The organism is Burkholderia cepacia, assembly GCF_001718835.1.
In the GTDB taxonomy this organism is placed as follows: domain Bacteria; phylum Pseudomonadota; class Gammaproteobacteria; order Burkholderiales; family Burkholderiaceae; genus Burkholderia; species Burkholderia cepacia_F.
This window is the reverse complement of sequence record NZ_CP013444.1, coordinates 1,439,385-1,554,727: the sequence shown is the minus strand read 5'-3', so window position 1 is coordinate 1,554,727 and position 115,343 is coordinate 1,439,385. Positions and strand designations below refer to the sequence as shown.

At 67.0% G+C, this 115,343-nt stretch carries 94 protein-coding genes and 3 pseudogenes (2 of these 97 cut by a window edge); 49 read left to right on the top strand and 48 right to left on the bottom strand.

Annotated elements, in window-relative coordinates:
* The 5 genes from WT26_RS27095 to WT26_RS27080 all read left to right on the top strand — a co-directional run.
* Positions 1–870, top strand: the 3' portion of a protein-coding gene (locus WT26_RS27095) for a purple acid phosphatase family protein (RefSeq protein ID WP_069274366.1). The gene continues 816 nt to the left of window position 1, outside the view; 870 of the gene's 1,686 nt are visible here — the last part of the coding sequence; its start codon lies beyond the left edge, outside the window; the stop codon is at positions 868–870.
* Positions 871–1,201: 331 nt separating this feature from the next.
* Positions 1,202–1,462, top strand: coding sequence for a hypothetical protein (locus WT26_RS37660; RefSeq protein WP_155123228.1), 261 nt, complete (start codon positions 1,202–1,204; stop codon positions 1,460–1,462).
* A gap of 185 nt (positions 1,463–1,647) precedes the next feature.
* On the top strand, positions 1,648–2,406 hold the full coding sequence (locus tag WT26_RS27090) for a hypothetical protein (protein WP_059483830.1): 759 nt from the start codon (positions 1,648–1,650) through the stop codon (positions 2,404–2,406).
* A gap of 81 nt (positions 2,407–2,487) precedes the next feature.
* Complete coding sequence (locus WT26_RS27085; protein WP_069274365.1) at positions 2,488–2,748, top strand: hypothetical protein; 261 nt, start codon at positions 2,488–2,490, stop codon at positions 2,746–2,748.
* Positions 2,749–2,967: 219 nt separating this feature from the next.
* On the top strand, positions 2,968–3,267 hold the full coding sequence (locus WT26_RS27080; protein ID WP_069274364.1) for a DUF4148 domain-containing protein: 300 nt from the start codon (positions 2,968–2,970) through the stop codon (positions 3,265–3,267).
* An 80-nt stretch (positions 3,268–3,347) separates the two neighbouring features.
* Here WT26_RS27080 and WT26_RS27075 read toward each other — a convergent pair whose 3' ends face one another.
* The 3 genes and pseudogenes from WT26_RS27075 to WT26_RS37655 all read right to left on the bottom strand — a co-directional run.
* Positions 3,348–5,108: a GGDEF domain-containing protein gene (locus tag WT26_RS27075; RefSeq protein ID WP_069274363.1), complete on the bottom strand. Its 1,761-nt coding sequence runs from the start codon at positions 5,106–5,108 to the stop codon at positions 3,348–3,350.
* A complete protein-coding gene (locus WT26_RS27070) occupies positions 5,105–6,229 on the bottom strand; it encodes an ABC transporter substrate-binding protein (RefSeq protein WP_069274362.1) in 1,125 nt (374 codons plus the stop codon). The genes WT26_RS27075 and WT26_RS27070 overlap by 4 nt, the downstream gene beginning before the upstream one ends.
* 313 nt (positions 6,230–6,542) lie before the next feature.
* A pseudogene (locus WT26_RS37655) lies at positions 6,543–6,695 on the bottom strand (FadR family transcriptional regulator); the annotation flags it as partial.
* 91 nt (positions 6,696–6,786) lie between these two features.
* Between WT26_RS37655 and WT26_RS27065 the strand changes: the two are divergent.
* The 4 genes from WT26_RS27065 to WT26_RS27050 all read left to right on the top strand — a co-directional run bounded on the left by WT26_RS27065 (position 6,787) and on the right by WT26_RS27050 (position 12,443).
* Positions 6,787–8,208, top strand: coding sequence for a PLP-dependent aminotransferase family protein (locus WT26_RS27065; protein ID WP_069274361.1), 1,422 nt, complete (start codon positions 6,787–6,789; stop codon positions 8,206–8,208).
* 164 nt (positions 8,209–8,372) lie between these two features.
* Positions 8,373–10,157 (top strand): nitrite/sulfite reductase, encoded by a 1,785-nt coding sequence (locus tag WT26_RS27060; protein WP_069274360.1) that lies wholly within the window; start codon positions 8,373–8,375, stop codon positions 10,155–10,157.
* Between the two features lie 14 nt (positions 10,158–10,171).
* Positions 10,172–10,585: a DUF934 domain-containing protein gene (locus tag WT26_RS27055; RefSeq protein ID WP_231130524.1), complete on the top strand. Its 414-nt coding sequence runs from the start codon at positions 10,172–10,174 to the stop codon at positions 10,583–10,585.
* A gap of 448 nt (positions 10,586–11,033) precedes the next feature.
* Positions 11,034–12,443, top strand: coding sequence for a hypothetical protein (locus WT26_RS27050; RefSeq protein ID WP_069271219.1), 1,410 nt, complete (start codon positions 11,034–11,036; stop codon positions 12,441–12,443).
* A 63-nt stretch (positions 12,444–12,506) separates the two neighbouring features.
* On the opposite strand, the gene WT26_RS27045 is transcribed toward WT26_RS27050, so the two are convergent.
* The 3 genes from WT26_RS27045 to WT26_RS37650 form a co-directional block, all read right to left on the bottom strand.
* Positions 12,507–13,787, bottom strand: a complete 1,281-nt coding sequence (locus tag WT26_RS27045; protein ID WP_069274358.1) for a virulence factor family protein — start codon at positions 13,785–13,787, stop codon at positions 12,507–12,509.
* On the bottom strand, positions 13,784–16,378 hold the full coding sequence (gene mprF, locus WT26_RS27040) for a bifunctional lysylphosphatidylglycerol flippase/synthetase MprF (protein WP_069274357.1): 2,595 nt from the start codon (positions 16,376–16,378) through the stop codon (positions 13,784–13,786). The genes WT26_RS27045 and mprF overlap by 4 nt, the downstream gene beginning before the upstream one ends.
* A gap of 208 nt (positions 16,379–16,586) precedes the next feature.
* Positions 16,587–16,787 carry a hypothetical protein gene (locus WT26_RS37650; protein ID WP_157643737.1) on the bottom strand — a complete coding sequence of 67 codons (201 nt, stop codon included), beginning with the start codon at positions 16,785–16,787 and terminating at the stop codon, positions 16,587–16,589.
* A 125-nt stretch (positions 16,788–16,912) separates the two neighbouring features.
* On the opposite strand from WT26_RS37650, the gene WT26_RS27035 reads away from it, so the two are divergent.
* The 6 genes from WT26_RS27035 (at position 16,913) to WT26_RS27010 (ending at position 22,199) form a co-directional block, all read left to right on the top strand.
* Positions 16,913–17,419 carry a hypothetical protein gene (locus tag WT26_RS27035; protein WP_069274356.1) on the top strand — a complete coding sequence of 169 codons (507 nt, stop codon included), beginning with the start codon at positions 16,913–16,915 and terminating at the stop codon, positions 17,417–17,419.
* A gap of 171 nt (positions 17,420–17,590) precedes the next feature.
* Positions 17,591–18,742, top strand: coding sequence for a c-type cytochrome (locus WT26_RS27030; protein ID WP_059524064.1), 1,152 nt, complete (start codon positions 17,591–17,593; stop codon positions 18,740–18,742).
* Between the two features lie 13 nt (positions 18,743–18,755).
* A complete protein-coding gene (gene ctaD / locus WT26_RS27025; RefSeq protein ID WP_059902810.1) occupies positions 18,756–20,510 on the top strand; it encodes a cytochrome c oxidase subunit I in 1,755 nt (584 codons plus the stop codon).
* Positions 20,507–21,118, top strand: a complete 612-nt coding sequence (locus WT26_RS27020; protein ID WP_059524068.1) for a cytochrome c oxidase subunit 3 — start codon at positions 20,507–20,509, stop codon at positions 21,116–21,118. Before ctaD ends, WT26_RS27020 begins: the two co-directional genes overlap by 4 nt.
* Positions 21,115–21,849 carry a heme-copper oxidase subunit III family protein gene (locus WT26_RS27015; protein ID WP_069274355.1) on the top strand — a complete coding sequence of 245 codons (735 nt, stop codon included), beginning with the start codon at positions 21,115–21,117 and terminating at the stop codon, positions 21,847–21,849. Before WT26_RS27020 ends, WT26_RS27015 begins: the two co-directional genes overlap by 4 nt.
* 8 nt (positions 21,850–21,857) lie before the next feature.
* Complete coding sequence (locus WT26_RS27010) at positions 21,858–22,199, top strand: cytochrome C oxidase subunit IV family protein (protein WP_069274354.1); 342 nt, start codon at positions 21,858–21,860, stop codon at positions 22,197–22,199.
* Between the two features lie 38 nt (positions 22,200–22,237).
* Here the strand turns inward: WT26_RS27010 and WT26_RS27005 are convergent, their stop codons facing one another.
* Genes WT26_RS27005 through WT26_RS26990 form a run of 4 tightly spaced genes read right to left on the bottom strand, consistent with a single transcriptional unit; the run spans position 22,238 to position 30,737 of the window.
* Positions 22,238–26,410 carry a bifunctional nitrate reductase/sulfite reductase flavoprotein subunit alpha gene (locus WT26_RS27005; protein WP_069274353.1) on the bottom strand — a complete coding sequence of 1,391 codons (4,173 nt, stop codon included), beginning with the start codon at positions 26,408–26,410 and terminating at the stop codon, positions 22,238–22,240.
* Positions 26,411–26,426: 16 nt separating this feature from the next.
* Positions 26,427–26,777, bottom strand: a complete 351-nt coding sequence (nirD, locus tag WT26_RS27000) for a nitrite reductase small subunit NirD (protein WP_069275156.1) — start codon at positions 26,775–26,777, stop codon at positions 26,427–26,429.
* A gap of 30 nt (positions 26,778–26,807) precedes the next feature.
* Entirely contained in the window at positions 26,808–29,390 is a 2,583-nt protein-coding gene (nirB, locus tag WT26_RS26995) for a nitrite reductase large subunit NirB (protein ID WP_069274352.1), read from the bottom strand.
* 21 nt (positions 29,391–29,411) lie between these two features.
* Entirely contained in the window at positions 29,412–30,737 is a 1,326-nt protein-coding gene (locus WT26_RS26990; protein WP_069274351.1) for an MFS transporter, read from the bottom strand.
* A 667-nt stretch (positions 30,738–31,404) separates the two neighbouring features.
* Here WT26_RS26990 and cobA point away from each other — a divergent pair.
* The 7 genes from cobA (at position 31,405) to WT26_RS26955 (ending at position 37,356) form a co-directional block, all read left to right on the top strand.
* Positions 31,405–32,178 carry a uroporphyrinogen-III C-methyltransferase gene (cobA, locus tag WT26_RS26985; RefSeq protein WP_069275155.1) on the top strand — a complete coding sequence of 258 codons (774 nt, stop codon included), beginning with the start codon at positions 31,405–31,407 and terminating at the stop codon, positions 32,176–32,178.
* 117 nt (positions 32,179–32,295) lie between these two features.
* Complete coding sequence (locus WT26_RS26980) at positions 32,296–32,892, top strand: ANTAR domain-containing response regulator (RefSeq protein ID WP_069274350.1); 597 nt, start codon at positions 32,296–32,298, stop codon at positions 32,890–32,892.
* An 11-nt stretch (positions 32,893–32,903) separates the two neighbouring features.
* The gene (locus WT26_RS26975) at positions 32,904–33,953 is read left to right on the top strand and encodes a CmpA/NrtA family ABC transporter substrate-binding protein (protein ID WP_069275154.1); all 1,050 of its coding nucleotides are present in this window, start codon (positions 32,904–32,906) and stop codon (positions 33,951–33,953) included.
* A 137-nt stretch (positions 33,954–34,090) separates the two neighbouring features.
* Positions 34,091–34,690 (top strand): uracil-DNA glycosylase family protein, encoded by a 600-nt coding sequence (locus tag WT26_RS26970; RefSeq protein WP_069274349.1) that lies wholly within the window; start codon positions 34,091–34,093, stop codon positions 34,688–34,690.
* Between the two features lie 38 nt (positions 34,691–34,728).
* On the top strand, positions 34,729–35,526 hold the full coding sequence (locus WT26_RS26965; RefSeq protein WP_069274348.1) for a YkgJ family cysteine cluster protein: 798 nt from the start codon (positions 34,729–34,731) through the stop codon (positions 35,524–35,526).
* Between the two features lie 88 nt (positions 35,527–35,614).
* On the top strand, positions 35,615–36,535 hold the full coding sequence (locus WT26_RS26960; protein ID WP_069274347.1) for a helix-turn-helix transcriptional regulator: 921 nt from the start codon (positions 35,615–35,617) through the stop codon (positions 36,533–36,535).
* Between the two features lie 221 nt (positions 36,536–36,756).
* Complete coding sequence (locus WT26_RS26955; RefSeq protein WP_069274346.1) at positions 36,757–37,356, top strand: uracil-DNA glycosylase family protein; 600 nt, start codon at positions 36,757–36,759, stop codon at positions 37,354–37,356.
* A gap of 124 nt (positions 37,357–37,480) precedes the next feature.
* Here WT26_RS26955 and WT26_RS37645 read toward each other — a convergent pair whose 3' ends face one another.
* Positions 37,481–37,696: a hypothetical protein gene (locus WT26_RS37645; protein ID WP_155123226.1), complete on the bottom strand. Its 216-nt coding sequence runs from the start codon at positions 37,694–37,696 to the stop codon at positions 37,481–37,483.
* Positions 37,697–37,835: 139 nt separating this feature from the next.
* On the opposite strand from WT26_RS37645, the gene WT26_RS26950 reads away from it, so the two are divergent.
* From WT26_RS26950 to WT26_RS26935, 5 genes and pseudogenes are all read left to right on the top strand, one after another.
* Positions 37,836–38,600, top strand: a complete 765-nt coding sequence (locus tag WT26_RS26950; RefSeq protein ID WP_059801284.1) for a hypothetical protein — start codon at positions 37,836–37,838, stop codon at positions 38,598–38,600.
* Positions 38,601–38,707: 107 nt separating this feature from the next.
* On the top strand, positions 38,708–39,427 hold the full coding sequence (locus WT26_RS26945) for a hypothetical protein (RefSeq protein WP_155123225.1): 720 nt from the start codon (positions 38,708–38,710) through the stop codon (positions 39,425–39,427).
* A gap of 61 nt (positions 39,428–39,488) precedes the next feature.
* On the top strand, positions 39,489–39,767 hold the full coding sequence (locus WT26_RS36490) for a hypothetical protein (RefSeq protein WP_080414906.1): 279 nt from the start codon (positions 39,489–39,491) through the stop codon (positions 39,765–39,767).
* 320 nt (positions 39,768–40,087) lie between these two features.
* Positions 40,088–40,790 (top strand): annotated as a pseudogene (locus tag WT26_RS26940) (AraC family transcriptional regulator).
* A 125-nt stretch (positions 40,791–40,915) separates the two neighbouring features.
* Positions 40,916–41,614 (top strand): fumarylacetoacetate hydrolase family protein, encoded by a 699-nt coding sequence (locus WT26_RS26935; protein WP_069275153.1) that lies wholly within the window; start codon positions 40,916–40,918, stop codon positions 41,612–41,614.
* Between the two features lie 78 nt (positions 41,615–41,692).
* Here the strand turns inward: WT26_RS26935 and WT26_RS26930 are convergent, their stop codons facing one another.
* The 3 genes from WT26_RS26930 to WT26_RS26920 form a co-directional block, all read right to left on the bottom strand.
* Complete coding sequence (locus tag WT26_RS26930; RefSeq protein ID WP_069274345.1) at positions 41,693–42,892, bottom strand: multidrug effflux MFS transporter; 1,200 nt, start codon at positions 42,890–42,892, stop codon at positions 41,693–41,695.
* Between the two features lie 203 nt (positions 42,893–43,095).
* On the bottom strand, positions 43,096–44,265 hold the full coding sequence (locus WT26_RS26925) for a WD40/YVTN/BNR-like repeat-containing protein (RefSeq protein ID WP_069274344.1): 1,170 nt from the start codon (positions 44,263–44,265) through the stop codon (positions 43,096–43,098).
* A 39-nt stretch (positions 44,266–44,304) separates the two neighbouring features.
* On the bottom strand, positions 44,305–44,574 hold the full coding sequence (locus tag WT26_RS26920; RefSeq protein ID WP_069274343.1) for a MoaD/ThiS family protein: 270 nt from the start codon (positions 44,572–44,574) through the stop codon (positions 44,305–44,307).
* Positions 44,575–44,925: 351 nt separating this feature from the next.
* On the opposite strand from WT26_RS26920, the gene WT26_RS26915 reads away from it, so the two are divergent.
* Positions 44,926–45,300, top strand: a complete 375-nt coding sequence (locus WT26_RS26915) for a DUF5594 family protein (protein WP_059801275.1) — start codon at positions 44,926–44,928, stop codon at positions 45,298–45,300.
* A 199-nt stretch (positions 45,301–45,499) separates the two neighbouring features.
* On the opposite strand, the gene WT26_RS26910 is transcribed toward WT26_RS26915, so the two are convergent.
* Entirely contained in the window at positions 45,500–46,522 is a 1,023-nt protein-coding gene (locus WT26_RS26910; protein WP_059807745.1) for an IS30 family transposase, read from the bottom strand.
* Positions 46,523–46,602: 80 nt separating this feature from the next.
* Here WT26_RS26910 and WT26_RS26905 point away from each other — a divergent pair, with 80 nt between their 5' ends.
* Positions 46,603–47,139 (top strand): TRADD-N-associated membrane domain-containing protein, encoded by a 537-nt coding sequence (locus tag WT26_RS26905; RefSeq protein ID WP_069274342.1) that lies wholly within the window; start codon positions 46,603–46,605, stop codon positions 47,137–47,139.
* Positions 47,140–47,505: 366 nt separating this feature from the next.
* Here the strand turns inward: WT26_RS26905 and WT26_RS26900 are convergent, their stop codons facing one another.
* From WT26_RS26900 to WT26_RS38620, 9 genes are all read right to left on the bottom strand, one after another.
* Positions 47,506–49,302, bottom strand: coding sequence for an AAA family ATPase (locus WT26_RS26900; RefSeq protein ID WP_080485745.1), 1,797 nt, complete (start codon positions 49,300–49,302; stop codon positions 47,506–47,508).
* A gap of 584 nt (positions 49,303–49,886) precedes the next feature.
* Complete coding sequence (locus WT26_RS26895; RefSeq protein ID WP_069271205.1) at positions 49,887–51,494, bottom strand: flavin monoamine oxidase family protein; 1,608 nt, start codon at positions 51,492–51,494, stop codon at positions 49,887–49,889.
* Between the two features lie 102 nt (positions 51,495–51,596).
* On the bottom strand, positions 51,597–53,531 hold the full coding sequence (locus WT26_RS26890) for a thiamine pyrophosphate-binding protein (RefSeq protein WP_059712876.1): 1,935 nt from the start codon (positions 53,529–53,531) through the stop codon (positions 51,597–51,599).
* Between the two features lie 49 nt (positions 53,532–53,580).
* Positions 53,581–54,561, bottom strand: a complete 981-nt coding sequence (locus WT26_RS26885) for a hypothetical protein (RefSeq protein ID WP_155123224.1) — start codon at positions 54,559–54,561, stop codon at positions 53,581–53,583.
* A gap of 180 nt (positions 54,562–54,741) precedes the next feature.
* On the bottom strand, positions 54,742–55,689 hold the full coding sequence (locus tag WT26_RS26880) for a heme-binding protein (RefSeq protein WP_155123223.1): 948 nt from the start codon (positions 55,687–55,689) through the stop codon (positions 54,742–54,744).
* 112 nt (positions 55,690–55,801) lie between these two features.
* On the bottom strand, positions 55,802–56,890 hold the full coding sequence (locus WT26_RS26875) for an NAD(P)/FAD-dependent oxidoreductase (RefSeq protein ID WP_196774828.1): 1,089 nt from the start codon (positions 56,888–56,890) through the stop codon (positions 55,802–55,804).
* 19 nt (positions 56,891–56,909) lie between these two features.
* The gene (locus WT26_RS26870; protein ID WP_059952591.1) at positions 56,910–58,772 is read right to left on the bottom strand and encodes a LodA/GoxA family CTQ-dependent oxidase; all 1,863 of its coding nucleotides are present in this window, start codon (positions 58,770–58,772) and stop codon (positions 56,910–56,912) included.
* Positions 58,773–58,788: 16 nt separating this feature from the next.
* The gene (locus WT26_RS26865; protein WP_069271203.1) at positions 58,789–60,114 is read right to left on the bottom strand and encodes a ferritin-like domain-containing protein; all 1,326 of its coding nucleotides are present in this window, start codon (positions 60,112–60,114) and stop codon (positions 58,789–58,791) included.
* 396 nt (positions 60,115–60,510) lie between these two features.
* The gene (locus tag WT26_RS38620; protein ID WP_230461751.1) at positions 60,511–60,840 is read right to left on the bottom strand and encodes a hypothetical protein; all 330 of its coding nucleotides are present in this window, start codon (positions 60,838–60,840) and stop codon (positions 60,511–60,513) included.
* A gap of 204 nt (positions 60,841–61,044) precedes the next feature.
* Here WT26_RS38620 and WT26_RS26860 point away from each other — a divergent pair, with 204 nt between their 5' ends.
* The gene (locus WT26_RS26860; protein ID WP_069271202.1) at positions 61,045–61,437 is read left to right on the top strand and encodes a RidA family protein; all 393 of its coding nucleotides are present in this window, start codon (positions 61,045–61,047) and stop codon (positions 61,435–61,437) included.
* Positions 61,438–61,567: 130 nt separating this feature from the next.
* Entirely contained in the window at positions 61,568–63,001 is a 1,434-nt protein-coding gene (locus tag WT26_RS26855) for a GAD-like domain-containing protein (protein WP_196774827.1), read from the top strand.
* A gap of 185 nt (positions 63,002–63,186) precedes the next feature.
* Here WT26_RS26855 and WT26_RS26850 read toward each other — a convergent pair whose 3' ends face one another.
* Positions 63,187–64,086, bottom strand: a complete 900-nt coding sequence (locus WT26_RS26850) for a DMT family transporter (protein ID WP_069274341.1) — start codon at positions 64,084–64,086, stop codon at positions 63,187–63,189.
* 63 nt (positions 64,087–64,149) lie between these two features.
* Between WT26_RS26850 and WT26_RS26845 the strand changes: the two genes are divergently transcribed.
* The 5 genes from WT26_RS26845 to WT26_RS26825 all read left to right on the top strand — a co-directional run bounded on the left by WT26_RS26845 (position 64,150) and on the right by WT26_RS26825 (position 71,211).
* Positions 64,150–65,157, top strand: a complete 1,008-nt coding sequence (locus WT26_RS26845) for a LysR substrate-binding domain-containing protein (protein ID WP_081333769.1) — start codon at positions 64,150–64,152, stop codon at positions 65,155–65,157.
* 209 nt (positions 65,158–65,366) lie between these two features.
* Positions 65,367–67,226 (top strand): dihydroxy-acid dehydratase, encoded by a 1,860-nt coding sequence (ilvD, locus tag WT26_RS26840; protein ID WP_069274339.1) that lies wholly within the window; start codon positions 65,367–65,369, stop codon positions 67,224–67,226.
* A 224-nt stretch (positions 67,227–67,450) separates the two neighbouring features.
* A complete protein-coding gene (locus tag WT26_RS26835; protein ID WP_069274338.1) occupies positions 67,451–68,872 on the top strand; it encodes a 3-deoxy-D-arabino-heptulosonate 7-phosphate synthase in 1,422 nt (473 codons plus the stop codon).
* Entirely contained in the window at positions 68,869–69,606 is a 738-nt protein-coding gene (locus tag WT26_RS26830) for a hypothetical protein (RefSeq protein ID WP_069271197.1), read from the top strand. The genes WT26_RS26835 and WT26_RS26830 overlap by 4 nt, the downstream gene beginning before the upstream one ends.
* A gap of 249 nt (positions 69,607–69,855) precedes the next feature.
* Positions 69,856–71,211: a leucine-rich repeat-containing protein kinase family protein gene (locus WT26_RS26825; RefSeq protein WP_069274337.1), complete on the top strand. Its 1,356-nt coding sequence runs from the start codon at positions 69,856–69,858 to the stop codon at positions 71,209–71,211.
* Positions 71,212–71,266: 55 nt separating this feature from the next.
* Here the strand turns inward: WT26_RS26825 and WT26_RS26820 are convergent, their stop codons facing one another.
* Complete coding sequence (locus WT26_RS26820) at positions 71,267–72,769, bottom strand: trypsin-like peptidase domain-containing protein (protein WP_069274336.1); 1,503 nt, start codon at positions 72,767–72,769, stop codon at positions 71,267–71,269.
* A 243-nt stretch (positions 72,770–73,012) separates the two neighbouring features.
* Entirely contained in the window at positions 73,013–74,482 is a 1,470-nt protein-coding gene (locus tag WT26_RS26815; RefSeq protein ID WP_069274335.1) for a PLP-dependent aminotransferase family protein, read from the bottom strand.
* A gap of 117 nt (positions 74,483–74,599) precedes the next feature.
* Here WT26_RS26815 and WT26_RS26810 point away from each other — a divergent pair, with 117 nt between their 5' ends.
* The 3 genes from WT26_RS26810 to WT26_RS26800 all read left to right on the top strand — a co-directional run bounded on the left by WT26_RS26810 (position 74,600) and on the right by WT26_RS26800 (position 77,594).
* Complete coding sequence (locus WT26_RS26810; protein ID WP_069274334.1) at positions 74,600–75,796, top strand: GNAT family N-acetyltransferase; 1,197 nt, start codon at positions 74,600–74,602, stop codon at positions 75,794–75,796.
* Positions 75,797–75,964: 168 nt separating this feature from the next.
* Complete coding sequence (locus tag WT26_RS26805) at positions 75,965–76,621, top strand: VC0807 family protein (protein ID WP_069274333.1); 657 nt, start codon at positions 75,965–75,967, stop codon at positions 76,619–76,621.
* Positions 76,622–76,727: 106 nt separating this feature from the next.
* On the top strand, positions 76,728–77,594 hold the full coding sequence (locus tag WT26_RS26800; protein WP_069275152.1) for a type II CAAX prenyl endopeptidase Rce1 family protein: 867 nt from the start codon (positions 76,728–76,730) through the stop codon (positions 77,592–77,594).
* Between the two features lie 13 nt (positions 77,595–77,607).
* Here WT26_RS26800 and WT26_RS26795 read toward each other — a convergent pair whose 3' ends face one another.
* The 5 genes from WT26_RS26795 to WT26_RS26775 form a co-directional block, all read right to left on the bottom strand.
* On the bottom strand, positions 77,608–78,279 hold the full coding sequence (locus WT26_RS26795; RefSeq protein ID WP_069274332.1) for a MarC family protein: 672 nt from the start codon (positions 78,277–78,279) through the stop codon (positions 77,608–77,610).
* 123 nt (positions 78,280–78,402) lie between these two features.
* The gene (locus tag WT26_RS26790; protein WP_069274331.1) at positions 78,403–79,203 is read right to left on the bottom strand and encodes an enoyl-CoA hydratase-related protein; all 801 of its coding nucleotides are present in this window, start codon (positions 79,201–79,203) and stop codon (positions 78,403–78,405) included.
* 38 nt (positions 79,204–79,241) lie between these two features.
* Positions 79,242–80,564: a phenylacetate--CoA ligase PaaK gene (gene paaK / locus WT26_RS26785; RefSeq protein WP_069274330.1), complete on the bottom strand. Its 1,323-nt coding sequence runs from the start codon at positions 80,562–80,564 to the stop codon at positions 79,242–79,244.
* Positions 80,565–80,626: 62 nt separating this feature from the next.
* Positions 80,627–82,183 (bottom strand): 3-hydroxyacyl-CoA dehydrogenase, encoded by a 1,557-nt coding sequence (locus WT26_RS26780; protein WP_069274329.1) that lies wholly within the window; start codon positions 82,181–82,183, stop codon positions 80,627–80,629.
* Between the two features lie 160 nt (positions 82,184–82,343).
* Positions 82,344–82,655 (bottom strand): hypothetical protein, encoded by a 312-nt coding sequence (locus WT26_RS26775; RefSeq protein ID WP_069271190.1) that lies wholly within the window; start codon positions 82,653–82,655, stop codon positions 82,344–82,346.
* Between the two features lie 85 nt (positions 82,656–82,740).
* Here WT26_RS26775 and WT26_RS26770 point away from each other — a divergent pair, with 85 nt between their 5' ends.
* Both WT26_RS26770 and WT26_RS26765 read left to right on the top strand, forming a co-directional pair.
* The gene (locus WT26_RS26770) at positions 82,741–83,829 is read left to right on the top strand and encodes a calcium:proton antiporter (protein ID WP_059522560.1); all 1,089 of its coding nucleotides are present in this window, start codon (positions 82,741–82,743) and stop codon (positions 83,827–83,829) included.
* A gap of 63 nt (positions 83,830–83,892) precedes the next feature.
* Positions 83,893–84,324, top strand: a complete 432-nt coding sequence (locus WT26_RS26765; protein WP_230461749.1) for a hypothetical protein — start codon at positions 83,893–83,895, stop codon at positions 84,322–84,324.
* Positions 84,325–84,343: 19 nt separating this feature from the next.
* On the opposite strand, the gene WT26_RS26760 is transcribed toward WT26_RS26765, so the two are convergent.
* The 7 genes and pseudogenes from WT26_RS26760 to WT26_RS26735 form a co-directional block, all read right to left on the bottom strand.
* The gene (locus WT26_RS26760; RefSeq protein WP_069271189.1) at positions 84,344–85,636 is read right to left on the bottom strand and encodes a hypothetical protein; all 1,293 of its coding nucleotides are present in this window, start codon (positions 85,634–85,636) and stop codon (positions 84,344–84,346) included.
* Positions 85,617–86,285 carry a hypothetical protein gene (locus tag WT26_RS26755; protein ID WP_069271188.1) on the bottom strand — a complete coding sequence of 223 codons (669 nt, stop codon included), beginning with the start codon at positions 86,283–86,285 and terminating at the stop codon, positions 85,617–85,619. Before WT26_RS26755 ends, WT26_RS26760 begins: the two co-directional genes overlap by 20 nt.
* A 153-nt stretch (positions 86,286–86,438) precedes the next feature.
* Positions 86,439–87,974, bottom strand: coding sequence for a WG repeat-containing protein (locus WT26_RS26750; protein WP_069274328.1), 1,536 nt, complete (start codon positions 87,972–87,974; stop codon positions 86,439–86,441).
* A gap of 41 nt (positions 87,975–88,015) precedes the next feature.
* Positions 88,016–88,672 carry a hypothetical protein gene (locus tag WT26_RS26745; RefSeq protein ID WP_069271186.1) on the bottom strand — a complete coding sequence of 219 codons (657 nt, stop codon included), beginning with the start codon at positions 88,670–88,672 and terminating at the stop codon, positions 88,016–88,018.
* Positions 88,673–88,693: 21 nt separating this feature from the next.
* The gene (locus WT26_RS37640; RefSeq protein WP_060138876.1) at positions 88,694–89,047 is read right to left on the bottom strand and encodes a hypothetical protein; all 354 of its coding nucleotides are present in this window, start codon (positions 89,045–89,047) and stop codon (positions 88,694–88,696) included.
* A 176-nt stretch (positions 89,048–89,223) separates the two neighbouring features.
* Positions 89,224–89,385: pseudogene (locus WT26_RS36480) on the bottom strand (LysR family transcriptional regulator); the annotation flags it as partial.
* Between the two features lie 69 nt (positions 89,386–89,454).
* Complete coding sequence (locus WT26_RS26735; RefSeq protein ID WP_069274327.1) at positions 89,455–90,423, bottom strand: LysR family transcriptional regulator; 969 nt, start codon at positions 90,421–90,423, stop codon at positions 89,455–89,457.
* Positions 90,424–90,788: 365 nt separating this feature from the next.
* Between WT26_RS26735 and WT26_RS26730 the strand changes: the two genes are divergently transcribed.
* From WT26_RS26730 to WT26_RS26715, 4 genes are all read left to right on the top strand, one after another.
* Positions 90,789–91,985 carry an HPP family protein gene (locus tag WT26_RS26730; protein ID WP_069275151.1) on the top strand — a complete coding sequence of 399 codons (1,197 nt, stop codon included), beginning with the start codon at positions 90,789–90,791 and terminating at the stop codon, positions 91,983–91,985.
* 104 nt (positions 91,986–92,089) lie between these two features.
* Complete coding sequence (locus tag WT26_RS26725) at positions 92,090–92,503, top strand: MarR family winged helix-turn-helix transcriptional regulator (RefSeq protein WP_069274326.1); 414 nt, start codon at positions 92,090–92,092, stop codon at positions 92,501–92,503.
* A gap of 17 nt (positions 92,504–92,520) precedes the next feature.
* On the top strand, positions 92,521–94,293 hold the full coding sequence (locus WT26_RS26720; protein ID WP_069274325.1) for a chloride channel protein: 1,773 nt from the start codon (positions 92,521–92,523) through the stop codon (positions 94,291–94,293).
* 320 nt (positions 94,294–94,613) lie between these two features.
* Positions 94,614–94,964: a hypothetical protein gene (locus WT26_RS26715; RefSeq protein ID WP_069274324.1), complete on the top strand. Its 351-nt coding sequence runs from the start codon at positions 94,614–94,616 to the stop codon at positions 94,962–94,964.
* Positions 94,965–95,067: 103 nt separating this feature from the next.
* Here WT26_RS26715 and WT26_RS26710 read toward each other — a convergent pair whose 3' ends face one another.
* Together WT26_RS26710 and WT26_RS26705 are read right to left on the bottom strand one after the other, a co-directional pair.
* A complete protein-coding gene (locus WT26_RS26710; RefSeq protein WP_006478890.1) occupies positions 95,068–95,388 on the bottom strand; it encodes a pyrimidine/purine nucleoside phosphorylase in 321 nt (106 codons plus the stop codon).
* A 182-nt stretch (positions 95,389–95,570) separates the two neighbouring features.
* Positions 95,571–96,473 (bottom strand): LysR substrate-binding domain-containing protein, encoded by a 903-nt coding sequence (locus tag WT26_RS26705; protein ID WP_069274323.1) that lies wholly within the window; start codon positions 96,471–96,473, stop codon positions 95,571–95,573.
* A gap of 174 nt (positions 96,474–96,647) precedes the next feature.
* Between WT26_RS26705 and WT26_RS26700 the strand changes: the two genes are divergently transcribed.
* Positions 96,648–97,832 (top strand): M20 aminoacylase family protein, encoded by a 1,185-nt coding sequence (locus WT26_RS26700; protein ID WP_069274322.1) that lies wholly within the window; start codon positions 96,648–96,650, stop codon positions 97,830–97,832.
* A gap of 41 nt (positions 97,833–97,873) precedes the next feature.
* Complete coding sequence (locus WT26_RS26695; RefSeq protein ID WP_069274321.1) at positions 97,874–99,187, top strand: MFS transporter; 1,314 nt, start codon at positions 97,874–97,876, stop codon at positions 99,185–99,187.
* 73 nt (positions 99,188–99,260) lie between these two features.
* On the opposite strand, the gene WT26_RS26690 is transcribed toward WT26_RS26695, so the two are convergent.
* The 5 genes from WT26_RS26690 to WT26_RS26670 all read right to left on the bottom strand — a co-directional run bounded on the left by WT26_RS26690 (position 99,261) and on the right by WT26_RS26670 (position 104,417).
* Positions 99,261–100,337: a porin gene (locus WT26_RS26690; protein WP_420480955.1), complete on the bottom strand. Its 1,077-nt coding sequence runs from the start codon at positions 100,335–100,337 to the stop codon at positions 99,261–99,263.
* Positions 100,338–100,420: 83 nt separating this feature from the next.
* Positions 100,421–100,840, bottom strand: coding sequence for a DoxX family protein (locus WT26_RS26685; protein ID WP_069275150.1), 420 nt, complete (start codon positions 100,838–100,840; stop codon positions 100,421–100,423).
* A 174-nt stretch (positions 100,841–101,014) separates the two neighbouring features.
* Positions 101,015–102,292, bottom strand: a complete 1,278-nt coding sequence (locus tag WT26_RS26680) for a cytochrome c (RefSeq protein ID WP_059522548.1) — start codon at positions 102,290–102,292, stop codon at positions 101,015–101,017.
* A 2-nt stretch (positions 102,293–102,294) separates the two neighbouring features.
* Entirely contained in the window at positions 102,295–103,914 is a 1,620-nt protein-coding gene (locus WT26_RS26675) for a GMC family oxidoreductase (RefSeq protein ID WP_021162033.1), read from the bottom strand.
* A complete protein-coding gene (locus WT26_RS26670; RefSeq protein WP_069274319.1) occupies positions 103,914–104,417 on the bottom strand; it encodes a sugar dehydrogenase complex small subunit in 504 nt (167 codons plus the stop codon). Before WT26_RS26670 ends, WT26_RS26675 begins: the two co-directional genes overlap by 1 nt.
* Positions 104,418–104,704: 287 nt before the next feature.
* Between WT26_RS26670 and WT26_RS26665 the strand changes: the two genes are divergently transcribed.
* Together WT26_RS26665 and pbpC are read left to right on the top strand one after the other, a co-directional pair.
* Positions 104,705–110,764, top strand: coding sequence for an alpha-2-macroglobulin family protein (locus tag WT26_RS26665; RefSeq protein ID WP_069274318.1), 6,060 nt, complete (start codon positions 104,705–104,707; stop codon positions 110,762–110,764).
* A 7-nt stretch (positions 110,765–110,771) separates the two neighbouring features.
* Positions 110,772–113,024, top strand: a complete 2,253-nt coding sequence (pbpC, locus tag WT26_RS26660; RefSeq protein ID WP_069274317.1) for a penicillin-binding protein 1C — start codon at positions 110,772–110,774, stop codon at positions 113,022–113,024.
* 21 nt (positions 113,025–113,045) lie between these two features.
* Here pbpC and WT26_RS26655 read toward each other — a convergent pair whose 3' ends face one another.
* Both WT26_RS26655 and WT26_RS26650 read right to left on the bottom strand, forming a co-directional pair.
* On the bottom strand, positions 113,046–113,627 hold the full coding sequence (locus WT26_RS26655; RefSeq protein ID WP_069271856.1) for a hemerythrin domain-containing protein: 582 nt from the start codon (positions 113,625–113,627) through the stop codon (positions 113,046–113,048).
* Between the two features lie 97 nt (positions 113,628–113,724).
* On the bottom strand, positions 113,725–115,343 hold the 3' portion of the coding sequence (locus tag WT26_RS26650; RefSeq protein ID WP_069274316.1) for a methyl-accepting chemotaxis protein. 244 nt of this gene lie beyond the right edge of the window; the window shows 1,619 of its 1,863 coding nt (coding positions 245–1,863); its start codon lies beyond the right edge, outside the window — the gene reads right to left on this strand; it ends in the stop codon at positions 113,725–113,727.

Here is a 115,343-nt window from a genome sequence, read left to right as displayed (position 1 = left end):
GTGAGCTCGGTGCTGTTCGTGTCGCTCGACGCCGACGACGTCGTGTACCAGGACGCCGCCGCGTTCGTCGGCGGCCCGAACCCGCTCGCGCCCGCGGCGAGCACCGGCCATCCGCCGATCGAGCCCGGCACGTCGTTCTACGTGCGCGGCTACAGCAACGGCGAGCAGACGCGCTGGCTCGAACACACGCTGCGTCATGCCGCGCATGACGACGACATCGACTGGATCGTCGTGCAGATGCACCAGGACGCGCTCAGTTCATCGAAGACGGGCAACGGTTCCGACAAGGGCATTCGCGAAGCATGGCTGCCGCTGTTCGACCGTTACGGCGTCGACCTCGTGCTGTGCGGCCACGATCACGACTACGAGCGCAGCTACCCGGTACGCGGCTGCAATCACCGCGCGGGCGTCGATGCGACGACCGGCGAAGTGGTCGAGACGCTGCAGCCGCGCCCGGTCGGATCGAACGACCCGGACCGCACGACGTTCGACACGAGCCATGGCACGATCCACCTGATCCTCGGCGGCGGCGGTACCAGCGCGCCGCTCGACGTATACGGCGAGAACCCGGCGACCGGCTTTGCACGGGCGAAGGTGTTCACGAAGCCGAACCGGCCGGTGCCGGGCACGGCGCCGAATACGTTCGTGCGCCAGCCGGCCGATGCGCTCGAGGATGCGATCTGGTCCGCGCGCCGCGATACGGGCACCGGCTACGGGATTGCCGTGTTCGACCACGACCCGGGCAAGCCGGGCGGGCACACGACGATCACGATGCGCTACTACCACGCGCCGGGCGCCGACCAGCACCCGACTGCCGACTACGAACTGTTCGAGACGATCGAGCTGAGCAAGAAGCGCCGCGAACGGTAAGCAGGCGGCAAGCGGGTTGCGCGGCGTCACGCGCGCAACCCGCCGGCGGGCGGCGTGGCGAATGGTTTCCGCGTGTTGCGGCAATGCGCGTCGACGGGTCGATTTCCAGACATGGAATGCGCCCCCCGATCATGCAGGCATTGATAAATAATCCATGCCGAAAAGCGAAACGACCATCCTCTTCCATTAAAAATCCTCCACACAAACACGACGGCACACCTGATAAGTCAGGCAGCTTGCTTGCCAAAAATTTCCGCGACGACAATACTCCATTGGCAGCAAATACACGGGACAGGCCAGCATTTCATGGACGACCAAACAGGAGCCGAAAATGTCTCAATCTTTTGAAATCGCACATCCCGCGGAAAGCGAGATCGTTGCTCCAGGAGCACTGCGCATCCGGGGCTCGGGCCCTGCCGACCACAAGGTTCAGGTTCGCCTCATGAAAGCGGGAAAAATCGTGACGGATGGCGAATGGAAAACAACTTATCCATCCGTCACCATTGGAGAGGATTGGAGCGTTCACGCATCGCTTATAACAAACATTCCAATCGCACCGGAAAATAAATCGGTGAATTTCAAGGTCATATAGCATTCCAATATCGGCGCGAGATGCTTCTTAACATTCGCTTGCGCGTGTCCTATGCTGACTGAAATCGAATGGAACGTGCCGTTCGTTCGATCATTTTTCATCCCTTGACCGATATCGCATACGTGCCGGCCTGCGCGCCGCGCGCGGTTCGTCGATGCGATTCATGAGCCATTCAGGAGCCGAACATGAACCGGACAACCCGGGCCGTGCTGTGGTGGCTGTGCCTTTTCATTGCGCCGCTCGTGCTGGCGACGATCGAACTGTTTCATCCCGCCGGATTCACGCATGACCCCGGCATGTTCGATTACCTGTCGAAGCCCGAATACGATCACAACCACGCCGCGCTGGCGTATTTCGGCCCCGCATGGTGGTTTGCGCTGCACATGATCCAGACGCCGTGCGTCGTGCTCGTCTGCATCGGGCTCTGGCTGCTCGTCGGCGACGATCCGGGCCCGGTCGCATGGCTCGCGCGCCTGTCGACCTTCGTTTTCCTGGTTGCCTACACGGTGCTCGACGCGGTCGGCGGCATCGGGCTGGGCCGCTTGCTGCAGATCGCCGCGCAGATGACGCCCGACCAGCACACGGCCATCGCGACGCTGCTGAACAACTTCTGGGTCGACCGCTGGACGGGCGGTGTCGGGTCGTTCATCAGCCTGACCGGGTCGTGGGCAGCGTTTTTCGCGACGGCGTTCGTCGGGCTCGAACGCTGGCTGCGCCGGCGCACGCGGGCCGCCGTGGTGCTCGGCATCATGCTTGCAGCCGCGGGATACCTGCTGCAGATCAGCCATGCCGCGATGACGGGCCCCGCCGCGTTCGCGTTGCTGACGATCACCGCGCTGGCGATGCATTTCCTTGAAAGGCGCGAAAACGCGAAAGCGCCGCAAGCGGCCGCCGACACCCTCGCCGCGCCGCCGGACACGCGCCAGCCCGAGCTGGGAGCATGAGCGCATGCGGAACACGTCGCGGATTCTCGACCCTTTGTCTGCCGGGGTCGCGGCAACGCAAGACGCGTTAGACTGTCCGCCATGGACACATGCCGTTATTGCCAGAGAATCCGCGATGAATGGGATTGCCACGGTGACGAATGCCGCCGGGCAATCGCCAAGGCGCTGCGCCGACAGCGCGCGGGCCTGCCCATGGTGCCCGATCGCATCCGCAACGAACTGCCGTCCGGCGCGCCGACCCAGCAGGTGATCGCCGTGCTGTCGCGCCAGCGCCTGCGCGCGCGCCGCGGCAACGAGGAACGGCGGGAACGCAAGGAAATCGACGACGCCGACACCGTCTGACCCGCTGCGTCACCCTGGCCGCGCCGCCTGCCCCGATCCATTGCAAAACGCGCCCCAATCATTAGGGCCGGACGGGATTTTTCTCGAAATTATTGACTTACGTGTAACTATCTTTCGCCGAAACTCGCGTTTACCCGGAATCCTCAGACGCCTACGATGTAATCAACCGCTGACGACATGGTGTCGAACGCGGAAAGCCAATAAACATCGGAGGTCATCATGAAATCGCTCGTTTCCGCAGTCGTTGCCGCTGTCGCCCTGTCCGCTTCGTTCGGCGCATTCGCCCAAAGCACCGTGACCCGCGCGCAAGTGAAGAACGAACTGGTTCAGCTCGAACAAGCCGGCTACAAGCCGAGCCAGTCGAGCCCGTACTACCCCGCCGACATCCAGGCCGCGCAAGCCCGCGTGCACGGTGCCGACAACAGCGGCTACGGTGCGCAGGCCGCACCGGTCGTCCAGGGCGGCGCCCCGGCGATCAACGCACGCAACCCGCGCGACTCGGTCTACTTCGGCCACTAAGTCCGTCGCTGCGCGCCCGGCGCGCAGCCCCGCTCCCGCGACGAGCCCGTCCGACGACGGGCTCGTCGCATTGGCGGCGCCTACGAACGCACATGCCGCGCGCCGTCCGCGCATGCGCCGGCGACCAGGTCCTGGTAGCGCACGTAAGCGCATTGCGCGGACGCCTTCGCCGCGTACATCGCCGCGTCGGCCTTGACGAGCAGTTCCTCGCCGGACGCGCCGTCGGCCGGAAACTCGCTGACGCCGATGCTCGCGCCGACGGCCATGCGCCGGTCGCCGAACTCCAGTTCTTCAGCCATCACGAGCTGGATGCGCGACGCGACGTCGCCGATCACCGCCGGTGAGCGCACGTCCGCGATCAGCACGATGAATTCGTCGCCGCCGAGCCGCGCGACCATGTCGCCGCCGCGCAGCACGAGGCTCAGCCGCTTGGCCACCGCGACGAGCGCGCGGTCGCCGGCCGAGTGCCCGTGCTGGTCGTTGATCTGCTTGAAGCGGTCGAGATCGACGAACATTATCGCGAGCCCTTCGTTCGTCGACGCCGCGTGACGGATCGCGCCGTCGAGCCGCTCCATGAACAGCATCCGGTTCGGCAGACCCGTGAGCATGTCGTGCCCGGCGAGATGGGTGAGCTCCAGCTGCTTCGCGCGCAGCATCGCGACCTGCGTGCGGATCTCGACGCGCATGCTGTCGAAACAGCGCGCGAGCACGCCGATCTCGTCGGCGCGCCCGACCGGCAGCTGCTCGGCGGCCGGATCGTCGAACACGTGCGTCGCGGCGCGCGCGAGCGTCTGCAGCGGCCGCGTGATCGCACGCGCGAACAGGATCGCGAGAATGACCGCCATCAGGCTCGACACGAGCACCATCCGGATGATCCGTTCGCCGAGCATGCCGGCCGGCGCCAGCACGTCGGCCAGCGGGCGCCCCATCCCGAGCACGACGAAGCGGTTGCCCTCGTCGTGCCCGAACGGCGTGCGCGCGAACGCGAACATCTGCCCGATCGCCTGCTCGGGATCCGCGAGGCCGTTGATCGTCGCATGCGTGCGCGCCTCGTCGAACAGTGCGCGCGTGACGGCGAAGCGGTCCTGCATCAGCACGCGCCGCCCGCGATCGAAGCCGAACGTCTGCGACGGATCGGGGTGCACGAGGAAATCGCCCCACTCGTTCGCGAGATACACGAGATAGCTTTCCGGCAGATCGCGCTCGAGCCGCGCAAACACGCGCGTCAGGTCGATGTCGATCACGAGTGCGCCGACCGTCTGGCCCGACGCGTCGACGACCGGCGTGCCCACGCGCAGGATCGGCAGCCCCTCGGCCGCGTGCGTTCCCGTTTCGTGGTTGATCACGATCGGCGACAGGTAGATATGACCCGGTGCCGTCGCGAGCGTATCGAATACGTAGGAAAACTGTCCTTTCTCCTGGAACGCGCTGTCCGGCAGCACGACGATGCCGTGCGCGTCGCGATCGACGCGAATGCGTTCGAGCCCGAAATCCCCGCGCGCGATCAGGCGGATCTGCAGGTACTCCGGGTGATTTCGCATGAAGCTGTAGAACACCTGCTCGAGCCGCAGGCGCTGCCCGTCGCCCGCCTCGTTGCCGCTCGCGACGTCCGGCGACGACGGCATCGTCGCGAGCACCAGCGCATCGTCCGCGACGTCGGACAGCACGGCGGTGAAGCGTTGCCCGAGCAGTTGCGTCGACATCAGCAGGCTGTGCTGCGCCTCCTGCACGAGCATCGCGCGGTTCGCTCGATACGCGTAATAGCCGGTCGTGCCGGACGCGATCACGCCGATGCAGGCGAACAGCACCGACAGTTTCGATGTGAGCCCGAGCCGGATCATTTTCCGAACCGCTCCGGACGGTCGCCCGACACGATGCGGCTCCACAGCGATTCGCGCCGCGCGATGTCCTCGACCGGGTGGATCCACACCAGATGCTGCCGGCCCGCGTCGAGGCCTGGCGGCGGCGCAAGCGTGTTCGCGAGGCCCTGGCGTTCGGTCAGCAGCGCGCCGATCGCCGGTTCGAGCATGTAGTTGATCCATGCGAGCGCGAGCTCGGGATGCTGCGCGCCGCGCGTGACGGCCCAGCAGTCGAGCCACGCGAGCGCGCCTTCGTCCGGGATCACGTAGCCGACGTCCGCGCCGGCGCGCCGCAGCAGTTCCACCTGCTGCGTGCCGTAGTTGCCGAACATCAGCGCCGCGCGATGCTGGACGAACAGCGCGGTCGCCTCTTCAGGAAGCGTGTAGTACGTCAGCAGGTTGCGGCGCAGGTCGATCAGCTTGTGCGCGACCGCGAGCGTCTGCGCGGGCGACAGGCGGAACGGATCGGGATAGCCGAGCGCCAGCGCCGTGAACGAAAAATTGTGCTGCGCGCTGTTGAAGTCGAGCACCTTGCCGCGGTAGCGCGGATTCCACAGCTCCCGCATCGAGCGCGGCGCGGCCGGCACCTGCTTGCGATCGTAGATCAACCCCATCGACGAATACGTGAACGGAATCCCGTATGTCACGGCGCCGCGCGTGAGCCCGCCGATGTTCGCGACGTGCTGGAAGTTCGGCAACTGTCGCCGCCGGTTCGGGATGCGCGACAGGTCGATCGGCGCGAGCAGGTTGTCGCTCGCATAGCGCTGGATCTCGGCCGTGTTTGCGGCCAGCACGTCGTACGGCGGCGGCGCCGCGCTGTGCATCCGCGTCCACAACGCTTCGTCGGAGTCGACGAACGTCACTTCGACACGAACATGGAAGCGCGTTTCGAACGCGCTGACGACATCGCTGTCCGCATAACCGGGCCATGCGAGCACGCGCAACACGCTTTCGTTTGCGGACTCCGGCGCGGCAAAGCCCGCCGGGCACGCCAACCCCAACGTCAAGATGACGAGAATCGTGCGCAACGCTACGTTGACCCCGCGCCAACCCGCGCCGATTCCCCTGAACAATCGGACTTTGTCCGCAACGCCTGGCTGCATTCGACTGTCCTTTTTCGAGTCGATGCGATAGCTTGAGCTTGCTACAAGACCATAAAAAGAATCCCCACGCAATAAGCACTCGCCGCATGCGCATTCATTTTTACGGTTTATTTCCGGGAAAATGGAATGATTCGCGATACGGACTTAATTCGATATCCTGATTCGTTGTGCCCGCAAGCGAATCACAATTGGCTGGGACAATTGCGTGCGGGATTCACGCGGATCGCATCCTTCCTATCAACATATCAATCGGCAGTGCGTGCGCGAATTGACGCTAGTTGCGAGGCAATCCTCCCCCGCACGCAAGCCAAACTCAGCGCCACGCCTGCGTGAACTCGTCGATCACGCGCGACAGATGCGCGCGCATCGCGGTGACCATGTGCAGCAGTACCGTATTCACCGTATCACCAGTGAACTCGGCGATGCGCAGATGAAATCGGCGATCAGCCGAGCCGAGCGCGGCCTGAACGCATGGCCGGCAGCCCGACAAGCTTTCCTTTTGCCAACAGCCATTGGACAATGAGCCCGCTTGCCGCACCCGGCTCCTGTCCTGTTCGATGAAACGCTACGAAACCCTCGCCCACACGATCGCCGACGACATCCGCAACGGCAACCTCGCCACCGGCACGCGCCTGCCGTCGCTGCGGCAGATCATCGCGCAGCACGGCGTGAGCCAGTCGACGGTGTTTCGCGCGTACTATCTGCTCGAACAGTGGGGGCTGATCCGCGCGCGTGAACGCTCGGGCTACTACGTCGCGCCGGGCGCCAGCCCGAGCGCGAAGCGGCGCGCCCCCCGCGCCGCCGCGACGCGCAAGGTCGACATCAGCAGCCTCGTATTCTCCGTCCTCGACGCGGCCACGCAGCCCGGCATCGTGCCGCTCGGCTCCGCGTTCCCGTCGCCCCAACTGTTTCCGCTGCCGCGCCTCGCGAAATCGCTCGCGCAGGCCACGCGGCTCGTCAGCCCGTGGAGCACGGTCGTCGACCTGCCGCCCGGCAACGAGGCGCTGCGCCAGCAGATCGCCCGGCGCTATCTCGCGACGGGCATCTCGCAGCCCATCGACGAGATCGTCGTCACGAACGGCGCGCTCGAAGCGCTGAACCTGTGCCTGATGGCCGTCACGCGGCCCGGCGACGTCGTGGCCGTCGAAGCGCCCGGCTTCTATGCGGCGCTGCAGGCCATCGAACGGCTCGACCTGCGCGCGGTCGAGATTCCCGTCGATCCGCGCACGGGCCTCGATCTCGATGCGCTCGCGATCGCGCTCGACCGGCACGACATTCGCGCGTGCTGGTTCATGACCAATTTCCAGAATCCGACCGGCGTCACGCTGCCCGCCGAAAAAAAGCGCGCGCTCGTCGAATTGCTCGCCGCGCGCGACGTGCCGCTGATCGAGGACGACGTGTACGGCGAGCTGCATTTCGGCCCCGACTATCCGCTGCCCGCGCGCGCGTTCGACCGGCACGGACTCGTGATGCACTGCAGTTCGTTCTCGAAGACGCTCGCGCCCGGCTACCGGATCGGCTGGGCCGCCGCCGGCCGGTTCGCGGAGAAGGTGCAGCGGCTCAAGCTGATGACGACGCTGTCGGCCAGCATTCCCGCGCAGGCCGGCATCGCGAACTATCTCGAGCACGGCGGCTACGACCGGCACTTGCGCAAGCTGCGCGGCGCGCTGCACACGCAGCTCGACCGGATGGACGACGCGCTGCGGCGCTGGCTGCCGGCCGGCGTCGAGTGGGTACGGCCCGAAGGCGGCTATTTTCTGTGGCTCGCGTTTCCCGACGCGATCGACGCGATGGAACTGCATCGCCAGGCGATCGCTCGCGGGATCAGTTTCGCGCCGGGGCCGCTGTTTTCGGCCGCGCATGGTTTCGAACGTTGCGTGCGCGTGAACTTCGGCCATCCGTGGAGCCGCGACATCGAACGCGCGATCCGCGTGCTCGGCGAACTGGTGGGGGAGCCGGCGGTGCGCAAGGCGGGTTGAGCGCGCCGCCATCATCATCTGCTGCGCAGATTGCACCCGCATCTGCTGCTTGTTCGCCCGCCCCGCCTTCCCTACCCTGTCTTTCCGTCGCGCAACGCCCGTCGCGCCTTCCCCAACAAGCGGCGAGCGCCCGTGCATCGCCGCTTTCCACGCATCCGACGTCAATGTATCGATATACCGTTTTCGACCGGGCGCTCGTGCACAGCCGCGCCGCCCAGTTTCGCGACCAGCTCGAACGCTGGCAGCTCGGCACGCTGAGCGAAGACGCGTTCCGGCCGCTGCGCCTGCAGAACGGCTGGTACGTGCAGCGCCACGCGCCGATGCTGCGCGTGGCCGTGCCCTACGGCGAACTGTCGAGCGCGCAGCTGCGCGTGCTCGCACGGGTCGCGCGCGACTACGATGTGCCCGACGACGCCACCTACCGGGCCGCATGCGACGCGCAGGCCTTGCTCGGCACGCAGCGCTTGCCGACCCGCAGCGCGCATTTCACGACGCGCACCAACGTGCAGTTCAACTGGATTCCGCTCGCCAGGGCCGCCGACGTGATGGACCTGCTCGCGACCGTCGACATGCATGGCATCCAGACCAGCGGCAACTGCATCCGCAATATTTCGTGCGACGAGCGCGCCGGCGTCGCGCCGGACGAGATCGCCGATCCGCGCCCGTTCGCCGAAGTGATGCGCCAGTGGACGACGCTGCACCCCGAATTCGCGTTCCTGCCGCGCAAGTTCAAGATCGCGATCACCGGGGCGGCCGAAGATCGTGCGGCGACCGACTGGCACGACGTCGGCCTCAGGCTCGTGCGCGACGACACGGGCGCACTCGGCTTTCGCGTGAGCGTCGGCGGCGGGATGGGCCGTACGCCGACGATCGCGACGCTGCTGCGCGCGTTCCTGCCCTGGCAACACGTGATGAACTACATCGAGGCGATCGTTCGCGTGTACAACCGCTACGGACGCCGCGACAACAAGTACAAGGCGCGCATCAAGATCCTCGTGAAGACAGAAGGGCAACGCTACATCGACGACGTCGAGGAAGAGTTCCGCCAGATCGTCGAACACGACGGCGGACTGCACACGATCGCCCAGGTCGAGTTCGACCGCGTCGCCGCGTGCTTCGTGCCGCCGCCGCGCGAGCCGCGCAGCGTCGACCTGCACGACGCGAACGCGCGCGTCGCCGCACATGCGCGCCGGCATCCGGCCTTCGCGCGCTGGCTCGCACGCAATGTCGCCGCTCACCGCGACCCGGCGCTGCGCATCGTCACGCTGTCGTTCAAGCGCCGCCTGCAGGCACCGGGCGACGCGTCGCCGGACCAGCTCGATGCGCTCGCCGATCTCGCCGACCGCTTCTCGGCCGGCGAGGCGCGCGTCACGCATACGCAGAACGTCGTGCTGCCGTGGGTGCATGTCGACGACCTGTTCCCGCTGTGGGAAGACGCGCGCAAGGCCGGCCTCGCGAGCGCGAACATCGGACTCCTGACGGACATGATCGCGTGCCCGGGCGGTGACTTCTGCGCACTGGCGAACGCACGCTCGATCCCGATCGCCGACGCGATCGCCGAGCGCTTCCAGGATCTCGACATGCTGCACGACGTCGGCGACATCGACCTGCACATCAGCGGCTGCATCAACTCGTGCGGCCATCATCACAGCGGCCACCTCGGCATCCTCGGCGTCGACAAGGACGGCGCCGAGTGGTACCAGGTCACGCTCGGCGGCTCGGACGGCTCGACCGCGAGCGGCCCGGCGCGGCCGGGCAAGGTGATCGGCCCGTCGTTTTCGGCGGACGAGATCGTCGATGTCGTCGACGCGATCGTCGCCACCTATCTCGACGCGCGGCGCGACGTCGGCGGCCGCAGCGAGCGGTTCATCGACACCGTCCGCCGCATCGGCATCGAACCCTTCAAGGCCGCCGCGAACGACGCGCGGCGTCTCGTCGCGAACGCATGACGAACACACGGCAAATGAACGAACCCCGGCGCATCCGGCTGCTGACGCCGGTCGAACACGATGACGAAACGCGCGACGCGACGCTGACGATCGCGAACGACGACGAGCTCGAACCGCATGCCGCGCAAATCGCGCAGGCCGCGCGCATCGACCTGCAGTTTCCGTCGTTCACCGATGGCCGTGCGTATAGCCAGGCGTACCTGCTGCGCAAGCGCTACGGCTTCGCCGGCGACCTGCGCGCGACCGGCGACGTGCTGGTCGACCAGTTGCTGCTGATGGAGCGCACCGGGTTTTCGAGCGCGGTGCTGGGCGCGGACGCCGATCCGGAAGATGCGCGGCGTCAGCTCGAGCGTTTTTCCGGGTTCTATCAGCGGGATGTGCGATCGGCAGCGCCGAATTCGCGCCGGAACGGCATGCCGAACGATTAGCCGACACGCCATACAAGCATTCGTCAGGCCAGCCCGCTCATTACCCGGCAATATCCGCGCAATCCCGCGCTCTATCCTTGCATTGCTTGACATTTCGGCTGTGTGACCTAGCTTGACTCTACGGATCAAATGCGCAGCGCCTGTCGCACGAATGGCCGCCACGACAACCACGTCTTACAAATTCATTCCACCGAGGGGACCCGCCATGGACAAGTCATCGTCTCTCGGCGTATCGAACACTGCCGCATACGCTCCGCTCCGAGACGGATCGCGCGTGCGCGTATCGCATCTGCTCGCCCCGTCAGGCTGATCCCGCTGCCTCGTTCCTGATTCGCGCCATCGAAGCAAAGCAACGCGTCCCGCCGATCGCCGTCGGTGCGTGACTTTTGCCCGCCTTCCGCACGCGGACCGCGCGCGAAAGCAGGCGCGATCACTCGCGAGCTTGCATATGGATAACTCGAACCCGTTCGAAGCACGGCCGCCGATGCGGCCACCGGTGCAAATGCGTCACTGGACGGCGCGTGGCCGCGCCGTTTCATTGGTCATCTACCTGCTTCTCATCAACGCGGCAGGTGCGTTGATCGCGACGCATGCGATCAATCAGCCGGTTTCCGAGGGGAACATCTGGGAGCGGCTGCCGGGCACGATCATCCTGGTCAGCGCGATCTCGACCGTACTGGTGGGCATGCCGCTGATTGCATTCCTGTGCCTCGGCTGGTACGCGCGCTATGACGAATTCCAGAACAGCCTCAAGAACGACGCGCTCGATGCCTACCTCAAGCGTTTCTGGTCGAAGTGGCTGCTGCAGACGATCCAGTTCGCCGAGCAACAGGAACGCAAGACGCCGACGGTGGTCGGCAATGCGGACCGCTGGAACAGATTCTCGGAATACTGGCCGGCGCTGGGCGATCGCCTGTTCGCGAACATCTATCACGAGCAGTACGGCCTGTGGGCCTTCGCACCGCCGTTTCTCATTCTGCTGGCGGTGACGTATGCGATCACGGCGATCGCGACGTGGCTGTGTACGCAGGGGGCGTGCGCGTCGTCGGACCAGGCGACCTGCGTGTTCGGACTCAGCGCCCCGCTGATCGTCTCGGCGATCGCCGGCGCGCTGATGTTCGTCGTCAGCGATTCGGTACTGAGCATCCGGCGGCGCGCACTCAACGCATCCGACGTGTACTGGTATTCGCTGCGGCTTTTCCTCGCGATCCCGCTCGCGCTCGTCGCGGAATATGCGCCGTCGGCCGGCAGCTCGCCGCATGTCGTGGTCGCGTTCACGCTGACGATCCTGCCGGTCGACCAGATCATGAAGACGGTTCGCCGGCTCGCCGCGAAAAACGTGACCGAGCTTGAAAAGAAAGAAGACCCGCCGGACGAACTGCTCAACCTGAGCGGCGTCACGAAGTCCGTGACAGCCTCGCTGCACGCGGAAGGCATCACGTCGATCGAGCAGATGGCCGCGGCCGATCCCGTCACGCTGTCGATCCGCACCGGATTTCCGTTTCGCTTCACGCTGCGGCTCGGCTCGCAAGCGATCGTGCGCCGGCATTTCGGTCCGAAAGCGTCGAACTTGCTGCCGATCGGCCTGGCGGACGTCGTGCCGATCTATCTGCTCGTGCAGGCGCTCAACGGCACGCCGCAGCCTGGCACGCCGGCCGAGCCGCCGCCCCAGGTGCCGCGGCTCGATACCCCCGAAGCCATCGTCGCGGCAGCGGCCACCCTGCTGTTTGCCAAAGCCGACCCGGCGTTGCCGCAGGAGCAGGCGGAAGCCGTCGTGAAAATGAAATTCCGCCAGATCGCGGCGGAAGAGTACACGTTGATGCTGGCCCGGATCACGCCGCTCGACCCGGCGCTCTAGCGCGCCCCGCTCCCGAACGACGGCCGGCGAAACGCGCACGCGTCCCGCCGGCATGGCAAGCGCTCAGTTGCCCGCCACCTGCTTCTTGAACGCCGCGAGAATCTTCTTCTCGAGCGCGATGTAGTCGCGGCCGAAGTGGTGATCGCCCTGCGTCTTGATCACCTGGATGCCGGTGTTCGCAAGCACCGGACACATCGTGTCCTTCTCTTCCGCGCCATAGAAGCACTGCACGAGCTGCGGCGGCACCTTCGCGATTTCCGGCGCAACCTTCAGCGCCTTGTCGCTCGCGGGCATGCCGAGCCAGCCCGTCACGCGGATCTGGAAATCGGCGGCCGGCGCGAAGCCGAGCAGCGACATCACGGCGACCTTGTCGCGCAGGTCGGCCGGCAGCCGGTTGTACGCGAACGGCATCACGTCGGCGCCGAACGAGTAGCCGACCAGCGCCACGCGATTCGCATGCCAGCGCGCCATGTAGGTGCGCATCACGCGCGCGAGATCGCGGCTCACCTGCGCCGGCGGCTTCTCGCTCCAGAAATAGCGCAGGCTGTCGATGCCGACCACCGACACGCCGTCGCGCTGCAGCGCCTCGGCGATCGTCTTGTCGAGATCGCGCCAGCCGCCGTCGCCCGAGATCACGATCGCGAGCTGGCCGTTGCCGCCCTTGGCCGGCAGCTCGACGAGCGGCAAATCCGACACGTCAAGTTCGTCGCCGCCGGTGGTGTCCCGCAGATGCGACGTGACGAGCGACACGAGCTTCGCGGAATCGCCCACGGCCGCCGTTTCGACGAAGCCCGGCATCGCGCGGCGCACGATCGTCGGATCGGGCGGGCACGGCTTGAAGCGCGGATCGAGCGTGGCCGCCGGACCGACCGATACGACGCCGGCGATCGTGTTCTCCGGCGCCATCGACAGGATCTGCTTCGCGATCGCGCCGCCCTGGCCCACGCCCGCGACGATCGGCGTGAAATAGCGCGACGATTGCGCGAGGCGTTCGAGCTGGTGGCTGACCGCTTCGGCGTCGCCGTCGAGGTGGTGGCAGGTCTCCTGCTTCGCGGCGAGATTCATCGCGTAACGCTCCGAATCGACGCCGACCGTCATCGCACCGGCTTTCGCGAGCGCATCGGCGGCCTGCTGGTCGGCCGCATTCCAGCCGGCCTCGCGCGAGAACAGCACGACGAAGCCGCGCAGCGGCCCGCCGGGTTTGGTTACGGTGACGGGCCCGTAGCGGCCGCCCGATACGGTTTCGGCCTTCACCGCGGCCGGCTGCGCGGCGCACGCGGCGCCGGCCAGCATCATTCCCGCGCAGGCGGCTGCCGCCCGCGCGATTCCCTTCTTCAACATCATGAACGCCGACCTCCAGCCAGCAATGACAGGTCCGCGAGCGTGACGAACACGCCGACCGAGCCCGAGGCCGCGAGATAACGCGGCTCCCAGTGCGGTTCGAACTTGCTCTTGAATGCGCGCAAGCCGCGGAAGTTGTAGAAGCGGCCGCCGAAGCGCCAGACCATCAGGCCGACCCGGTGCCACGGCGACGGCATCTTCGCCGCCCCCATCCCCGAGAACGGCGCGATGCCCAGGCTCAGCTTGCGGAAGCCCGCTTCCTTCAGATGCAGCGCGAGCTGCGTAAACAGATATTCCATCGCGTACGGCGATGCTTCCGGCAGGTGCCGCATCACGCCGACCGTCGCCTCGGTGTTGAGGTCCGTCGTCATGAACGTGACGAACGCGATCGGCTTGTCGGCCTGCCGCACGAGCATCACCGACTGCGTCGCCAGATAGCCGTCGTGGAACGCGGCGACCGAAAAGCTCTTCTCGCGCGCGTCGCGGCTGTCGAGCCAGCCGTCGGAGATGTCGCGCAAGGCCGGCAGCGTGGCCGGCACGTCGGGCGGTGCGATCACCTCGACCGTCAGCGCATCCTTGTCGCCACGGCGCAGCGCGTAGCGCAGGTGCGACCGGTTCGAACCCTTCAGGTCGAACTGGTCGAGCGCGATATGCGCTTCCTCGCCGAGCTTCATCAGCGTGAGCCCCGCGTCGAGATACAGCGGCAGCGCGTTGGCGCGCACCTGGTAGAACGCCGCACGACCGCTGTGCGCGTGTGCGAGCGCGATGAACTTGCCGATCAGCGCGGGCCATTCCTCGCGCGGCCCGACCGGGTCGTGCAGCGCGGCCCACGTGCGGCCGTACTTCGCGTACATCAGGAACGCCTGGCGCGATTCGGAGAACAGGAACGACTTGTCGCCCATCAGCGCGAGGCCCGCATCGCTGCATTCCTGCGCGCGGATGATCCGTTCGGCATCCGACAGGTCCTGCGCCGCGGGCTTCACGAAACGGCCGGGCGCCGGGCGCAGCAGTTGCCACAGCGCGAAAAGCGCGACGAACACGCCGGCTGCGAGCGTCGCGCGCAGCGCACGCGGCGCACGCGCATCGAACGAGAAATGCGACCACAGCTCGCGCGTGTACGGCACGTCGCGGAACGCGAAGAACAGCACCCATACGGCCAGCATCAGCACCATCGCCACCGACACGAACCAGCTCACCGTGAAGCGCTCCGCGAGCAGCGACGAATGGCGGTTGAAGCGGCGGCGGCTGACGAGCAGCAGCACCAGCAGCGTGCCGAGCACGCCGGCCTCGACGAACGCGAGGCCTTTCGCGAGCGACAGCGCGAGGCTTGCGAGCGTCAGCGCGAAGGTCATCCACCACGCACCGTCGAGGCGGCGCAGCAGCCCGCGCGCGACGAACAGCAGCGCGACGCCGAGCACGCTGCAGATCACCTGCGAGCCTTCGAGCACCCACAGCGGCACGAGGTGGCGCAGGATCGCGATCCGGTGCCAGAACGCGGGCGTCGCGCTCGAGATCACCAGCATGCTACCGACCGCGAACGTCACGAGGCTCAGGAACACCGGCGCGAGCTGCGACACGCGCACGGCCTGCCGCGTGACGAGCCGGCGGCGCAGCGCACGGCCCTCGAAACCGGCCAGCAGGCCGGCCGACAGCACGAGCGGCACGCCGAAATAGATTGCGCGATACGCGATCAGCGCGGCGACCATCGCGTGCGGGGGCACTTCGCGGCCGAGCGTGAAGACCATCGCGGCTTCGAACACGCCGATCCCGCCCGGCGTATGGCCGATCATCCCGAGCAGCAGCGCGGCGGCGTACACCGTGATGAAGGTCGGGAAGCCGACCGGCGCGGCCGGCAGCAGCACCCACAGCGTCAGGCCGGCCGCGACGACGTCGAGGACCGCATAGACGACCTGCCCGACGAGGTCTCGCCGCGCCGGCACGTCGAACGACAGCCACTTGAAGCGCGTGACGACCGGACGCGCGACGCGCCCGCACGCGGCGACCATCACCGCCATCACCGCGAGCAGCACGGCGCCGCCCCAGGTGAGCGCGCCGGGCGCGACGTGCAGCATCGCGGCGAGGGCCTCCGGCACGCAGACCATGCCGACCGCCGTCATCAACACCATGGCGAGCGCCAGCGTGCCGCTCGTGAACACCGTCATCCGGCCGATCTGCGCGGGCGTGACGCCCGACACGCCGTACACGCGTGCGCGAACCGCGCCGCCGGTCAGTGCGCCGAAGCCGGTCGCGTTACCGAGCGCCGACCCGGCGATCGCGCCGATCCACAACGCGACGCGCGGCACCTTCGCGGCGACATAGCGCAGGCCGACCGCGTCGCGGGCGACCAGCGCGAGATAGCTGAGGGCCGTCGCCGCGAGCGATGCGCCCCATTCGCCGGCAGACATGTGACGCAACTGGCGGATCACCGACCGGTAGTCGACGGATTCCGACAGGTGCTGGAAAACCACGATCAGCAGCAGGCCGATGCCGAGCGCGAGCAGCGGCGACAGCACACGCTCGTTGCGCAGCAGTGCCGAGACGCGGCCGAACATTGCCGCGGCACGGCTGGGTGAGCCAGGGTGGCGGGAAGACATAAGTTATTGGCGGTGGTGCATAGCGTGTCGCGGCGCCGGGCGGACCGGACGGCGGCGAATCTGGTTGTTCTGCATGGGCGGCCCGCCGATGTGCCGATCGGCGGCGCCTGATTCAGAAATTACAAGTATACAGAATCATTATTACAAATTCTTTCTCGCCGGATGGAGCCGCGCCGGACAGGCCGTTCTTCGGAACGCGGTATCAAGATCAGGCGATCGGCACGTGCGAGATGCGCATCATACCGGGAACCGGCGCGATTTTTTCGTCGGATGAATGACCTGCGATGCAATTGGGGAAAATCTTCCAGGCCAGCCCGCTTCCCTGAATCGTTTCGCCTTCTCCTCCAGTGAAGAAACGCGATGGCGCCATGCAATGCGCAGGGTTTTTGTACCTTGCGTTGGCACGCATATCTGCCATTCTGAATCGGACAACGGACACACTTTGACGCGGTCGGCCAGACGCGGTCGGCCAGACGCGGTCGGCTAGACGCGAGCACTTGGGTGTTGAAGTTGAACCGCCAGCAAGGAGGTCGTATGGAACTGCACATTCAATCGCACCATTGGGAGCGTCGTACGCCGGACTGGGTCGCCGCCGCCGTGGCCGGTCTTGCAGGCGGTGCGCTGGTGATCGTGCTGGAATTCTTCTGGTCGACCATGGTGCTGTATGAAAGCCCGTGGCAACCGACACACAAGATCGCGGCGATGGTGATGGGCCGCAGCGCGCTCGAACAGATGTCCACCTTCAGCTTCGGCATCGTCGCGATGGCGCTGCTGCTGCACTACGTGCTCGGCGCGGTCATGGGGATGATGCTCGCCGCGATCATGGCGCCTTTCCGCTTCGATTCGAGCGTGGGCATGGAAGCCGCCATCGGGCTGGCGTTCGGGATCGTCGCGTATGGGTGGAACTTCTACGTCATGACGGCCGTGTTCCCGTGGTTCGTCTCCGAGCGGGGTTCCGGGCCGTTGCTGGCCAACCTGTTGTTCGGCGTGGTCACCGCGATCGTCTACGGCATGCTGGAGCGGCGCAGGTCGCGCACATGAACAGCCCCTGAACACCCGGCGCCCTCCGGGGCACCGTATATATGGGGCGTGCGTCCCCTGTGGGCTTCCTTGCACGATGCGGAGGAGAGGACTACCTTTCCTCTAGAGCCGCTTACAACACGCAACACGCAGCGAAGCGGCTCCAGCCAGTGACTCGCAGCGAGGCGGCCTATGGCCCTTGCGATTGCCCTGGTCCTGATCATCGTGTTGGCGGTGGGGTTTCACTTTGCCAGTCCGTGGTGGATCACGCCGATCGCGTCGAACTGGGTGCGCATGGACGACATGCTGACGATCACGCTCGTCATCACCGGCGCGTTCTTCATCGCCATCAACCTGTTCATCGTCGTCGCGCTGGTGCGCTATCGCCACCGCGGCGGGCATCGCGCGGCCTACGAGCCGCACAACCGGCGGCTCGAATGGTGGCTGATCGGCCTGACCGCCGTCGGCGTGGCGGCGTTGCTGGCGCCGGGGCTGTTCGTCTACGCGGACTACATCCGGCCGCCGCGCAACGTGCTGCAGATGGAGGTGCTCGGCCAGCAATGGCAATGGCGCTTCCGTTTCGCCGGCCCCGGCGGCAAGCTGGGCACGACCGACGTGCGCTACATCGGCAACGACAACCCGTTCGGCCTGAACCCAGCCGACCCCAACGGCCGTGACAATTACCTGATCGAGACGCCCGAGGTGCATCTGCCGCTCAACCGGCCGATCCAGGTGCTGACGCGCTCGCGCGACGTGCTGCACGATTTCTACGTTCCGCCGTTCCGGGCGCGGATGAACATGGTGCCGGGCATGGTGACCACGTTCTGGTTCACGCCGACCAAGGCCGGGCGCTACGACATCCTGTGCGCGCAGCTCTGCGGGATCGGGCACGCCGGCATGCGCGGCGTGGTGGTCGTGGAAGACGAAGCCGCGTTCTCGCGCTGGCTGGCGCGGCAGACCACGTTCGCGCAGCAGCAACTCGCCCACGTGCAGGCCGCACCCGCCGCTGCCGGCGGCAGCGCGCACGCACTCGCCGAACTGGGCAAGACGCTCGCGGCGGCCAAGGGCTGCGTCGCCTGCCATACCGTGGACGGCAGCCCGCTCGTCGGCCCGACCTGGAAGGGCCTGTACGGCAAGACCGAAACGATGGCCGACGGCAGCACCGCGAAGGTGGACGAAGCCTATCTGCGCGCGTTCATCCGCAATCCGACGGCGCGGGTCGTGAAAGGCTTCTCGCCGATCATGCCGCACTTCGACCTGAGCGACCAGGAACTGTCCGCGCTGGTGGCGTACATCGAGGCGCAAGGCGGGCCGCCCCCCGCCGGTACCGCGGCCAGGCAATAGCGGAGCAGAAACCATGACCTACGCGCACACCGACCACGCCCCGCACAGCTTCTGGACCCGCTATGTCTGGAGCCAGGACCACAAGGTCATCGCCGTGCAGTATGCGATGACGGCCATCGCGATCGGGCTGGTCGGCCTCGTACTGTCCGACCTGATGCGGCTGCAGCTCGGCTTTCCGGGCAAGTTCGCGTTCATCGACGCGAACCGCTACTACCAGTTCGTCACGATGCACGGGATGATCATGGTGATCTACCTGCTGACGGCGCTGTTCCTCGGCGGCTTCGGCAACTACCTGATCCCGCTGATGCTCGGCGCGCGCGACATGGTGTTCCCGTTTCTCAACATGCTGAGCTACTGGGTCTACCTGCTGGCCGTGCTGGTGCTGGTGGCGAGCTTCTTCGTGCCGGGCGGGCCGACCGGCGCGGGCTGGACGCTGTATCCGCCGCAGGCCATCCTGCCGGGCACGCCGGGCGTCGAATGGGGCATCGTGCTGATGCTCGTGTCGCTGGCGATCTTCATCGTCGCGGCGACGATGGGCGGCCTGAATTACGTGACCACCACGCTGCAGGCGCGCACGCGCGGCATGACGCTGATGCGCATGCCGCTCACGGTGTGGGGCATCTTCATCGCGACCATCATGGCGCTGCTGGCGTTTCCGGCGCTGTTCGTGTCGGCGGTGATGATGCTGTTCGACCGGACGCTCGGCACCAGTTTCTTCATACCGGCCGTGGTGTCGATGGGGCAGACGCTCAGGCATGCCGGCGGCAGCCCGCTGCTGTTCCAGCACCTGTTCTGGTTCTTCGGGCATCCGGAGGTCTACATCGTCGCGCTGCCGGCCTTCGGCATCGCGTCGGACCTGATCAGCACGCACGCGCGCAAGAGCATCTTCGGCTACCGGATGATGGTATGGGCCATCGTCATCATCGGCGCGCTGAGCTTCGTGGTCTGGGCGCACCACATGTTCATCGCCGGCATGAACCCGTACTTCGGCTTCTTCTTCGCCACCACCACGCTCATCATCGCCGTGCCGACCGCGCTCAAGGTCTACAACTGGGTGCTGACGCTGTGGCGCGGCGACATCCACCTGAGCGTGCCGATGCTGTTCGCCATCGGCTTCATCAGCACCTTCGTGCTGGGCGGGCTGACCGGGCTCTACCTCGGCAACGTGAGCGTGGACATCCCGCTGTCGAACACGTATTTCGTGGTCGCGCACTTCCACATGGTGATGGCCGTGTCGCCGATCCTGGTGGTGTTCGGCGGCCTCTACCACTGGTACCCGAAGGTGACCGGCCGCATGCTCGACGACAGGCTCGGGCGCGCGCATTTCTGGATCACCTTCGTCGGCACCTATGCGATCTACTTCCCGATGCACTATCTCGGCATCCTCGGCATGCCGCGGCGGTATTACGCGTATCAGGGCTACAGCTTCATCCCGCATTCGGCGCAGACGCTCAACACGTTCATCACCGTCGTCGCGCTGATCGTCGCGGCCGCTCAGCTGCTGTTCCTGTTCAACCTCGCGTGGAGCCTCGTGCACGGCCGGCGCGCCGACGGCAACCCGTGGCGGGCCACCACGCTGGAATGGCAGACGCCGCAAACGCCGCCCGCGCACGGCAACTGGGGCGCGGCGCTTCCCGTCGTCTACCGCTGGGCATACGAATACAGCCCGCCGGGGCAAGAGGAAGATTTCGTGCCGCAAAACCAGCCGCCCGCGACGGTGCCTGAACCGGCCCACCCGGCGCTTCACCCCGGCGAGGCCCGCGAATGACCACGCTGCCGCGCCCCTTCGTTCACGACGCGCCACCCGGCTTGCCGAATGCGGGCCGCACCGGCCTGGTCGTCTTCATGGCGGTCGCGACGACGTTGTTCTCGCTGCTGCTGCTCGCCTATGCGATGCGCATGCGCGAGCCCGACTGGCAGCCGATCCCGCATCCGGCGCTGCTGTGGTGGAACACCGGCGCGCTGGCGCTGGCCAGCGTCGCCATGCAGCGAGCCCGGCGGATGGGCCCGCACCGCACGGTGTGGCTGGTATCCGGCGGCGTGCTGGCGGCCGTGTTCGTGATCGGGCAACTGACTGCCTGGCACATGCTGTCGGCGGCCGGGGAGACCGTCACCGTCAATCCGTCCAACAGCTTCCTCTACCTGCTCACCGGCCTGCACGGGGCGCATGTGCTGGGCGGGCTGGCGGCGTGGGCGGTGACGGTCGCGCAGGTCGGGCGCGCGGACCCGTTCCGGGCCCGGCGCGTCATCGAGCTGTGCGCGCTCTACTGGCATTTCCTGCTCGCGGTGTGGCTCGTGCTGCTGGCGGCGATGTGGTGGCTGACCCCCGGGATCGTCGCCGCCGTCTGCGGGCCGCTGTATGGAGCCGCGCCATGACCGCGCCCACGGCTCCCACCGGATCCGCGGCCGATTCGCCCGCGGCCCCGCCCACCGATGCTCCGTCCGCCGACGCTCGGCCCGACGGCTGGCGCGGCATCGTCACGGACTGGTCGGCCGATCGCGAGGCCTTCAAGGTGCCGTGGGGCAAGGCGATGATGTGGATCTTCCTGCTGTCGGACACGTTCGTCTTCAGCAGTTTCCTGATCGGCTACATGACGGTGCGCATGTCGACCACGGCGCCGTGGCCCGATACCGCGAAGGTGTTCGGGCTCAGCGTGGGCGGCGTGGAAGTGCCGTTGCTGCTGATTGCGATCATGACGTTCACGCTGATCAGCAGCAGCGGCACGATGGCGATGGCCGTCAACTTCGGCTACCGGCGCAACGCGAGGCCCGCCGCCGCGCTGCTGCTGGCGACCGCGCTGCTGGGCGCCACCTTCGTGTCGCTGCAGGCGTTCGAATGGAGCAACCTGATCTTCCGGGAAGGCATCCGCCCGTGGGGCAATCCGCTGGGCGCGGCGCAGTTCGGCGCGTGCTTCTTCACGATCACCGGGTTCCACGGCTTTCACGTGACCTGCGGCGTGATCTACCTGCTGCTGATCGCACGCAAGATCCTGCAGCCGGGGTTCACCGAACACGGCAACTTCCAGATCGTCGAGATCGCCGGCCTGTACTGGCACTTCGTCGACCTGGTGTGGGTGTTCATCTTCGCGCTGTTCTATTTGTGGTGAGGCAGGCCATGGACCATACCGATCCCGCCGATCGACCCGACGCCGCGCACGGCCAGCAGCATCCGATCGGCCTCTACCTGAAGATCTGGGGCCTGCTGTTCGTGCTGAGCACGTTGTCGTACCTGGTCGACTATTTCAACGTGCAGGGGCTGTTGCGCTGGGTGCTGATCGTCGTGCTGATGATCGCCAAGGCAGGGCTGATCGTGTCGATCTTCATGCACATGATGTGGGAGCGGCTGGCGCTGGTGTACGCGATCCTGGTGCCGCCGCTGTGCCTGCTGGTGCTCATGGTGCTGATGGCGGCGGAGGCGCATCACACGTTCGGGATGCGGGAACTCTTCTTCCATTGACCCGTTCGACGCAGTTCGGCGCAATCAGCAATCAGCAATCAGTACACGTCCCGCATGTAGCGGCGCGCCTTCGCGAGCCGCGCGACGTACTCGCCCGCCTTGTCGTCCGACATGCCGCCATGCTCGGCGACGACGGCCTTCAGCGCGGTGTCGACGTCCTTCGCCATCCGCGCGGCGTCGCCGCACACGTAGAAGTGCGCGCCTTCCTCCAGCCACGCGAACAGCTCGGCGCCCTGCTCGCGCATCCGGTCCTGCACGTAGATCTTGTCGGCCTGGTCGCGCGAGAACGCGAGATCGAGCCGCGTCAGGAAACCGCTGTCGCGCATCGCGCCCAGCTCGTCGCCGTAGTAGAAGTCCGTCTGCGCATGTTGCTCGCCGAAGAACAGCCAGTTGCGTCCGCGCGCGCCGCGCGCCTGCCGCTCGTGCAGGAAGCCGCGGAACGGCGCGACGCCCGTGCCGGGGCCGACCATCACGATCGGCACGTCGCCGTTCACCGGCGGCCGGAAATGCGCGGACTTCTGCACGAACACGGGCACGCGGCCGTCGTCCGCGCGATCGGCGAGGAACGTCGATGCGACGCCTTTGCGCGCGCGCCGGCCGTTGTGATAGCGCACGGCCGACACGGTCAGGTGGATCTCGCCCCGGTGCGCGCTCGGGCTCGACGCGATCGAATACAGACGCGGCTGCATGCGCTTCAGCATCCCGACGAGCTCGTTGCCCGACAGCTCGACCGGAAACTCGTGCAGCACGTCCGCGAGCTGTTGCCCCCACAACCATTGCTTCAGGTCGCCCTTGCGGTCGTCGCCGAGCAGCGACTTCAGCGCGCCGTTCGCGCTGCGCGACGCGATGAACGCGAGCGTGTCCGGATGCGGGCGCGTGATGTCGAAATGACGCGCGAGTGCATCGCCGAGGCGCATGTCGCCGACGCCGCCGACCGTCACCGGCGTGTCGGCCTTCAGCGCGGTGAGGTCGAGCAGCTCGTCCACCAGCGCCGGGCAGTTGGTCGGCCACACGCCGAGCGCGTCGCCGGTTTCGTATTCGAGGTTCGCGCCTTCGGTCGACAGCGACACGTAGCGCGTGTCCTTCGCCGCGCCCGGGCGGTTGAGCCGCAGGTTCGCGACGAGCTTCGACGGTGCCGGATGCGCCTTCGTCGGCAGCGCGCCCGACGGGATCATGCCTTCCGCCGGCACCGCGTGCAGCGCGGCGTCCGCCTCCTTGATCCGCGCGACGACGCGTTCGAGCCACTGGTCGGCATCGCGCTGGAATTCGACGTCGCAATCGACGCGCGGCGACAGCCGCTTCGCGCCCAGTTCCGCGAGCCGCGCGTCGAGCCGGCGGCCATGGCCGCAGAACTGGTCGTAGTTGCGATCGCCGAACGCGAGCACCGCGAAGTGCACGCCGTCGAGGCGCGCGGCGCTGCCGGCCTGCAGCGCGTCCCAGAATTCGCTGCCGTTGTCGGGGGCGTCGCCGTCGCCGAACGTGCTCGTCATCAGCAGCACGTATTGCGCCCCGGCGAGCGATGCTGCGGGATAGTCGGACATGCACGCGGTGCGGATCTCGAAGCCCGCGTTCATCAGCTGCGTCGCGTAATCCTCCGTCAACGATTCGATGTTGCCGGTCTGCGACGCCCACAGCAGCACGACCTTCGGCCGCGTGCGCACGATCCGCACGCCGCCCGGCGCGGGCGCATCGGCGGCATCGGCGCGCGCGCCCGCGAGCGCCGCGGCCGGCTCGCCCTGCGCGGGCAGCGAGCGGCTGAACAACCCCGCGAGCATCCCGTCGAGCCAGCGGCGCGTCGGCGCGGCGAGCGGCGCGCCGGCCGGCAGCACCGGCACGCCGCCCTCGCGCCGGCCCGCGTCGCTGCGCAGGCCGCTGACGAAGCCCGCGACGTACTGGCGCTCCGCATCGGAGAGCGCCGGCGGCGCCGTGTCGGCAATGCCGAGCGCGGCCGCGAAAGTGTCGATGTCTGCCATGTCGAGTTCCTCGAACGCAGGGGCGCCGTGCGCGTCGGCCGTGCCGCGCTGCGGGGTGTCGTCGTCCGCGTGCGCGGCGCTCGCGGCGGCGACCCGGCTCAGCGCGACCGCGCAATATTTCAGTTCGGGTTGCTGCGATTCGGGATCGATCGCGTCGTTCGTCACCGCGTTGATGCACAGGTCGTCGCCGTACACGTCGTTCCAGTGCATCGGCGCAAAGCAGTTGCCGCGCCGCACGCGTTCGGTCACGACGGCCGGCAGCACCGCGCGGCCGCGCGCCGAGCGGATCTCGACGCTGTCCTTCGCGGCGATGCCGAGCGCGCTCGCATCGTCCGGGTGCAGCTCGACGAACGGGCGCGGGTTGAGCTTGTTCAGCATCGCGACCTTGCCCGTCTTCGTCATCGTGTGCCATTGATGCTGCAGCCGCCCGGTGTTCAGCACGATCGGGAACGTGTCGTCGGGCAGCTCGGCCGGATCGACGTGCGGCCGCGCGAAGAAGCGCGCCTTGCCCGAAGTCGTCGGGAACGCGAGGCGCGGCACGCCGCCGTCCGCCGCCGTGCGCAGCGGCTGGCTCACGCCGTCGTTCAGGTAGCGCACCGGATTGCGATCACGTGCCACGCCCGGCGCGCACGGCCACTGCAGCGGCGCATCGGCGAGCGCCGCATGGCTCGCGCCGCGCAGGTCGTAGCCCGTCGCCGGATTCGAGAAGCGGACGATCTCGTCGAACACGTCGGCCGCCGACGCATAGTCGAACGCGTCGCCGAACCCCATCGCGCGCGCGACTTCCGCGACGATGCGCCAGTCGGGCAGCGCGTCGCCCGGCGGCGCGACCGCCGCGCGCATCAGCGTCATGTTGCGCTCGGAGTTGATCATCACGCCGTCGCCCTCGGCCCACAGCGCGCCGGGCAGCAGGATGTCCGCATAGCGGTTGGTTTCGGTATCGAGAAATGCGTCCTGTGCGATCACGAGTTCCGCAGCCTGCAATCCGGCGATCACGTTCTGCCGGTTCGGCACCGTGGCGACCGGGTTCGTGCAGATGATCCAGCATGCCTTGATGTCGCCGGCCGCCATCCGCTCGAACAGGTCGACGGTGCCCTTGCCGGTTTCCTTGCGCAGCGTACCGGCCGGCACGCGCCACAGGTTCTCGACGAAACGGCGATCGTCGTCGGACGCCACCGCGCGCTGGCCCGGCAGGCCGGCGCCCATGTAGCCCATCTCGCGCCCGCCCATCGCGTTCGGCTGGCCGGTCAGCGAGAACGGCCCGCTGCCGGGGCGGCAGATCCTGCCCGTCGCGAGATGCAGGTTGCAGATCGCGTTGGTGTTCCATACGCCGTGCGTGCTCTGGTTGAGCCCCATCGTCCAGCAGCTCATCCATTCCTGCGCGTCGCCGATCCATTGCGCGGCCGCGCGCAGGTCGGCTTCCGCGAGCCCGGTGATTTCAGCCACGCGTTCGGGCGTGTAGTCGGCGAGGAACGCGGGCATCGCGTCCCAGCCTTCGGTGTACGCGTCGATGAACGCGCCGTCGGTGCGGCCGTTCGCATGCAGCAGGTGCAGCAGCCCGTTGGTCAGCGCGAGATCGGTGCCCGGCCGGATCTGCAGGAACAGGTCGGCCTTGTCGGCGGTGCCGGTGCGGCGCGGGTCGACGACGATCAGTTTCGCGCCGGCCTTCACGCGGTCCATCATCCGCAGGAACAGGATCGGGTGGCAGTCGGCCATGTTCGCGCCGATCACGAGGAACAGGTTCGCGCGATCGAAATCCTGGTACGACCCGGGCGGACCGTCCGCGCCGAGCGACTGCTTGTAGCCGGTGCTCGCGCTGGCCATGCAGAGGCGCGAGTTCGACTCGATGTTGTTGGTGCCGACGAAGCCCTTCGCGAGCTTGTTGACGAGGTATTGCGCCTCGATCGACATCTGCCCCGACACGTAGAACGACAACGCGTCCGGCCCATGTGCGTCGAGCACCGCGCGCAGCCGCCGCGCGGTGTCGGCGATCGCGTCGCGGGCCGGCAGCGGCACGAGGTCGTCCTCGCGCGCCCGGCGCACGAACGCGCGATCGAGCCGCCCCGAGCGGCGCAGCGCGACGTGCGCCGACGAGCCCTTGGTGCACAGCCGCCCGAAGTTGCTCGGATGGTCGGCGTCGCCGGACACCTTGACGACTTCGCCTTCCTCGACGTGCAGCACCATCCCGCAGCCGACGCCGCAGTACGGGCATACGCTCTTGACGGGGGTGGCGGTCATGCGCGCTCCGGGCCGGTCAGGCCGCGATCCACACGAAGCCGTCCTCGACCCGCGACGGATACGCGCTCACCGATTGCTCGGGTGCTTCGAGGCATTCGCCGGTACGCAGGTCGAAATGCTGCTTGTACAGCGGCGACGCGACGACGACGCGCTCGCCGAGGCTGCCGATCAGCCCGCGCGACATCACGGCCGCCTGCGACACCGGGTCGACGTTGTCGATCGCGAACACGCCGCCTTCCCCGGCATGCGCGACGTGAAAGACCGCGACCTGCTCGCCGTTGACGAGTGCACACACGCCGGTGTTCGGCACGATGTCGTCGAGCGGGCACACGCGGGTCCAGGACAGCGGAAGACGATCGTTGCTCATGGCGTTCTCCTTGCTGACGATGAACACGGCTCAAACGGTTTCGGTGTCGACCACCACCGGAATCACGACGGGCTTGCCGCGCATGCGCTCGTCGGGCGTCGCGGGCCGGATCTGGCCGCGCGTCTCGACGAATTCGATGGTCGTGTCCGGCGCATCGCTGTTCACGAAGTGGCGGAAGCGCTTGCGCGTGTCGGGATCGGTGACGGCCTTCTTCCACTCGCACTCGTAGGTATCGACCACGTGCTGCATGTCGGCTTCGAGTTCGGCGCCGATCCCGAGCCGGTCGTGCACGACGACGTCGATCAGGTAGTCGAGGCCGCCTTCGAGGTTGTCGCGCCACACGCTCGTGCGCTGCAGGCGGTCGGCCGTGCGCACGTAGAACATCAGCAAACGGTCGATGTAGCGCACCAGCGTCGCGCGGTCGAGGTCGGACGCGAGCAGTTCCGCGTGGCGCGGCTTCATCCCGCCGTTGCCGCACACGTACAGGTTCCAGCCCTTTTCGGTCGCGATGATGCCGACGTCCTTGCCCTGCGCTTCCGCACACTCGCGCGTGCAGCCGGACACGCCGAACTTGATCTTGTGCGGCGCGCGCAGCCCCTTGTAGCGATTCTCGAGGTCGATCGCGAGGCCGACCGAATCGCCGACGCCGTAACGGCACCACGTCGAGCCGACACACGACTTCACGGTGCGCAGCGCCTTGCCGTATGCGTGGCCCGATTCGAAACCGGCGGCGATCAGTTCCTCCCAGATCGACGGCAGCTGCTCGACGCGCGCACCGAACAGGTCGACACGCTGGCCGCCGGTGATCTTCGTGTAGAGCCCGTACTTCTTCGCGACCTGGCCGACCGCGATCAGCCCTTCCGGCGTGACCTCGCCGCCCGGCATGCGCGGCACGACCGAATACGTGCCGTCGCGCTGGATGTTCGCGAGGTAGTAGTCGTTCGAATCCTGCAGCCCCGCGTGTTCCTTCTTCAGCACGAATTCGTTGAAGCACGACGCGAGGATGCCCGCCACCGCCGGCTTGCACACGTCGCAGCCGAGGCCATGGCCGTGCTTTGCCAGCAGTGCGTCGAACGTCGTGATGCGCTCGACGCGGATCAGGTGGAACAGCTCCTGGCGCGAATGCGCGAAGTGCTCGCAGATATGGTTGTTGACCGCGAGGCCCTGCTTCTTCATCTCGGCCTTCATGATCTGCGTGACGAGCGGCACGCAGCCGCCGCACGACGTGCCCGCGCCCGTGCACGACTTCAGCGCACCGAGGCTCGTCGCGCCATCCGCCACCGCCGCGCAGATCTGCGACTTCGACACGTTGTTGCACGAGCAGATCTGTGCGCCGTCAGGCAGCGCGTCGACGCCGAGCGCCGGCTTCGCGGCGCCGTCCGACGACGGCAGGATCAGGAATTCCGGCGACTCGGGCAGCTCGATGCGGTTCAGCATCATCTGCAGCAGCGTGCCGTATTCGGCTGCGTCGCCGACCATCACCGCGCCGTGCAGGAACTTGCCGCAGTCGGACACCACGAGCTTCTTGTAGACCTGGCGGCGCTCGTCCGCGTACTGGTAGGTGCGGCTGCCGGCCGTCGTGCCGTGCGCGTCGCCGATGCTCGCGACGTCGACGCCCATCAGCTTCAGCTTCGTGCTCATGTCGGCGCCCGCGAATGCGGCCTCGGCTGCACCGTTCGCATCGCCGCCGAGCTGCTTCGCGACCACGCGCGCCATGTCGTAGCCGGGGGCGACGAGGCCGTACACCATGCCGTTCCAGGCCGCGCATTCACCGATCGCGTAGATGTCGGCGTCGCTCGTGCGGCACGCATCGTCGATCGCGACGCCGCCGCGCGGGCCGATTTCCAGACCGCATGCACGCGCCAGTTCGTCGCGTGCGCGAATGCCGGCCGAGAACACGATCATGTCGGCATCGAGGTGCGAGCCGTCGGCGAACGCCATCCGGTGCGTGCCCGCCTCGCCGTCGACGATCTCGAGCGTGTTCTTGCCCGTATGCACGGTCACGCCGAGCGCCTCGATCTTCGCGCGCAGCATCCGGCCGCCGCCGTCGTCGACCTGCATGGCCATCAGCCGCGGCGCGAATTCGACGACGTGCGTGTCGAGCCCCATGTCGCGCAGCGCCTTCGCGCATTCGAGGCCGAGCAGCCCGCCGCCGACCACGACGCCGCGCTTCGCGTGCGTGCCGCACGCCTGCATCGCCTCGAGATCCTCGATCGTCCGGTACACGAAGCAGCCTTCGCGATCGTGCCCCGGCATCGGCGGCACGAACGGGCGCGAACCCGTCGCCAGCACCAGCTTGTCGTACGCGAGCGTTTCACCGGACGCGAGCGTGACCGTATGCGCGGCGCGGTCGATCGACGCGACGCGCGCGTTCAGGCGCAGGTCGAACTGCGGATGACGCTCGAAGAAGCCGGGTTCGACGAGCGACAGGTCGTCCGCCGACTTGCCCGCGAAGAATTCGGACAGGTGCACGCGGTCGTACGCGGGGCGCGGTTCCTCGCCGAGCACGGTGACCTGCAGCGCGCCCGTGGTGCCTGCAGCGCCCGCTTCCGCCGCGACGCATTCGAGGAGCTTGTGGCCGACCATGCCGTGGCCGATGACGATGAGTTTCATGGTGACGTGTCCCTCGGTCGATCAGTTCGCGACGCTGCCGGCGGCCAGCGCGCGATCGCGCAACTCGGCTTCGCGCGCCTTGTGTTCTTCGCTGAAGCGCACGGCCATCGCGCACAGTGCGGTCGCGGTGACGGCAAGGCCGAGCAGGCTGAGCGTGTGCTGCACGTCGCCGACGCCTTTCAGCAGGAAGCTCGCGGCGACCGCGCCGACGTTGCCGCCCGCGCCGACGATCCCCGCCACGCCGCCGAGCGCCTTGCGGTCGATGAAGGGCACCAGCGCATAGGTCGCGCCGCACGCCATGTGCGTGAAGAGGCCGAACGCGAGCATCGCGACGAGTGCGATGCCGACGCTTTGCGCATGCGAGAACCAGATCAGCCCGAGCCCTTCGCCGACGATCAGTCCACACAGCAGCGTCGCGCGCACGTCGAGGCTGCGGCGTGCGGCGATCTTGTCGGACAGCCAGCCGCCGAGCGCGCGGGCGAACAGGGCGAGCAGCCCGAACAGGCCGACCGCGAAACCGGCGTCCTTCAGCGACAGGCTGAAGTGATCGACGTAGTACAGCGCGGCGATGTTGTGGATGAACACCTCGACGCCGAAGCATGCGCCGTACGTGACGAACAGCATCCACACGCGATAGTTGCCGCAGGCCGCGAAGAAGCTCGCCCAGCCGCCCTTCTTGCCGCTGTCGACCGTCACGCCTTCCTTGCGCAGCGCGACGAAGTCGCCTTGCGGGCAATCCTGCGTGAAGCGCCAGTACGCCCAGGCCATCGCGAGCATCGCGACGCCCGGCACGACCAGCGCGATGCGCCACGACGAACCCTCGCCGAAGCCGAGCATCAGGCCGGCGGCGACGAGCAGCGGCATCAGCGCCTGCGTCGCGCCCGCGCCGGCATTGCCCCAGCCGGCCGTCGTCGCGTTCGCGGTGCCGACCACGTTGGGCGCGAACATCACCGACGTGTGGTACTGCGTGATCACGAAGCCCGCGCCGATCGCGCCGATGCCGAGCCGGCAGATCAGGAACGACAGGTAGTCATGGCTGAACGCGACCGCGATCACCGGAATCGCGCCGACCGCGAGCAGCCCCGCATAGACGCGGCGCGGGCCGAAGCGGTCGCACAGCGGGCCGACCAGCAGCCGCACGGCGATCGTCGCGGCCACGGCCGCGATGTTGATGTTGGCGACCTGCGCCGCCGTGAGGTGGAATTCGCGTGCAATGAGCGGCATCAGCGGCGCGCACGCGAACCATGCGAAGAAGCACACGAAGAACGCCATCCACGTGAAGTGGAACGCGCGCATCGGCGCGGTGCGGAGGCTGAAGAGATCGATACGGGTAGCTTTGTCGGTCATGTCATCCGCCAAACGAAAAACGGCGTCCTGCGCACCCAGTCTCGTCGAGACCCGATGCGTAGGACGCCGTTGCCCATGAAGCCCGTTGCCGGGCGCGTCGGTAATCGGTGCTGCAAGCCAATCGTCGTTGATTGACTCGATCGACATAACGCAAGCCCCGTGCCATGTCGGGCTGAATCCCATCGTATGGCGGTTTGCGGCGTGTTCAAGCGGATCGGCGCCCCGCTTTGCGCCAGATCAGCGACGCGTCACGATGCAGCGAGGCACAGATGTGGTGCGCTGCAGCACTGTCGCCGTGCGGCAACACGGTGCACGCTTCTGGTGAATGGCGCACACGCTTGCGGCATCGCACCGGCCCGCATCCGCGCGGCCGGCATGCGCGGCCGGTGGCCATGCGTGGCGGGGTGCAGCGCGCAACACGCCGCGTTCAAAGGCTGGCCCGGATATTGCTGAAAGGTCGGAAGACATCGGCAATGGCGCCGATGCGCGGTACTCGCAACGCGCGCCCGCCGTCGCTGTCGCTGACGGGGACGCACCCGGACAACGGCGTCCCTCCGTGCAGCACGCACGGGCGGACGCCGTTGTCGCTTGGCGCGCGCCTGCGGCCAACCGCACCGGGACCCGCATCGCAATCGACCGCCACGCACGCGTGGCAATGGAATTCATCATGACGACAGGCAAAGTCACCCTGCTGGGCGCCGGCCCCGGCGATCCCGATCTCCTCACGCTCAAGGCCGTGAAGGCGCTGGCCGCTGCCGACGTACTGCTGCTCGACGATCTGGTCAACCCGGAGATCGTCACGTTCGCACCCCAGGCGCGTGTCGTGCGCGTCGGCAAGCGCGGCGGCTGTCGCTCCACGCCGCAGGCATTCATCGAGAAGCTGATGCGCCGTTACGCACTGCGCGGCGCAAACGTGGTGCGCGTGAAAGGCGGCGAGGCGCTGCTGTTCGGGCGCGCCGGCGAAGAACTCGCCACATTGCGCGCCGCCGCGATTCCGGTCGAGATCGTCAACGGCATCTCGTCGGGCTTCGCGGCCGCCGCGAGCCTCGGCCTCTCGCTCACGCACCGCGCGCATTGCCACGGCGTCACGTTCGTCACCGCCCATCGTCAGGACCACGGCGAACCCGACTGGGCGCGTCTCGCGGCAACCGGCACCACGCTCGCGATCTACATGGGCATGAGCCGCGTCGACAGCATCGCCGCCGGCCTGCTCGCCGCGCTGCCGGCATCGACGCCGGCCGCGGCCGTGCAATGGGCCGGCACGCCCGACGAACGCCGCTGGATCGGCACGCTCGGCGCGCTGGCCCAAGGCGTCGCGCAGGCCGGGCTCGGCAGTCCGGCCGTGATCCTCGTCGGCGGCGCGATCGGCGAAGCCTCGGCGTTGACCGGCGTGAACGACGTCGATGCCGATGCCGACTCCGCCGCCCGGCGCGCGGCGTAGGATGCGGCGCGCAATGCGGCGCATGCCGCCGATCTATATTGAAAGCGTCGGCCGCCCACGCGGCGGCCGGCGGAAGTCCCGCCGGGACGCCGCTCACCTGTTTCATCGGCTTGCATCATGAGTGCGTCCGCTACACCCGTCAGGCTGCGCGTGCTGCTCGTCACCGATACCGACAAGCCGATCGGCGAACTCGGCGAAGCACTCGCGCAGCTCGGCTACGACATGCTGAACGACGTCGCGACGCCCGCGCGCCTGCCGGCCGCCGTCGAGGAGCAGCATCCCGACGTCGTGATCATCGATACCGATTCGCCGTCGCGCGATACGCTCGAGCAGCTCGCGGTCATGCATGCCACCGCGCCGCGCCCCGTGCTGATGTTCAGCCACGACGCCAACCAGGCGCTGATCCGCGCGGCGGTCGGCGCAGGCGTCAGCGCGTATCTCGTCGAAGGGCTGTCGGCCGAACGCCTTGCACCGATTCTCGAAGTCGCGCTCGCACGCTTCTCGCACGACGATGCACTGCGCCGCCGGCTTGCCGATGTCGAGCGCGAACTCGCCGAACGCAAGCTCATCGACCGCGCGAAGCGGATGCTGATGGACCAGCGCAGGCTGTCCGAACACGACGCGTACGCGGCGCTGCGCAAGCGCGCGATGGATCAGGGCCTGCGCATCGTCGACGTCGCGCGCCAGGTGCTCGCGGCCGATCCGCAACCATGACCGTCACCGCCATGACCTCTTCGACCGCCGCCGCGCCGGAACGCGCGCATCTTCGCCTCGGGTTCGTCGCGCTGAGCGACGCGGCCCCGCTGATCGTCGCACAGCGCCTGAACCTCGGTGCACGGCACGGCCTCACGCTCGAACTCAGCCGCCAGCCGTCGTGGGCCGCCGTCCGCGACAAGTTGCTGAGCGGCGAGCTCGACGCCGCGCATGCGTTGTACGGGCTGGTCTGCGGGCTGCAGCTCGGGATCGGCGGCCCGCAGGCCGACATGGCCGCGCTGATGGTGCTGAACCGCAACGGCCAGGCGATCACGTTCTCCGGGCCGCTCGCCGATGCGTTCCGCGCGCGCGGCAACCTGCGCGACGCGTTCGCGACGCTCGGCCGCAAGCCGCTCCTCGCGCAGACGTTCCCGACCGGCACGCACGCGATGTGGCTGAACCACTGGCTCGCGTCGCACGACGTCGATCCGTTGCGCGACGTGCGCAGCGTCGTGATCCCGCCGCCCGAGATGGTGGCCGCGCTCGCCGGCGGCGAACTCGACGGCTTCTGCGCCGGCGAGCCGTGGCATGCCGTGGCCGAGGCGTGCGGCGCGGGGCGCACCGTCGCCGTCACGAGCGAGATCTGGCCCGATCATCCGGAGAAGGTGCTCGCCGCCCGGCGCGATTTCGTCGCGCTGTATCCGGCCACCGCGCGCGCGCTGATCCGCACGCTCGTCGATGCCTGCGCGTGGCTCGACAGCGCCGCGCATCGTCGCGAGGCGGCCGACTGGCTGGCGTCGCCCGACGCGCTCGGCGTGCCGGCCCGGCTGATCGCGCCGCGCCTGCTCGGCGACTACGGAGCGGGGCCGTTCGCCGTGCCGCCGCTGCCGGTCGCGTTTCATGCGAACGGCGCGGTGAACCGGCCTTGCGCCGACGACGGCCTGTGGTTCCTGTCGCAATACCGGCGCTGGGGCATGCTCGACGGCGCGCAGGACGACGACCGCGCGCGCGTTGCTGCGGTCGCGCAAACCGCGTTGTATGATGCTGCCGTCGCCGAAATGGGCGCGACGCACACCGACTGAGCCATGCGTTCGGGGTAAGTCCCCCCGAATGGCTTCCATGAACGGCGCGCGTGCCGCGCGCCCGCCCCGGTTCCCCATTGGAATCCGATCCGCGCGCAAGTCGCCGCGAAACCGCATCCCCGCAACGCATACCCCCGATGCCGAACCGACCGCGCGTGCCGCTCGACGTGCTGCTCACTGAAATCCGCGCGTGCCGTGCCTGCGAAGCCGACCTGCCGCTCGGCCCGCGCCCGGTCGTGCGCGCCCATCGCGACGCGCGCATCCTGATCGTCGGGCAGGCGCCGGGCGCGCGCGTCCATGCAAGCGGCATCCCGTGGGACGATGCGAGCGGCACGCGGCTGCGCGGCTGGCTCGACGTCGACGCCGACACGTTCTACGACGCAACCCGCTTCGCGATCGTGCCGATGGGTTTCTGCTACCCGGGCCGCGGCGCGAGCGGCGACAACCCGCCGCGCCCCGAATGCGCGCCGCTGTGGATCGACCGGCTGCTCGCCGAGTTGCCGTCGATCCGGCTCACGCTGCTGATCGGCCAGTATGCGCAGCGGCACTTCCTGCGCGACGCGCGCAAGGCCACGCTGACGGACACCGTACACGCGTGGCGCGACTATGGGCCCGACGTGCTGCCGCTGCCGCACCCGTCGCCGCGCAACCAGGGGTGGTTCAAGCACCACCCCTGGTTCGGCACCGACGTCGTGCCGGAACTGCGCCGGCGGGTTGCCGCGCTCGTCGCGCCTTGACCTTTGACCTGAACCCCGAATCCGACCAGGAACCCTGAGTGAACGACATCGATTTCGCGTGCACGGCCTGCGGCAAGTGCTGCCACGACCTGCGTCTCATGCTGACGATCGCCGAAGCCGCCGCGTGGCTGCAGCGCGGCGGCCACGTGGAGCTGCTGTGCGACGCGATGCCGTGGCTCGTCGAGCCCGAGCCCGACAACGCATTCGCCGCGTACAAGCGCGCACGCTCGACGCCCGCGCTCAGCGGTGCGCTGCCGGTGCGCGTGACGACCGTGCTCACCGCGTCGTATGCGGGGCCGTGCCCGAACCTGCGCGACGACCTGCGGTGCGCGATCTACGACGAGCGACCGCTCGTGTGCCGGATCTACCCGGCCGAAGTGAATCCGTTCGTCGAGTTGTCGCCGGAAGGCAAAGCCTGTCCGTCCGACGCGTGGCGCACGACGCCGCTGCTGCGCGGCGGCGCGATCGTCGACGACGACACGCGCCGCAACATCGAGCGCTCGCGCGCGGCAAACGTGGCCGAGGCGCCGCTGCGCGCGCAGGTGTGCGCGGCGCTCGGCGTCGCTACGGCGGCCGTGGCCAACGAAGGATTCGCGATCCACGCGCCGCCAGCCGCCGCGCTGCTCGCCGCGCTGAACGGTGTGCGCGCCGCGCCGGCCACAATCGAGGCGGATGACACGGGTACGCAATGGACACTGCTGTCCAATCGCGCGGCGACGGTGGACGCGCTCGCATCGACGGGCGCCGCGGCCGGGTTGGCAGCGAGCGCGGCCGACGACGCCGGGGCGTTACGCTACCTCGGGTTCTTCGCGGACGCGGACGCGGCGGCGGCGTGACGGGCCACGCCGGCGCGGCCCGTTCCGGCCGCGCCGCGTTCGCTGTACCATCGCGGCTTCATTTGCGTCACGAATCGCCGAATCCCTCATGCCCTCCACCGCCCCGCCGCGCCTGTACGGGATGCCCGAACGCAGCGACCGGCTCGACTTCTACATCCGCGACCAGGCGTCGCGCCAGGCGATCACCGAGCCGCACCGGCACGCGTATTTCCAGATCCAGTTCAATCTCGGCGGCGACACCGAGCAGCGGATCGGCGGCGTCACGCGGCCGTTTCCGCGCGGCGCGCTCGCGTTCGTGCTGCCGCACCGCGAGCACCTGATCCCGCATCCGGAAGGCGCGCACTTCATCGTGATCAACTTCAGCCAGGCGTTCCTGCGCGCCGATCTCGACGTCGACCCGCTCGACCTGGAGGACGTGCCCGCCCACCGTTTTCCCGAGCTGACCCCGTTCCGCTTCCAGGAACATCTCGACTTCATCCTGACCGGCGACACCTACGACGAAGCGCGCCGCCTCGCGCTGTGCATGCTCGACACCGATCGCGTGCGCACGTTCGGCTCGACCACGTTGCTGCGCGGCTACCTGCTGCAGCTGATCGGGCTCGTCTGCACGCAGTACGCGGGCGCCCTCGACAAGCTCGCGCAGCGCGGCGCCCAGCGCGCCGGCCGGCGCGACGCGCTCGCACGCGTGCTGCGGCACGTCCGCGCCAACCTCACCCGCGAGGACCTGACGCTCGCCGCGACCGCCGAGGCCGCGTTCCTGTCGCCCAACTACCTCGCGCACCTGGTCCGCAAGGAAACCGGCAGCACCTTCACCGATCTCGTGACGGAGCGCCGGATCGCGCTCGCGCAGTCGCTGCTGGCCCACACGAGCCGGCGCATCGCGGACATCGCGCGCTCGGTCGGCTTCCGCGACGAAGGGTATTTCGCGCGGCGTTTCCGTGCGCGTGTCGGCGTGTCGCCGAAGGCGTACCGCGATGCGAATGCCGCGCTGCCCGACGGCGACGCGTAGTTCTGTCCCGGTAAAGCGCAGTTGCGTCGCATCCCGCGCGACGCGCGCGCCGGCTCCGTCTTCCACCCGAACGAGGCTATCCGATGTCCGAAGTTCGGGGTAAGTCCGCCGAATGGCTTCCATGAACGGCGCGCGTGCCGCGCGCCCGCCCCGGTTCCCCATTGGAATCCGATCCGCGCGCAACTCGCCGCGAAACCGCATCCCCACAACGCATAGCCCCGATGCCGAACCGACCGCGCGTGCCGCTCGACGTGCTGCTCACTGAAATCCGCGCGTGCCGTGCCTGCGAAGCCGACCTGCCGCTCGGCCCGCGCCCCGTGCTGCGCGCGCACCGCGACGCCCGCATCCTGATCGTCGGGCAGGCGCTCGGCGCGCGCGTGCATGCAAGCGGCATCCCGTGGGACGATGCGAGCGGCACGCGGCTGCGCGGCTGGCTCGACGTCGACGCCGACACGTTCTACGACGCAACCCGCTTCGCGATCGTGCCGATGGGTTTCTGCTACCCGGGCCGCGGCGCGAGCGGCGACAACCCGCCGCGCCCCGAATGCGCGCCGCTGTGGATCGACCGGCTGCTCGCCGAGTTGCCGTCGATCCGGCTCACGCTGCTGATCGGCCAGTATGCGCAGCGGCATTTCCTGCGCGACGCGCGCAAGGCGACCCTGACGGACACCGTGCGCGCATGGCGCGACTACGGCCCGGCGGTGCTGCCGCCGCCGCATCCGTCGCCGCGCAACCAGGGGTGGTTCAAGCACCACCCCTGGTTCGACGCCGACGTCGTGCCCGAGCTGCGGCGCCGGGTTGCTGCGCTCGTCAAGCCGTGATCCGAGCGCCGAAGCCGGCCAGGAACCCCGAGTGAGCGACATGAACGATCGCACGCGGCGAGCGAGGTCGAGGCGCCACTGCGCGCACGGGTGTGCGCGGCGCCGGCCGATGCGGCCGCGAACATCAAACAAGCGTTACCGCGTTGCTGGCTTCCAGTTGCGCCTCGACCGGCGCGACATTACCGACGGCTGTCGCACCGAAGTCGCCCAGCTTTTCGACATGCCGATAGGGCTTGACTTCCAATGCCCCACATAGAAGGGCCTGTTCACGCCGAAAACGAGCTTGCGCTGATTGCCCAAAAAAGGGGGCGGGCGCAGCGGGCATGTTGATTTTATGCATTTAAATGGCCGGATTATTTATTAAATTGCAGTGCATTACAAATGCAGGTTGCATGTGATGCGAACTTGATATAGGTTGTATTCGTAGTTAGCGGCGTTCTTCGTCCACAAGTTGATTATTTTCAGCAAAGAGGCGCGTCATGGCGAATATCGAATTGATTGAACACGCGAGCAAGTTTATTGAGGAACTGGATATTCCGGCCCCGGATCCAAGTCTTAAAAAAATTCAGAAACGCGAATTGTCTCTGCTTGCGAGCGACAAGGAAGGGGCTGCGGTTGACGCCGGGAGCCTGGTTTCGTTCGTTTCCGGGATTAGCCCGCTTCACAAGAGTGATGTTTTGAATTCGACGCTGCTTGCGCAACTAGCCGCGGACAAGAAATTCAACCGTTTTACGGATACGAGGTCGTGGTACGGGTTCTATACCAGCGTACTTTCGAATGTTGGATGGGTGGTGCCTGGATTCGTATTTCGGCAATACAGGCCGGCTGGTAGTTCTCTCGTGCTGTCGGATGCGGTCCTTCAAATCCTTTCCGCAATCGCAACCGGCAATGAATTGGCGATCCTGACGGCCTCGCTGAATGCACTGCGAGACAAGCCCGAGAACGAGGGAGCCTTGACACTCTTCGATCGGCAAAGCTTCCCGGAAAATTTGGGAACGTTTCAAATTTTCCCCGTTGGCGAAGACGATGGGCAATTGGTCATGGCTCTCGCCGCGCTGCAATTCAATGCCGTAAAGCACGTCACGCGCTTCCTATGGTTCAGGTGGGAGTCGGTGCAAACGTCCCTGTTCCAGAGCGCACAGAAGGCCGTGCTCAACGAGGCCGTCTACTCAAGGGTGCGCCAACAGGTAATCGACAAGCTTGGCGATAACGCCTCGAGATTCATTGACGACCTCGAGATCTGACGAAAAACATCCAAGAAATGCAGCTTTTCGGAAGCTGCCTTGGCGTGGTTTTGTCAAGGGTGCCGCAGTTTTTGCTGCGGCACCTTTTCACCGGAAGGAGCGTCGTCATGACATTTTCGGGGGAGTCAAGTCGAGCGAATTCGACATCCATAGGAACCGTCGATGCCGGGAATATGTTCGCATTCGAGCCAAATATGGCTGATTTGCATAAGGAAGATGTCCTGAACTCGAATTTATTGGCGCAGCTTGTGGCGGATAAGCGCCTGTCGCGATTCGATGATCCGAGGGCATGGTATGGCGCATACGGCGACGTGTTGGCGAATCTTGCATGGCGAGCCGATGGATTGAATTTCAAAAACCTCAGGCCGAGCAGCGATACATTTCTTGTCAAGGAAATCGTACTCGACGAAATGCGCAGAGTATTGTCGCGAGAACAAGAGCGTCGCGTTGAAGATGCAATCGATACTCTGGCATTGCTTCCGGACGACGAAAAACCGGTTGTGATTTTTCAGCAATTCAATCACATCAACCAGGAAAATCAGGCCACCTCAAGCGGCATCGTAAATATTCAATTCAGTTATTCGGATCAATCTCGGGATGGAGGGGTCTTTTGCACATCGATCTACATGTTTTTTGGCATTGCATGTGTGGTCGACAATCCGATTCGCGAGGAATTCCAAACGAATTTGCTGGATGGCAGCATTCACATTGCGCGTGTTTCGTCGACGTTGAATGAGGATATCTACAATCGTATTCGGGATGATGTTATCAAGAAGCTTGGGGAGAAGCGGGAGGAATATATAGCGCCATTCGGCATGCCGGCTTGAGTTTATATTAGCGTGCTTTTTGCAAATCCCACCACCCTGACCATCAACCGGATTCGTGACAATGTCGCTCGGCGGGCGGATCGTTACTTTTAACCTCTGGAGAGCCGACGTGCTCGCTATTGCCAAGATTTTATTTGTTGCCTTAATGGCCTGCCTTGTTTTCAGCGGAGAAGCTGCGGCCGCTGAAAAGTCTTTCTGCTATTTCCATCACAATTGCCCCGCCGACGGAAAGCTACCGAGAGGTCAGCCACCTGGGCAATACACCAAGCAGCAGTGCAAGAACGGCGGAGGCAAGAGCTGGGGAGAAGGCCCGACGAGCTGCGAGAACGTGAACAAGTGACGAGACCGGAGCCAGGAGTTGGGGCGCAGTTATAGAGGTGGATGCGCGAATTCACACTGCCTTATCCGGCTGTCCGAATTCGCTCAGCCGTCTGTGTCATCAGACCGACGACGCTGGAGTAGCGATAGCGCCGGCGACATGCGCGAAAAAATGCAGTTCGGCTTTCCGATCTGACGCGTGCGGGGATCTGTCGTGCGAGTCGGCCTGCGGTCGCCCGAATCCGCCGGAACCTTCGCCGGCTCCCCCGGCCAGGATTCCGGCCATGCGCCATTCGCTGTACCATCGCGGCTTCATTTGCGTCACGAATCGCCGAATCCGTCATGTCCTCCTCCGCCTCGCCGCGCCTGTACGGGATGCCCGAACGCAGCGACCGGCTCGATTTCTACATCCGCGACCAGGCGTCGCGCCAGGCGATCACCGAGCCGCACCGGCACGCGTACTTCCAGATCCATTCAACCTCGGCGGCGACACCGAGCAGCGGATCGGCGGCGTCACGCGGCCGTTTCCGCGCGGCGCGCTCGCGTTCGTGCTGCCGCACCGCGAGCACCTGATCCCGCATCCGGAAGGCACGCACTTCATCGTGATCAACTTCAGCCAGGCGTTCCTGCCGGGCTCGTCTGCACGCAGTACGCCGGCGCGCTCGACAAGCTCGCGCAGCGCGGCGCCCAGCGCGCCGGCCGGCGCGACGCGCTCGCACGCGTGCTGCGGCACGTCCGCGCCAACCTCACCCGCGAGGACCTGACGCTCGCCGCGACCGCCGAGGCCGCGTTCCTGTCGCCCAACTACCTCGCGCACCTGGTCCGCAAGGAAACCGGCAGCACCTTCACCGATCTCGTGACGGAGCGCCGGATCGCGCTCGCGCAGTCGCTGCTGGCCCACACGAGCCGGCGCATCGCGGACATCGCGCGCTCGGTCGGCTTCCGCGACGAAGGGTATTTCGCGCGGCGTTTCCGTGCGCGTGTCGGCGTGTCGCCGAAGGCGTACCGCGATGCGAATGCCGCGCTGCCCGACGGCGACGCGTAGTTCTGTCCCGGTAAAGCGCAGTTGCGTCGCATCCGGCCGCACCGGCGTCGGGTATCGTTGCACGCATGCCGGCCGCCGCGCGACGCGCGCGCCGGCTCCGTCTTCCCACCGAACGAGGCCATCCGATGTCCGCATATGTCATCGACGCTGCCGAGCGTCCTTCCGTCGAAGTCGAACAGTCGTCCGCGCGCTTTCCGGTGCGCCGCGTCTTCTGCGTCGGCCGCAACTACGCCGACCACGCACGCGAAATGGGCGCCGATCCCGACCGCGAACCGCCGTTCTTCTTCACGAAGCCGGCCGACGCGATCGTCCCGGCCGGCGGCACCGTCCCCTATCCGCCGCTGACGAACGACCTCCATCACGAAATCGAGCTGGTGGTCGCCATCGGCCGCGGCGGACGCGCGATCGCCCCCACCGACGCGCTGTCGCACGTATGGGGCTACGGCGTCGGCGTCGACCTCACGCGCCGCGACCTGCAGGCCGAAGCGAAGAAGCTGAGCCGTCCGTGGGACTGGGCGAAAGGCTTCGACGCGTCGGGCCCCGTGACCGCGCTGCGCGCGGCGTCGGCCACCGGCCACCCGGCCAGGGGCCGCATCTGGCTCGCGGTCAACGGCGACACGCGCCAGCAAGGCGACCTGGCCGACATGATCTGGGCCGTGCCCGACGTCATCGCGTACGTGTCGCGCTCGGTCGACCTGAAGGCCGGCGATTTGATCTTCACGGGCACGCCGGCCGGCGTCGGCGCGCTGCAACCGGGGGACCGCGTGACCGGCGGGGTCGATGGGGTTGCGCAGTTCGAATTCGTGGTGGGGGCGAAGGCGTAAGCGCAATGGGCGCCGATGCGCCCGCTCGAATCCGGGCCGAAGCCGGCCGACCCGAGCGGGCGCGCGAATCGGCATGAATCACCGAGGGCCATCGCGCGCGTCCAGTGAACGCGCATACGCTGCCGCCAGCAAAGCGAGCGAGGACGACGCCAGCATCATCCCGAGCGACGCACCAGCCGCATTGCCGTCGGTCAGCACCGCGCCCGTCAGCGACGACAGCGCGGCGCCGCCGGCGATCGTCATCGCGCCGGCGAGGCCGGAGGCACTTCCCGCGAGGTCGGGCCGCACCGACAGCACGCCGGCATGCGCGCACGGATTCGACAGACCGTTGCCGACGCCGACCAGCACGCACGGCCCGAACCACGCGAACACGTGCCGGACGCCGCAGAAGTACAGCGCGAGACCGATCAGCGGGCCGGCACACGCGATGATGCGCCCCGTGACGATGATCGTCGCGCTCGAGTAGCGGCCCGCGTACCGGCCGGACACAAAACTGCCGACCATGAATCCGGCCGTGACGGCCCCCATGTAGAAGCCGATTTCCGCGGGCGCGATGCCGAACACCGTTTGCGCGGCCAGCGGCGCGCCGGCCAGGAACGCGTAGAACGAGCCGGTCGAAAACGCCATGCACAGCGCATAGGCCCAGAAACGGCGCGCGCGAAGCAGCGCCGGGTACGCACGGACTTGCCGCCTCAACGTGTCCAACGGATTCAGGTTGGTCTCGCGGAGGTCGCGCCAGCACCACGCGAACAGCGCGGTGCCGGCCATCGCGAGGAACCAGAAGCTCGCGCGCCAGCCGCACGCTTCGTCCAGCGCGCCGCCCACCATCGGACCGAGCATCGGCGCGAACGCGCCCGCCATCGCCGCATAACCGATCCGGCTCGCCGCCCGCTCCTTGCCCGCCGTATCCCGGATCACGGCCATCGAGATCGGATAGCCCGACGTAATGCCCGCCTGAAGCACCCGGCAAGCCAGGAATATCCGGATGTCGGTGGCCAGCGCGCAGCCGATCGAACCGACGACGAATACTGCAAGGCCGGCCAGCACGACCGGCCGCCGCCCGAACCGGTCCGACAGCGGCCCCATGATTAGTTCGAGCGTTGCGGCGACGGCCGCGTATCCCGCGAGCGACAGGCTGACGAGCGCGTAGTCGGTCGCAAACGTGCGCGCGATGTTCGGCAGCGACGGCAGGAACAGGCTCACGGGCAGCACCGATACCGCGCACAGCAGGATCAGGGTGGCGAGCTTGGGTGGCGAGGATTCGGGAGTCGTCGGCATCGTCGATCGAAAGCAAGGTTGCTTCGGGCAAAAAAAAACCCGAACGAGTCGGGGGCGCAGGGGTGCCGGCGCGGTGCCGCTACCGGACCCTGCGCCGACTGCCTACTACGATGACAAGGGCCGCTCTCACGTTCGAATGCTCCTGATCGTTTCGTGTGATGTTAGGTGGGGGACGGTGACGGCGTCAACGCGTTCACCCGCCCTCATCCGAACCTGACGCAATACACCGGCGGCAAATGCGCGGAAATCAGCCGCCAGCTTTCGCCGCCGTCGCCGGACGTCCACAACCCGCCGGTGGTCGACGCCATCGCGAGGCGCGCGCCCGAATCGTCCACCGCGAGCCCGTGCCGATACACGAGGTCGTATGCCGGTGCGGGCGGCAATCCGTTCGTGAACGACTCGAAACTGCGCCCGCCGTCGCGCGTGCGCGTGACCACGAACCGGCCGTCCACCGGAATCCGGCACGCGTCCTTCACGGCCGGCACGAACCATGCGGTGTCCGGCTCGTGCGGATGCACGGCCACCGCGAAACCGAAACTCGACGGCTGCGCCTCGATCCGGCGCCAGCGTTCGGCGCCGTCGGTCGAGCGGAAGATCGCGCAGTGATGCTGCGTCCACAGCACGTCCGGATTGGCCGCGCACTGCACGACGCGGTGCGGGTCCTGCGCGTTGGGTTCGCCGCGCCGCTCGGGCGGCATGTAGTCGGCCTCCATGCCGTCGGCCGTCACACGCCACGTCGCGCCGCCGTCGGCGGTCTGCCAGACGCCGCCGCACGAGATGCCGATCGTTACGTGCCGGCTGTCGCGCGGATCGACCATCACCGAATGGATGCCCGGCGCATCGTATCCGCCGCCGCCCCATTCGGCGCGCTCCGGGCGATCCCAGAGCGCGCGGTTGAGCGTCCACGTGTCGCCGCCGTCGTCGGAGCGGAACAGCCCGCCGGGAATCGTGCCGGCCCACAGCACGCCCGGCTCGTCGGTGCCGCCGGCTTCGAGCGACCAGATCTGCTGGAGCGTCCATGGGGGGGATGGGGGGACGGGGGCGGGGTCGCCGGTTGCGTTGTCCGGATCCGCATTTGCGCTCGTGCTTGCGTTCGCATTGCCATCGGTGCGCGCTTCGTCGGGAGGCTGCGGCGGGTATACGGGGACTGCGCACTCTTCCCAATCTGGCGCGCCCGCGCGCTGGCGATGCAGCTTCACGCCGAAATGACCGAGGTTGAGCGCCGCATACAGCGTGCCGTCGCGCGGGTCGGCGAGCGCCATGCTGACCGGCTCGCCGGCGAAATGCGGCTCACCGAGCGTCCAGCCGCCCTTGCCGTCAGCCTGTAGAACGAACAACCCCTTGCGGGTGGCGACGAGCAGTCGATCGTTCATTTGTGCGCCTCTTACGTCTGCGGGTAACGATGGCTCCCCTTATCCGCCTGATAGCGCCTGTACGACGTAGACACGGCTTTCCTGGCCAAGCGCGTCGGACAAACGTTGCCGATCACGAATCCGCTGGCCGTCGACGAACACGGCGAGATGCGCGCGCAGCGCGCCCTGGTCGTCGAGGATGTAGCCGCGCAGTCGCGGCTGCTCGCCGAAAACGGTGTCGAATGCTTCGCCGACCGTGCGGGCGTCGATTTCGCGCTCGGGGGTTGCGATGTGTCGCTGGATCGAGGCGGCGAAGAAGATGTGCGCCATGATGAGGGAGCCGACGGAATGGCCATGCGGGGATGGCCGGGGCCGTTGGTTCTGTAGTTTAGGTGATTCGCTGAGGGGATATTTGATTGCGCGTCGGCAGCAGTCGGGGCCGGAAAAGCAGTTCAGGGTCGGGGCCTTCCGTCCGCTTGGGACCGGACCGTCCGAGCGGTGCTGCGGGAGTAATTGTCCGGGTTCGGCCACAATCGGTCATTCAACATCGGCGCCCAGATCGTTGACAATCCCTTACGCGCATGCACGCCCAACAAATTGGGTAATCCCTAGCTGGTCGGGCGTGATCGCGCGGTCAGCGTCGTGCGATACTGATTCCCCAGACGAACCTCGGGGGCTTAGATGAATGCGAACGACTGGCAGAGATTCGAAGACGAATTCGCGATACGGATCGCGGAGAGGATCAGTAGCCTTTATCACGCCCAGCAAGTCACTGTCGATGTCGTCCGGCATGAGAACGGTCATCCGTCCCGGGTCCGGATCGGATCGGAAAGTCGCGAAGGCGATACCGGATTTCCCTATCTACTGAATGTGTATCTGACGTGGCATAAGAGGGCTATCGAACAACTGCTTGCGAACCCTGACAACTTTGACGCTTACTTGGAATCGCTTCCGGGCAAGATGCAAGGATGGATGCAGGAACGCCCAATCGATTTCGGTTCCCGGACGCAGCGCGAACCGCTTGAGCGCTTGTATCTCGATCATTTCGACGCTTAACTATTTAGCGGCTGACCGGATGGGCAGCAACGCAGCGTGGCAGTCCGTTCGATCAGTGAATACCCCGCTCCAACAATCGATCAGCGCATCATGGATAGCACCTTACTTTTCGACCTGAGCAAGCTCGGGATCACCGGAATTGCAGCAATATTTTCGATTATCACGGCGGTTTCAAGGGCGAAGTGCAACACCTCGCGGGTTACTGAACGGGAAGCCGGTCTATGGGGTTAGCCAGGACTTGGGCAAGGATTTCCAGAGGGGTGTGCCAGTTCAGTGTGGCGCGCGGTCGGGTATTGAGTTTGTCGGCAATGGCGTCGAGGTCATCTTGAGAGTAGACGGACAAATCAGTGCCTTTTGGCAGGTACTGCCGCAGCAGGCCGTTGGTGTTTTCGCAGGTGCCGCGTTGCCAAGGGCTGTGCGGATCACAGAAATAGACGCGCACATTGGTCGCGGCGCTCAGTTCGGCGTGTCGCGCCATCTCGCGACCTTGATCGTAGGTCAGCGTCTGGCGCAGCGGTTCGACGAGCGATTGCAGCTTGGTCGTGAACGCGGCCAGCGCCGAAGCGGCCGTCGCGTCGGGCATCTTCGCCAGCAGGACGGCGCGGCTCATGCGTTCGACCAACACGGCCACCGACGATTTGTTCTCGGCACCCTTGATAAGGTCGCCCTCCCAATGGCCCGGCATGAGGCGATCATCGATTTCGGGCGGACGCACGTGGATGCTGATCATGTCGGGAATCGTCGCGCGCCGATCGGCGCCACGCGATCGCGGCAGGCGTTTGTTGCGATGCTGGCGCAGGCAGGCAATCAGTTCGCGGCGCAACTCGCCGCGAGGCTGGGCGTAGATGGCGTTGTAAATCGTTTCGTGGGACACGTGCAGGCTCGGGTCGTCGGGAAAGACACGCTTCAGAGTACCGGCGATTTCCTGCGGCGACCACTGACGTTCGCAAAGCAAGCGACGAACGAGGCCCCAAAGGATCGAATCTGGTGCGAGCTTCGGATCCGGCCGTCCAGCCTGTCGGCGCGCGTCGCGAGATGCCTGCGCGGCGCGCGGGCAGTACAGGCCGTTGGATTGGGTATTGCGGGCCAACTCGCGACTGAGCGTCGACGGCGCGCGCTTGAGCTTGCGGGCGATCGCCCGCAAGCTCAAGCCTTCGTCCCGCCAGAAATCGATTCGCATACGTTCTTCAGGTTGCAGTTGTTGGTACGTTCTCTTTGCCATTCGCGGACATTACCGGATGGCGAGAGTGTTGCACTTCAGATTTGAGGCCGCCCACTGTCATCGGTGCGTTTCGATCAGGAGTGCTTACAAAAATACGTCTAGGAAGCTTTGAGATAGCTGCGGATACGGACAGCAAGGAGCGCGCGAATATTGAAGGCGCAATTGTAAGTTCCGTAACTGGCCGGGACGAAATTCCGTTCGAGGTGGAGCAGCTCACCAACTACTACACACAAGTTCTTTCGCAATCGAAGGTGGCCTTCTGGTTTTCGCTGGTTTTTGCATCCTTGGGTTTTGTCGCCATCATGGTGGCGGCCTTCTTTTACGGTTCGACAACAAGCGGCTCGACCGTCGCTCAGTTCATAGCCGGCACCATTATGGAAGCCGTTGCTAGCCTATTTTTTGTCCAGTCAAAGAATGCTCAAAAATCAATGGGTGAATTTTTCGATAAATTAAGAAGCGATCGCCTGCATCTGGAATCGAGAAAAATGTGCGACGCAATCCAGAATCCTCAAACGCAAGATGCTCTGAAATTAAACTTGGCGCTTCACTACGCAGGCGTACCGAATTCTGAGGTCATCGCAAAGCAGATTTCTGAGGTGGTCCATGCGAGGCCCTGATCGTCTGCACCGGCCGATGGCCGTCGGCACCGCCTGGCCAATTGTGAACGACCGCTTTCGGGAACACTGAGAGGCCGCCTTGGGTCGATAACGGCCCATCCCCAGAAGCATGAGCGTAAGTCTCAGCGTAGGTTTGTACGCCGGGCCGTATCAGATAAGGCGCAGGTACTGCTGCCTCATTGGAGTGACGGGTGCAGGTGCTGCGGTGGGTTGCGTGCTCATGTGACTGGGGAAAGTTGCTTTGGCTGCCCGAGTTTTACCAGCGGCCCGCACGGGATCGGTCGAAGTTCGCCATCCGCCCAGTTGTCGGCGGCGATGGCGAGCGGCAGCTACCGGCCACAAAGCTTCGGTGTGTACCTCTTCTCACTAGATAGCACAAAGGTCTTCAATTATCTTGAAGAATGTACGAATGTCCGTTGCGATCTCATCTGCGGTTAGCGCCTTGGCAACCTCCTCGCGCTTCACACCTAGGCTTCGACGAACAGAGCTATCTCCTTCAGTCATCAATTCTTTGCCGCGAGCGTCACGGATAGGCATAACTACTTCCGAGGCGGTTGTGTCGTCGGGTATAGCTAACGCGTGATGATTGGCAAAAAAAGCTTGGACTTCATGCTGAGGCTTCCCGGCGGCCCGCGCGATCGCGGCTGTACATAGAAGATAGTTTTCGATATGTCGGCGTCGCCATTTCAGCGCAGTGAAGCCGTCAGTATTGTTTGTGAACGATTTATCAATGAGGTCGCCGCTCACGGTGCCGTCAGGTTCATCATCGCGATCGCGAATGCTAATTGCCCTCAAGTCGGCAATATCTCGCCTTAGTTGTATGAACAGCTGTCGCCGCTCGTTGTGTTTGCCGGTCCAATACCAAGGCACCAAGTTTTTGGGCCATGCGAATCCCGCGCTGCTTGCCAGCAGTCGCAGGAATCGCTCGTCGCTCTCGGCTTCGACTATGAGCATCCTTCGGTGCTGCATTAAGGCATGCAAGGTCGGTGTGTGGATTGCGCCCACACCGGCCAAGATCCCGACCTTGTCAACGTCTTTGGAAAGATATTTCGCCCGACGGTCCTTTATCGCCAAGATACGCTCATGATCGTATGAACGTATGAGTTCCGGAGAATGCGTCGCTAAGAGCACTTGCTTCCCCTTCGAATCTGAAATTTTCTTTAGTTGGCCAACTAGTTGCTGCTGCAGAAGAGCATGCAAATGCGCATCAGGCTCGTCAAGCAGGACAACATCGATATCGGGTGAAAGCGCCAGTGCGTAGACGCTAAGCCATTGCAGAAACCCACTTCCTTCAACCATGAGGTCGCGTGAGGCAAAGTTCGCGTGTTTCACAAACACACCATTCTGCAAGCGACCCTTTACGCATTCGACTTTTAGATAACTATGATAGCGCTCGTTGAAGGGAATGATTCGCAGCTCAGTTGCGAAAACCTCCTGCATGGTCTTCTGCAAGATTTCCCATGGATCATTCGCGCGTAACGTAGCTAGGTCTGAGTTCTTAATCTTTGTACGCCCCTCTCGAAGTCTCGATCTCGCTGTACGATTTGCTTCATGAAGGTCGAAAATCGCATTTCTAATAACCCCACCCGACAGGCCCTGTCCGAGCAAACGGCTTCGCATAGCAGGAGTCAGCCGGCTTTCTCTGTCAGTCACGCCGGCGAACGGCGGAAGATAGGCGATATTGGGAACGCCACCATCTATCGGATTGCCTTCGGCGTCCTCGACCTCAGCTAAGGTGAGGTTCGTCGTTGTCGTTTTGACAAACAATCTATCGTTCGCCAAAGAAAGGCCAATCTCAAGAAACTTGTCGATCTTGTCATCTCGCTCCCAAACGACCTTGATCTTTAACGTGTAGCCATCAGGTTCCTGCGACTTTTGAGATTTTAGGTTCGTCCAAAGATGCGCCAAGGACGGAATGTGCATGGGTGTGAAATCAACGATCCCCATGCCGATGCCCTGAATATTGGCGACAGATACCCAAGCCTTGCGGCCTTTCTCGATCTCAAGCAATGTTTTGCAGAACTGCCACGTGGCGAGCGCCTGTAGCACAGTTGATTTTCCGGAATTGTTACCGCCAACGACAAGTGAAAGCCCCGGTTCGATTGGAATTTGTGTATCGTTAAACTGCTTGAACCGGTGAAGGACGACTTCTTTTATGTGCATGCTATGGTCTCGAACGTGCAGTTTTATCTATGTGAATCGCACAATCACAAGCGCGCGACAACTGCTTGCTCGGCTCATTAGAAACACAATAAATCCCCGCGTGTTTCTCGGAACTTCAGCAAGCAGCACGTTCCGCCAGTGCACGGCGGATTCGCGCTCAGTAAAAAAGTCTAGCACACGATAACGCCGTCGAACTCGCGATCCCTCACGCTCGGCCAACCGAGTAGCTTGCCTGCAGAGCGTGGGCAGTTGCGCGTGCTCGCGTGGAGCGAACCGCCCCGGAATTTTAGGGAGGTCATACAGTTGAATGGCCGTTGCGCCTCGGGGGCAGACATCACGACTGGATGGATCCGAACGGCGGCAGTGGGTCGGTTTGAGTCCCCGGAAATCATCAGAGAGACTCCTGTCCCTCTCCGGCCAACGCGGATCGTCCCCATCGCGATCACTCGCCTGTCGGTTTGCACAAGGTTGCTCCTGCGCCGGTCACGCGGCACTCGGACTCATCCATTCGCGGCGAGCGTCGCTTCAGACGCAGCATGTCCGCGACGGGGCGCGTCCGCCCCGCCGCACCGCTCACCGCGCCCTCACAACGCCCCAACCCCAAACTTCTCCAACACAAAATCCGCCGTCTGCAACGCCCCCTCCACCCACCCCTGCGCATCTGAATACGCTTCCCCGCAGATGAACAGCGGCCTGCCGTCGATCGGCTGGACGATCTTGTGCTTCACCTCCCAGCTCTTCACGCCGATATTCCAGCTGTTCCATCCACCGCCGTACGGATCATCGCCCCAGTCCCGGAACGCCGCGTTCCTCACTTCCGGCGTATGCGCCAGCCCATGAACCGTCGCAAGTTGCCGGGCCACCTCGGCCACCATCCGCCGCGGCGCGTGATACCGGAACCACGGCAATTCGTCGGCCTGGTCGGCATCCGCGCCGATGAACGGATCCGCCACCTCCGCCACTTCGCGGCCGCCTTGCCGCACTTGCCGGCGCTGCGGCCGCAAGCCGTCCCAGAACCCGACGTTGGTGCCGTCGTCATAGCTCGCGAGCAGCATCGACGGCCCGCCGGTCGCGGCCGTTCCATCCGATTTCGGCCAGTAGTACACCTGCCGCACCGGCAAATCCGTCACCGACCTGCCCAGTTCCACGGGCACGTACTCCGACTCGCCGGTCGCCGTCGTCCGCGTATAACCCGACGCGCGCCACCACGGGTTCGCATACGTCGTGAACAGCTTGAACAGCGGACGCGGCGTGACGCTCGACGTCAATCCGCTGATTTCCTCAAGCATCGCGCTGCTTTGCGCGAGCAGGTCGATCGCCCGCCGCGGCATCGCCAGAATCACCTGGCGGGCGCGGATCCGTTTGCCCTGCGCGTGGAACTCGAACGCGCCGTCGACCCATTCGAGGCCGGCTACCGTCGCGCCGAACCGCACGTCCCCACCGGCTTGCATGAAGAGCCCCGCCACCGACTTCGGCACTTCCTGGAAACCCTTCTTGAAGCCCATGTACGACGCACCGACACCGAAGTCCGACAGGAACCACGGAATCGCGTCTGCCGCGTTCCAGTTGGTCAGGGTCGTGTTGTAGCCGCCGGCGTCGACGCCGAGCTGGTACGCCTCGCCGTCGATCACGCGCAACAGCACGTTCCAGAAGCCCTGCTTGTAAAGCGGCACGCCGCCGAAGCTGGCCTGCTGGGCCATCTGCCTGCGCTGGTCCTCGGTCAGCCCCGCATCGGTGATGCCGGGCACGATCTGCTCGATCGCATTGATGATGATGGCGCCCGCCGTCTCCCCACGATCGAGGAACGACAGCTGATACGGCACCTTCGCCGGCTCCTGCGTGAAATCCGACAGCCGCAGATGGACGCCGCGCAGATACGCAAGGTTGACCGGCTCGTCGACCGGGAACTTGTAGAGATCGATATACTGGCTCGGCGGCAGGATCGGATTGAGCGTGTCGATCAGCTTCTTGATCAGCGGCTGCACCTCCGGCAGGATGCGCATCCCCCCGAGCTCCGCCACCATGTTGTCGATGCCCGGCGGCCTGACGGACAGCAGCCGGCCGCCGATACGATCGCTACCCTCGAATACGACGATCTTGCGCCGCGAATCGGCCTGCTGAAGACGCCACGCGCTATATACGCCCGATACCCCTGCGCCCACGATCGCAATGTCGATCAGTTCGTCAGCCATGATCTCCTTCCTCCTGTTGTCTGATACGGGTGGATGGTGCTCCGCGCGGAATGCGCTTGCTTCGATGCAAATCCGGCCGCCGGCGGACGGCGGCCGCGTCAGTCAGAAGATCACGCGCAGGTTCGGCGTCGGCGTGCCCTCGCCGTTCGCGCCGAGCGCGCTCACCGCCTCCTCGTGGAACACGTCGAGCGGCGGCTGCGCGAGGTAGCGCTGCAGCGCCTTGGCGCGGGCCGCTTGGGGCGTGGGCGGCGTCGGCGGCGTGTCGCCGGCGGTGCGCACGTCGAGGACGTACGGCTGGCGCTTCAGCAGCACATGGTCGATGCCGCGCTTCACGGCGGCGCGCACGTTCTCCGGCAGCCGCACGATTTCGCCCTCGGCGCCGCCCAGCGCCTTCGCGATCGACACGAAGTCGGGCGCGGGCCGGTGAATGCGCAGGTAATCGGGATCGTCCGTCTTCGGCTTCCAGCCGTAGTCGGGCGACGAACCGTACGCCTGGATCACCTGCTGCAGCCCCAACTGCAACGTGTGGTACTCGTGGTTGTTGGTGACGATGTAGAGCACCCCGAGGTCGTGATGACCGGCGGTCCACCAGGTCTGCGGATAGAACAGCGACGAGCCGTCGCCGACCGCGTTGACGACGAGGCTCGTCTCGACGCTCTGCCAGCCGTCCCGCTCGAGCTTGATGCCGAGCGAGGCCGGCATCGACCAGCCGAGCGAGCCGCCGCCGACGCAGTAGTAGCTGATCGGCGCCGCGCTCTCGGTGCCGAGCGGCAGCAGGTACTGGAACGGCGCGGAATCGGACACGGCCTCGTGCACGTAGACGAACTTCCTGCCTAGGCCGCGCGCCTGGATTTCGCGACGCAGCGCGTCGGCGACGACCACCGCCCAGATCTCGTCCTGCGTCATCGCCTTCGCGAGGTACTGGTCCCACGCGATGCGCCGGCTGGCGTCGAGCACGCGCAGCCGGTCGTTGCGCGCGTCCGCGCCGGCGGGACGGTGCTGGCGCACGATGTCGCTGACGAGCGGCAACGTCGCCTTGATGTCGCCGAACAGGGCCGACTCGCCATAGAAGTTCTTGCCGATGTCCCAGGTGTTGTTGCTCAGGTAGACCTGCCTGACGCCCGGCGGAATCAGCGGACCGTCCGAATACTTGAAGACGGCGACCTGCGCCTGGTTGCTGAAGCCGACCAGAAACGCGACATCGTGCGCGCCGAAGGTCTGCCGGACGCCCTGCTGGGTGCCCGGCAACTCGCCCTGCCAGTGATAGTCGTCGTTCGGGAAATTGGCGAGGCTGCTGAACGATTGCAGCACCACCGGCGCGCCGATCAGCTCAGCCAGTTGCTGCAGCTCGTGCCACGCGCCGGCGTAGCCGACCGCGTCGCCGCCGACGATGATCGGATTCTGCGCCTGGGCCAGCAGCATCGCCGCTTCGCGAATCGCATCGGCGTCGGCGGTGAAGTGCGGCGAGATTCGCGTGATGCCGGGCAGGCGATCCGCGTCGCCGATGCGGCGCATCGTGAATTCCCACGGAATCGACACGAACACGGGCCCGTTGGGCGGCGACATCGCCTCCTTGAACGCGCGCTGCAGCACGAGCGGCAGCTCTTCGGCGGTGCGCACCTCATGCGCCCACTTCGTGAATTGCCGCGCGATCTCGACCAGGTTGGACGCGAGCAGCGGCTCCTGGGTCACCAGCTCGTTCTGCTGCTGGCAGCACAGGATCACGAGCGGCACCTGCGAGCGTGCGGCGTTGAACAGGTTGCCGACCGCATGCGCGATGCCCGGCGTCACATGCACCACCGCGACGCCCGGCTTGTTGGTCATCCGCGCCGCGCCCATCGCGGCGCCGATCGCGATGTTCTCGTGCAGGCACTCGATGTACTCGACGTGGTTCTCCGGGTAGGAAGTCCCGTCGATGATCGGAATCTCGTTGGTGCCCGGCACGCCGAAGATGTAATGGATGCCGATGTCGCGCATCGCGTCGAATACGTAATCGCGCGCCCAGCGCTGCTGGACAGCTTGGGTTCCGGTGGTCATGGTTGCTCCTCGAAAGAAAATCCCGCTCCGCGCGGGCGACAAATGCGCTTCAACCCGCGTGCGGGCAGGTCGCCACGAATTCGGGCCGACGGTCTTCGCTCAAGATCGACTCCACGGCCTGGGACAGCAAGTCGCGCCGCGTGGAAAGCGAATAGATGTTTTCCTTCTGATCGAGATTGCCGTTCGGATTGAATACCCGCTCGGCCATCACGCGGTCACCGACGATCCGGCCCAGCAGATTCCTGGCGTCCGCGAGGGTCGGGACAGCCTCCGACACGATCACGTTGGTTTCCCGGCGCTCCGGCTTCATCGTCGCCTTGATGATCAGTTCGTGCGCGTTCTCTCGCGACAGCGTCCAGAGCGCCGAAACCACGACATACAGGTCGTCCCACCGGCGCTCGCCCAGCGTGGCCTTCCAGCCGTCGAGCACCTTGCTCATCGTGGCGACCTGCGAGGACGCCGCCACCCACATGTTGGTCCGGATATCACCGGCCAGCGGCCGCGTATAGGCCGAGAATCCGTCGAACGTGAACGAGCCGCTCTCGATGGTGGACTCCATGAACCGGATCGACGCGGTCAGAATCCTTTGGGACGCGGTCGTCGCATCGACAGGCAGGGAAAGCTGGTGAAGATGCTGCGACACCAGCTTCACCTTCTCCAGATACGCCTGCAGCGGCGGCTTCCACTGCTTGTATTCGGAATAGGCGCCGTAGCCGGACAGGATCGAAAAAATACCGAGCGGAACATGCGCGATCGCCTTCGTCTCTTCGTAGACCAGATCGATGTCCTGCCACGCGTAGGTCGTGTGATCGTCGACCTGCAGCGTGTAGCGCCCGCCATCGAACGTCGCTTCAGCGTATAGGAGCGGATAGATGCCCTGGCCGATCTGTTCGATGTTGGCGGCATAGTTCACGCGCATCGCCGCATCGATGTCGAGCGCGAACTGCGCTGCCTGTTGTTTGGCTGTTCCGGCATGCTCGGCGTAAGCCGGTGAAGTTCGAGGAAAGCCGTTTGCTGGGTCCAGCGCCATTGCATTACCTCCGGTCAGTTGGTCATCGACAGTTCACCCATCATCGTCCACACGTGACAAATCGCGTCGCATATGACGACCCAGATCTCATGGGGCAAGGTCAAGTGCGTGTTCATGGTCAGTCGGGCCGGGTGCCGCATGCGGTCACTTGCAAGCGGCTCCGGCTGTCGCCTTCGAGGTCTAGTATTTCTTCTGGAGCGTGGCCACCGAGACATGCGGCCAGCTCAGCCCGTTGAAGTCGAGGATCACCTTCTGCGTGTACTGAAGCTGGACCTTCGTCTGGCCGTTGTCCTGGTACCTCTCGATCCAGAAGATCGCATCGACGCGCGCCGCATCGGCATTCGGCCCGCCGGCGGCACCTTGCAGGAACGCAATATTGGACGTGCCGCCCCCCGTGCCGGGCGGATTCAACGGCCTCGTCGAGATATGCAGCGTCGTCGTGTGGGTGACATGCTTGCCTGCGAGCCCGCTGTTCAGGACCACGTTCGGATTCTCGACCCACGCCTGCGTGACGTTCGGAATGTCCTGAGGCGGCGTGCGAAACGCGGACGGAATGGACAGGTTCATTTCCGGAAAATCATGCTGCGGCAGCGGGTGCCCCGGATCGCCGATCGGAAACGGCACAATGCTTTCGGGCGCGATAGGCGGCTGCCCATCAAACGAGAACGCGCTGCCCTGCATCAGGATCGACGTGCCATGTGGGATGGTCGCGAGGCGGGCGACCGTCGGGAGATCCTGCGGATTCTCGGTCCGAGGAACGTTGAGCCAGAGCCCGGGCTCGAGATGGATGCCGGGATGGGTGCCGTTTTCGGCGTGCGCATCCGACACTTCCTGCGTATAGGTCAGGCCATACAGATTGATGTCGGCCTGAAGCAGGCCGCGATTCGGAATCGCACCGGGTATCTCCTTGAACGTGATCGTCTCGAGCGTTTCGTTCAATTCCAGGAACCGATCCTGCTGAGCGCCCCCATATCCCGGTCTCCCCGGCCGAATCTGGTGCGGCCGCCAGATCTGGTTGAATCCCGGTCCTTCCCATGTCCCGATCAATTCCCGCAAAAGTCCGAGCCCGTCGATGCCAGGCACATCCGGAATCGTTCCGGATACCGAAGTCAATGTGAACTCTGCCATTTCAGTCTCCATGATTTATCAGTCACTTCGTTAACCTAAATATCTGAATGACTCGCCACTTTCGCCCTCACACCACTCACCGCCCACGACGGCAGCGCCCCGCCCGCCGTCGTTATACGTATCCTTCAGCCGCTTCGGCGAGCGCCACCCTATTGCCGTGCCTGCGCCGCGCCCAGAAGACGTGCTGCGGCCACCGCGTTTCGGCGTCGTAGCGCCGCACGCGCTCCGCGAGATAGCGTCCGAACACGGCGTTGGCGCGCGCGGCATAGGTCAGCGCGCCATCGGGCCGCCCTGCCAGCATGTCGACGATGGCCGGCGCGGCCGCCAGCCCGTCGCAGAGCGCCCCCGAGATCCCCGACGACGTCAACGGATCCAATCCCATCAGCGCGTCACCCACGGCGATCCATCCGCCGCCCGCGCTCCGTTCGAGGCAACCGCTGTGCGCGGCGAATACGTGAACGGCGGCGGGCGTCTGCACCGGCGGCACATGTTTCGCGAGCAGGCGCGTGTCCTGCCAGGCGCGCCGGAACTCGTCGGCATCGCGAAAGCGGCGGGCTGCGGCGATGTCCCGATCGGTCATCAACGTAACGAGCGCGCGCCCGTCCGGCAGGCCGACCGCGTACCACCAGCCGTGCGCGAACGATTCGACGAGCGACAGTCCCGCAAGCTCGCGCGCCAGCGGCGCGTGGACGGCGAGCGCCACCATCCCGTCGAATCGACGCCGGCGCACGCCGAACCACGCCGCCAGCGGCGAGCGGCGTCCGCCCGCGTCGACCAGTGCGCGTGCGCGCAACTCGCCGATCCCGCGAGTCCGTATCGTCCACCCGTCGCTCGCCGGCAAGATCGCCTCCACCCCGCTGCACTGTCGCACCGGGACGCCGCGCGCGCGCACCGCGTCGCGCAGTTGCGCATCGAACGCCGCCCGATCGAGATGCCAGCCGTGTCCGGCCCCGTGGAACAGAAAATGATCCACGCGAGGCTGGTCGTCTCCCCAAAGCGAGAGATTGCCGTGGTAAAAGCCATGGCCGGCGCGCTCCAGCCGGTCGTCGACGCCCAGGCGCCGCAGCAGCGCGGCCACGTCGGGCGTCGCCGATTCACCGATCCGGATCGACTGCGCCGATGGGCGATCGAGCACGGCGACGCGGCACCCGGCCGCATCGAGCGCAAGCGCCGTCGCGCAGCCGGCCGGGCCGGCGCCCACGACCAGCACGTCGTCGCGATCAGTCGTCATTCGACGCACGCGTCGACGGATAGAAGGGACGCGCCAGGGTTCGCTCGACCTCGACGAAGCGCTGCTCGCCCTCGACGCGCTTCTCCATCACGAAGCCGAGCCGCGACCAGTACCGGACCATATCGACGTTGTCGGGGAACATCACGTAATCGCCGGCGAGTTGATCGTAGTCGGTGCCGATCCACGGCACCTGCCGGCCGGTCTGCTGGTCGGGCGGCGGCGGCGCGGCGTTCGCCGCTGCCAGCAACGGCGCGACCTGCGGCTCCAGATAGACGAATTCCGGACGCTGCGCCGGCCACCACCAGAGCGTGCGGTCGCCGATCGGTTGCGACGCGCACTCGTTGAAATCGGCCTGCCACGGCACGGCCATGTAGCGGGTCAGGTCGCCCGGCTCCATGCCGCGTTGCGGATCGTAGCCGAGACTCAGCGGCCCCTCGACGACGAAGCGGCTGCGGATACGGAACGGCTCGGCATAGATTTCGGGCACCCGGGAGATCCAGGTCATTTCGATGCCCGGCGAGAACGCACCACCCACGCAGTTATCGAGCACGCCGCGCGTAAGCGCGTCGGGCGGCGGCGTGGTCGGCCGCTCGTTGACGAAGTGCCCTTTCGCCCATTGCTGCAGAAAGAAGTACTGCGTGTCGGTCAGCCGCAGATAGGTGCTCTTGGTATTGCGCGGCTTGACGCGCGAGTCGGTCAGATCCAGGTAGCGGCTGTCGGCCGAGTCATCCATGAGACAGGCGTCGCCGGCCAGGTACGGCATCATCGTGGCGCCGCGCGAATTGACGAAGTCGTTCTCCCGATAAGGCGGCCGCAAGACATCCAGGATGTAGCGCCGCAGCCCCTTGAACGCCTCGTCGCCTTCGCCGTCCGGGCCGATCGCTCCGAGCTTGTCGAAGTCGAACGTGTGCGGCTTCGGCGGAATCGCCGCGACCCACGGATAGAACGTCGCGCGTTCGAGCAACGGTTCGATCTCAGTCCGGAAATTGGGCCGGTAGCCGTGCTTGCCCGATCGCCACATGCCGGCGTCGAGGATCTCCGGATAATGGCCGGCACGCACCATCGCGTCGAATATCGTGTCGTAGAGCGTCACCAGGTTCGGTATTTCCGGCGCGTATTTCGGCGGGCCCACGAGCACGTGCGCGCTGGCGGCATGCACGCTCGGCCGATCGGAGAATTCGATCGTCGCGCCGATCGGGCCGTCGGACGTGTCGTCCCACCAGCCGTCGTTGTTCGCATAGTCGTCAAGCGCCGGCGCCGGATTCGTGGAGCCGGCAATGCCGTAGCCGCCCAGCACCAGCAGCCGTCCCGCGTCGTCGGTGCGCAGCTCGCCGAGCGTCTCGATGGATTGCATCATCGGATAGAGGCGGCCCGGCGGAAAGTGCGCGCCGGTATACCCGCTCGGCACCTGCGCATGATTGAAATGCACGTTCCCCGCCCGCCGACCATGAATCTCGCGTGGCCCCGCATCGATCAGCAGCTGGTGGCGATCGGGGGCGTCCGGGTTGCGTAGCGGGTGGGTCGGCGCATAGCCGTCCTCGCCTTCGGCGGGACTGAACGCATACCAGCTTGGCTTTTTGTTCGCCAGATGGGCCGTCCAGCGGATCGACTTCACGTACGGCGTGTCCAGCGTGACTTCCTCCGCGACGCCGTTCTCGATCCGGTAGATGCGAAAGCGCGCGGCCTGCCGGCGCAGACGCCCTTGCTCATCGCGAAAATCCTGTTGTTGGAACGGCCGCCCATCGGGGTTGATCGGCAGCCCGCGGTAACTTTCGGCGCCGATGTAGAACGTGTCGGGTGCGTTGCCCACACGCGCGACGCCGATCGGCGGATAGATCTTGTATTCGACCATGATGTCCCCCGTCGATCTAGCTTGCGAGCGGCTGCGCGGCGGCTTCGCTCAGTTCCACGATGTCGTTTCGCACGTCGTCCAGCACGGCCGTCAGGTCGGCGCGCTCGGCGCGATCCGAGATGCCGGACGCGACCTGTTGCGCGGCGGCCCGATATCGCTCGAGCATCGACAGATCGCAGCCCGGCCGATAGAGCCAGGTCGGCGCCGCGTTCGGCCCGACCTCGCCGTCGCCCTCGCCATGCATCGGCATCATCATCATGCGCAGCGCGAGCTTCGGCATCACGTGGTGCATGAGCGGCAGGGCCAGCGCGAAGAACGGATCCGGCCGCCCCTGCGCCTCGGCGAAACTCGCCTCCATTGCGTCGAGCATGACGCTGTACGCGATGTCGAAGGTCTCGACGAGCTTGAGCGCAGCGTCGTTCGAGAAGTCTCGCCGTCTCGGATTGGACGTGATCGGACGCGTGCGCGGAAAGTGGAGCACGTCGAGCGCCACGGCGCGGAATTTCCGGAAGTGCGACATCTCGTAAGGCGTGCCGAGAATGGGGCCGTACGTTCCGTCGGTGCGCTGGCCGTAATGGTTGTAGGTTCCCCACTGGCTGTCGGGAATCATCTGCTGATCCTCGGGAATGCTGCCCTCGCCTTGCTGCACGATCTGCTCGATGCCGAACCGTGCGCTGTCGATGTCGTGCACCTGCACCGCCTTGCCGCCGAACTTGCCCAGATAGATGTCGGTGCGCTGACGCGCGCCGGCGGCCGGACGGAACAGCGGCGGGCCGTACGGGTGGCGTTCCGGATACCGCTCCAGGCCGCCGCGCAGCGCCTCGTACAGTTGGGCGATCGTGTCGTACTCGTCGGACTGCGGCGGCGCGTGCGGCGGCGCGGGCGTCTCGATCGCGGCGAAGGTCTTCTCGAACACCTCGGGCGACGCCTTGCACAGCCCGATGAACGGCGTGCGATTCGGGTTGGCATGCGGCAGATAGCACGGGTAGGCCGGCACCGCCGAGCCGGTGAAGCGCGGCCTCCCGCCGATCCCGACGAGGAGGTTGGCCGCCTGGTTGAGGTGGAACATCTCCTCCACCACCACCGAGCGCAATGTCTGATAGGCGTCGCTGGCCGGATCGGCGATCGAGTAGAGGCCCGTCAGATAAGCCGGGACCGTGGTGAGCTCGACCTGGATCGCCAGTTGCGCCGCGTCCTGCAGGCTCGCGCGCGGGTCCGGGGTTGCGCCGTGCCCGACGCCCACCCCATATACGGCGCCGGCCGTCCCGCCCGCACCCAGCCCGCTGCCGATGCGGCTGAACAGGTTGCCGAATGGCTTGTTGGAATTGATTGTGTTCGACATGTGTCCCCCGTGCCCCCCTACGGATAAGGTTGCTTCGTATTGTGTGAAGACGTCGGGCCCGGCCGCTCGGCCACTCGGCAGCGCCGGTCCGGATTGGCGCGAGAACCGGAACAATTCGTTCCGCCGCCAACGAAATCATTCTTTTACCGGGCAAAAATTTTTACTCTTCCATTTGCAACCGCCCAAATTTATTCGTGAATAACTCGACCCCGATCGATTAACCTGATTCATCATTTTTTATAAAACTAGACTACGAATCACCTGGCGTCACCCTGATTTTTCATACAGTTCGAACGCCGGAAAACGGGCACAAGGCATCGTCGCGCGCGCGCCCTTCGGCAGGGAGGCTGCGAGGATTTTTAAATACACATTTATTTACGCATTAAATGCGTGAATCTAGTCGTGGTGCAAACGCTCGCTGCGCGTAGAGTCAAGAGCCAAACCAGCCAGCGACTTCAGGATGACCGCGGTGACGCCCCAGATGTCGTGCCTTTGACGGCCCAGTACCAGAAGCCAGCGCGCTCTCCGTCGATGTACTGCCGTGGCAGATCCGGATTCAGCAGCGTGGCAAACGGAATCTATGGTCACCCCCGCTTTTGCAACCTTGATCTGAATGCCTTCCACGCCGCGCACTATCGTTTCCAGGGCGACTTGCCACGAGCCAGTCTCCGGGGGCATGTTCGCGAATCCGCCATTCGTTTCCGAGACACTTCTTTCGGTTTCCATGTCTTCGTCCGTATGCGATCTGTTGACGACGCCTCGGGCTGATCGTCAGTGAGGTATATTTCCGAGGCCGGTTCTGCTGCTGAACAGATGCACAGCATATGCGCATACACGCAGTGTGAGTAAATTGGACAGTCCCTTCACCAATTCCCCCTATGACTGCCTGCGAGCCCCCGCCGGACAGGATCGAATACCGAATGCAAAATAATGACGACGACCATTCAATTTCATAATCCAGCCGGCATCGCCGCACCGTTCTCCCGTTACAGTCACGGCGTCTCGGCTTCGACTGCGGCGCGCTGGCTACACATTTCCGGCCAGGTCGGCGCCACGCCCGACGGTACCGTTCCGGAGAATCCGGAACAGCAGATGGAGATGGCCTGGGACAATCTGTTCGCTGTGCTGGCCGATGCCGGCATGGTCACGACAGACTTGGTCAAGGTCGACGGCTTCGTTACCCACCCGGATCTGGTGCCGCTCTATCGTACGGTGCGCGAACGGCGGCTGGCCGGCCATGCCCCCGCCTCGACCCTGGTGATCGTTGCCGGTCTGGTGTCACCGAATCTTCAGGTCGAGATCCAGGCTATCGCGGCCAGGTAGCCTGGAAGACGGAACGGTGTACCGCCCAAGAACGACGCGACTCAGGGATGCTTGCGTGCAGATTGTGAGGCGGGTGATCGCGATCCACAGGTGGTACGTTGTCCTGCTGCCGTGATCGACAAACAAGACGATGCCTATCAACATGGTTATTTTTCGCCGCCTCGCCCTTCACCGCTTCGTCAAGATGCATCCCCCCGCACGGCAGGTTTCTCCGGCACCCGACGAACTCGTCACCGCCTATGAAGGCATTCTCCCGGCAAGCCTGCTCGAACTATGGCGCCGAAAGGGCCTTGGGTTCTATGGCGATCTGCAACTCGCCCTGATCGACCCTCGGGCATGGCAACCCGTGCTTGATCGATGGATCGTTTCGCCACCTGACGCCGTGCGACGCATCCCCATCGCCCTGACACCTTTCGGCGTGCTCTTGTATTACCGCAAACTGACATCCACTGACGAGGATGTGGTCTACATCGATCCCGTATCGAAACGGACGGGTGACCTGGCCTGGAGCCTCGACGACTTCTTCAACAAAATCGTTTGTGAGCAAGATCAGCTTGAAACGATCATTTCGCCACCACTGGCGCAGTCCGCACGGCTCGAATGCGGAGTGCTCGCGCCGGGCGAAGTCTACGAAGTCGATCATATGCTGCTTCCTATGCAGATGGTGCGGATCACAAAGGTCAATGCTCTCGACATGCATCGACGCCTTCACGATGCTGTCGATCCGCATGAGCCGAAAGCTGACAAGCCGACAACGGTGGCCGACGCGCTACCGGTCGAATATCGCTCCATGTTCGAGAACGTCGAAACAGGCCCGAGACTCGCCGGCCTGTATTTGTCCTCCTACCTCGACGACCACAGGCTGCTGGCGCTTCGACCGGACGGTCAGTACTACCTGCTGTTCTGGCAAATCCATCACAAGACGTTCGAGCGTATCGAGGTGCGTGCTTACGGCGGTTCCTACGAGGTCTCGCGTAACTCGGATGGCGATGAGACGGTTGAACTTGAGATCGAGCTGCGAAGCGATTCACCAGGCAGCGACTCGAATGACGTCCAGTTGGTCGCTATGTATACAAATGGGGCAACGCTCCTGCTACGCACAAACGAGTTGGAGGGCATGGCTACCGCGATCGGCACCTGGGACCAGATGGGACGGAGCGATGACTATTTCCGCCGGGTGACGCTGGACGATGCCGTTCTGGAGGAGCCGAGCGATGGCCGCATGGCGCCGCCATTCGCAGATTTGCCGCTGGCCCTTCAGGCACTGGTGCATATCGAACCGCTTCTGCCCATGATCACCCATGTCGCTGAACCGAACCCCGATGAAGAGGACGAGGGTGAAGGCACAGTCATGTGCACGCTCAGTCTCGGCGAAGACGACGGATTGCGTATGAACATGCCACTCTTTTCACCGAAGGAGACCGGACGTCAACTCGAAGGATGGATCTGGGAGATGGCTCCCAATGCCTGCAAAGCAGGCATCACATATCGGCGGGGAGAAAATGGTGTCATCGATCATGGTCCCGTTGTCGGCGATGTGTTGACGACCCGAGCTCAGGAGTAGGCAATGACGCCCGTCGGAGTAGAGCTTCAGAGCGCGTGAGATGTGATCGCGACGCGGGTCAGCTGAAGTCGGCCGGCATTTTCCATGCAAGCCGCCATCCGTCTTCCATTGCCGAGCAAGTATGCCCGCGCCGATACATTGACGGTCGGCGCGAGCGGAGATGCATCGCGCCTTTCGAATCGACCTTACGTGCGTCCACGCAATGCCACGACCACTACGCCGGCAATCGCCATCAGGCCGCCGCACAAGGTCGCGATGCCGGGACGCTCACCGGTCAGCGCAGCCGACAACACGGTCGCCACCGCCGGCGTCAGATAGAGGAAATTCGACGCGCGCGCCGCACCGAAGTAACCGAGTGCGAAGGTCCAGGTCGCGTAACCAAGGGCCGCAGGAAACACGCCGAGCACCACCACCGCCGTCAACGTCGCGCTCGGCGCGCTGGCGAGCTGTCCCAGCGCGCCGGGCAACCATGGACTGAGCCATAGCGCGCCGGCCAGCAGCGTGTAGGCGGTGCAGGCCAGCGCGCCGTATACCGGAATCAGCCGCCGCTGCAGCACGAAATAGCTGGCCGAACACAGGGCCGCGCCGAGAATCAGCGTGCTCCCCGCGCAAAGCGTCAAGCCGCCCGGCTGACCATGCGCAATCACGGCAATGCCGGCAAGACTGATCAGCGAACCCAACCATCCCCAGCGGCTGAAGCGCTCGCCGAGAAACACGGCGGCCAGCAGGGCCGTGAAGATCGGCAGGGTGTTCACGATGAAGCTCGCCGCGCCCGGCGCCACGGTTGTCTCGCCGGTGTTGAGCAGCGCGTTGTACAGCGCGATGCCGAGAAAGCCGCACAGCAGGAAGCGCAGCGCATCGCGCCATGCCGGCAAGCGGGGACGGCGCCAGGCAAGCCAGACGATCACGAGCACGGCCGCGGTGGCGAAGCGTGCCGCCGCGAGCTGAAGCGGGGTCAGGCCATGCAGGCCGATCCGGATGAACGGGAAAGCGGACGCCCACGAAACGATCGTGAAGGCGACCGCGCCTGCGGCGACGAGCGGTAGCCGGGCGTCGCGCGATGGGGTCGATGACAGTGTGTTCATGCGGCGATGATGCGGCGTCGCGAGATGTTAAGCTAGCGCACAGATCAACGTCGTGATGTGAACATGGCTCACACCTCCGCCCGCCGGCCGACACGCGGGCCGCGCGAACCCGCAGCGGTCGGGTCTTCTTCTGGCTCCGCGTCCGCCCCGCCCCCCGCTTCCTTGCCTGCGCCCGGTGCGCGGCCGCCGCTCGCGAGCCTGGAGACGGTGTGCACGGTCGCGCGCGAGGGTTCGTTCCTGGCCGCCGCCGACGTCTCCGGCGTGACGCACGGCGCGATCAGCCGGCGGGTGGCCGCCGTCGAGAACTGGCTCGGCCTGACGTTGTTCGAACGTCATGCGCGCGGCGTGCGCCTGACGCCGGACGGGCAGCGCTTCGTCGGCCGGATCGAACAGGCGTTCGCGATCATCGACAGTGCGGCCGATCAGTGGCGTTCGCCGCGCAGCCCGCAACTGGTCAAGCTGAGCGTGGTGCCCGGATTCGCCAAGCTGTGGTTCTTCGCGCACCAGACCGCTTTCGAGCGCGAAGCGCCGCCCCTGCGCATCGAGCTGGATATCGGGCATCGCAACGTGGATATCGCCGGCGGCGAAGCGGACCTGTCGGTCCGGTACGGGCGCGGCAACTGGCGCGATCTCGAGGTCAAGCCGTTCATGCCCGAGACGCTGTATCCGGTCGCGAATCGCGCGCTCGCCGCGCAATTGACGAAGCAGCGCCATCGACGCGGCGACGCCGCGCTACTCGACGTGCCGCTGCTGCACGACGGCGACGCGACAGGCTGGCGCGCGTGGTTCGGTGCGCTGGACATTCCGCTCAAGCCGCGCACGCAGGATCGCCGGTTCGAGGACTACACGGTGGTGCTGGCCGCGGCCGAGGCTGGGCTCGGCGTGGCGCTGGCGCGCACGCCGCTCGCCGCGGCCTATCTCGAGCGTAGCGGCCTCGTCCGCGTAAGCCGCCACGAGGTCGCCTCGCCGCTCAGCTATTACTTCGTGCATGCGAAAGGAGAGAGTCGGCCGCACGTGCTGGCGTTGATGGAGCGGATGCAGAGGGTTCTGGCGGCGGCGCCGTCGAAGTAGATGGGCGCCGCGCCGGTTGGCCGCACTTGCTCGTGCGGCCTGCCGAAAATCACCGGAATGCCCCGCGCCGCCCCCACTCCACCGGCTGTGGGATAATCGTCCGGTTTGCCCAGGGCGCAGCTCAAGAGGTTGTTCGCACGGGCGCGAGTGGCCCTTACCCGCAAGGCCCGCTTCCTTTCTGCGATCGATTTTTCTCTACAGCAACGACAATGCCCACTTACCGCTCCAAAACTTCCACCGCCGGCCGCAACATGGCGGGTGCGCGCTCGCTCTGGCGCGCCACCGGCATGAAAGACGACGATTTCTCGAAGCCGATCATCGCGGTCGTCAACTCGTTCACCCAGTTCGTGCCCGGTCACGTGCACCTGAAGGATCTCGGCCAGCTCGTCGCGCGCGAGATCGAGGCTGCCGGCGGCGTCGCGAAGGAATTCAACACGATCGCGGTCGACGACGGCATCGCAATGGGCCACGACGGCATGCTGTATTCGCTGCCGAGCCGCGACATCATCGCGGATTCGGTCGAATACATGGTGAACGCGCACTGCGCGGACGCGATGGTCTGCATCTCGAACTGCGACAAGATCACGCCGGGGATGCTGATGGCCGCGATGCGCCTGAACATCCCGGTGATCTTCGTGTCCGGCGGCCCGATGGAAGCCGGCAAGACGCGCCTCGCGAACCCGGTGACCAAGACCGTCGAACTGAAGAAGCTCGACCTCGTCGACGCGATGGTGATCGCGGCCGACTCGTCGTATTCGGACGCCGACGTCGCCGAAGTCGAACGCTCGGCCTGCCCGACCTGCGGTTCGTGCTCGGGCATGTTCACCGCGAACTCGATGAACTGCCTGACCGAAGCGCTCGGCCTGTCGCTGCCCGGCAACGGCACGGTGGTGGCCACGCACGCCGATCGCGAGCAATTGTTCAAGCGCGCCGGCCGCCGCATCGTCGAGCTCACCCGCCAGCACTACGAGCAGGACGACGAACGCGTGCTGCCGCGCTCGGTGGGCTTCAAGGCGTTCGAGAACGCGATGACGCTCGACATCGCGATGGGCGGCTCGACCAACACGATCCTGCACCTGCTGGCGATCGCGCAGGAAGCCGGCATCGACTTCACGATGAAGGACATCGACCGCCTGTCGCGCGTCGTGCCGCAGCTGTGCAAGGTCGCGCCGAACACGAACAAGTACCACATCGAGGACGTGCACCGCGCAGGCGGCATCATGGCGATCCTCGGCGAGCTCGACCGCGCCGGCAAGCTGCACACCGACGTGCCGACCGTGCACGCGCCGTCGCTGAAGGAAGCGCTCGACCAGTGGGACATCGTCCGCACGCAGGACGATGCGGTCCGCACGTTCTACCTGGCCGGCCCGGCCGGCATCCCGACGCAGGTCGCGTTCAGCCAGGACACGCGCTGGCCGAGCCTCGACCTCGACCGCGCGGAAGGCTGCATCCGCTCGTACGAGCATGCGTTCTCGAAGGAAGGCGGCCTCGCCGTGCTGACGGGCAACATCGCACTCGACGGTTGCGTGGTGAAGACGGCCGGCGTCGACGAGAGCATCCACGTGTTCGAAGGCTCCGCGCACGTGACCGAATCGCAGGATGAAGCGGTCGAAAACATCCTGAACGACAAGGTCAAGGCCGGCGATATCGTGATCGTGCGCTACGAAGGCCCGAAGGGCGGCCCGGGCATGCAGGAGATGCTCTACCCGACCAGCTACATCAAGTCGAAGGGGCTCGGCAAGGCATGCGCGCTGCTGACGGACGGCCGCTTCTCGGGCGGCACGTCGGGCCTGTCGATCGGCCACTGCTCGCCGGAAGCGGCAGCGGGCGGCGCGATCGGCCTCGTGCGCGACGGCGACAAGATCCGCATCGACATCCCGAACCGCACGATCGACGTGCTGGTGTCCGACGAAGAGCTGGCGCGCCGCCGCGAAGAGCAGAACGCGAAGGGCTGGAAGCCTGCGCAGCCGCGTCCGCGCAAGGTGTCCGCGGCGCTGAAGGCCTACGCGAAGCTGGTCATGTCCGCCGACAAGGGCGCCGTGCGCAACCTGTCGTTGCTCGACGATTGAGCCTGCGGCGGGCTTCGGGCCCGTCCGCCTGTTCGCCAAGCCGCTCTACGGAGCGGCTTTTTAGTTTATGCGGCGGCGAAATGGGATAGGTGATTGACGCATCAGCATGCGGACAGGTCAGTCCGGGCCTGCGTGATAACGTTGCACCTCGCACCGATCACAAAGCACTCAGCACGGCCTCGCATGGCTCGAGTGCGCGAAACGCTTCCACTCCAATACGTTCCATGTCGCCGACACCGTTTCCTGCATTGCTCGACGAAGTACTGCGCACCGTCGTGCGCCGCTACCGGCTGCCGCCGCTCGTTCCAGCATCGTCGCTGTCCGACGCCGCGGGTCCGGCCACCACACTTGCGATCGTGATCGAAGAGGCCCGCAAGACGCTGGTCGGCGGCCAGTCTCCCGGCGCGGAGCTGCAATGCCGCTTCATCGACGCCCTCGCGCAGATGATCCGCGACGCGATGGATACACATTCCGGCGATCCCGCGTTTCAGGCCGCGGTGCTGCGGCACGATGCGCCGAGCGTGCGCGAATACGCGTCGTTGTCCGCGCACGCGGAGCAGGACCGTCGCGCGCTGCACTCGGCCGTCAACGCGATCGCGCACCCGGCCAAGCGCGAACGTCACGCGCACGCGTGGCGACGCGACGCGCTCGCCCGGTTGCATGCTGCTGCGGACGCTGCGTCGTGGGCCGAGCTTCACGCCACGTTGCAGCGCCTGCTCGTGCTGCCGGAGACGGCGACCGACGCCGCCTTCGAGTGCGACATCTCCAAGCTGAAAGACAGCCCCGCGCTCGAACACTTGCTGCGCCTGGACGCACTGGCATCGGATGAGCACGTATGCCAGTACCAGGCGCTCTGGGAACGCCACGGTCCGCACTCGGGCAGCTCGCTCGCCGCAGCGCAGGGCGTCAGTTCGCATCAACGGGGCGCGGCCGTCGAAGCATCGGCCGCGCAGGCGCTCGAGGCACTGGCCGGGCGGCTCAATGCCGCGGATGAGCAGCGCACGTACCGGGTGGTGACGTCGATGCGCGTGCCGTCGTCGATACCGGGCCGGCACGATCGCGCGAAAACCGAATGGGACGCGATCCTGCTCGAACGCGTGCGGGACGATGAGCCCGCGCCTGCCTGGAATGTTCGCTTCCTCGTGGAAGCGAAGGCCTCCGCGGACGCCGCAACCACCGATTTGCCGAGGTTGCTGCGCGGCTTGAGCCTGCTCGCCCAAAGCGACAGGAACACGATCTATTCGTTCGAGACGCACCAGGGCACGGTACGCTTGCACGGCGCGTCGCTGCGGGCGCTGACGACCGACGACGCCGCGCTGCAACGGGAAGTGCTCTATTGCTGCGATGCGTCCGCGGACGCGACGCCGCGCCTGCTGGGCGCCGCGAGCCGGATGCAGTTGCTGTCGGCGCAAGCCAGCCTCGAATACGCGAGCGCGCTCGCGCAACGGGCGGATGCCGACCCGCGCGCCCTCGGCGCGATATGGGATGCGCTTCTGGAGCAATCGCAATGGCGCGCCGTGCTGCATCAGTACCCGATGCTGCGGCAAGGCCGCGAGTTGATGGTTCGGACCGACGATCTGCTGGCCGCGATCGACGGTGCGACGGGATTTGCTGAAGTGGTCATCCAACAGGACGTTAAACCTTGAAAACCGCCATCCGTCGCTGGATCACACGCATCGTCATCGGAATCATCCTGTCCGGGGTGATCGCCGCCGGTCTCGTCGCTTACGGCTATCCTGCCGTCACCGCCACAGTTTGTGCCGCATGCTATGGAATGGAACAGGCAGCGCCGAGACTGATTGTCGATCGGGACATGCCCCCTCGGATGCGCGATGCGCTATCGGCAAATGCGAAGGAAGCGGAATCGCTGGTTCGAGCGTTCTACGGTACGTTCGATCTCGCGCCGATCATCGTTGCCTGCTCCACGGATGAATGCGACCGGCGCATGGGAGGACGTGGCGCCCTTGCCACCACTACCACCACGCCTTTTGCGATCATCACCCGGGTTTCGCCTCGTGGCCAAAACCCCACTATTCTGGCGCACGAGTTCTCGCTCGTAGAACTGCATCGGCGAATTGGCTGGTGGAAGTTGGCCAACGGCGCCATGCCCGTCTGGTTCGACGAGGGCGTCGCGGTCATTGTCTCTGACGATGCCCGATACCTGAACCCGGAAACGACGGCGGCCGAGCGATGCGTCAGGGAGAGTGCGCGTTCGCTTCCGTCGAGTCCTGCCGAGTGGGGGCCTCGTGCCGGCAAAGACCGGATGATCTATGCCGACGCCGCTTGTCGCGTTCTGCAATGGATGGATGCCCACGGTGGCCGGGACGGCCTGCTGCGGACAATCGATGCCGCCAGGGACGAGACCTTCAACCCTCGGTGACTATCGGCACGCTCCTTGTGAGGTTCTTCTGCTCCGCCACGCCACGGCACGGAACAAGGCCCCGGATGCGGCCCTCAGCGCCGGCGACTCGCTTGTGCTGAGCTGCGAACGAAAGAACGGCCCGGGCAAATAACCGATCGTCTGCGCACGCCCGGTCTCTCACATGCCGCAACGTCCCTGATTCCCGCTCACCAGAACCAGCGCGGTTCCCCGTACAATCCCCGGCAAGCAAATTGCCCCTCGACCCGCGTGACGACCACCCTCGCCCAGCTGCGCGCCGGCCAACTCGCCGGCGCCCGCCACCTCAAGCTCGCCTGCGGCCTGACCGAATTCCCCCGTGAAATCTTCGATCTCGCCGACACGCTCGAAGTGCTCGACCTGACCGGCAATGCGCTCACCGCGCTGCCGGACGACCTGCCGCGCCTGCATCGCCTGCGCATCCTGTTCGCGTCCGGCAACCGCTTCACCGAATTGCCCGAAGTACTCGGCGCGTGCCCGCAGTTGAGCATGATCGGCTTCAAGGCGAACCGCATCCGCACGGTCAGCGGCAAATCACTTCCGCCCCTGCTTCGCTGGCTGATCCTCACCGACAACGAAGTCGACACGCTGCCCGCGGAAATCGGCAACTGCGCCCATCTGCAGAAACTGATGCTCGCCGGCAACCGGCTGCGCACGCTGCCGGAATCGATGTCCGCGTGCTCGCGGCTCGAACTCGTGCGCTTGTCCGCGAATCAGTTGCGCGCGCTGCCCGATTGGCTGCTGCGCTTGCCGCGGCTGGCATGGCTCGCCTATGCCGGCAACCCGCTCGGCGCGGCGCTGGAAGCGGCAGCGTCGGCCGATTCGACCCTCCCCGAGGTGCCGTGGGAAACGCTGGCGCTGGAGCAAAAGCTCGGCGAAGGCGCGTCCGGCGTCATCCATCGGGCACGCCGCCTTCCCGATGCAGCCGACGCGTCGCGGCACGTCGCCGTCAAGCTGTTCAAGGGCGCGGTGACGAGCGACGGCCTGCCCGATCGCGAAATGGCAGCATGCCTGCATGCCGGCCGCCACCCGAACATGATCCCGGTGATCGGCAAGGTGAAAGACCATCCGGCGCACGCGCATGGTCTCGTGATGGAACTGATCGATCCCGCATTCGTGAACCTCGCCGCGCCGCCCAGCCTCGCGTCCTGCACACGCGACGTCTATGCGGACGACGCGCGATTCGATCCCGCATCGGCATTGGGTATCGCGCACGGCATCGCGTCGGCGGCGCATCATCTGCACGAACGCGGCATCATGCACGGCGACCTGTATGCGCACAACATCCTGCATCGCGGCGCGGGGCAGGCGTTATTGGGCGATTTCGGCGCGGCGTCCTTTTACGACGCCAACGATGCGGCACTCGGCGCGGCGCTGCAGCGGCTCGAGGTGCGCGCATTCGGTTACCTGCTCGACGAACTGATCGAGCGCTGCGACGCCGCCAGGCTGCCCGCCCGTCGCGAGCTTGAAGCGCTCGCGGCGGCTTGCCTGAGTGAAGATGTCGAGAGCCGGCCTTCGTTCGACGCAATCGCGTCCGGCTTGCAGGCTTGGGCAAACCTCGCGTCGACGCAGCCGCGATCGTCCTGAAACGGCCCGGCCCGCGACGACGCATCCACCGCCTCGCATCCCTTCGCAACAACCTCTACCGCATTCGCACCGACACGAACTTCCGCGCGTTGTTGCGCTGGATCAGCACCGCGATCACGCTGCCGCCGTTCGCTTCGAGCGACTGCACGTCGTCCGGCGTCTCGAGCAGCGTGTCGTTGAGCTCCAGCACGACGTCGCCCGGCTGGATGCCCGCGTTCGCTGCCGGGCCGTGCACCGCGTCCACCATCATCCCGACCGCGAGCCCGGTCGAGCGGCGCTCGTCGTCGCTCAGCGCGTGCATCGTCAGCCCGAGGCGATCGCCGCCGCCTTCGGCCGGTCGCGCGCCGCCGCCCATGTCGGCGCCCGCTTCGGCCGCGCCGGCGGCCCCCGCCGAGCCGCCCGCGCCGGCCGTCACCGTCAGCGTGATCGCCTTGCGGTTGCGGATCAGCCTGAGCGGCGTCTTCGCGCCTTGCGGCAACGCCGCCGCATAGTCGCTCAGTTCGACCGAGTGACCGATCGGCCGGTTGCCGATCTGCACGATCACGTCGCCGGGCCTCACGCCGGCCGCGGCGGCCGGCGAGCCGGGCGCCACGCCGTTGACGAGCGCGCCCGCCGGACGCGGCAGCCCGAACGCGGCCGCGAGCCCCGCGCCGACGTCCTGCACGTCGATGCCGAGCGCATTCCCCGACGGATTGCGCTGCGCCTGCATCTGCTTCTGCAGTTGCGCACGCACCCTGGCCGCCAGGCCGATCGGAATCGCGAACGTCATGCTCGCGTAGCGGTCGGTGCCCGTATAGACCTGCACCGCGATGCCGATCACGTCGCCCGCGCGATTGAAGACGGGGCCGCCCGAGTTGTCGGGGTTCGGCGCGATGTCGGTTTCGAAGAACGGAAACGCGCTGCCGTCCGGCAGCCGGTGCGACGTGGCGCTGACGATGCCGGCCGTGACCGTGTTGCCCGATCCGTCCGGCGCGCCGATCGTCATCACCGGTTCGCCCGCGCGTACCTTCGACGAATCGCCGAGCCGGACCACCGGCAGCTTGGTCGCGTCGATCCGCAGCACGGCGACGTCGCTTTGCGGATCGACGGCCAGCACGGTCGCCTTGAATTCGCGGCGATCGGTGAGCCGCACGGTCACGTCGGTCGCATCGTCGACCACGTGCGCGGAGGTGAGGATCAGGCCGTCGGCGCTGACGATGAAACCCGAGCCGCTGCCGGACAGCGTGCGCGGCGCGATCTCCGGCGTCGGCGGCGGCTGCGGCGCGCCGCGCCGGAAGAATGCGGCGAGCGGATCGTCGGGATCGAGCGCCGCAACGCCCGGCGCGGCAGGCGCAGGCGCTTGCGGCTCGGCGGAGGCCGCACTGATGTACACGACGGCCGGGCCGTAACGTTCGACGATCGCAGGGAGATCGACGGGCGACGCGGCGGGCGGCGCCGCGCGTCGTTCCTTCGCGGGGCTCGCCGCGTCGGCCACGGGCTGCAGGCCCAGGCAGACGGCAAACACGCCCCCGATCAACGCGGTGCGAAGCACGGCGCGAGCAAGCGTCTGGCGAACCACGGTGCACCTCCCCCGGGCAGTCGCCGCGCCGCGCGATGCGCGAGACGCGCAGGCGCCTGACAAGCACCGGTACACGCATCCATTTATAGTCCACGCCGCGCGCCAGAGCATACGAATCGACGACGGCTCGAACAGGCCGTGCATCGGCCGCGAAACGGCGGCGGCATTCGTTCCGGTCAAACCGGCCGCTTCGTCAATCCGCACAATTCCGACGGTTCGCCAACCCCGCCGGCGACGGCCGGATCAGCGCCCGCCGATCCGTTTCGCCAGCACCGACAGCGTGCGCAACAGCGGCTCGAACGCGTCGGCCGACGTATTGCCGAAACCGAGCACGAGCCCGTTGAGCGCCGTCTCCGCGCGCATCGAGAAACCCGACAGCGGGAACGGCCCGATGCCGTGCGCGCGCGCGGCGTCGACGATCGCGCGATCGCGGTAGCGCGCAGGCAGCCGCAGCGCGAGATGCAGCCCGCACGGCCCGCCCTCGACGCGATGCGGGATGCTCAGCGCGCTGTCGAGCGCGGCCAGCAGCGCGAGGCGGCGATCGCGGTACAGCCGGCGCATGCGGCCGAGATGGCGGCCGTACTCGCCCGTCTCGATGAAATCCGCCAGCGCGAGCTGCACGTGGCGCGTGCCGCCGCGCAGCATCTCCGGCAGCACCGGTCGCACCGTGGCCAGCAGCGCATCGGGCAGCACGAGAAACCCGATGCGCAGCGCCGGAAACATCGTCTTGCTGAACGAGCCGAGATAGACGACGGGCGAATCGGGCGCGAGCCCGTGCATCGCGCCGATCGGCTCGCCGGTGTGACGGAATTCGCTGTCGTAGTCGTCCTCGATGATCCACGCGCGATGCCGGCGCGCGGCATCGATCAGCGCGAGCCGACGCGAGATCGACAGCACGGCGCCGGTCGGGAACTGGTTCGACGGCGTCGTATAGACGAGGCGCGGCGTCCGCTCGCGCCAGTCGTCCGCTTCGGCGCGCAGCCCTTCCGCGTCGACCGGCATCGGCACGACGTCGAGGTCGGCCGCCTGCATCGCGGTGCGCGCGCCGCGATAGCCGGGCTCCTCGACCCACACCGTATCGCCCGGGTTCGTCAGCAGCTGCGCACACAACGAGATCGCACCCTGTGCGCCCTCCGTGATCACGATCTGCTCGGGATCGCAGCGCACGCCGCGCGTCACGGCCAGGTGGCGCGCAATCGATTCGCGCAGCGCGCGCTCGCCGAGCGGATCGCCATAGCCGAGCAGGTCGCGGCCGCTGCGGCGCAGCGCACGGTCGATCGCGTGGCGCCACGCGTCCACCGGGAAATGCGTCAGCGCGGGCACGCCCGGCCGGAAACCCTCCGATTCGCCGGTGCCGATGCGGCTCGGGCGAATGCGGCCGAGCCGCTGCGCGACGGCCGGCGGCGCGGTGCGCCGGCGCGGCTCGGCCCGGCGCGCCAGCCCGACGACACGCGTGCCGCGGCGGTCGGACTGCAGGAAGCCTTCGGCAACGAGCTGCTCGTAGACGGCGGCCGTCGTGTTGCGCGACACGCCGAGCGTCTCGGCCAGCGCACGCGTGCCGGGCAGCCGCGTGCCGGCCGGCATCGCGCCGCCGAGAATCGCGTCGCGCACGCGGCGCAGCAACTGGCGCTGCAGCGAAGGCGCACCCGGCGTGCGCGCCAGCGGCGCGTCGAGCTGCGGAAGGACGTCGTCGGAAGGCAAGGCGGGAGTCATGAAAGGCGTGGCACCATAAATTGTGGAATCGCTGGCGCTTTTCATGGTACCTCGCCGGCACTACGATCGTCTTCAGGCCGGTACTTCGCCGGCCGTGTCCACGAAGCGAGATCGACCTTGTCCACGACCAACGCCTACCAACAGCCCGTCGGGCAGCCGCTGCCCGACTGGTCCGCCCGCCCCCGCCCGCGGCCCGTCACGCTCCACGGGCGTCATTGCCGCATCGAGCCGCTCGACGCCGAGCGCCACGCGGCCGATCTGTACGCCGCCTACGCCGCGGCCCCCGACGGCCGCCACTGGACCTATCTGGCGCATGGGCCGTACACGGACGAAGCGAGCTATCGCGCGTATGCGCACACTGCCGCCGCCAGCACCGACCCGATGCATTTCGCGGTGATCGACGTCGCGAGCGGCCGCGCGGTCGGCACGCTCGCGCTGATGCGCATCGATCCGGCCAACGGCGTGATCGAGGTCGGCTCCGTCACGTTCTCGCCGCTGCTCAAGCGCACGCCCGTCTCGACCGAAGCGCAGTTCCTGCTGATGAAGTACGCGTTCGACACGCTCGGCTACCGGCGCTACGAATGGAAATGCGACGACCTGAACGTGCCGTCGCGCAAGGCCGCCGCGCGGCTCGGCTTCCGCTACGAAGGCACGTTCCGGCAGGCGATCATCTACCGCGGCCGCAATCGCGACACCGCGTGGTTCTCGATCATCGACGGCGAATGGCCCGCGCTCGCGGCGGCGTTCGACGCGTGGCTGTCGCCCGCCAACTTCGACGGGGAAGGCGCGCAGCGCGCGTCGCTCACCGCGATCCGCCACGCGCAGGCGCGCGCGCGCGATGCGGCCGGCCGCGCGGACAGCGCAACGCACATCGCGGTCCGGCCGCTCGAGGCCGCCGACGAAGCCGCATGGCGCCCGCTGTGGTGCGCGTATCGGCGGTTCTACGACACCGCGCTGAGCGACGCGGTGTTCGCGACGACCTGGGCCCGCCTGATGGATCCTGCCGAGCCGATGTTCGTGCTCGGCGCATTCGACGCATCGGGGGCGCTGGTCGGGATCGTGCATTCGATCTACCACCGCTCGTGCTGGACCGAAGGGCCGTACTGCTATCTGCAGGACCTGTACACCGCGCCCGACGCACGCGGGCAAGGCGCAGGCGGTGCGCTGATCGAGGCCGTGTACGAGCATGCCCGCGAAGCCGGCGCGAGCCGCGTGTACTGGCTCACGCATGAAACCAACACGACCGCGCGCGCGCTGTACGACAAGCTCGCGAACAACGCCGGGTTCATCCAGTACCGGAAGGACCTGGAGTAACGCGAGCGCGACGGCCGCCCGGTGAAACGCGCACTCGGGCGGCAATGCGGCGCGCACCGGGAGGAACCTCCCTATCCGGTCCCGCCCCACCTGCAGACGGCGCGTGAATCTCGATATACTGGATTCCATTCGGTTCGGGCATCCGAACCCATCATCTGGAATCCCACCGTGAAAGCGCGCGCCGGCCTGGCCCTCGAACTCGTCGTCAACCTGTTGCTGCCTTGGGTCGCCTACCACTTTGCCCATCCCCATTTCGGCGAAACCGGCGCGCTGTACGCGTCGGCGGTCCCGCCGGTCATCTGGTCGATCGTCGAATTCATCCGCTCGCGCCGCGTCGATGCGGTGGCGGCCATCGTGCTGCTCGGCATCGCGCTGTCGATCATCGGGATGGCATTCGGCGGCAGCGCACGCACGCTGCTGATGCGCGAATCGCTCGCATCAGGCACGATCGGCATCGTGTTCCTGCTGTCGCTGTTCCGCGAACGCCCGCTGATCTTCTATCTCGCGCGCGCCACCATCGCCCGCGAGATGGATGGCGGCGCCGCGCATTTCGAAGCGGTCTGGAACGCGCAGCCGGGGCTGCGGCAGACGCTGCGCCTGATGACGTTCGCGTGGGGCGCCGGGCTCAGCATCGAGATGCTGCTGCGCTGCTGGATGGTCGTGACCTGGCCGGTCGAACGCGTGCTGGTCGTGTCGCCGATCATCGGCTATACCGTGTTCGGCTGTCTGCTGACGTGGACGTTCTGGTACCGGCGGCGGATGCGCGTGCGCAACAGCGTCCACATCCCGGGCCGCGACGGCGTCACCGAAACCGCCGGCCGCTGACGGCCGGCGCACCTGCTGCGGGCGCGCTTTTGTAGACGCGCTTCTGTAGACGCAATACGCAGTCCTGTATGATGCGCGGCATTTCATCGGAGGAATGCCGCCGCTCATGTCCGTATCGACCGTCCCGTTCATCGCAACCTGGATCGCCATCTTCGCCGCCGCGGCGCTCGCCTGGTGCCGCCCGCTGCGCGTCCCCAGCCTGATCCTCGGCGCAGCCGGCTACGCGTGCGCGCTGGCGTTCGGCAAGCTCGCGCCGCTCACGCTGGCACCGCTCGCGTTGCTCGCGCTCGCCGCGTGGGGCGTCGCGCCCGCGCGTCCGGCCGCGGTGCGCTTCGCCGCGCATGCCGTCTTTCTCGCGCTGGCGATCGCGCTCGGCCTGCACCTGATTCCCGGCTTCCACAATCCCCGCGTGATCGCCCCGACGCGCTTCACGCCGGATGCCGTGCCGTTCACGATGTACCTGAACCTGGACAAGCCGCTCGTCGGCCTGTGGCTCGTGTGGGTACTGCCGTGGGTCCATCCGGCCGTGTCGCCGGCCCGCGCGCTGCGCGTGGGCATCGTCGCCGCGCTCGCGACGTCCGCCGCATGCCTGGCCGGCGCGCTCGCGTTCGGCATGGTCGGCTGGGCGCCCAAGTGGCCGGCGTCGGGCTGGCTATGGCTCGTCAACAACCTGCTGCTCGTGACGCTCGCCGAAGAGGCGCTGTTCCGCGGCTACGTGCAGGGCGGGCTGACGCGCGCGCTCGGCGCATTCTCTTGGGGACCGTGGGCCGCGCTGGCCGCGGGCGCCGCGCTGTTCGGCGCCGCGCATGCGGCCGGCGGCTGGCCATGGATCGTGCTCGGCACGGTGGCCGGCGTCGGCTACGGCATTGCGTACCGCCGGGGCGGCCTGTTCGCCGCCGCGCTTGCGCACGCGGGGCTCAACGTCGTCCACTTCGGACTGTTCACCTACCCGATGCTCGCCGCCGCGCGCTGAACGCCAAGGATGCTTACTTGACCTGGTCGGCGATCGGCTGCAGGAACGCGGAAAAGCCGGTCAGCATGATCTGCACGCCGATGCACAGCAGCAGGAACGCCGACACGCGCTTCGCGACCTTGGTGCCTTCGCTGCCGAGGTAGCGCGACAGCAGCGCGGAGCGGCTGTAGACCTGCCAGATCACGACCGCGACCAGCACGGACACGGCGATCGACACGATGCTCGACAGCATGAACTCCGACAGCTTGTGCGTGCGGTTCGCGTTCAGCGCGATCGCGGTCGCGATCGAGCCGGGGCCGACCGTCAGCGGCACGGTCAGCGGGAAGAACGCGCGCTTCATCACGGTGGACACGTCGATCGGCTTGACCGGCGTGTCGCCGCCGCCGGGCCCGTCGGGTTCGTTCAGCATCTGCCAGCCGGCCACGGCAACCGCGAAGCCGCCGCCGATCCGCAGCGCTTCCATCGAAATCCCGAAGAAATGCAGCACCGGCGTGCCGGCGAAAAACGCGACCAGCAGCACGATGAACGAGTTGAACGCGACCTTCCGGGCGAGCAGGTCCCGCTCGTGTTCGGTGAGCGCCTCGGTCCGTTCGAGAAACAGGAACGCGATGCCGATCGGGTTGATGATGCCGATCAGGCCGGTGAAGCCGAACAGGATCTCGGAGATAAGGCGGTTGACGATCATCGGATGAAGAATCGGTCGGGGCTGGGCCGGCGGGGCGCCGGGGGTCACGCATTGTAGAGCAACCGTCCCCGATTGCGGCGCGGCGGATGAGCGTCGGCAGCCCGCCGCGCCGGGCGTCCTCGCTTACGCGCCGCCCGCCTCCCATGCCGGCGGCCGCTTCGCGAAGAACGCGGCGAAGCCTTCCTTCGCTTCCGGCGTCGCCCGCACGCGGGAGATCGTCTGCGCGGTGAACGCCGCGCGCTCGTCGGACGACGGATACTCGCCGATCGTGTCGAAGAAGCGCTTGATCTCCATCAGCGCATTCGGGCCGTTCCGGCCGAGTTCGGCGAGCGTCCGCTCGAGTGCTTCGTCGAGCGAATCGAGCGGCACGGCCTGGTGGATCAGGCCGATCGCGACCGCCTCGCCCGCGGCGAGCTGCGTTGCGGTGAGCGCGAGCCGACGCGCCTGGCGCTGGCCGACGGCCTCGACCAGATACGGCCCGATCACGGCCGGCAGGATCCCGAAGCGTGCCTCGCTGACCGAGAAGCGCGCGTGATCGCTCGCGATCACGATGTCGCACGCCGCGCACAGGCCGACGCCGCCGCCGAATGCATGGCCCTGCACGCGCGCCACCGTCGGCTTCGGGCATTGCCGGATCGCGCGCATCATCGCGGCGAACCGCTCCGCATCGCGCAGGTTCGCGGCCGCGTCGTTCGCGCTCGCGCGCTGCATCCACTGCAGGTCGGCGCCGGCGCAGAACGCGCGGCCGTCCGAACGCAGCACGATCGCGCGAACGTCGTCGCGCCGGCCGAGCGTGGTGAACGCGCCGGTCAGTTCGGCGATCATCGTTTCGTCGAACGCGTTGAGCACGTCGCCGCGCTGCAACGCGACGGTTGCGATGCCGCGCGCATCGACCGTGACGGCCAGGGTCTTCAATCCATCCATCGAACAGGTTTCCTCGGGTAGAACGGCAAACATCGGAATTACGCGGCCTGGCGGCGGTCGATCACGCGCCGGGCCTTGCCGGTCGCGGTCGCGGGAATGCCGCCCGCCGCCAGCACCGTCACGCCGGACGACACGCCGACCATCGTCTTGATCCGGTGCTGCAGCTCGCGCGCGATCGCGGCGCGCTCGCCGTCCGGCACGCCGGCGCCCGCTTCGGAGCGCAGTTCGACCGCGAGGTCGAGCCGGTCCATGTGACCGTCGCGCGACAGCGTGATCTGGAACTGGCCCGACAACTGCGGCAGCGCGACGACGATCTCCTCGATCTGGCTCGGGAACACGTTCACGCCGCGCACGATCAGCATGTCGTCGGAGCGGCCGGTGATCTTCGCGAGACGGCGCATCGCGCGCGCGGTCGGCGGCAGCAGCGCGGTGAGGTCGCGCGTGCGGTAGCGGATCACCGGCATTGCTTCCTTCGTCAGCGACGTGAACACGAGCTCGCCCTGGCTGCCGTCGGGCAGCACTTCGCCCGTGACGGGATCGATGATCTCCGGGTAGAAATGGTCTTCCCAGATCACCGGGCCGTCCTTCGTCTCGACGCATTCGCACGCGACGCCCGGCCCCATCACTTCCGACAGCCCGTAGATGTCCAGCGCATCGATGCCCGCACGCGTCTCCACTTCCTCACGCAGCGCCTGCGTCCACGGCTCGGCGCCGAAGATGCCGATCTTCAGCGACGACTCGGCCGGGTCCATCCCCTGCCGCACCATCTCGTCGATCAGGTTCAGCATGTACGACGGCGTGACGAGGATGATCTTCGGCTCGAAATCGCGGATCAGTTGCACCTGCTTCTCGGTCTGCCCGCCCGACATCGGCACGACCATGCAGCCGAGCCGCTCCGCGCCATAGTGAATCCCGAGACCGCCCGTGAAGAGGCCATAGCCGAACGCGTTGTGCAGCGTGTCGCCCGGGCGGCCGCCGGCCGCGCGGATCGAGCGCGCGGTCACGTTCGCCCAGGTATCGATGTCGCGCGCGGTGTAGCCGACCACCGTCGGCTTGCCCGTCGTGCCGCTCGACGCATGCACGCGCACGACCTGCTCGCGCGGCACCGCGAACAGCCCGAACGGATAGTTGTCGCGCAAATCGTTCTTGGTCGAGAACGGGAACTTCGCGAGATCGGCGAGCGACTTCAGGTCGTCCGGATGCACGCCCGCCGCATCGAACGTGCGGCGATAGTGCGGGACGTTGTCGTACGCGTGGCGCAGCGACCACTTCATGCGCTCGAGCTGCAGCGCCTGCAGTTCGTCGCGGCTGGCGGTCTCGATCGGCTCGAGGGCGGCGGCGGGATGCGTCGGGTGAGTCATCGGGGTGCTCCTCCAATGGAGTGATGTCGTTATCGTGATCGAGGTGACTGACGAAGCCGGCGTTACGACCGGAACGTGCGACCGGCCGCATGCAGTGCGGCGATGCGCGGCGACACGCGATAGCGGTCCTCGCCGTAGCTCGCCGCGAGGTTCGACAGCACGCGATACACGCGGCCGATGCCGATCGCATCGGCCCACGCGAGCGGGCCGCACGGGTAGTTCACGCCCTTCTCCATCGCGAGATCGAGATCGGCGGGCGAGCACACGCCCTGGTTCACCGTGTCGGCCGCCTCGTTCGCGAGCATCGCGACGGTGCGCATCGCGACCATGCCCGGCACGTCCGCGACGCCGACGACGCGGAAACCCGCCTGCTGGAACAGGCCGACCGCATCCGCATACGCCGCGTCGCTACACTGGAGCGCACGCGTCAGCGCGACGAGCCCGGCCTGCGTGTAATCGCGCGCGAGATCGACCAACACGAGATCGGTCACACCGGTTTGCGCGGCGCGCGCGGTCGCGGTGCGGCCGTCGGTCAGCGCGATCGATGCGCGGCCGGCCGTCGCGAGCAGGTCGTCGGGATGGGCATCCGCATGCCGCGCGCCGGCCACGCGTTCGGCGACGCGCGCGCGCAGCGCATCGGCCGGGCCGTCCTGCGCAAACAGTGCGACGTCGGCCGGCGCGTCGCGCGGCGCTTCGAGATCGGGCGCGGGCGGCGTCGCGCCATCCGCATACGCGTAGAAACCGCGCCCCGACTTGCGCCCGAGGAAACCCGCGTTCACGAGTTCCTGCTGGATCAGCGACGGCGTGTAGCGCGGGTCGTTGAAGTACGCGCGGAACACCGATTCGGTCACCGCGAAGTTCACGTCGTGGCCGATCAGGTCCATCAGCTCGAACGGCCCCATCCGGAAGCCGCCGGCTTCCCGCATCACCGCGTCGATCGACGCCGGTGCAGCGCCCTGCTCGTTCAGCACGCGCAGCGCCTCCGCGTAATACGGCCGTGCGACGCGGTTCACGATGAAGCCCGGCGTCGACTTGGCCATCACGGGCTGCTTGCCCCACGCGGCGGCTGTCGCACGGAGCGCCTGTGCGACTTCGGGCGCGGTCGCGAGCCCGCTGACCACCTCGACGAGCGCCATCAGCGGCGCCGGGTTGAAGAAATGCAGGCCGGCGACGCGCCGCGGCACCCGCAGCCCGGCCGCGATCGACGTGATCGAGATCGACGACGTGTTGGTCGCCAGCAGGCACGCATCGTCGACATGGCGCTCGAGCGTCGCGAAAATCTCGCGCTTCACGTCGAGCCGCTCGGCCGCCGCCTCGACGATCAGCGCGGCACCCGCGAAATCGGCCAGCGCACGCACCGCGCTCACGCGGTTCGCCGCGGCTTGCGCCTGTGCCGGTTCGAGCCGGCCCTTCTCCGCCAGCCGCGCGAACTGCGCACGGATGCCCGCCAGCGCCTTGTCGCATGCGGCTTCGTTCAGGTCGTACAGCAGCACCGTATGGCCGGCCGCCGCCGCGACCTGCGCAATGCCCGCCCCCATCGCGCCGGCACCGATCACGCCGACGACCGCCGACGGCGCCAGCGCGCCCGAATTCACCGAATGTGCAGAAGAAACAGCCATCGCTTGCGATCCGTCATGAAGTGGAAGTGCGAGCGATTATAAACCGACCGGTCGGTAGATTTATGTCAGGGCGAGCCCGGATTCGTCACGTAAAAGACCGTTACCGAATCCGCAAGGACGAAAAATGAAAATTCATCGGCACTTTTTTCGAACCGAAAGGTCAACGTAAGGATTCGATTTTCGAATAGCGGCGCGCATCCGCCTGATAAAATCCCGCAACCCGCGGGATTTCAGGGAGAAACCGCATGCCACGCCGCCGTTGCCGCGCATCGCCGGCCACGCCTTCGGGGCCGGACCAGAGCCGCCGGCCTTGCCGGGCGGCGATCCGGCCCTGCTTCCAGCGGCCCGCCGCATCGAACCGGTTCGATGCGACCGGCGCCGGCGCGACGGGCTCCGGCCCCTTCGCCACCTGCCGCGTCGCAACGGCGAACCCGGCCCGGCGCTTGTCCGCGCCGCCGTCTTTCAGTTCCATCGCTCTCGTTCGGCGTTTGTCCGGCCGGGCTTCGTCAACCCGTGACGGCGCGTCGCGCGCCGCCACCCGCATAAGGAAACCCTCCATGCCGCTCTCGTCCAACCAGCTCCCGCGCTGGACCCTCGTGGCCCCGCTTGCCGCATGGCTGGTCCTCGCGCTGTCGCGCGTCGTGCCGGCCGAAGGCCTCGTCATCGCGGTGTTCGCCGCCGCACTCGCCGGCGCCGTGTTCGCCGCCGTCCACCATGCCGAAGTCGTCGCCCATCGGGTCGGCGAACCGTTCGGCACGCTCGTGCTCGCGGTCGCCGTGACCGTCATCGAAGTCGCGCTGATCGTGTCGGTGATGCTCGGCGCCGGCCCCGAAAAATCGGGCCTCGCACGCGACACCGTATTCGCCGCCGTGATGATCATCTGCAACGGCATCGTCGGCATCTGCCTGCTGGTCGGCGCATGGAAGCACGGCGAACAGGACTTCCAGGGGCGCGGCGCAAGCAAGGCGCTCGCGGTGCTGGCTTCCCTGTCCGTGCTGTCGCTCGTGATGCCGAACTACCTGAACGCCGCACCGGGCCCGTTCTTTTCGAAATCGCAGCTCGCGTTCGCCGGCGTGTCGTCGCTCGTGCTGTACGGCGCATTCGTGTTCGTACAGACCGTGCGTCACCGCGACTACTTCCTCACCGCGCACGACAGCGCGAACGAATCGGTGCACGCGGCGCCGCCGAGCGGCCGCACCGCGGTGATCAGCCTGCTGCTGCTGTTCGCGAGCCTCGTCGCGGTCGTGCTGCTCGCGAAGCTGCTGTCGCCGGCCGTCGAGCATGCCGTATTGCGGCTCGGTGCGCCCGAAGCCGCCGTCGGTATCGTGATCGCCGCGCTCGTGCTGCTGCCGGAAGGGCTCGCGGCCGTCACCGCCGCCCGCGCGAACCGCCTGCAGACCAGCATGAACCTTGCGCTCGGGTCGGCGCTCGCGAGTATCGGGCTCACGATCCCGACCGTCGCGGCCGTGTTCATCTGGGTCGGCCAGCCGCTCACGCTCGGCATCGGCCCGATGGAAACGGTCCTGCTGTCACTGACGCTGCTCGTCAGCACGCTGACGCTCAGCCAGGGCCGCACGACGGTGCTGCACGGCGTCGTGCACCTGTCGCTGTTCGCCGCGTACCTGTTCCTGTCGATCACCCACTGATCAAGCGTGATGCGAAACCTTCCCGTCCGGCTGATCGGCATCCTGCTGGCGCTGCACCTGTCCGTGGCGCACGCGCAGCCGTCCGGCGCGCCGGACGATGCCATCGGAGCCTGGCATTTCGACGATCCGTTGCTGTATTACGGCGACATGGACACCGACGGCAATGCGCTCTACGTGATCTGCGAAGCCGGGCGGCTTCGGGCCTCGGTGCTGGTGAACGGCGCCGATCGGCATGACGGCCAGCGCGTGCGCGTCACGTTTGCGTCGAACAGCGCGCGCGTTTCGAGCCGCGGCGCCCTCGCGCCGTCCGATCTCGACATGTACGCCGTCGCGGAAATCACGGACCGCGCGCGGTTCTATCGCCTGTTCGACGACGACCGGGAACTCCGGATCGACGTCGAAGGCGAAGGCGATCCCCTTCGCCTGCCGTTGCGCGGCGCGCGCGATCAGGCCGCTCGACTGAAAGCCGCCTGTCCGGTCAGGCGAGGACGCTGAAGGCCGCGTCCCGCACGCGTCATGGGGTGTGCGCGGCGGCGCCCGCTTTCCCGCATGCGTCCGGCGTCCGGTCGGACGCTCCCGCACACTGCCGCCACACCGCGTCCGGCATCGCCGCGACCACGACGAGATCCTGTCCCGGCGCGTAGTTCCAGATCACACGCCCCGGCCGGTCGCGCGCGGCTTCCCAGATCCTGCGCTTTTGCGCCGCGGTCAGGCGGATCACGCCGTTCCGGCCGCTCTTGCCGGCCGCGAGCAGCTGCAGCTCGTCGTCCCGGAACGCAATGATGCCGCCGGCCGACTCGTCGCCCGGCAACAGCAGGAAACGCCACGCGTAATCGTCGGAATCGACGGGTGGAATCGTCCAGTTCGGGCCGTCGAGCACCAGCGTGCGCTGCTCGCGATCGGACAGGCTGTACGTGTACGCGCCGCGGATCTCCGGCAAGCGATGCGGCAGCGCCTTCTGCCCGGACGACGCGAGGTAAAGCGCGCCCGGCTTGCCCTGCGCATCGAAAGTTTGTACCCGCACGGCGCCGTCTTCGCGCCGGATCACGCGCAGCAGACGGCCGTCGGCGTCATGCACGTAGACGAGCCCGGCCTGATCGCCGGCGCGGCCGTCGCACACGTCGGCGCCCGACGCCGCGAGCCAGCCGTGCGCGTCGTAGCGCAGGCAAACGCGGCCGGTCTGCTCGGGCGGCGTGCGTTCGCCGGCGTCGCGGTCGCGGCTGAAGGTGTCGAAGCCGGCCAGCCGCCCGGCGCTGTCGTAATGCAGCACGAGCTTGCGTTCGAGCCGGTAATCGCCCGGCTCCGCCGCGCGCGCGTCGGCGGCGCGATTGCCGGCCCCGCCATGCCGCCGGTCGTACGCGTAGCGATCGCTTTCCTCGCGGGTCAGCAGCGCTTCACGCTTGTCCTCGAATGCGTCGGTGAATCCGTTTTGCTCGACGCGGCACAGATGGCGCGTGCCGTCCGCCGCCTGGTCGAAAAACAGCGTGGTCGGGCCGACGCGCTTGCCCGGCACGCGGTAGGCGGACCAGTCGACCTGCTCCGCCCACAGCGTCGGGCGCGCGCGAGCGTCGAGCGTGACGCGCAGCGGATCGTCGAGATCCGACGACTTGATGCGCGAACCGTCCAGCCCGAGCAGCGCGCCGGCGTCGTCCAGCGGAAAATCCACCGCGACGGACGTCATCACGGCCAGCGCGGCGTCGGACGGATCGCACACCGCGTGGGCGAACGGTGCGGCCGCGAGGCCGGCCGCCAGTGCGAACGCATGGGCGCGCAGGCGCCGGCGAACGTTATTGGAATTGTGTGCCATGAAGCGTCGCAATCAGGTTCCAGAATTCGGCGCTGACGCCGCCGAGCCGCAGTGCGCCGTGCCGGTCGTCCATCAGCAGGAACGGATAGGCGTTCCGTTCGAGCGTCCCCGGCGGCGGCAGATGGTATGGCTTGAATCGCTTCGGATCGCTGAAGTAGCGTTCCGCGGTCTCGCCGCCGGTGCCGATGTGCATGTACCACACGGTCAGGTCGCGCGCCGCGATCTTCGGATCGGTCTCCGGATAGATTCCGCCTTCGCCCGCCGGCACCGATTCGCGCAACACGTCGAAGAAGATGCGGCCGGCGCCCGCGACCGCGAAGCCCGCGCCCGCGCTGATGCCCGCATGCTCGGCGACCGTTTTCAGCAGCGGCACCGCGCGTGATTTCGGCACGACGGATTTCGCGAAGATCCGCTCGAACTCGTCGTCGGAAATCGGCTCGCCGGACGCGCTGCGTTGCTGCAGCGTCGCGAAATCGGCCTCGAATTGCGCGAGCCACGCGCGGTAGCGTTGCGCTTCGGCGGCGCGGTCGAAGGCGTCGGCGAAGGCCGGTTGCGCGGCCAGCAGGACGGCGATCCAGGCAAGCGCGGCGAAGGCCAGCACGCGCAGGCCCTGCCGCAGTTCCTGCAGATGGCGCGGACGTTCTCTCATGATGTTGTCTTTCTTTGAGTGATGGCTGCGCCGGGTCGTCCCGGCGCACGCGGCGATACGATCCGGGCCACCGGCCGATGTCCCGTCATCGCAAAAAGGGGCAGTGTACTGAATCCCGGCGCGCGCGACATCCCCCGCGTGGATGCGCGACGCTCAACAGCCGCCGCCCGACGCCGTGCGCGCCAATGCGCGTCGCTGCGCATCGTCGAACAGGCTCGCGTCGTCATACCCGGCCAGCTCGCTCGCGACGGCGGGCGGCAGCGGCGCCTCGCCGCCGTCGTCGTGCACCACCCACGCGCCGCCGTCGCGAAAGCCGATCGCCAGCCATCCGTCCCGCACGCCTGCCCGGCTCAGGCTCTCGTAACGCGCAGCGCATCGCTCCACGCCGTCGACATCGACGATGCCCCAGCACCCGCCGCGCCGAAAGCGCAGCAGCACCCCGATCGAGAACATCGCGATCTCGTCGACCGCCCCGGGCGCGATCAGCGCATGGCCGTTCTCGTCGACGAACGCACTGCGCGCCACGCCGTCTTCGCCGGCTTGCGGCACCAGGTAGCGAAACGCCTTGCCGCCGTTTTCGTCGCTCGCCTCGACGACCTCGACCTGCTCTTGCGGCGCACTCCCCACCCGCACCAGGCGACGGGTATAGACGTCCGGCACGGTCCTGCCGGCGGGTGTCGCGAAGATCACGCCGGTCGAATGGTCGATCGCGTCGAATTCGGCCGGCAGCCGCCATTGCCCGACGGGGTCGACGACACCCCACAGCGCCTGCTCGCGCGCTGCCCAGCAGCATTCGCCGAAATGGAGCAAGACCGTCAATTCCGCGTAACGGCACGGCACCACCTCCACGCCGTGACGATCGACGACGCCGAACTTGCCGTCCCGCTTGACCCGCGCGAACTCGCCATGCCAGAACGCCCACACCTGCTCGTACCGCACGGGCGTGATCTCCCGCCCCGTCGTGTCGACGTGGCCGTACCGGTCGCCCTGCCTGACGATCGCGACGTCCGTCCAGGCATCGAACTCGCCGATCTCGTCGTAGCGCGGCGGCACCAGCACCTCGCCCGTGATCGCCATGACGCCCATCTGCCCGTCCTGCTCGAACACCAGCGCTTCGTCGTAGATGATCGACGTCAACGGCTCCCACCCGTAGTCGTAGTGCGGCTGATTGATCAGCTCGCGGAAGCTCGTCACGTCCTCGCATGCCAGCCCTTCGCAAGCGTCGAGCAGCACGGGATCGTCCGCGTCGATCGCGGCGCGGATCCGCGCGTTGTCGCGCTCGATGCGTGCCAGCAGCGCCTGCGCCTGGCCCGCGTGCGTCTCGTCGGACAGATTGAACACGTCCCATGCGTCGAGATGAAAGTAGCGATGCACGGCGCGGTTGCCGAGGAACGCGAGAATCTTCCGCTTCGCTTCCCGGAAGGCGTCGAGATCGTCGATCAGGCGGTCGGCATGACGCTCAAGGAACGTATACAACCTGGCCATCAGCGCCTTGCCGCCCGCCGCGTCGGCATAGAGGCCGTCGGCCTCGCCGGTGTCGTTGCAGCGGTTGCGCGCCAGGAACGGCGACGACGACAGCAACGGGCTCAGCACGGTCGGAAAGTCGTAGTTCCATTCGACCATGCCCAGGCACGGCGCGCTGGTCCGGCCGACGTCGTCGAGGTTGTACAGATACAGGCGATGCGCCATCGAATGTCCTCCTGAAAAACGGCATGACTGCCCGCGGGTCGTCAAACGTCCGAATGAACGACGACGTCGAACTTCGCGCCGACCATCGTCGCGATTGACTCGAGCGCGGGCGCCCATGCGCGCATCGGCTCGAGGCTGTCGCGGGAGTCCGGACCGAGCTCGAAGAATGCGCGCTTCATGTAGGGATCGTTGCCTTCGGCGGGCATGTTGCGCGGCTTCACGTCGAACCACAGCAGCCCCTGGCATGAACCGGTGCCGGGCTCTCGAACCGAATCGATCGCGAAGATTCCGAGGGTCGTGATCGCACCGTGGCGAAAGCGGAAGTTGTCGCCGCCGCAACGCAATCCGGACCATGCGCGATCGCGCGTGCGAAACACGACGAGCGCGTCGTCATCGTCCGTCGTCGACGCGGCCGAGCCGTCGGTTCCGGCGTCGACGTCCACGTATTGCTCGATCACATGCCGGAGTTCATTGAACAGATGACGGGCGTCGCCGGGTACCGCCAGTCTTTTGAACTGCGCCGCGTCGCGATCGACGCGCGGTTCGACCGACGCGTCGCGTTTCGCGAGCCTCGACAGGATGGCGGTCTGTGCGATCAGCACCGCGACTGCCGTCGCGCCGCCGGCCAGCGGGCCATAGCGCGACACCACCACCCACGCCGCGATCGCGGCGGGAATCAGGTAAAGCAACCAGATCAATCTGTGCCCTCGTTATTGGTCTTATTTCGACGACGCATCGTTCGCCGGTTTGTCGACGACGGCGTCGACGATATCCCCGATCCAGTCCAGATCGTGGTTTTCCCGGCGCGCGTTCTGCATGTCCATCTGCGCGCCTATCAAGTCAACCCCCTCGCGCGCGTCGTCACGCCGTTGCGGCACGACGACGCCCTTCGCCATCTGCCGCCGTGCGAGATCCGCCGCCGCCTTTTGATGCCGGGTCAGCTTCTTCTTGCCGGCTCGTCGCGGCTTCGGCTTCGGCTTCGCCGGCGGCGCATCGCCTTGTTGCGGCGTCGCGGCCGCCGCGATCTCCCGCTTCAAGCGTGCGCAGAAATTCCGGATGGCGTCGATCAGCATCGTCTGATTCCGTCTTCGGGGGTGCGAAATGCGTCGGACCGAAGTGTGCCATGCAACCACGCCGCGTCACACCATCCCGTCTTCCGCACGCTCCGCGAGAAACGCGTCGACCATCGCGTTGAAGCGCGGCAACGCGGGGTTGTCGTTGTCCGTGCGCCACGCGAGATACAGCTCGGCCGGCTGCTGCGTTCGAGCAGCGCGATGCCGAGCGCATGCTCGAGCAACTGGATCTGCCGGCTGAGCGGCGGCTGGGTCATGAAGAGCCGCCGGGCCGCGCGACCGAAATGCAGTTCCTCGGCGACCGCGACGAAGCAGCGAAGCTGGTGCAGTTCAATCATTCAGATGCCGGGTCGATCGATTGGCTCGTGATGCGCGGGCATCGCCGCACCCCGCCGACGGCGCCACGCTCACGCGCGCTTGCGGCCGTCCGGCGCGTGCTCGACGGTCAGCCGGTCGAGTTCGCGCAGGTCGTCCTCCAGCGCGGGCGTGAGCGTCGTGCGCAGGTGGTCGAGGAACGTGCGGATCTTCGCGTCGAGATAACGGCGCGTCGCATAGACGGCATACACGCTCACCGTCTGCAGCCGATACTCGGGCAACACGCGGATCAACCGCCCTTCGCGGATGTCGTCGAGCACCGTATACAGCGCAACGCACGCGATCCCGCGCCCAGCGCGCACCGCGACACACAGCGCGTCCGGCACGTTGACCTGGAACGGCGCCGGCTGCAGTTCGTAGACGGCCTCCTCGCCGTCGCTGCGCTCGAGCCGCCATTCGCCGGCCGGCGATGCGGGCGTGTCGAGGCGCAGGCAGGTGTGCTTCGGCAGGTCTTCCGGCGTCTGCGGCGTGCCGTGGCGCGCCAGGTATTCGCGCGACGCGACGAGCACGCTGCAGCTCGTGCCGCAGGTCTGCGCGACGTAGCCCGAATCGGGCAGTTGCGACGCCGTCACGATCGATACGTCATAACCCTCCTCGACGAGATTCGGCATCCGCTGCGCGAGCGTCAGCTCGACCGACACGTCGGGGTTGTCCTCCTGGTAGCGGACGATCGACGACACGACATGACTCTGCCCGAGCCCCGTCATCGCATGGATGCGCATCTTGCCGCTCGGCCGCAGCAGCGCGTTGCGCGCCTCCGCGTTCGCGTAGTCGATTTCCGCGAGGATCGACTTCGCGCGCTCGAAATAGCGTTCGCCGCTTTCGGTAAGGCCGAGGTGGCGCGTCGTGCGATGCAGCAGGCGCGTCTGTACGTGCGCTTCGAGGTTCGAAACCGCGCGCGACACCTGCGCGGTGGTCGCGTCGATTTCCTTCGCGACCGCAGTAAAACTGCCGGCTTCGACGACGCGCACGAACAGGCGCATGTTTTCGAGCATGTCCATTGAATTGGCTTGGGGAGAGTCTGTGGGGAGGCGTCGGCAGCGCTCGCGTCAGGTGGGGAACGGAACACGGACGGAAACCACGACGACGCGATTCCCCATGCCGGAGAAGAGGCGGGAGAGCGGGCATCGCATGCGTGGTCGGGACGTTCGGGGGGGAAATCGGTGCGCGGAATTGTACGCCGCTGCGAACGAACGTGCGCTGCTGCGCCGAAGTTTTCATCCGGCGAAAGCTTCCCGAAAGCATCGCTTGGCGCGCGCCCGCAACACCTCGATGCTGCGCCGCAATTTATATCACAACGCGATATAATGCCGCACCCCCGTACCCCGACACGCGCGCATCGTCCCCTTCTTTCTTCATGGATTCCATGTCGTCCGGCTCCTCCACGCCCCGTCGCACGTTGCGGCAATGGCTGCACAGCTTCATTCCCCATCCGATGTCGCTGGGCTGGCGCGAGCGCCTGCGTTCGTGCACGGGTGCGCTCGTCGGCATCGCGACAGTCGGCTTCACGATGAAGGCCGTGCCCGGCGTGCCGGGCCTCGTGCCGCTGCTCGTCGCGCCGATGGGCGCGTCGGCCGTGCTGCTGTTCGCGGTGCCGGCGAGTCCGCTCGCGCAGCCGTGGTCGATCATCGGCGGCAATCTCGTCGCGGCGACGGTCGGCGTCGCTTGCGCACAATGGATCGCCGATCCGGTCACGGCCGCCGCGGTCGCGATCGCGTGCGCGATCGGCGGCATGTTCGCGCTGCGCTGCGTGCACCCGCCGTCGGGCGCCGTCGCGCTCACGGCCGTGGTCGGCGGCCCTGCGATCCATTCGCTCGGGTTCGGCTTCGTGCTGGAGCCGATCGCGCTGCAATCGGCCATCCTGCTGTCGGCCGCGCTCGCCTATCACGCGCTCACCGGGCACCGCTACCCGCACGGCGGCGTGCGTCCCGAAGCGAAACCGCAGGCGGGCGGCGTGCCGGCGCGCGCACGCGGTGGCCGCGGTGGCCGCGGTGGCTTTACGCGCGGCGACCTCGACGCCGTGCTGAAACGCCGCGGCGAATGGCTCGACGTCGATCCGGACGACCTGGAAGCGCTGCTGCGCGAAACCGAAATGCAGGCCTATACGCGCACGTTCGGCCGGCTCTCGTGCGCCGACCTGATGACGAGGAATGCGATCGAAGTCGCGCCGTCGACGTCGGTCATGGCCGCGCTCACGCTGCTCGACCGCCACCGCGTGAAGGCGCTGCCCGTCGTCGACGGCGAAGGCCGCCTGACCGGCATCGTCACGCGCGCCGACCTCACGCGCCAGCTGCGCCGCCCGACCCGGCTGTGGCAACGCCTGTCCGCGCGGCTGCCGCAATCGTTCGGCGGCCAGCCGGCGAGCGTCGCCTCCGTGATGACGCGCGACGTCGCGTACGTGCCGGAAACGATGCCGATCACCGCGCTCGTCCCGCTGTTGACGCATTCGGGCCACCACCACATTCCGGTCGTCGATGAATCGCACCGGCTCGTCGGAATCATCACCCAGACGGATCTCGTCACGGGCCTGTATCGGCAGACGCAAATGCTCGAAGCAGCGTGACCTGACGCCGCCGCGCGTTCCGCGCTGCCGCCGGCGGTGCAATTCGCGTCTTTATATCATATTGTGATATATATTCGCCCGACTGCTTTCCCTTCTCCATCACGATGACCGACATCCGACGCGCGCTGCACAAATCCGATTTCCAGCAACTGTCCGAGTTCCGCTACCAGATGCGCCGCTTCGAGCGCTTCTCCGAGCGCGCCGCGCAAAGCGAAGGCGTGACGCCGCTGCAATACCTGCTGCTGCTGCACATCAAGGGCTACCCGCATCGCGAATGGGCGACCATCGGCGAACTCGCGGAACGCCTGCAGGCACAGCACCACGGTGTCGTGGCGCTGGTCACGCGCTGCGAAGCGCTCGGCCTCGTGAAGCGCAAGACGAGCGAAGCGGATCGCCGGCAGGTCGAGGTCCATCTCGAAACCGCCGGCGAAACGCTGCTCGCCCGCCTCGCGGCCATGCATCGCGCCGAGCTGAAGTCGCTCAAGGACACGTTCCAGGTTCCGCAGATCGATTACTGACGCCGACGTCCGACACGATGAACGCACCGCACAAACGCGATTTCTCGACCAACGAACGCCTGCCCAGGATCGCGTTGCTTGCCGCCGGGATCGGCCTGCTAAGCACGCTTGCCGCGTTCGTGCTGTTGAGCCTGATCCATCTGTTCACGAACCTGTTTTTCTTCCAGCAGTTCTCGTTCGTCGACCATTCGCCGGCCGGCAACGCGCTCGGCGCGTGGGTGATCGCGGTGCCGGTGATCGGCGGGCTGATCGTGGGATTGATGGCGCGCTTCGGTTCGGAAAAGATCCGCGGCCACGGCATTCCGGAAGCGATCGAGGCGATCCTGTTCGGCAAGAGCCGCATGTCGCCGAAGGTCGCGATCCTCAAGCCGCTGTCGTCCGGCGTCGTGATCGGCAGCGGCGGCCCGTTCGGCGCCGAAGGCCCGATCATCATGACGGGCGGCGCGCTCGGCTCGCTGATCGCGCAGTGCGTGCACGTGACCGCCGCCGAGCGCAAGACGCTGCTGGTCGCCGGCGCCGCCGCCGGCATGACGGCCGTGTTCGGCACGCCGGTCGCCGCCGTGCTGCTCGCGGTCGAACTGCTGCTGTTCGAATGGCGTCCGCGCAGTTTCCTGCCGGTCGCACTGGCATGCGCGGTGGCCGGTTTCGCCCGCGCCGTGTTCTTCGGCGTCGATCCGCTGTTTCCGCTGACGACGGCCGCGCCGACGCCCGTCGCGCTGCTGTCGTGCATCGTCGCGGGACTGCTGTCGGGCATGCTCGCATGCGGGCTGTCGGCCGCGCTGTACCGCGTCGAGGACACCTTCGCGAAGCTGCCGGTGCACTGGATGTGGTGGCCTGCGCTCGGCGCGATCGTGATCGGCATCGGCGGCTGGCTCGAGCCGCGCGCGCTCGGCGTCGGCTACGACGTGATCGGCGACCTGCTGCACCAGCACATCGCCTTGAAGATCGCGCTCGCGCTGCTGATCGTGAAAGCCGTGATGTGGGTGATCGCGCTCGGCTCGGGCACGTCGGGCGGCGTGCTCGCCCCGCTGCTGATGCTCGGCGCCGGCCTCGGCACCGTGCTGTCGCCGATGCTGCCGGGCGGCGACCCGGCACTGTGGCCGCTCGTGTGCATGGCCGCGACGCTCGGCGCGACACTCGGCGCCCCGCTGACCGCGATCGTGTTCGCGTTCGGCCTCACGCACGACGCGAACGCGCTGCTGCCGCTGCTCGCGGCGACGCTCGTCGCGCACGGCTTCGCGACCATCGTGATGAAACGCTCGATCATGACGGAAAAGATCGCACGCCGCGGTTATCACATCTATCGCGAATACGGCGTCGATCCGCTCGAGCGGCACGACATCGGCGAAGTGATGACGTCCGCCGACCTGCTCGTCGCGATCGACGGCGCGACGACGCTCGCGGAGGTCGATGCAACGTTCTTCGGCGCGAAGCAGACGCACCGTGCGTACCCGGTCGTGCAGAACGGCCGCCTGCTCGGTCTCGTCGATCGCGCGACGCTCGATGCGCAGCGCGCGAGCCGCGCGCCCGGCACGCCGATCGCGGACGTGCTGGCCGATCGCGCGCCCGTGGTCGCACTCGCGCACGAAACGTGCCGCGTCGTCGCGTCGCGACTCGCGATGCTCGGGCTCGAGCGGCTGCCGGTCATCGACGACGCGCAATCGCTGCGCATGACGGGCATCGTGTCGCGCAGCGACCTCATCAAGCCCGCGTTGCAGCACTTCGACGACGAACAGAAGCGCGAGCGCTTCCGCCCGATCGTCCCGGCCAACGCGCGCAAGGCCGGTTGACCCGCGCATTTGAACTTGCTTGACAGTTCGATCTGCGAAAGTTTGTCATCATGGTGCTCATGCGACGGGGCCTGCAACCATCCATCCCACGATAACGAGTCGACGCGCGGCATTCGCACGAATGCCGCACGCGGCGACCCTTCACCCATCCCACGCTCGGGCAGCGAGACGACCAGTCGGCGCAGCACCGGATCAGCCGTTTGGCAAGCGCCTTAACATCTTGTTGCGCAATTGCTTGAACCCGATCCGCGCTGTGCGATCTCACTTGTGCAGTCCTGCTGCGCATCCCACTCAATCAATCACGACTCGAGGGAGATAACGTGAACGCGAAATACTTACCGCTCATCGCACTGACTATCGCAATTTCCGCGCACGCGGCCGATCCGTCGCCTGCCGTGCAAAACGTGGGACAGAGCCAGAAACCTGCTCAGGAAGTCTCGGCGTGCATCGCGAAGACCTGGGCAGACAAATCCCAGCAACAGGTCGTCTCGCAGTACGTGCTCGCGAATGGCCTCGCGACCGACGTCTACGCGCCGGGCCAGCAGCCGCCGAACGGCGCGGCCGCGCTGGTGCGCCCGGCCCAGACCGCGGGCGCGAAGACCTGGGTCGGCTTCCGTGCCGGCAGCGGTGCGGGCGCCGATGCCGCAGGCGACATCAACGCCTGCCTGTAACGCGTCCGGCGAACGGCCTCGCACGGCCCTTCAAACAACGAGCCCCGCAATCGCGGGGCTTTTTCATTGAACGGCGGGCGGCGCGCCATGCGCGCCGACGTCGTCAAAGATAGCTGCAGACGTAATCGAGCGTCTCGAGCACTTCGATGTCGAAGCGGCTCTTGCCCGGCACCGAGAACGATTCGCCGGCGCCGTAGGTCTGCCATTCGCTGCTGCCGTCGAGCTTCACGCGGCACTTGCCGGCCTGCACTTCCATCAATTCGGGCGCGTCGGTGCCGAAGTTGAGCGCGCACGGCAGGATCACGCCGAGCGTCTTGCGCGTGCCGTCCGGGAAGAGCACGGTATGCGACACGCACTTGCCGTCGAAATAGACGTTCGCGCGCTTGACGACCGATACGTTGTCGAATTGGGTTGCACTGGTCATGAATGCCTCTGATTGCTGGGTCTGAAAGTTGGCGATGGTTGGAGAGCGGCCGGCGGCGCCGGCCGGCCGCTATGATACCGGCTCGCCGGCCGCGCACGAAAATCGCGCCGGGCCGCCGTTCATCATGCGGCCCCAATGCTCAGGATGACTGGCAAAGCGCGTTTGACCCGTGTACGTCCCGTTCACCGCAGCCCTTGCCTGCGCGCCGAATCGCGCAGGCAATCGAGCAGCATTGCCGCGGCCGGCGTGAGCGGGCTGTCGCGACGCGTGATGACCTGCACCGATACGGCCGGCAACCGCTCGCGGATCGGCAGCACCACGAGCCGGTCGCGCGCCCAGTCGGCGTCGAGCAGTTGCTCGGGCATCGATGCAATCAGGTCGCAGCCCATCATCAGGCTGCGCGCGAGCCCGAAGCTCGGGCATTCGACGACGCGCGCCGGCACCGGCAACCCGTAGGCGACGAACGAATTGAACAGCACCTGCGTCGAGCTTTCGGGTGACGGATTCATCAGCCAGTCGGCTTCGACGAGATCGGCGAGCGACGTGGCCGATGCGAGCGGATGGCCCTTGCGCGCGACGATCAGCGAACGGCTCGAATACAGTTCGGCGTGATCGAACTCGGCGGCCAGCAGTTCGGGCACGACGACGGCCACCGCGAAATCGAGCGAGCCGTCGTGCAGCCGCGGCAGCGCGACGCCCGGAAACCCTTCGACGATACTGACGCGCGCTACCGGAAAACGCCGCCGGAACGCGCGAAACGCATCGGGCAGGATCGTCACCGCGGCGGCCGGCGTCACCGCCGCCGCGACGGAGCCCGTCATCGCCCCTTGCGCCTGCTCGATGTCGTCGCGGGCGCGCTGCATTTCGGCGACGATCAGTCGCGCGCGCACCTGCAGCTGCTGGCCGAACGCGGTGAGCTGCACGCCGCGCGCGGTGCGCACGACGAGCGACACGCCGAGCGCGATCTCCAGCTCCTTGACCGCCTTCGTCAGTGCCGCCGGCGACACGTTCAGGCGCCGCGCGGCCGCGCGAATGCTCCCCTCCTCCGCAACGGTGACGAACGCTTTCAGCTGATGGTATTTCATGGCGGCGACGCGTGATCCGTGGAAACCCGGACACCGGGCCCGGCAGCCGATCTCAGGGTGTTCCCTAGCGGCAACCGGTGGTGAGCACCAAAGCAATTTATCAGCTTCTGGTACGCAAAAGAAATTTATATGCTTGCTCGTCATATGTGCGTCAAACGCCCCACAGGAGACACCATGCTGCAAGCCGTGAACCCCGTCATCCCCGGTATCGCCGCGATCGCGCCCGAGCTGGTCGAGGTGCGCCGCCGCATCCACGCTCACCCCGAACTCGCATTCGAGGAAACGCTCACGAGCGATCTCGTCGCCGAGCTGCTTGCCGGCTGGGGTTACGACGTGCATCGCGGCATCGGCAAGACGGGCGTGGTCGGCGTGCTGCGCGAAGGGCAAGGCACGCGCACGGTCGGGCTGCGTGCCGACATGGACGCACTGCCGCTCGCGGAAGCCACCGGCCTGCCGTACGCGAGCCGCCATGCGAACAAGATGCATGCGTGCGGCCACGACGGCCACACCGCGATGCTGCTGTGCGCGGCGCGCCACCTCGCGGCCACGCGCCAGTTCTCCGGCACGCTGAACCTGATCTTCCAGCCGGCCGAGGAAAACTTCGGCGGCGCGAAGGCGATGATGGACGACGGCCTGTTCGAGCGCTTCCCGTGCGACGCGATCTTCGCGATCCACAACATGCCGGGCCGCGCAGCCGGCGACATGGCCTTCCGCACCGGCGCCGCGATGGCATCGGCCGACCGCGTGACGATCACGCTGCGCGGTGTCGGCGGCCACGGCGCGATGCCGCATTTCGCGCGCGATCCGATGTCGGCCGCGGGCAGCATCATGGTCGCGCTGCAGACGATCGTCGCGCGCGAGGTCGATGCGCAGCATGCGGCCGTGATCACCGTCGGCAGCGTGCAGGCCGGCGAGACCTTCAACATCATTCCCGAAACCGTCGTGATGAAGCTGTCGGTGCGCGCGCTGAACGCCGACGTGCGCGCGCTGCTCGCGCGCCGCATCGAAGCGCTCGTGAAAGGCCAGGCGGAAAGCTTCGGCGTCACGGCGGAAGTCGACTACGACTACGGCTACCCGGTGCTCGTCAATCACGCGGAGCCGACTGCATTCGCGGCCGACATCGCGCGCCAGATGCTCGGCGCCGAGCGTGTCGAAACCGACACCGCGCCGCTGATGGGCAGCGAGGATTTCGCGTTCATGCTCGAAGCGCGCCCCGGCTGCTACGCATTCATCGGCAACGGGATCGGCAGCAAGGGCGGCTGCATGGTGCACAACCCCGGCTACGACTTCAACGACGACATCCTCGCGATCGGCGCGAGCTACTGGGTTCGCATCGCCGAAGCCTGGCTCGCGGCCTGACGGCCCTTCATCACGCGCGCTCGCGTTCATCGGGGAATTGCATGAAAACGTCCGCCCTTTCGCTCGCCGGCACGCCGGTCGATGCTCGCGCCGCCGCGAAGAAACGCCGGCTGATCGCGGCCGCCGCCGTCGGCAACGCGCTCGAGTTCTACGATTTCACGGTCTACAGCTTCTTCGCGATCCTGATCGGCAAGCTGTTCTTTCCCGTGCATTCGTCGTTCGGGCAACTGATGCTCGCGGTCGCGAGCTTCGGTGTCGGCTTCGTCACGCGCCCGCTCGGCGGCCTCGTGATCGGCATGTACGCCGACCGTGCCGGCCGCAAGAAGGCGATGATCCTCACGCTGCTACTGATGGCGCTCGGCACCGCGACGATCGCCGTCGCGCCGACCTTCGCGCAGATCGGCCTCGCCGCCCCGCTGCTGCTCGTGCTCGCGCGCCTGCTGCAAGGGTTCGCGTCGGGCGGCGAAGTCGGCGCATCGACCACGCTGCTGCTCGAACAGGCGCCGCAGCATCGTCGCGGCTTCTACGCATCGTTCCAGTTCTCGAGCCAGGGGCTTGCGGCGCTCGCCGGTGCGCTGACCGGCGTCGCGCTGACGTCGACGCTCACTGCCGCGCAGCTCGAAAGCTGGGGCTGGCGCGTGCCGTTCATCATCGGCACGCTGTTCGTGCCGCTCGGCTACTGGCTGCGCCGCACCGTCGAGGAAGTGCCGGCAGCGGCGAGCGCGCAGAAGGAAAAGGTCGCATCGCTGCCGCTCGCCGACGTGCTGCGCCATCACGGCAAGGCCGTGTTCGCGGGCCTCGGCGTGACGATCGGCGGCACGTCGATCCACTACATCATCGTGTTCTACATGGCGATCTACGGCGTGCAGGTGTTGCACCTGCCGACCTGGCTGTCGATGACGGCCGGCTGCGTCGCGGGCGCGATCCTGATGCTCGTGACGCCGATCGGCGGCCACCTGTCCGACGTGTACGGGCGCAACCGGATCGTCTGGTGGACGCGCATCGCGCTGATGGCCGCGATCTACCCGGCGTTCATCGCGCTGAACCGCTGGCCGGGCGCCGCATCCCTGCTGTCGATCATCGCCGCGCTGTCGATCGTGCATGCGATCAACATCGGCGCGACGGGCGCGATGCTTGGCGAACTGTTCCCGCGTGCAGTGCGTGCGACGGGCGGCGCACTCGTGTACAGCGTGGGCGTCGCGATCTTCGGCGGCTTCGCGCAGTTTTTCGTCACGTGGCTGATCGCGGCTACCGGCAATCCGAATGCGCCTGCGTGGTATGCGATCGGCTGCGGGGTGCTGACGCTGCTCGCGATTCGCTGCATGGACGAAAAAGCCGGGAAGGCACTCGACTGATGCGCGGCACATGAAAAAGGGCTTCTGCATCCACTGCCGAAGCCCTTTTGCGTATCGCGCTCCCGCGCGCCGCTCAGAACGTATGCATCATCCCCACATACGCCCCCGTCTGCGACTCGCCCGTTATCGGGCTCGTCCCCGACGTCGCATCACGCGGTGTCGCGAGCAGCGAGAAGTTCGAATTCCCGCCATTACGCACATACGCAACCGTCCCATACAGGAACGTGCGCTTCGACAGGTTGTACGTGGTGCCGAGCACGTACATCATCGCGTGCCCCGACGGGTCGTGCGATGCGTCGCCGCCGCCGTCGCCCACCTTCACGTAGTAACCGCCGCCCGTCACGGCCCATTGCGGCGTCGCAGCGTAGGTCGCACCGAGCCAGTAGTGATCGGCGCGATCGGCCACCCCGGCCGGGCTGTCCGGCGCCTGGTAGTGCGTATACGCGCCCTGGATCTTGAACTTCTGCACCTTCACGTTCGCACCGACGAAATACTCGCGCGACGCGGTGAAGATGTTGCTGAACTTGCCGTTGTTGTCGCGCAGTTCGTCATAGATGCCGCGCACGTCGAGCAACGGCGAGTGGTACGAGATCATGATCCCGTCCGAGCGGCCGAAATCGTCGGCCGCACCGTAGTTGAAGCCGCGCGACTGGTTGCCGAACGCGTATTGCGCCTGCACGTCGAAGCCGCCGATCACCGGGCTGTGATATTCGATGTTGTTGCTGCTCTGCTGCCAGTTGCGGCCGCGCACGAGCGATGCCGACGAAAACGCCTGCTGCACGAACGGATCGAATTCCCACACGCCGTCGCTGTCGATGAACAGGTTGCGGCCGGCCTGAAGCTGGCCCCACGTGTCGCTCTTCAGCCCGACATACGCGCGCCGAGACCACATGCGCCCGCCGCCCGTCGTGCCGTTCATCACCTGGAATGCGGTCTCCAGGTTGAAGACCGTCGACAGCCCGCCGCCGAGATCCTCGAAGCCCTTCAGGCCGAACATGCTGGTGCCCCAGTCGCCGCCTTCCGCGCTCCAGCGCGACTTGCTGCCGTTCGGCGTCGCGATGTGGTTCAGGTATTCGATGCCGCCGTCGATCCGGCCGTACAGCATCACGCTCGTCTGCGCGCTCGCGGCGGCGGGCACGGCCGCCGCCATCAGCAATGCGATTGGTTTGAATTGCAAGGTATTGCCCCCTCGGAGTCTCGACCTTCCCGCGCGCGCCCCATGCGCGCGCCCGGTCAGCCGCGATCGATCGAAAAACGCCCGGGGCCGGCCGCGCAGAGCGCGAGCAAACCGCCGGTGATCGCGATGTTCTTGTAGAAATGAATCATGTTGTTGATCTGCTCGCCGCCCGTCATCGTCCAGTAGTGATGGCCGATGATGCCGGTGCCGATCGTGTAGAGCGCCAGCAGCAACGCGAGCGCACGCGTCTGGAAGCCGACCAGGATCGCGATCCCGACGAACAGCTCCATCACGACGGAGATCGCGGCGGAGATGATCGGCGCCGGGGCGCCCACCTTGCCCATGTACGCGATCGTGCCGGAAAAATGCACGAGCTTCGGCCAGCCGAACATCACGAACAGGATCACGAGCAGGATCCGGGCAAGCAGCAGCAGCACATCGCGCTGGGACGCGAGAAACGGTTGATTCGGTGTCATGGTGTCGATCAACGAAAGCGATGCGCGGCGCGCGCATCGGCGTGTCAATGAACCAGGACGGGCGGCCGCCTGCGCCGCCCGTCCCGCTCTGCAACCACCTTGCATCGGGCCGCCGCCCGATGCGCTGCGCGCCCTCCTCTCGAGATAGTGCTGGTGCGGCCGTCGCGCGCCGCATCAGCGCAGCTTCGCGACGTCCTGCTCGGTCACCTTCGCGGCCGGATTGCCGAACTGCCCGGTCACGTAGTTCGTCAGCGCGGCGATCTGCGCATCCGACAACTCGTGGCGGAACGCGGGCATCCCGACGTCCTCGCTGCCGGCCTTGCGCTGCACGCCGTTCAGGATCACCTGCACGAGGTTCACCGGATTCGGTGCGCCGACCGTCGAGTTGTGGAACAGCGGCGGGTAATAACCGTCCGGCGTGCCCTTGCCCTGCATCTGGTGGCAGGTCGCGCAGTTGCCGAGATACAGCCGTGCCGGATCGATGCCCGACGACGCGAGCGCTGCGCCGCGCAGCGTCAGGCCGTCCTCGGCCGGCTTGCCCCACGACGAACGCGACTGCTTCGCATCGCCGCTGGCGACTGCCGGCACCGTGCGAATGTACGTCGAGATCGCGCCGATGTCGGCTTCGGTCATCTTCGAGAAGCTGTGCTCGATCGCCTCGGCCATCGGCCCGGCCGCCTGCGCGAGGCCCGGCACGGTGCCGGTGCGCAGGTACTGGACGAGCTGCTGCTGCGTCCAGCCGCCGATCCCCGCGTTCGGGTCGGACGTGATGTTGTAGCCGTCCCAGCCCGCGAGCACCGAACCCGACAGGAAGCTGCCGCCGGTTTCGTCGAGCGATTTCTCCTGCATCGCGATGCCGCGCGGCGTGTGGCACGTGCTGCAGTGAGCAAGCCCCTGCACGAGATACGCGCCGCGGTTCCACTCGGCGCTCTGCGCCGGCTTCGGCTCGTACGCGCCGTCCTTCAGGAACAGCCAGTTCCAGATCTTCAGCGGCCAGCGCATGCTCAGCAGCGCGGGGATCTCGTTCTTCGGCGGCGCCTGCTTGACCGGTTCGACGCCGTGCATGAAGTACGCGTACAGCGCCTGCACGTCGTCGTCGTTGATCTTCGCGTACGACACGTACGGCATCGCCGGATACAGGTTGTCGCCGTTCTTCGACACCCCGTGGCGCACCGCGCGCTCGAAGTCCTCGGCCGTCCAGTTGCCGATGCCCGTCTCGGGATCGGGCGTGATGTTGCTCGTATAGATCTTGCCGAGCATCGGGATCGGCATGCCGAGACCGCCCGCGAACGGCTTGCCGCCCTTCGCGGTGTGGCACGCCATGCAGTCGCCGGCGACCGCGAGGTATTCGCCGCGCTTGACCAGCGCCGGATCGGCCGCATCGGCCGCGCGTGCGAGGCCCGGCAGCGCGAGGCAGCCGGCGAGGAGGAAGGTGAGAGTAGATTTCCGCACGGTCAGACTTCCTTCTTCAGCGTGTCCGACATCCGCAGCGCGAGCGCCGCGATCGTCAGCGTCACGTTCACCGTACCGACGGTCGGCATCGTCGAGCTGCTCGAGATGAACAGGTTCGGATGGTCGAACGTGCGGCAGTCCTTGTCGACGACCGAGTCGCGTGCATCCGCGCCCATGATCGTCGCACCCGTGATGTGGTTGTTCGGCGCGAATTCGTCGTTGAAGACGACTTCGGTACCGCCCAGCACCTTCGCGGCCGTCGCGTAGACCTCGCGCGTGTGCACGGCGCCGCGCTTCACGTAGTCGTCGATCGCATAGGTGATCTCCGGGCGCGGGATGCCGATCGCGTCGGTGGCCGTCTTGCTCGGCACGATGCGGTTCTCGGGCTGCGGCAGAATTTCGTGGAAGCAGTCGAACTGCACGTAGCGCGCGGAACGGTCGCGGATCTGCGCGTCGAGCTCCTCGGGCTTCATCAGCTTGCCGGCCTTGAAGATCTTCTGCGTCTCCTGGTTGATGCGCGACATGTTCGACAGGTGGATCTTCTTCGCGGCTTCGGTCGCGCGGAACGGGCCGTCGCGGAAGCCGATCAGCGACGTCATCTCCTGCGGGCCGCGGCCCGGCCACAGCTTCTCGTTCGCGTAGAACGACACGCCGGTGCCAGGGTGATCCATCAGGTTGCGGCCGACCATGTCGGAGCTGTTGGCAACGCCGTTCGGGAAATCGCGGTTCGCGGACATCAGCAGGATCTTCGGCGTCTCGATACCGTTCGCGGCAATCACGAAGTACTTGCCTTCGACGCGATGGTCGGCACCCGTCTTGTCCTTGTAGACCGCGGCGGTGATGCGCTTGTCCGGCCCGGTCTCGAGCTTGTAGACGACCGCGCTGTCGATCAGCTTCGCGCCGGCCTGCTCGGCCTTCTCGACGTGCACGATGCCGTTGTACATCGCGCCGATCGGGCAGATCGGCATGCAGTTGTTGTTTCCGCAACAAGTGGGCCGGCCGTCGTACGGGCGGCTGTTGCGCGCGACCGGCTCGGTCACCACGTGGAACTTCGGGTCGTAGCCGTTGAGCGCGCTCTTGATCGTCTGCTCGTTGAACGACAACGGCAGCGGCGGCATCGGGTACGGCTCCTTGCGCGGCGAGTACAGGTCTTCCTCGGGGCCCGGGCCCCACACGCCGAGCTCTTCCTCGGCGCGCTGGTAGTAATGCTCGATGTCGTCGTACTGGATCGGCCAGTCGCGGCCGACACCGTACACGGTCTTCATCTTGAAGTCGTTCGGGATGAAGCGCCACGCCGACGCGGCCCAGTGCCACGTCGTGCCGCCCACCGCGCGGATGTACTGCGAGTTGAACTTGTGCTCGCCCTTGAGGATCAGGTAGTCGTTCGGCGGGCCGTATTCCGGGTGCGGCGCCCACGCGCTCGACGGGTACGGCGCCATGAAGTCGGTCTTGTCGACCTGGTTGCGGAAGCGCTCGACGATTTCCCAGCGCGGCATGCGCGGGCCTGCCTCGAGCAGGATCACGGACTTGCCCGCCATCGCGAGCTGGTGTGCGACGATCGCGCCTGCGACACCCGAGCCGACGACGACGACGTCGGCCTTTTGCGTATCGGTATCGGCCATCAGGCTTGCCTCTCGATCGGTTTGTCGGCCCAGAAGCCGGGTTTGTTGGGGCAATACGACGGGATCACGAGCGTATCGGACACGACGCTGAACATTAATGCTTCTTCGTAGGTAATCACGACGTTGTCGACGACGCCGAGATACCACGCCTCGAGAATCGCGAGCGCGAGCTTCTCCTGATCGGGGCTCAGCGTGCCCGCGGACAGCGCGCCGGCGAGTTGCGGCAGGCTGTCGGCCGTCTTGAACGAACCCTTCTGCAAGGCCTGCAGGAAGCGCTGGCCGAGCACGCGATTCAGGCGCGGCTTGCCGGTCAGCGATTCGGAGAGCGTCATGAACGTATCGAGCGGCGCGGCGGCCGGGTTGTCGGCCAGCGCCTTCAGCGCGAGCGAGCCCGTGAGGCCCGCCGCCGTCAGCGCCAGTGCGCCCTGCAGCCATTGACGCCGCGTAAAGCCGGCGGCGGCGTCGCCCGTGCGACGCGAGTGGGGAGTGTTGTCGTTGTGCATGTTTCCTTTTCTCTGGAACACCGGATTCGGGAAAACCACGCTTGATATTTCTCAAACATTGGCGCGGACCTGAAATGTACGCGCACAAATCGGATCGAACAATCTTTTTATAGTCCATTAAATGTTCCGCAATCCGAGACAATCGACATTTCGCCGGATTTTTGTGTCCCCTGCGCGACAAATCCGCGATGCCCTCTCCCCGTGTCGCGCGACGATGGGCTGCCATGCCGGTCGGTTAGAATCGCGTGCAATCAAACAGAAAGCTTCCCTCCGAGGGCAATCGAGCGATGAAGCAGCACGACGACAACAAGCACGAACCAACCTTTCAAACCATCACGCGATGGCTCTGGCGCACCGGCGCCGTCGCGGCGCTCGGCGGCGCCACGGCACTGTCGCTGCATGCGGGCGCGGCCCGCACGGTGAGCGTCTCGCCGCAAGGCACCGTCACCGAAGTCCGGCAAAGCGTCGTCAAGTTCGACGAACCGATGGTCGCGTTCGGCTCGGCGTCCGCGCCGAATCCCGCGCGCGTCACCTGCAACGACTCCGCGGCCGCGCGCGGCCAGGGGCACTGGCTCGACGACAAGACCTGGGTTTACGATTTCGAAAACGACCTGCCGCCCGGCGTGCGCTGCTCGGTCGCGCTCAACGACACGTTGCGCTCGGTCGCGGGCAACGCGGCCAGCGGCCCGCGCCGCTTCACGTTCCAGACGGGCGGCCCGTTCCCGGTGAACGTCCGCCCCGGCTCGCGCGAGATCGAGGAGCACCAGGTATTCGTGCTGAAGCTGAACGGCCCGGCCGAACCGCGCTCGGCGCTCGCGAACATCTGGTGCGAAGCGGCCGGCATCGGCAACCGCATTCCCGTCACGGCCGCCGACGACGATGCGCGCAACGCGCTGCTCGATCACTTCGGGCTGAAGAAGGATGCCGCCCGCGTGCTGACGCTGTCGTGCGCGCAGGCGCTGCCCGCGAGCGCAAAGATGCAGCTCGTATACGGCAAGGGCGTCGCGAGCCCGAGCGGGATCCCGAACGAAACGGAACGGCGCTTCGATTTCACCGTGCGCGCACCGTTCGCCGCGAGCTTCTCGTGCGAACGCGAGAACGCGAAGGCGCCCTGCACGCCGCTGCGCCCGCTCACGCTGTCGTTCAACGCGCCGATCTCGCGCAAGAACGCCGAGGCGATCAAGCTGCGCGGCCCGGACGGTTCGCTGTCGCCGACCTTCGCGGCCGACGACAAGAGCGAGGAAGTCACCACCGTCACGTTCAACCCGCCGCTGCCCGAGCAGGCCGGCCTGACGGTCGAATTGCCGTCGGGCCTGCGCGACGTGACCGACCGACCGCTGTCGAACGCCGACCTGTTCCCGCTCGCGACGCGCACCGCGCCGATGCCGCCGCTCGCGAAGTTCTCGTCGGGCACGTTCGGGATCGTCGAGCGCTTCGCCGAACCCGATACGCCCGCGCTCGTGCCCGTCACGCTGCGCAACGTCGAGGCCGACCTGCATGTCGACGGCCTCAACACCCAGGGCGCGCAGTTCTCGAACCTGAAGGTCGACGACGACACCGCGATTCGTCAGTGGATGCGCACCGTCGACCGCTTCGACAACTGGTCGATGACGGCCGGCTCGATCGACGGCCAGATTCCCGGCCTGCTCGAACGCAAGGGCCAGCACCCCGTCTACGTGCCGCGCGAGGCCGGCGAGAAGGCGCCCGCACCGAAGGATCGCCGCATCGACGTGCGCTCGCTGACCCTGCTCAAGGGCCAGCCCGGCGTGCAGGCGCTGACGCTGCCGAAGGCGGACCCGAAGGCGCTGCGCCCGTTCGAAGTCGTCGGCGTGCCGATCGACAAGCCCGGCTTCTACGTGCTCGAACTCGCGTCGCCCGCGCTCGGCCGCTCGCTGCTCGCGAAGCCGTCGAGCATGTACGTGCGCACCACGGTGCTCGTCACCAACCTCGGCGTGCACCTGAAACAGGGCCGCGAAAACAACCTCGTGTGGGTCACGACGCTCGACAAGGGCAAGCCCGTGCCGAACGCGCAGATCCGCGTGTCGGACTGCAACGGCGACGAGATCGCGTCCGGCAAGACCGATGCGCAGGGGCTGCTGAAGATCGACGGCGCGTTCGAATCGAAGCGCGCATGCAGCTCGTCCGACTCGGAGCAACGCTTCGACGACTACTTCGTGTCGGCCCGCGTGAACGATCCGAAGACGGGCCCCGACATGGCGTTCGTCAGCTCGGGCTGGAACCGCGGGATCGAATCGTGGCGCTTCAACGTGCCGACCGACACCGACAGCGCGCGGACCGTGCGCGCGCATACGGTGTTCGACCGCACGCTGCTGCGCGCGGGCGAAACCGTGTCGATGAAGCACTTCATCCGGTCCGAGACGCTGCAGAGCCTCGCGTTCCCGTCGCAATACCCGACGCGCGTGACGATCCGCCATCTCGGCACGGGCCAGACCTACAAGCTGCCGCTCACGTGGGCGGCCGACCACAGCGCGGACTCGCAGTTCACGCTGCCGGCCGCCGCGAAGCTCGGCGAATACAGCGTCGAGCTCGAAGGCGGCCCGGAAGACTCGCCCACGTCCACCTACTACAGCGGCAGCTTCCGCGTCGAGGCGTTCCGCCTGCCGGTGCTGAAGGGATCGATCGGCGCGCGCGACGCGCAGAAGAGCCCGCTCGTCGCCGTGAAGGAAGCGCCGCTCGCGGTGCAGATCGACTACGTGTCGGGCGGCGGCGCATCGAACCTGCCCGTGCAGGTGTCGGCGCTGATGAAGTGGGCATCGCCGCCGTTCGCGGATCGCTTCGAGGATTTCAGCTTCACGCCGTATCGCCCCGACACGAGCGACGGCAATGCCGACGACGATTCGCAGGACGGCGACAACGCGTCGTCGTCGAACAACGATCCCGACGCGACGAAGCTGATCGCCGACAAGCTGCCGCTCACGCTCGACCGCAACGGTGCGGGTTCGGTCACGCTGAAGGGCCTGCCCGACGTCGACGCACCGAAGCGCATCGCGCTCGAAGCGACGTTCGCCGACCCGAACGGCGAAGTGCAGACGATTCGCGGCGACACGATCCTGTGGCCGGCCGCCGTGGTGGCCGGCATCAAGGCGGGCCGCTGGGTTTCGGTCGGCCAGCGCGTGCCCGTGCAGGCGCTGGCGGTCGACCTGCAAGGCAAGCCGCGCGCGTCCGTGCCGATCGAGATCAAGGGCGTCGCGCGCATCACGACGTCGTCGCGCAAGCGAATGGTCGGCGGCTTCTACGCGTACGACAACAAGAGCGACACGCGCGACCTCGGCGTGCTGTGCTCGGGCAAGACCGACGACAAGGGCCGCATGGCCTGCGACGCGACGCTCGAGCAGGCCGGCAACGTGCAGCTGATCGCGGTGGCCAAGGACGGCGACGGCCGCACGTCGAACGCGTCGACCTCGGTGTGGGTCACGCGCGAAGACGAACTCTGGTTCGGCGGCGACAACACCGACCGGATCGACGTGATTCCCGAGAAAACCTCGTACGAACCGGGCGAAACCGCCCGCTTCCAGGTACGCATGCCGTTCCGCTACGCAACGGCACTTGTCGCCGTCGAGCGCGGCGGCGTGATGGAAACGCACATCGTCGAACTGAACGGCAAGAACCCGACGGTCGACCTGAAGGTCGGCGACACGTGGGGGCCGAACGTCTATGTATCGGTGCTCGCGCTGCGCGGCCGGATTCGCGAAGTGCCGTGGTACTCGTTCTTCACGTGGGGCTGGAAGGCACCGGTCGAATGGGCACGCGCATTCTGGCGCGAGGGCCGTCACTATGAAGCGCCGACCGCGTTCGTCGACCTGTCGAAACCCGCGTTCCGCTACGGCCTCGGCGAGATCAAGGTCGGCACCGGCGTGCACCGTCTCGGTGTGACCGTGACGACCGACGCGACGCGCTACACCGTGCGCAGCAAGGCGCAGGCGCACGTGAAGGTCACGCTGCCGAACGGCCAGCCCGCGCCGGCCGGCACGCAGATCGCGGTCGCGGCCGTCGACGAGGCGCTGCTCGAACTGATGCCGAACAACAGCTGGGACCTGCTCGACGCGATGCTGCGGCGACGCGCGTACGGCGTCGAGACGGCCACCGCGCAGATGGAAATCGTCGGCCGCCGCCACTTCGGCCGCAAGGCCGTGCCGGCCGGCGGCGGCGGCGGCAGCGCGCCGACCCGCGAGCTGTTCGACACGCTGCTGCTGTGGAATCCGCGCGTGACGCTGGACGCCAGCGGCAGCGCGACCGTCGAGGTGCCGCTGAACGACGCGCTCACGCGCTTCCGGATCGTCGCGATCGCGGCGGTCGGCCCCGACCGCTTCGGCACCGGCAGCACGTCGATCCGCAGTACGCAGGATCTGCAGCTGATCTCCGGCCTGCCGCCGCTCGTACGCGAAGGCGACGCATTCCGCGCACAGGTCACGCTGCGCAACACGACCGACCGCGCGATGCAGGTCGTCGTGACGCCGCGCGTGACGGGCCTCGATGTCGCACCGCAGACCGTGTCGCTCGCGGCCGATACGGCAACCGAAGTCGCATGGACGGTCACCGTGCCCGAGCAGGCGCTCGACGCGGCCGGGGCGCTGAACTGGCGCATCGAAGCGGCCGAGCAAGGCGGCAAGCGCGCGTCCGACGCGCTGGCGGTCGCGCAGAAGGTCGTGCCCGCGCTGCCGGTCACGGTACAGCAGGCGACGCTCGCGCAGGTCGACGGCACGCTGACGGTGCCGGTGGCCTCCCCGGCCGGCGCCGCGAACAACGCGCAAGGCTTGCCGCGCGGCGGCATCGCCGTGTCGCTGCAGTCGAAGCTCGCCGACGGGCTGCCCGGCGTGAAGCGCTGGTTCGAGCGCTATCCGTACCGCTGCCTCGAACAGCAGACGTCGCGCGCGATCGGCCTGCGCGATCCCGCCCAATGGCAGGCGCTGATCGCCCGCATGCCCGTCTATCTCGACAGCGACGGGCTCGCGAGCTACTTCCCGCCGTCGTCCGACGATTCGCACGCCGGCAGCGCGACGCTGTCGTCGTACCTGCTCGTGGTGTCCGACGAGGCGAGCCGTCTCGACCCGCGCTTCGCGCTGCCGGAAGACCTTCGCACGCAGCTCGAAGCCGGGCTCGCGCGCTTCGTCGACGGCCGCCTCGAACGCAACACGTGGGCGCCGCGCCAGGATCGCGACCTCCGCAAGCTCGCCGCGATCGAGGCGCTGTCGCGCTACGGCGCCGCGCAGGGCCGCATGCTCGGCTCGATCGAGATCGCGCCGAACCAGTGGCCGACGTCGGCGGTGATCGACTATCACGCGATCCTCACGCGCGTGAAGGACATCCCGCAACGCGACGAGAAACGCGCGCAGGTCGAGCAGATCCTGCGGGCACGCCTCACGTACCAGGGCACGCAGCTCGTGTTCTCGACCGCGCGCGACGACGACCTGTGGTGGCTGATGACCAGCAACGAGACCAACGCGGCCCGCCTCGCGCTGGAATTCGCCGGCGACCCGGCGTGGAAGGACGAGATGCCGCGCGTGACGGCCGGCCTGCTCGCGCTGCAGCGCCAGGGCGCATGGCAGACGACCACGTCGAATGCGCTCGGCCTGCTCGCGGTCGAGCGCTTCTCGCGCACCTACGAGAGCACGCCGGTTGCCGGCGCGACGAAGGTCGCACTCGGCGGCGACGAGCGCTCGATCGCGTGGTCGTCATCGCCGGCAGCGGCGGCAGCTCCGGCTGCATCGGCCGCAGCGGCGTCGGCGACCCCGGCGACGCGCGCCGCCGCGGCCCGCAGCGTGATGCTGCCGTGGCCGCGCGCGGCCCAGCCGGGCACGCTCAGCGTCGTGCAGAACGGCACCGGCCGCCCGTGGGCCACGATCGAAAGCCTCGCGGCCGTGCCGCTGCGTTCGCCGTTCGCGGCCGGCTACCGGATCACGAAGACCGTCACGCCCGTGTCGCCCGCCGTCAAGGGTGTGCTGACGCGCGGCGACGTCGTGCGCGTGCATCTCGACATCGACGCGCAGAGCGACATGACGTGGGTCGTCGTCAACGACCCGGTTCCGGCCGGTTCGACGATCCTCGGTTCGGGCCTCGGCCGCGACTCCGAAGCCGCGACGCAGGGCGAGAAGACGCCGGACGGCGCATGGCCGGCGTTCATCGAGCGCGACTTCGACGGCTACCGTGCGTACTACGACTATCTGCCGAAGGGCAAATTCTCGGTCGAGTACACCGTGCGGCTGAACAACGTCGGCACGTTCGGGCTGCCGCCGACGCGTGTCGAGGCGCTGTACGCGCCGTCCGTATACGGCCTGTGGCCGAACCCGCCGATGACCGTGAAACCGGCCGACGCGGGCAAGCCGTGAACGCGCGATGAAGGGATTCGCTTCACCGCGGCCGTCGCGGATTGCCGGTGCTGCCGGCCGCCTCTTCATCACCGCGCTGCTCGCGGCCCCGCTCGTCGCGCATGCGCTGCCGGGCTACGACGAAGTGCGCCGCAACTGGCGCAGCTCCGACTGGGTGCTGCTCGCGCGCGACGGCACGCCGCTGCAGCGCACGCGGGTCGACCGCACCGAACGGCGCGGCGACTGGGTGTCGCTCGCGGACGTATCGCCCGCGTTTCGCGAGGCGATCGTCGTGTCGGAAGACAAGCGCTTTTACGAACACAGCGGCGTCGACTGGCGCGGCATCGCCGGCGCCGCGTGGGGCAACCTGTGGAACGAACGCACGCGCGGCGCGTCGACCGTCACGATGCAGCTCGCCGGGCTGCTCGGCGATTCGCCGCGCCGGTCGGGCCAGCGCTCGCTGCCGCAGAAGGCCTCGCAGGCAGTCAACGCGCTGCTGCTCGAACGCGGCTGGCGCAAGGACCAGGTGCTCGAGGCATACCTGAACCTCGTGCCGTTCCGCGGCGAGACGATCGGCCTCGCCGCGCTGTCGCAGGTGCTGTTCGGCAAGGCGCCGTCGGGCCTCGACGCACGCGAAGCCGCGATCGCGGCCGCGCTCGTGCGCGCGCCCAACGCCACGCCCGCGAAAGTCGCCGAGCGTGCGTGCCGGATCCTGCGCGACATGCATGCGGAGCAGGCCTGTGCGTCGCTCGACGGCTACGTGCAGCTGGTCACCGCGCGGCCGGCCGGCGCCGCGCGCGACGACGGCGCCGCCCTCGCCCCGCACTTCGCACGGCGCATCGCGGCCGAGGTCCGGCCGGCAGCCGGCGCGCAGGTGCGCACGACGCTCGATGCGCCGCTGCAGCGCTTCGCGCGCGACACGCTGATGCGGGCGCTGACCGAACTCAATGCGCCCGCGCACCGGCGCAACGTGCAGGACGGTGCGGTCGTCGTGATCGACAACGCGACCGGCGAGATTCGTGCATGGGTCGGCTCGTCCGGCGCGCTGTCGAGCGCGCGCGACGTCGATGCCGTGCTCGCGCCGCGCCAGGCCGGCTCGACGCTCAAGCCGTTCCTGTACGCGCAGGCAATCGACGAGAAACGGCTGACGGCCGCGTCGCTGCTCGACGACGCGCCGATCAACCTCGCCGCCGGCGGCGGCCTGTACATCCCGCAGAACTACGACAAGGATTTCAAGGGCTGGGTGAGCGTGCGCAGCGCGCTCGGCGGCTCGTTGAACGTGCCGGCCGTGCGCACGCTCGTGCTCGTCACGCCGCACCGCTTCGCGCGCACGCTGACCGCGCTCGGCCTGCCGCTCGCGCAGGAAGGCGACTACTACGGCTTCAGCCTCGCGCTCGGCAGTGCGGACGTCACGCTGCTGTCGCTGACCAACGCGTACCGCGCGCTCGCAAACGGCGGCGTCGCCCGCCCGGCCGTCGACCTGCCGGCGCCGGCTTCGTCCGCATCGGCTTCGGCGCCGACGCCGGCGCGCGCGTCCGACGGCACGCGCGTGTTCAGCGAGGCGGCGAGCTTCGTCGTGACCGACATCCTGTCCGACAACAACGCACGCGTGCGCACGTTCGGCTTCGACAATCCGCTCGCGACGCGCTTCTTCTCGGCAGTCAAGACCGGCACGAGCAAGGACATGCGCGACAACTGGACCGTCGGTTTCACGTCGCGCTATACGGTCGGCGTGTGGGTCGGCAATGCGGACGGCTCGCCGATGTGGGACGTGTCGGGCGTCACGGGCGCGTCGCCGGTGTGGTCGGCCGTCGTCGGCTACCTGCACCGCGACGTGCCGAGCCGCGCGCCGCGTGCGCCGGCCGGCGTCGAGACGCGCCGCATCACCTTCGAGCGCGATCTCGAGCCGGCGCGCGGCGAATGGTTTCTCGCCGGCACGGCGGTCGACACGATCCGGCTCGCCGCCCCCGTCACGCCGGGCAAGGACGGCGCGCGCGCGCCGCTGACGATCGGCACGCCGACCGACGGCACGATCTTCGCGATCGACCCCGACATTCCGCCGAAGAATCAGCGGATCTGGTTCGAGCGCTCGGCCGGGCGCGCCGCGAAGTTCGCGTGGCGGCTCGACGACAAGGTGATCGGGCATGCCGACCGCATCGCGTGGATGCCGTGGCCGGGCCGGCACCGGCTCGAACTCGTCGATGCGCGCGGCAACGTTGCCGACGCAATCGGCTTCGAGGTGCGCGGCGCGTTCGCGAAGCCGGGGGCGCGGCGACCGTGAGCGGGTGGCACGCGGCAACGCTCACGCCTGCGCTTCCGGGATCACCTGCACGATCAGCGCATACAGGCGCTCGAAATCCTCGTCGAACTTTTCGCCTTCGAACGGATCGCGGTTCGCGCCGAATGCATCGTCGAGCTCGATCCAGTCCTCCACCGTCAGCCATTGCCGTGCCGCGGGCAGGATGACCTCTTCTTCGACGTGCATGTGCTTCAGGTAGAACGCGGCATATTCGTCGACCGCCGTGCGCAATTGCGGATACGCCGATTCGCCGACCTGTTCGCAACGCGTCAGCGCGTGCTCGATGTTCCGCAGCAGCGCGTCGCCTTGCGCGTGCTGCGCCTCGAGCTCGTCGATGACTTCGTCCAGCGCCCGCGTGCGGCGGCGCAGGCGCGCGAACAGATACCGATCCTCGTTGGGGTGATGGATCTGCTCCGGGTACTCGCGGATGTAGTACAGCATGGCCCGGAGCACCATCAGTCCCGGCATCGTCGCGCCGGCGGCGAGCCGCCCGACGAAGTGCTGCATGCCCGCGATGACGGTGGACAGCTGCCGATGCTCCCTGAGAATGACCTGTAAGGCGCTCCTTGGCTGTGGGGCTCGCATTTCACTCACCTCCATTGGGCGTTCGGACCAATCAGATGGTCGCGCCAACCCGGCCGGCGCGCTTGACCTCGATCAACGCCCCGCGTCGGCCGCCGGGTCAGCCGTCGACCTTGAACGCCGCCATCAGCCGCGACAGCTCCGCCGCCTGCTGCTTCAGGCTCGCCGCGGCCGCTGCGCTTTCTTCAACCAGCGCCGCATTCTGCTGCGTCATCTGATCCAAAGACTGCACCGCGTCGCCGATCTGGTCGATCCCGGCACTCTGCTCCAGGCTCGCCTCGGCGATCTCGCTCATCATCGCGCTCACGCCCTGCACCTGCGACACGACGTCGCGGATCACCTCGCCGGCCTCGCCGACGAGCCGCGAGCCGACGCTCACCGTGCCCGCGCTGTGCTCGATCAGCGCCTTGATCTCCTTGGCCGCCTGCGCGCTGCGCTGCGCCAGATTCCGCACTTCCGACGCCACGACCGCGAACCCGCGCCCCTGCTCCCCGGCGCGCGCCGCCTCGACGGCCGCATTCAGCGCGAGAATGTTCGTCTGAAACGAAATACTGTCGATCATCACGATGATCTCGGAGATCCGCTGCGACGCGTCGCTGATCTGCTCCATCGTCGTCACGACCTCGCCCACCACCTGCCCGCCGCGCACGGCGGTTTCGGACGCGCCGTTGACCATCTGCGCCGCGGTGCGGGCGGTTTCCGTGTTGTTCTTCACGACGGCCGTGATCTCTTCCATCGACGAAGCCGTCCGCTCCAGGTTGCTCGACTGCCCTTCGGTACGTTCGCTCAGATCGGCATTCCCCGACGCAATCTGCGCGGAACCCGTAGCGATCGACGCGGACGCCGCGCGAATGCTGTGCACCAGCGTCGACAGCGACGACACGAACCGGTTGAACGCATCCGACAACTGCCCGATCTCGTCCTGGCTCTCGACCGTCATCCGGCGCGTGAGGTCGCCCTGGCCGCTGGCGATCTCCGACAGCAGCGTCGCCGCGCGGCGGATCGGCGCGGCAATCGCGCGACCCACCAGCAGGATGACTGCCAGCGCGACGCCCAGCCCGGCGACGGTCGCCACCAGCGTGGCGTTGCGGATCGCGCGCGTCACGGGCCCGAGCAGTTCGGCCTGCGGCACCTCGACGACGACATACGCGTTCAGTTCCGGAATGAACGACGTCGCGATGAAGCGCGCGCCGTCCTGCCCCGCATAGCTGACGTAAGCGTAGGGCTTGCCGGCCAGCAGCACGGCCGATGCATCGCCCGGCAGCCCGGGTTCGTCCTTCATGAAATGCTTGCCGTCGATCAGCGACGAATCGCGATGCATCATGATCGCGCCGTCGGGACGCACGAGATACGCGAACCCGGTCTCGCCGATCCGGTAGGCCGCGATGTTCCGGGCCAGCGCGTCCACCGACAGGCTCATGCAGGCCGCGCCGATCGGGTTGCCGTCGCGCTCCACGCGCGCATTGATGAACATCATGTAGCCGCCGACCGTCACCTCGCGGTCCATGTTGACGTCGAACGCCTTGCCGGAGGCGAGGAACGCCGACAGCCACCGATCCCCGTCGCCGAGCTTGCGCTGCAGCCCGGCCTCGGTGAAGTAGTTGCCGCTCGCCGTCGACACCCACTGCACCGACGCTGCCTTCTGCTCGTCCTTCACGTTCTTCGCGAGCTGGATCCAGTTGCGCGTGCCGGCGTCGGGTTCGCCGTCGGCTTCCCATT

Coding starts and splice junctions, on each gene's coding strand:
- WT26_RS27070 (WP_069274362.1), bottom strand. CDS start 6,229: ATGCAGCCAGGCGTTGCGGACAAAGTCCGATTGTTCAGGGGAATCGGC.
- WT26_RS26955 (WP_069274346.1), top strand. CDS start 36,757: ATGCCGAACCGACCGCGCGTGCCGCTCGACGTGCTGCTCACTGAAATC.
- WT26_RS26730 (WP_069275151.1), top strand. CDS start 90,789: ATGTCGTCCGGCTCCTCCACGCCCCGTCGCACGTTGCGGCAATGGCTG.
- WT26_RS27045 (WP_069274358.1), bottom strand. CDS start 13,787: ATGATGTTGAAGAAGGGAATCGCGCGGGCGGCAGCCGCCTGCGCGGGA.
- paaK (WP_069274330.1), bottom strand. CDS start 80,564: ATGACTCACCCGACGCATCCCGCCGCCGCCCTCGAGCCGATCGAGACC.
- WT26_RS26790 (WP_069274331.1), bottom strand. CDS start 79,203: ATGGATGGATTGAAGACCCTGGCCGTCACGGTCGATGCGCGCGGCATC.
- WT26_RS36490 (WP_080414906.1), top strand. CDS start 39,489: ATGTCGCTCGGCGGGCGGATCGTTACTTTTAACCTCTGGAGAGCCGAC.
- WT26_RS27005 (WP_069274353.1), bottom strand. CDS start 26,410: ATGACCGCCACCCCCGTCAAGAGCGTATGCCCGTACTGCGGCGTCGGC.
- cobA (WP_069275155.1), top strand. CDS start 31,405: ATGACGACAGGCAAAGTCACCCTGCTGGGCGCCGGCCCCGGCGATCCC.
- WT26_RS26870 (WP_059952591.1), bottom strand. CDS start 58,772: ATGGTCGAATACAAGATCTATCCGCCGATCGGCGTCGCGCGTGTGGGC.
- WT26_RS26685 (WP_069275150.1), bottom strand. CDS start 100,840: ATGACACCGAATCAACCGTTTCTCGCGTCCCAGCGCGATGTGCTGCTG.
- WT26_RS37640 (WP_060138876.1), bottom strand. CDS start 89,047: ATGCTGATCGACGCCATCCGGAATTTCTGCGCACGCTTGAAGCGGGAG.
- WT26_RS26760 (WP_069271189.1), bottom strand. CDS start 85,636: ATGGCACACAATTCCAATAACGTTCGCCGGCGCCTGCGCGCCCATGCG.
- WT26_RS27050 (WP_069271219.1), top strand. CDS start 11,034: ATGGATAACTCGAACCCGTTCGAAGCACGGCCGCCGATGCGGCCACCG.
- pbpC (WP_069274317.1), top strand. CDS start 110,772: ATGAAGGGATTCGCTTCACCGCGGCCGTCGCGGATTGCCGGTGCTGCC.
- WT26_RS26960 (WP_069274347.1), top strand. CDS start 35,615: ATGCCCTCCACCGCCCCGCCGCGCCTGTACGGGATGCCCGAACGCAGC.
- WT26_RS26700 (WP_069274322.1), top strand. CDS start 96,648: ATGCTGCAAGCCGTGAACCCCGTCATCCCCGGTATCGCCGCGATCGCG.
- WT26_RS26935 (WP_069275153.1), top strand. CDS start 40,916: ATGTCCGCATATGTCATCGACGCTGCCGAGCGTCCTTCCGTCGAAGTC.
- WT26_RS27075 (WP_069274363.1), bottom strand. CDS start 5,108: ATGATCCGGCTCGGGCTCACATCGAAACTGTCGGTGCTGTTCGCCTGC.
- nirD (WP_069275156.1), bottom strand. CDS start 26,777: ATGAGCAACGATCGTCTTCCGCTGTCCTGGACCCGCGTGTGCCCGCTC.
- WT26_RS26770 (WP_059522560.1), top strand. CDS start 82,741: ATGCCGCTCTCGTCCAACCAGCTCCCGCGCTGGACCCTCGTGGCCCCG.
- WT26_RS26895 (WP_069271205.1), bottom strand. CDS start 51,494: ATGGCTGACGAACTGATCGACATTGCGATCGTGGGCGCAGGGGTATCG.
- WT26_RS26675 (WP_021162033.1), bottom strand. CDS start 103,914: ATGGCCGATACCGATACGCAAAAGGCCGACGTCGTCGTCGTCGGCTCG.
- WT26_RS26735 (WP_069274327.1), bottom strand. CDS start 90,423: ATGGACATGCTCGAAAACATGCGCCTGTTCGTGCGCGTCGTCGAAGCC.
- WT26_RS26990 (WP_069274351.1), bottom strand. CDS start 30,737: ATGACCGACAAAGCTACCCGTATCGATCTCTTCAGCCTCCGCACCGCG.
- WT26_RS27030 (WP_059524064.1), top strand. CDS start 17,591: ATGGCCCTTGCGATTGCCCTGGTCCTGATCATCGTGTTGGCGGTGGGG.
- WT26_RS37650 (WP_157643737.1), bottom strand. CDS start 16,787: ATGCGTGCCAACGCAAGGTACAAAAACCCTGCGCATTGCATGGCGCCA.
- WT26_RS27055 (WP_231130524.1), top strand. CDS start 10,172: ATGAACGAACCCCGGCGCATCCGGCTGCTGACGCCGGTCGAACACGAT.
- WT26_RS26705 (WP_069274323.1), bottom strand. CDS start 96,473: ATGAAATACCATCAGCTGAAAGCGTTCGTCACCGTTGCGGAGGAGGGG.
- WT26_RS26860 (WP_069271202.1), top strand. CDS start 61,045: ATGACGACGACCATTCAATTTCATAATCCAGCCGGCATCGCCGCACCG.
- mprF (WP_069274357.1), bottom strand. CDS start 16,378: ATGTCTTCCCGCCACCCTGGCTCACCCAGCCGTGCCGCGGCAATGTTC.
- WT26_RS37660 (WP_155123228.1), top strand. CDS start 1,202: ATGTCTCAATCTTTTGAAATCGCACATCCCGCGGAAAGCGAGATCGTT.
- WT26_RS26655 (WP_069271856.1), bottom strand. CDS start 113,627: ATGCGAGCCCCACAGCCAAGGAGCGCCTTACAGGTCATTCTCAGGGAG.
- WT26_RS26880 (WP_155123223.1), bottom strand. CDS start 55,689: ATGGCAGAGTTCACATTGACTTCGGTATCCGGAACGATTCCGGATGTG.
- WT26_RS26865 (WP_069271203.1), bottom strand. CDS start 60,114: ATGTCGAACACAATCAATTCCAACAAGCCATTCGGCAACCTGTTCAGC.
- WT26_RS26855 (WP_196774827.1), top strand. CDS start 61,568: ATGCCTATCAACATGGTTATTTTTCGCCGCCTCGCCCTTCACCGCTTC.
- WT26_RS27010 (WP_069274354.1), top strand. CDS start 21,858: ATGGACCATACCGATCCCGCCGATCGACCCGACGCCGCGCACGGCCAG.
- ilvD (WP_069274339.1), top strand. CDS start 65,367: ATGCCCACTTACCGCTCCAAAACTTCCACCGCCGGCCGCAACATGGCG.
- WT26_RS27085 (WP_069274365.1), top strand. CDS start 2,488: ATGGACACATGCCGTTATTGCCAGAGAATCCGCGATGAATGGGATTGC.
- WT26_RS26800 (WP_069275152.1), top strand. CDS start 76,728: ATGTCCGTATCGACCGTCCCGTTCATCGCAACCTGGATCGCCATCTTC.
- WT26_RS26695 (WP_069274321.1), top strand. CDS start 97,874: ATGAAAACGTCCGCCCTTTCGCTCGCCGGCACGCCGGTCGATGCTCGC.
- WT26_RS26900 (WP_080485745.1), bottom strand. CDS start 49,302: ATGCACATAAAAGAAGTCGTCCTTCACCGGTTCAAGCAGTTTAACGAT.
- WT26_RS26755 (WP_069271188.1), bottom strand. CDS start 86,285: ATGAGAGAACGTCCGCGCCATCTGCAGGAACTGCGGCAGGGCCTGCGC.
- WT26_RS27020 (WP_059524068.1), top strand. CDS start 20,507: ATGACCACGCTGCCGCGCCCCTTCGTTCACGACGCGCCACCCGGCTTG.
- WT26_RS26980 (WP_069274350.1), top strand. CDS start 32,296: ATGAGTGCGTCCGCTACACCCGTCAGGCTGCGCGTGCTGCTCGTCACC.
- WT26_RS26815 (WP_069274335.1), bottom strand. CDS start 74,482: ATGACTCCCGCCTTGCCTTCCGACGACGTCCTTCCGCAGCTCGACGCG.
- WT26_RS26950 (WP_059801284.1), top strand. CDS start 37,836: ATGGCGAATATCGAATTGATTGAACACGCGAGCAAGTTTATTGAGGAA.
- WT26_RS26925 (WP_069274344.1), bottom strand. CDS start 44,265: ATGAACGATCGACTGCTCGTCGCCACCCGCAAGGGGTTGTTCGTTCTA.
- WT26_RS26720 (WP_069274325.1), top strand. CDS start 92,521: ATGAACGCACCGCACAAACGCGATTTCTCGACCAACGAACGCCTGCCC.
- WT26_RS26845 (WP_081333769.1), top strand. CDS start 64,150: ATGGCTCACACCTCCGCCCGCCGGCCGACACGCGGGCCGCGCGAACCC.
- WT26_RS26780 (WP_069274329.1), bottom strand. CDS start 82,183: ATGGCTGTTTCTTCTGCACATTCGGTGAATTCGGGCGCGCTGGCGCCG.
- WT26_RS26930 (WP_069274345.1), bottom strand. CDS start 42,892: ATGCCGACGACTCCCGAATCCTCGCCACCCAAGCTCGCCACCCTGATC.
- WT26_RS26910 (WP_059807745.1), bottom strand. CDS start 46,522: ATGGCAAAGAGAACGTACCAACAACTGCAACCTGAAGAACGTATGCGA.
- WT26_RS27080 (WP_069274364.1), top strand. CDS start 2,968: ATGAAATCGCTCGTTTCCGCAGTCGTTGCCGCTGTCGCCCTGTCCGCT.
- WT26_RS26915 (WP_059801275.1), top strand. CDS start 44,926: ATGAATGCGAACGACTGGCAGAGATTCGAAGACGAATTCGCGATACGG.
- WT26_RS27065 (WP_069274361.1), top strand. CDS start 6,787: ATGAAACGCTACGAAACCCTCGCCCACACGATCGCCGACGACATCCGC.
- WT26_RS38620 (WP_230461751.1), bottom strand. CDS start 60,840: ATGGAAACCGAAAGAAGTGTCTCGGAAACGAATGGCGGATTCGCGAAC.
- WT26_RS27015 (WP_069274355.1), top strand. CDS start 21,115: ATGACCGCGCCCACGGCTCCCACCGGATCCGCGGCCGATTCGCCCGCG.
- WT26_RS26975 (WP_069275154.1), top strand. CDS start 32,904: ATGACCTCTTCGACCGCCGCCGCGCCGGAACGCGCGCATCTTCGCCTC.
- WT26_RS26835 (WP_069274338.1), top strand. CDS start 67,451: ATGTCGCCGACACCGTTTCCTGCATTGCTCGACGAAGTACTGCGCACC.
- WT26_RS27090 (WP_059483830.1), top strand. CDS start 1,648: ATGAACCGGACAACCCGGGCCGTGCTGTGGTGGCTGTGCCTTTTCATT.
- WT26_RS27060 (WP_069274360.1), top strand. CDS start 8,373: ATGTATCGATATACCGTTTTCGACCGGGCGCTCGTGCACAGCCGCGCC.
- WT26_RS26945 (WP_155123225.1), top strand. CDS start 38,708: ATGACATTTTCGGGGGAGTCAAGTCGAGCGAATTCGACATCCATAGGA.
- ctaD (WP_059902810.1), top strand. CDS start 18,756: ATGACCTACGCGCACACCGACCACGCCCCGCACAGCTTCTGGACCCGC.
- WT26_RS26775 (WP_069271190.1), bottom strand. CDS start 82,655: ATGGAACTGAAAGACGGCGGCGCGGACAAGCGCCGGGCCGGGTTCGCC.
- WT26_RS26750 (WP_069274328.1), bottom strand. CDS start 87,974: ATGGCGCATCGCCTGTATCTGTACAACCTCGACGACGTCGGCCGGACC.
- WT26_RS27035 (WP_069274356.1), top strand. CDS start 16,913: ATGGAACTGCACATTCAATCGCACCATTGGGAGCGTCGTACGCCGGAC.
- WT26_RS26850 (WP_069274341.1), bottom strand. CDS start 64,086: ATGAACACACTGTCATCGACCCCATCGCGCGACGCCCGGCTACCGCTC.
- WT26_RS26725 (WP_069274326.1), top strand. CDS start 92,090: ATGACCGACATCCGACGCGCGCTGCACAAATCCGATTTCCAGCAACTG.
- WT26_RS26970 (WP_069274349.1), top strand. CDS start 34,091: ATGCCGAACCGACCGCGCGTGCCGCTCGACGTGCTGCTCACTGAAATC.
- WT26_RS26690 (WP_420480955.1), bottom strand. CDS start 100,337: ATGGCGGCGGCCGTGCCCGCCGCCGCGAGCGCGCAGACGAGCGTGATG.
- WT26_RS26920 (WP_069274343.1), bottom strand. CDS start 44,574: ATGGCGCACATCTTCTTCGCCGCCTCGATCCAGCGACACATCGCAACC.
- WT26_RS26670 (WP_069274319.1), bottom strand. CDS start 104,417: ATGCACAACGACAACACTCCCCACTCGCGTCGCACGGGCGACGCCGCC.
- WT26_RS26795 (WP_069274332.1), bottom strand. CDS start 78,279: ATGATCGTCAACCGCCTTATCTCCGAGATCCTGTTCGGCTTCACCGGC.
- WT26_RS37645 (WP_155123226.1), bottom strand. CDS start 37,696: ATGCATAAAATCAACATGCCCGCTGCGCCCGCCCCCTTTTTTGGGCAA.
- WT26_RS26890 (WP_059712876.1), bottom strand. CDS start 53,531: ATGACCACCGGAACCCAAGCTGTCCAGCAGCGCTGGGCGCGCGATTAC.
- nirB (WP_069274352.1), bottom strand. CDS start 29,390: ATGAAACTCATCGTCATCGGCCACGGCATGGTCGGCCACAAGCTCCTC.
- WT26_RS26665 (WP_069274318.1), top strand. CDS start 104,705: ATGAAGCAGCACGACGACAACAAGCACGAACCAACCTTTCAAACCATC.
- WT26_RS26710 (WP_006478890.1), bottom strand. CDS start 95,388: ATGACCAGTGCAACCCAATTCGACAACGTATCGGTCGTCAAGCGCGCG.
- WT26_RS26885 (WP_155123224.1), bottom strand. CDS start 54,561: ATGGCGCTGGACCCAGCAAACGGCTTTCCTCGAACTTCACCGGCTTAC.